This is a genomic window from Streptomyces sp. NPDC015661, assembly GCF_043077765.1.
In the GTDB taxonomy this organism is placed as follows: domain Bacteria; phylum Actinomycetota; class Actinomycetes; order Streptomycetales; family Streptomycetaceae; genus Streptomyces.
Window position 1 is genome coordinate 1 of record NZ_JBIBST010000009.1, and the last position, 111,648, is coordinate 111,648.

Consider the following 111,648-nt stretch of genomic DNA (forward strand, 5'->3'; position numbering starts at 1 on the left):
AAGCCCATCGCCGACTTCCAGGGCGTGCAGTTCATGCTCGCCGACATGGCCATGAAGCTCGAGGCCGCCCGCCAGCTCACCTACGCCGCCGCCGCCAAGTCCGAGCGCGTCGACAACGACCTCACCTTCTTCGGCGCCGCGGCCAAGTGCTTCGCCTCCGACGTCGCCATGGAGGTCACCACCGACGCCGTCCAGCTCCTCGGCGGCTACGGCTACACCCGCGACTACCCCGTCGAGCGCATGATGCGCGACGCCAAGATCACCCAGATCTACGAGGGCACCAACCAGGTCCAGCGCATCGTCATGGCCCGCAACCTCCCGTAACCACCAGCCTCTCGAAAGGAGACAGGCCGTGACCCTGAAGATCGCTGTCTGTGTGAAGTACGTCCCCGACGCGACCGGCGACCGCGGTTTCGCCGACGACCTGACGACCGACCGCGAGGCCGTCGACGGTCTGCTGTCGGAGCTCGACGAGTACGCCGTCGAGCAGGCGCTCCGCATCTCGGAGGAGTCCGACGACGCCGAGGTCACCGTCGTCACCGTGGGCCCGGACGATGCCAAGGACGCCCTGCGCAAGGCGCTGTCGATGGGCGCCGACAAGGCCGTCCACGTCAACGACGAGTCGATCCACGGCTCCGACGTCATCGCCACCTCCGCGATCCTGGCGAAGGCCCTGGAGAAGACCGGCTTCGACCTGGTCGTCTGCGGCATGGCCTCGACCGACGGCACGATGGGCGTGCTGCCCGCGCTGCTCGCCGAGCGCCTGAGCCTGCCGCAGGTCACCCTGCTCTCGGAGCTCTCCGTCGAGGACGGCCTCGTGAAGGGCCGCCGTGACGGCGACGCCGCCACCGAGCACCTGGAGGCCCCGCTGCCGGCCGTCGTCTCGGTCACCGACCAGTCCGGCGAGGCCCGCTACCCCTCCTTCAAGGGGATCATGGCCGCCAAGAAGAAGCCGGTCGAGGAGCTGGACCTGGACGACCTGGACATCGACGCCGACGAGGTCGGCCTCGGCGGCTCGTGGACCCTGGTCGACTCGGCGGCCGCCCGCCCGGCCCGTACGCAGGGCACGATCGTCACGGACGAGGGCGACGGCGGCAAGCAGCTCGCCGCGTTCCTAGCCACCCAGAAGTTCATCTGACCCACCGTCACACCACCTCAGGAGCAAGGAATCATGGCTGAGATCCTGGTTCTCGTGGACCACGCCGACGGTGCGGTCCGCAAGCCGGCCCTCGAACTGCTGACCCTGGCCCGCCGCATCGGCGAGCCCACCGCCGTCGTCCTCGGCGCCGGCGAGGCCACCGCCTCGATCGCCGCCACGGCCGGCGAGTACGGCGCGGCCACCGTCTACGTCGCGGACGGCGCCGAGTTCGCCGAGCAGCTCGTCGTCCCGAAGGTCGACGCGCTCACCCAGATCGCGAAGGACAAGGGGGTGGCCGCCGTCCTGGTGACCTCCTCCGGCGAGGGCAAGGAGATCGCGGCCCGCGTCGCGCTCCGCCTCGGCTCCGGCCTGATCACCGACGCCGTGGAGCTGGAGGCCGGCGAGAACGGCCCGGTCGCCACCCAGTCCGTCTTCGCCGCCTCGTACCAGGTGAAGTCGACGGTCTCGCACGGCGTCCCGGTCATCACCGTCAAGCCGAACTCCGCCGCCCCGGAGGCCGCCCCGGCCGCCGGCACGGTCGAGGACGTCACCGTCGCCTTCACCGGCAACGCCGCCAAGGTCGTCTCGCGCACCCCGCGCGTCTCCACCGGCCGCCCCGAGCTGACCGAGTCCGCGATCGTGGTCTCCGGCGGCCGCGGTGTCGGCGCGGCCGAGGGCTTCGCCGTCGTCGAGAAGCTGGCCGACTCGCTCGGCGCGGCCGTCGGCGCCTCCCGTGCCGCCGTCGACGCCGGCTGGTACCCGCACTCCAACCAGGTCGGCCAGACCGGCAAGCAGGTCTCGCCGCAGCTGTACGTGGCGGCGGGCATCTCCGGCGCGATCCAGCACCGGGCCGGCATGCAGACCTCGAAGACGATCGTCGCGGTCAACAAGGACCCCGAGGCCCCGATCTTCGACCTGGTCGACTACGGCGTGGTCGGCGACCTCTTCGAGGTGCTGCCGCAGCTGACGGACGAGATCGGCGCGCGCTGACCTCACGCAGCACGAAGGGGCGGGTGGCACTCTGTGCCACCCGCCCCTTCGTCGTGCTCGCGCTCAGTACCAGCCGTCGAGCGGGACCTCCTCGCAGAGCCGGACGACCGGCCTGCGCCCGGAGACCGCGGCGCCGGAGACCTTGACCCGGACCCCGGGGCGCACCGCGTGCGGGGGTCCGTCGACCCGGCAGCGGACCACGAAGCCCTCCGTCATGTGGACCGGCCAGAGGTCGGCATCGGCGGCGGCGACCCCGCGGCGTACGGAGATCACGCCCTCGCCGTCGCTGAGTTCGGGCGCCAGGTCGGTCGACCCGCAGGTCGGACAGAGCAGGCGCTGGAAGGTGGTGGTGTGGCACCAGCGGCAGCGCTGGAAGTACAGCTCGGAGTCGGGGGCCGAATCCTCGGCCTGGATGGCGGTCCCGCTCCTCAGTCCCGTGTGGAACACGATGCCTTCTCCTTGCACTCGGCGGCTCGACCGTGCATGGAGCAAAGATATGGCACTGAGTGCCATCAAATAAAGACCTGAGTTCCCTCAATTAGAGATACTGAGAACCCTGTGGCCCTTTCGTGATCCCCTCAGCCCTCGCCGAGGCTCGACTCCACCTCGCGCACCACGCGCCACATGGGGGTGGACCGCTTGGTGATCACCACGACGACGTCCTCGGCCTCCTCGGCCGGCGCGTCCACGGCCTGCCCGGTGGCCCAGGTGCCGCGCACGAACTCCAGGGCCCCGTCGACCTCGGCCAGCGGGTCGCCCTCGCCGCCCGAGCGCAGCCAGTGCCTCAGGGCGTGGTTGTGGGCGGCGACCACGGCCGCCGCGACGACGTTGGCGCGCAGGGTCCCGTCCTTGCGGTCGGCCCAGCGGGTGCGCAGATAGTCGCCGAGGGTCTTCTCGTACCGCCAGACCACCGACAGCTCGTAGGTCCGCAGCCCGGTCACCTCACGGGTGAGCCGGTAGCGCTGCACGGAGAAGGTGGGGTTCTCCGCGTACATCCGCATGACGAGCCGGGCGGCGTCGCAGACCCGGACGACCGGGTCGTCGGAGTCGGCGCTCGCGGCGAGGAAGCGGGTCATGTCGGCGAGGCACTGCTCGTGGTCGGGGAAGACCACGTCCTCCTTCGACGGGAAGTACCGGAAGAAGGACCGCCGGCCGACGCCCGCGAGCGTGACGATGTCGTCGACGGTGGTCTGCTCGTAGCCCCGCTCCAGGAAGAGCTGGAAGGCCGCGGCGATGAGGGAGTCCCGCATCGCGGGCTTCGTGGAGTTCGACGACGCTGTTCCCATGGCCCGAACCTAACACCCGGACGGGGTCCATGTGGAACTCGGTGCCGGAAGAATCCGGCACCGAGTGCTCTCGCGAGGGTACGGAGGCTCAGCGGGCCGTCATGCGAAGGGCGCCGTCCATGCGGATCGTCTCGCCGTTGAGGTAGTCGTGCTCGGCGATCATCGTCACGAGCCGGGCGTACTCCTCCGGGCGCGCGAGGCGCTGCGGGAAGGTGACGCTCGCGGCCAGACCGGCCCGGACGTCCTCGCCGAAGCCGGCCATCATCGGGGTGTCGACGATGCCGGGGGCGATGGTGACGACCCGGATGCCGAACTGCGCCAGGTCGCGCGCGGCGGTGACCGTCATCCCGGCGACGCCCGCCTTGGAGGCGGCGTACGCGATCTGCCCGACCTGGCCCTCGAAGGCCGCGATGGAGGCGGTGTTGACGACGAGGCCGCGCTGCCCGTGCTCGTCGGGCTCGTGGCGGGCGATGGCCTCGGCGGCGAGCCGCATCACGTTGAAGGTGCCGAGCAGGTTGACGTTGAGCACCGCACGGAACAGGTCGAGGTCGTGCGGTCCCTTGCGGCCCAGGATGCGGGCGGAGGGGGCGATGCCCGCGCAGTTCACGGCGAGCCGCAGCTCGGCGCCGTCGGCGTCGATCGCGGCGAGCGCCTCGCGGACCTGCTCCTCGTCGGTGACGTCCGCGGCGAGCAGCCGGACGCCCTCGGGCAGCGGCCCTGCGGCGGCCACGGCCTTGTCCAGGTCCAGGCCGTAGACGGTGGCGCCACGGGCGGCGAGCGCTGCGGCGGTGGCGGCGCCGAGGCCGGAAGCGGCGCCGGTGACGAGAGCGGCGGAGCCGGCGATGTCCATGGAACTCCTCGTTCGTGTCGTGCGGGTGCGACCCTGCCGCCGGGTTGGCCGCCGGATCGGGCGCGTGCCCGCGGAGGACCGCGCGGTCCGCGCGATCTGCGCCGCCCACCATAGAACCGCAGGCCGCACCCCTGGAAGGGGATGCCGGACGGCCGCCACAGCGGATAGTCGACCGGTCGTACACTCTCGCCATGGGGCGAACGAGTGACGCGCGCGAGCGCATCCTGACCGCCGCGAGGACGCTGATGCTGTCGCGCGGCTACTCCGCCCTGGGCGTGGCCGAGATCTGCACGGCGGCCGGTGTGCCGAAGGGCAGCTTCTACTACTTCTTCGCGTCGAAGGAGGAGCTGGCCCTCGCCGTCGTCGAGGAGCACTGGGCCGGCCAGCGCGCCGAGTGGACGCGCGCGCTCGGCTGGGACGTCCCTCCGCTCCGGCGGCTGCGCCGCCTGTACGAGTCCACGGAGGCCGAGCTGCGGGCCGGCCGGGAGAGCTGCGGCACGGTCACGGGCTGCCTCCTCGGGAACCTGGCCCTGGAGCTGAGCACCCGGACGGAGAGCGTCCGCGAGCGGCTGCGGGAGATCTTCGACGAGCAGGTGGCCCTGGTCGCGGAGACCCTCGCCGAGGCCCGCGCGAGCGGCGACGTCGGGGTGGCCGACACCGACGCGGCCGCGCGGGCCCTGGTCGCCCTCCTGGAGGGCCGGGTGCTGTTCGCCAAGCTGTACGACGACCCGGGTCGCCTCGACGCCCTGTGGGCCGATTCCCTGGCTCTCCTCGGCGCCGAGGAGAGCCGGGCCTCCGCCACCGGCTGAGTGACCGTCAGAAGGGCCTGGTCGGCAGGTACTTGCCGTCGAGCGTGATGACGGCGCGCTCGCCGCCCTCGGGGTCGGCGACCTTCTTCACGTCCAGCTTGAAGTTGATCGCGGAGATGATGCCGTCGCCGAACTGCTCGTGGACGAGCTCCTTCAGCGTGGTGCCGTAGACCTGGAGCATCTCGTAGAAGCGGTAGATGGTCGGGTCGGTGGGGACGGCGCCGTCGAGCGAGCCGCGGGTGGGGATCGTCCGGAGCAGGCGCACGGCGTCCTCGTCCAGGCCGAGGAGCTCGGCGACGGCCTGCGCGGACTCCTCCGGCAGCGCGTGCTGACCGAGGACGGCGGCGGTGGTGAAGGCGACGGAGAGGCCTGCGGCGTCCGCGATCCGCTGCCAGCTCAGGTCCTTGCGGATCTTGGCGTCGACGGCGGCGATCGCGAGGGCGCGGCGGGCGGTGGGGTCGAACTGGGCGTGCACCATGAGAGGTACGTCCTTCCTTGGGGTTCTACCGAGGCCTCGGGGCTTTACGGGGGCCTCGGGGCTTTACGGGCCCCCGGGGCTTTACGGGGCCTTGGGGTTTTACGGGGCCTTGGGGTTTTACGGGCCCTCGGGGTTTTACGGGGCCTTGGGGTTTTACGGCCCCTCGGGGCTTTACGGGCCCCCGGGGCTTTACGGGGCCTTGGGGTTTTGCGGGGGCGGGATCAGGCGGCGAGCGCGGGGCGCGCCGTGGCGGGGAGCTCCTCGACGGTGCCGTCGGCGATGTCGAAGACCCAGCCGTGCAGCCGCACTTCGCCCGCGGCGAGGGCGCGGGCCACCGAGGGGTGGGTGGCCAGGTTGGCCAGCTGCGCGGCGACGTTCTCCCGCACGAGGGCGGCCACGTCGACCCTCCCGCCGGCGGCGGCGCGGGCGAGCGAGGCGTCGGCGTGCCGCAGCCAGGCGGCGACGGCGGGCGCGGTGCTCAGGTCGTGGCCCTCGGCGAGCGCGGTCATCGCGCCGCAGGCGGAGTGCCCGCAGACGACGATGTCCTTCACGCCCAGGACGGTGACGGCGTACTCGACACCGGCGGTGACTCCGTCGGTGCCCGGGGTGTGGGCGGGGACGAGGTTGCCCGCGGTGCGGATGACGAAGAGTTCGCCGGGATCGGTCTGGGTGATCAGTTCGGGTACGACGCGGGCGTCCGAGCAGCCGATGAACAGCGTGCCGGGCCGGTGGGCGGTGGCCAGGCGGGCGAAGAGGCCGGCCTTGGCAGGGAAGATCTCCCGCTGGAAGCGGGCGATTCCCTCGGCGAAGTGGGGCATGTCCCTACCGTGCACGACCTGGCCCTATAGCGTCCAAGACCTGCTGTCGATCTCAGCGATAGATCCGATCTATAGTCAGCCGTATGCAGCCGGAACTCCGTCATCTCCGCTATCTGCTCGCCGTCGCCGAGCACGCGAACTTCACCCGCGCCGCCGAAGAGCTCCGGATCGCCCAGCCCACCTTGTCCCAGCAGATCAAGCAGCTGGAGAAGGCGCTCGGGGCGCAGCTCCTGGACCGCACCGGCCGCACCGTGCGCCTCACCGACGCCGGGGAGACCTACGCGCGCTACGCCCGGCGCGCCCTGCGGGACCTGGCGGCGGGCGAGCGGGCCGTGCTCGACGTGCACGACCTGTCCCGGGGCCACCTCCGGCTCGCGGTCACGCCCACGTTCACCGCGTACCTCGCCGGCCCCCTCGTCGCGGGCTTCCACACCCGCCATCCGAGCATCGGCGTGGAGGTGCGGGAGCTGCCGCAGGACCGCATCGAGGCCGAGCTCCTCGCCGACCGGCTCGATCTCGGCATCGCCTTCCACGGGGAGCACCTCGCGGGCGTCGAGGCCACGGAGCTGTTCACGGAGACCCTCGGCCTCGTCGTGGGCCCCGGCCATCCCTTCGCGGGCCGTACGGAGCCGGTACGGGCCGCAGAACTGAACGGCCATCACCTGGCGCTCCTCAGCGCGGACTTCGCGACCCGGCTGCACATCGACGCGTACGTCTCCGAGCACCGCGTCCGGCCGGCGATCGCGGTGGAGGCCAACTCGGTGACCGCGCTCACCGAGATCGTCCGGCGCACCGCGCTGGCCACCGTCCTGCCCGACGCCGTCACCCGGGACCACCCCTGGCTGAGCCCGGTGCCGCTCTCCCCCGCGCTGCCGACCCGGGGTGTCGCCCTCCTCCGGCGCGCGGCGGGCTACCGGAGCGCGGCGGCGGGGGCCTTCGCCGAACTGGCGGCGCGGTGGGCGGAGGAGGGTCAACCGATCGGATGACCCCGGGGTCCACCGCCCGGGGAGCCGGGTGCAGCCGGGACGACGACGGACGGCGGCAGGGTACGGCACCAGGATGGAGAGCAGAACGGGCCACGGCATCCCGACGGCCCCCGCGGTTCCCCGAGTTCACTGGAGCAGATCCCATGAAGCACGTGAAGAAGGCCTCCTCGCGCACCCGTGTCGTGACCGGCGGCGCGATCGTCGCCGCCCTCGCCCTCGGTGGCTTCGGGGCCTACTCCGCGAGCGCCACCGGCGAGGACACGGCGGCCGCGCCGGCCGCCGCCACCGCCAAGGCGGACGCCGGGAACAAGAACACGACCCGTTCCACGCATCTGACGATCGAGGCCGCCACGAAGGCCGCGCAGGCGACCCTGGACGCCGCCGAGAAGGAGAACCAGCGGGTCTCCGTCGCGGTCGTCGACCGCAACGGCAACACCCTCGTCACCCTGCGCGGCGACGGCGCGGGCCCGCAGTCCTACGAGTCGGCCGTCAAGAAGGCGTACACCGCGGTCTCCTGGAACGCCCCGACCTCCGAGCTCGCCAAGCGCCTCACCAACGCCCCGACGCTGAAGGACATCCCCGGCACCCTCTTCCTCGCCGGCGGCGCCCCGGTGACCGCCAAGGGCGCCCCGATCGCGGGCATCGGTGTCGCGGGTGCTCCCTCGGGCGACCTCGACGAGAAGTTCGCCCGGGCCGGTGTCGCCGCCCTCGGCAAGTAGAGATCCACGTCAGGCGCCCGCGTACGAGGACACCCGCCATGAACGCGCTCGATCACACCCTCCTGGCAGCCGCCGCGGACGGGGACACCGTCGCCGTCCGCGCGGCCCTCGGCGCGGGGGCCCGCGTCGACGTCCGCGACCGGCACCGCCGCACCCCGCTGCTGCGGGCCGCGCTGCGCGACCACGTCCCCGCCGCGCGGGCGCTCCTCGCCGCGGGCGCCGACCCGAACGCCCGGGACGACCGGTCCGACACCCCCTGGCTCGTCACCGGCGTCACCGGCAGCGTGGCCATGATGCGCGCGCTGCTCCCGGCGGGCCCCGACCTGAAGCTGACGAACCGCTACGGCGGCACCGCCCTCATCCCCGCCGCGGAACGCGGCCACGTGCCGTACGTCCGCGCCGTGCTCCACGAGACCGCGATCGACGTCGACCACGTCAACCGGCTCGGCTGGACCGCGCTCCTGGAGGCGGTGATCCTCGGCGACGGCGGCGGCGCGCACCAGAAGGTCGTCGCCCTGCTCCTCGCGGCGGGCGCCGACCCGGGACTCCCCGACCCGCACGGCCGCACGGCCCTCCACCACGCCGAACGCCACGGCCTCATCGAGATCGCCGCCCTGCTCCGGAGGGCCGACTCGGGCGGGTCCCTCGGCAGGGCCGCCTGAGCCCTCCTCGGAAAGCCGTCCGCCCCCGGCGCCGAGCTGCGGCCGGGGCCGGACGGTACTCCGGGATCAGGCCGGCTGGGCGAGCCCCCGGCTGATCACCAGCCGCTGGATCTGGTTGGTGCCCTCGAAGATCTGCATGATCTTCGCCTCGCGCATGTACCGCTCGACCGGGAAGTCCCGGGTGTAGCCGTAACCGCCGAAGACCTGGACGGCGTCCGTGGTGACCTTCATGGCCGTGTCCGTGGCGATGAGCTTGGCCGCGCTGGCCTGGCGGCTGAAGGGGCGGCCGAGATCGCGGCGGCGGGCCGCGTCCAGGTAGGTGGCGCGGGCCGCGTCGACGGCGGCGGCCATGTCGGCCAGGAGGAAGCCGAGGCCCTGGTGGTCGACGATCCGGCGGCCGAAGGTGGTGCGCTCGTTGGCGTACGCCACGGCGGCGTCGAGGGCGGCCTGGGCGAGGCCCGTCGCGCAGGCGGCGATGCCGAGGCGGCCGCTGTCGAGCGCGCTGAAGGCGATCTGGAGCCCCTGGCCCTCGTCCCCGATGCGGCGGTCCCCCTCGATGAGGGCGCCGTCCCAGTACGCGGCCGTCGTCGGCACGGCCTGGAGGCCCATCTTGCGCTCGGGCGCGCCAAAGCTCAGGCCTTCGGTGGCACCGGGCGCGAGGAAGCAGGAGATCCCGTGGCTGCCGGGGGCCGTACGGGCGAAGAGGGCGTAGAAGTCGGCCTTCCCGCCGTGGGTGATCCACGCCTTGGTGCCGGTGATCCGGTAGCCGCTGCCGTCGTCCTGGCGCTCGGCCTTGCAGGTGAGGGCGGCGGCGTCGGAGCCGGCCTGCGGCTCGGAGAGGCTGTAGCCGCCGATGGTCCGGCCCTCGAGGATCGCGGGCAGCCAGCGCTCCTTCTGCTCCGGGGTGCCGAAGGTGTGCAGGGGGTGGCTGGCGAGGGTGTGGACGCTGGTGGCGACGGCGACGGCCGCCCAGCGCGCGGCGAGCTCCTCCAGGACCTGCAGGTAGACCTCGTACGGCTGGCCTCCGCCGCCGAACTCCTCCGGGTACGGGAGGCCCAGGAGCCCGGCCTCGCCGAGGGTCGGGAAGAGCCCTTCGGGATAGCTCTCGGCGGCCTCGTGCTCGTCCACCCGCGGAGAGAGCTCCTTGTCGGCGATCTCCCGGGTGAGGGCGATGAGGTCCGCTGCCTCGGGGGTGGGAAGCAGGCGGTCGACATCCATGGCGACTCCAGCGGCGCGCAAAGTGGTACTGGGGAAGGTACTGCAGTACCGGTTAGCGTAGCGCAGAAGGGTGCCGCCGTAACCCCCCGAACGACCGGCCTGGAATACTGGCGGGGTGATCGAGACCTCCGCCGCCGACGCCCCCAAGCTGACGGGCCGCGGAGCGGCGCGCCGCTCCGCCCTCTTCGAGGAGCTCGTCGCCCTCCTCGTCGGCGAGGGCTTCGCCCGGCTGACGCTCGACGATCTCGCGGCGCGGCTGCGCTGCTCGAAGCGGACCCTGTACGGCCTGGCGGGCAGCAAGGAGCAGCTGGTCCGGGCGGCGGTCGTGCACTTCTTCCGGCGCGCCACGGCCCGGGTCGAGGCGGTCCTCGCCGCCGCGACGGACCCGGCCGAGCGGCTCGCCGCCTATCTGCGGGCGGTTTCGGCCGAGCTGGCGCCCGTCTCGCCGGCGTTCTTCGACGACGTGGCGGCCTTCGAGCCGGCGGCCGAGGTGTACGAGCGGAACACGCGCGCGGCGGCGGGCCGGGTGCAGCAGCTCATCGAGGAGGGCGTGCGGGCCGGGGTGTTCCGCGAGGTGCACGTGACCTTCGCGGCCGACGTCATCTCCTCGGTGATGGTCCGCATCCAGCGCCGCCAGGTGGCCGCGGCGACGGGCCTGGCCGACGCCGAGGCGTACGAGCAGCTGGCCGAACTCCTGCTCAGCGGCCTCCGCAAGGCCTGACTCGACGGCCGACGGAGGGCCCGAGCGGCCCCGGCCGGCGCCCGAGCGAGGCCCCTGACGACGCCCTGGCGGACCCGACCGGCGCCCGAGGCGGCCAACGTCGGGGGCCGGGCCCCGCCCCCGGCGGCGCATGAGCCCGCCCCCGAAGCACTCGAACCGGCCCCTCCCCACCCCGAACCGCCGGGGCGCCACGCGTGGCCGGATCCCGTCCCGCGTTCGATCACTCTGCGCAGGTGATCCACTACTGTGTGCCGCGCCACTGACCACCCCACCCCAGGGAGCCTCCGCGTGGAGCGCAGCCGTACCGTCCTCAGGATCCGTGCCGTCCTCGCCGCCATGGGCGTCACCGCCGCCCTCGCCGCGGCCCCCGCGGCACAGGCCGCCCCCGCCGAGAAGCCCGTCGCCGCTCCCCCGGCCCCCTGCACCGGGGAGTTCGAGGGCGACAAGCGGCTCGGCCCGAAGTTCCTGCCGAAGAGGTGGCAGGAGCCGGTCGGCCCGCTCCTCAACCGCTACCACCGGACCGGGCAGCTCTCCTCCGCCGACTTCCTGAAGAAGTACTGGGAGGGCCCGGCTGACACCGGCAGCTGGAAGTACCCGCCGAACGACGGCTTCGCCGAGGTCAACGGCACCGTCGACAAGGCGCCGGAGCTCCTGGAGGAGGGCGAGCGTCTGGACCGCTTCGGCTCGGAGTACGGCTCCTACCTGGCCCCGGCCGGCGACGCCTACGCCGAGCGGGCGCTGCCCCCGCAGAACCTCAACACCCGTGACGAGGCCTTCCCCTGCGACTACCACCTGTACGAGGTGACGAGGACCTTCGTCGTCTGGGAGGGCTCCATCGCACCCTGGTTCGAGCAGCCGGGCGGCGGCCGCCAGATCAAGCTGGACCCGGCGTTCCTGAACCCGGGCGAGGGCCAGCGCCTCAACGTGAAGTGGCTGCTCGACAACGGCTACCTGGTGCGCGTCCCCGCGTGACCGACCGCGGCGCGCTGGAGCGGGCACTCCGGGAGGCCGGGGTGCCCGCCGCGTACTACTGGATCGAGGGCGTCCACGAACCGGCGCCCACCCCGCCCGACTTCGTCTATCTGCGGACGCGGCCGGGCGGCGGCTGGGAGACCGGGGTGTACGAGCGGGGCTCGTACGAACCGGTCGCCACGCACGACACGGAGGCGTCGGCCTGCGCCCACCTGCGGGGTCTGCTGGGCGTCTAGGCCGTCGCCCTGGTCGTCACCAGCAGGCCCGTGACGAGGCCCGCGAGCAGCAGGCAGACGACCGCCCACCAGGGCGGCCCGCCGTGGCCGACGGCGGCTGCCGCGCCGAATTCCGTGCCCAGCGTCTGGGCCGTGACGGCGGCGGCCGCCGCCGCGCCGGTGTGCCGGCCGAGGCCGGCGGCGACCACGATGGCGAAGAGTGGCATGAAGGCGAGGCCGATCCCGAGACCCGCGAGGAGGGTGGCCGGGAGCAGGACCGGGTATCCGGCGCCGCCCTCGACCGCGACGATGGTCAGGGCCACGCCGAGCGGGGTGAGCACCAGGCCCGCGACCACGAGGACGCGGGGCGCCGTGCGCCGGCGCAGCAGCCGCGGGGCGACCAGGACGGCGGCCACGGCGATCGCGGCGACCATGGGCAGCAGGGCGAGACCGGCCTGGGGCAGGGAGTACCCGAGGTCCCAGACCAGGATCGACGCCAGGGGCGGCAGCAGGGCGAGGATGCCGGCGCCTGCGAGGAGCATGGCGAGGAGCCCGCCGAGCCTGTTGCGGTCCTTGAGGACGTACGGGGGCAGCAGCGGGTGCGAGGCGATGCTCTGCCACCCCAGGAAGCCCCCCAGCACCGCCGCGCCGCCGACGAGCAGGCCCATGGCCAGGGGGCCGCCCCAGCCGTGCGTCGCCTTGATGGAGCCGTACATGAGCAGGGCGGTCGCGAAGGCTCCGAGCAGGACTCCGGGCAGGTCGAAGCGGGTGCCGGTGCGGTCCGGGCGGTGCTGCGGCAGAACGCGGACCCCGGCCAGGGCGATCACGGCGAGGACGGCGGCGATGCCCAGGACCGGACCCCAGTCCAGCCAGGCGAGCTGGAACGCGACGATCGGCGCGCCGATGCCGGCCGTGGCGTAGACACCGAAGGCCCTGGCCCGTGCCCCCGGTTCGGGGAAGGCGGTGGCCACCAGGGTCAGCGCCGCCGCCGTCACCAGTGCGCCGAAGCCGCCCTGGAGGACGCGGGCCGTGATCAGCACCGCGGTGGGGGCGATCTCGACGGCGAAGCCGCGGAGCACACAGGCGGCCACAAGTCCCGTGAGGCCGACGACCAGGGTCCGTCTGGCGCCGAGCCGGTCGGCGAGGTGCCCGCCGAGCAGCAGGAGGGCCGCGAAGGGAACGGCGAAGGAGTACAGCTCCGGGTTCTCCCGGTCGAGGCCGAACGGGTCGTGCGCCACCGCCCCGAGCAGCACCGCCAGTTGGGCGAGCACGATCACCGCCAGGCCCCACCCGCGGCCGGTCGACGGGGCGGGGACCTCGTGGGCCGGAGCCGTGGGGGTGTAGGCGGGCGCCGGTGCGGGCGCCGGTGCCGAGTCGCGGGGCGCCGTCTCCGTCACGGGCTGAGCGACGGGCCGCATCACGGGCTGCTCGGCCGGCACCTCGGCCCGCGCCGCCGGCACATAGTCCAGCAACCGGGCGGCGTGCCGCCCCAGTTGGGCCAGGACCTCACCCGGCAGCCAGACCCCGCCGCCGTCCCCGTCGGTGAGGGCGGCGATCCGCTCGGGCGTGGGCCGTGCGGCCGGGTCCTTCTCCAGACAGGCGCGGACGAGGCCGAGCAGTGCCTCGGGGACGCCGGTGAGGTCGGGCTCCTCCTCGGCGACCCGGAAGAGGTGGGCGTTCAGACCGGTGTCGGTGGCGCCGAAGAGGTGGCGCCCGGTGGCGGCGTACACGAGGACGGCCCCGAGGCAGAACACGTCGCTGGCGGCGGTGAGTTCGAGGCCGCGGACCTGCTCCGGGGACATGAAGCCGGGCGAGCCGATCAGCATGCCGGTGCGGGTGTGCAGGCTGTCCCCGGCCAGGCTGTCCATGGCGCGGGCGATGCCGAAGTCGATGACGCGGGGCCCGTCGACCGTCACCAGGACGTTGGACGGTTTGAGGTCGCGGTGGATCAGGCCGGCCTCGTGCACGACGCGCAGCGCGAGGGCGAGGCGGTTGGCGAGGACGCGGACGGAGTGCTCGGGCAGCGGGCCGAAGTCCCGGGCGACGACGGTGGTCAGATCGGGACCGGCGATGTACTGGGTGGCGACCCAGGGCACCGCGACCCCGGTGTCGGTGTTCGCGTCGAGGACGTCCGCGGTCCAGCTGCCGCCGACTCTCCGGGCGGCCGCCACCTCGCGGGCGAAGCGTCTGCGGAACTCCGGCTGGGCGGCGTACTCGGACTGGACGACCTTGACGGCGACCGTACGGCCGACGTCGTCGCGGCCGAGGTAGACGAGGCCCATGCCGCCCGCCCCCAGACGGGCGATGAGACGGTACGGGCCTACGTGCGTCGGGTCTTCGGGGGTGAGCGGATCCACGTCCCGAATCTATCCGCCGGGACCGGCGGGGTCCGGGGAACGGAGCTATGCGACCGAACCTATGCGTCCGTCCGGTTCGCGCGGTCCGTCGTGGTGGATCGGGGTGTGGGCGCCCGTGAGGGAGAGGCCGCTGCCGCCGCGGCGGTTGGCCACGATCTCGGCGCCGATCGAGAGGGCGGTCTCCTCGGGCGTGCGCGCGCCGAGGTCGAGGCCGATCGGGGAGCGGAGACGGGCGAGTTCGAGTTCGGTGACGCCGACCTCGCGGAGCCGCTCGTTGCGGTCCTCGTGGGTGCGGCGGGAGCCCATCGCGCCGATGTAGGCGACGGGAAGCTTCAGGGCGGTCCGGAGGAGGGGCACGTCGAACTTGGCGTCGTGCGTGAGGACGCAGAGCACGGTCCGGCCGTCGACCTCGGTCGACTCCAGGTAGCGGTGGGGCCAGTCGACGACGATCTCGTCGGCCTCGGGGAAGCGGGCGGGGGTCGCGAAGACGGGCCGCGCGTCGCAGACGGTGACGTGGTAGCCGAGGAACTTGCCGACCCGGACGAGTGCGGCGGCGAAGTCGATGGCGCCGAAGACGATCATGCGGGGGGCGGGGACGGAGGACTCGACCAGGAGGGTCAGCGGCTGTCCGCAGCGGCTGCCGTCCTCACCGATCTCCACGGTGCCGGTGCGGCCCGCGTCGAGCATCGCGCGGGCCTCGCCGGCCGCGGTGCGGTCCAGCTCGGGGTGGCCGCCGAGCTTCCCCTCGTACGAGCCGTCGGGGCGGACCAGGAGGGCCTGCCCCAACAGGTCCTCCGGTCCGTCGACGATCCGGGCCAGGGCCGCCGCCTCCCCCGAGACGGCGGCGGCCAGCGCGGCGGGGAAGACCCCGCCGCGGATCGGGGTGACGAGGATGTCGATGATGCCGCCGCAGGTCAGGCCGACCGCGAAGGCGTCCTCGTCGCTGTAGCCGAAGCGCTCGACGACGGTCCTGCCGTCTTCGAGGGCCTGGACGCACAGGTCGTAGACCGCGCCCTCCACACACCCGCCGGAGACCGACCCGATCGCCGTGCCGTCGCTGTCGACGGCGAGTGCGGCTCCCGGCTGCCGGGGCGCGCTGCCACCGACGGCCACCACGGTGGCGACGGCGAAGGTGCGTCCCTGCTCGACCCACCGGTGCAGCTCTTCGGCGATGTCCAGCATGTCGGTCTCCTTGGGTGTGTACGGAGGGTGATTCTCGGACGTCAGCTGACGCCCAGCCAACCCTCGATCGGATGAAGGGCGAAGAACACGATGAAGATCGCGGTCAGGGCCCACATGAAGGCACCGACCTCGCGCGCCTTGCCCTGCGCCACCTTGATGACGGTGTAGGCGATGACGCCGGCCGCGACACCCGGGGTGATGCTGTAGGTGAAGGGCATCAGGACGACGGTCAGGAAGACCGGGATGGCGACGGAGCTGTCGCCCCAGTTCACGTGCTTGGCGTTCATCATCATCATCGCGCCGATGACGACCAGGGCGGCGGAGCCGACCTCACGGGGCACGATCTGGGTGATCGGCGTGAAGAAGAGGCAGGCCGCGAAGAACAGACCGGTGACCGTCGAGGAGAGGCCGGTACGGGCGCCCTCGCCGACGCCGGTGGCGGACTCCACGAACACGGTCTGGCCGGAGGCGCCGGAGACGCCGCCGATCGCACCGCCCGCGCCGTCGATGAACAGCGCCTTGGAGAGGCCGGGCATCCGGCCCTTGTCGTCCGCGAGGTTGGCCTCGGTGCCGACGCCGATGATGGTGGCCATGGCGTCGAAGAAGCCGGCCAGGACCAGGGTGAAGACGATGACGCCGACGGTGATGTAGCCGACGTCGCCCCAGCCGCCGAAGGAGACGTCGCCGAAGAGCGAGAAGTCCGGGCTGGAGACCGCGCTGCCCTTGAGCTCGGGGGCGCCGTTGGCCCAGGAGCCCGGGCCCTTGGCCGGGATGTCCGCGACCGCGTTGACGATCAGCGAGATGATGGTGCCGCCGACGATGCCGATGAGGATCGCGCCCGGGATCTTGCGGGCCTGGAGCGCGAAGATCGCGAGCAGGGTGACCGCGAAGATCAGTACGGGCCAGCCGACGAGCTCGCCGCCGGAGCCCATGGTGATGGGCGGACCGAACTGGGGACCGGCGCCGACGAAGCCGGCCTTGTTGAAGCCGATCAGCGCGATGAAGAGGCCGATGCCGATGGTGATGCCGTGCTTGAGCGGCAGCGGAATCGCGTTCATGATCATCTCGCGGAGACCGGTGACCACCAGGAGGCAGATCACCACACCGTAGACGACACACATGCCCATGGCCTGGGGCCACGTCATCTGGGGCACGACCTGGGTCGCGAGCACACCGGAGACGCTGAGTCCCGCCGCGAGGACGAGCGGGACCTTGCCGACGAAGCCCATCAGCAGGGTGGTCACCGCCGCCGCGAAGGCGGTCGCCGTGATGACGGCGGAGGTGGCGAGGACGTGCTTGTCGACGTCCGGGCCCCCGAGGAGGATCGGGTTGAGCAGGAGAATGTACGCCATCGCCATGAAGGTGGTGACGCCGCCGCGGATCTCCGTCGCGACGGTGGATCCTCTCTCCGAGATGTGAAAGTACCGGTCGAGCCAAGAACGGCCGGCGGGGACGTTGGAGCCGGAGCCCGCGTCCTCCGAGGCGGTCTTGGGCTCCACAGACGACTGGGTCATGGGGCCTACTCCCAAGGTTCAAAGGGGCACCCGCATCAGACTTCGAAGCTCTGACGTTGAATCTGCGGGATTTGGGATATTTCGTTGGCTGCACGACCCGGGGGACGGCCCGAGACGAACGGGGTACTGCCGTGAAGCGGGTACTGAAGTGAAGCGATTACTGCGGTGATGCGGGTACTGCGGTGATGCGGGTATCCCCAGGGGGGAGTGCTCCGGGCGGTGCGGGCGGGGGAAGTGTGACGTTCCTGGGAGGCACACACCGCCCGGAGAGTCCTACAGGGTGCCGGTGAGCGCCTCGGGGCGGACCGGCGTCTTGTTGAGCTCCAGGCCCGTCGCCGCCCGGATCGCCGCGAGGACGGCCGGGGTGGACGACAGGGTCGGGGCCTCGCCGATGCCCCGGACGCCGTACGGCGCGTTGGGGTCGGCCAGCTCGAGGTAGTCGACCGGGATGGTCGGCGTGTCGAGGATCGTCGGGATCAGGTAGTCCGTGAAGGAGGGGTTGCGCACCTTCGCGGTCTTCGGGTCGACGATGATCTCCTCCATCACCGCTACGCCCAGGCCCTGGGTGGTGCCACCCTGGATCTGGCCGACCACGGAGAGCGGGTTGACCGCCTTGCCGACGTCCTGCGCGCAGGCCAGCTCGATGACCTTGACGAGACCGAGCTCGGTGTCCACCTCGACCACCGCGCGGTGCGCGGCGAAGGCGTACTGGACGTGGCCGTCGCCCTGGCCGGTGACGAGGTCGAAGGCCTGGGTGGGCCGGTGGCGCCACTCCTCCTCGACCTCCACGACCTGGTCCTCCAGGACGTCCGCGATGGAGGCGAGGGCCTCGCCGCCGTCGGTGACGACCTTGCCGCCCTCCAGGAGGAGTTCGGCGTTGGCCCAGGCCGGGTGGTACGAGCCGAACTTGCGCCGGCCGATCTCCAGGACCTTCTCGCGGACGATCTCGCAGGAGTTCTTGATGGCGCCGCCGGTCATGTACGTCTGACGGCCCGCGGAGGTCGAACCGGCCGAGCCCACCTGCGTGTCCGCGGGGTGGATGGTGACCTGCTGGACACCGAGCTCGGTACGGGCGATCTGCGCGTGGATCGTGACGCCGCCCTGGCCGACCTCCGCCATGGCGGTGTGGACGGTGGCGACGGCCTCGCCGTTGATGACCTCGATGCGGATCTTGGCGGTCGAGTAGTCGTCGAAGCCCTCGGAGAAGCCGACGTTCTTGATGCCGACGGCGTAGCCGACGCCCCGTACGACACCCTCGCCGTGCGAGGTGTTGGACAGACCGCCCGGCAGCGCGCGGACGTCCGCGCCCTCGCCGGCGGTCTCCCACTGGCGCTCCGGCGGCATCGGGCGGGCCTTGACCCGGCGCAGCAGCTCGGCGACCGGGGCCGGCGAGTCCACGACCTGGCCGGTCGGCATGATCGTGCCCTGCTCCATGGCGTTGAGCTGGCGCAGCTCCACCGGGTCCATGCCCAGCTTGGCCGCGAGCTTGTCCATCTGCGCCTCGTAGGCGAAGCAGGCCTGGACCGCGCCGAAGCCGCGCATGGCGCCGCAGGGCGGGTTGTTGGTGTAGAGGCCGATCGCCTCGATCTCGACGTCCTCGATGACGTACGGGCCGACCGAGAGGGAGGAGGCGTTGCCGACGACCGAGGCCGTGGACGACGCGTACGCGCCGCCGTCGAGCACGATCTTGCACTTCATGTGCGTGAGCTTGCCGTCCTTGGTGGCGCCGTGCTCGTAGTAGAGCTTCGCCGGGTGCCGGTGGACGTGACCGAAGAAGGACTCGTACCGGTTGTAGACCATCTTGACCGGCTTGCCGGTGCGCAGCGCGAGGATGGAGGCGAGGATCTGCATGGAGATGTCCTCGCGGCCGCCGAAGGCGCCGCCGACACCGGCCATGGTCATCCGGACCTTCTCCTCGGGCAGGCCGAGGCAGGGGGCGATCTGCTTGAGGTCCGAGTGCAGCCACTGGGTGGCGACGTACAGGTCGACGCCGCCGTCCTCGGCCGGCACGGCGAGGCCGGACTCGGGGCCGAGGAAGGCCTGGTCCTGCATGCCGAAGGTGTACTCGCCCTTGACGATGACGTCGGCGCGCTTGGCGGCCTCGTCGGCGTTGCCGCGGATGATCGGCTGGCGGTGCACGATGTTCGGGTGCGGCACGTGGCCGGAGTGGTGGTCGTCGCGGTTCTCGTGGACCAGGATCGCGTCCGGGGCGAGGGCGGAGGCCTCGTCCGTGATGACCGGGAGCTCCCGGTACTCGATCTTGATCTTCGCGGCGGCGCGGCGGGCGGTCTCCGGGTGGTCGGCGGCCACGAGGGCGACCGGCTCACCGTGGTGACGGACCTTGCCGTAGGCGAGGACCGGGGTGTCCTGGAACTCCATGCCGTAGTTCTTCGCGGCCGGCAGGTCCTCGTGGGTCAGGACGGCGTAGACGCCGTCCATCGTGAGGGCCTCGGAGGTGTCGATGGACACGATCTCGGCGTGCGCGACGGTGGAGCGCAGGATCTGGCCCCACAGCATGTCCTCGTGCCACATGTCCGAGGAGTACGCGAACTCACCGGTGACCTTGAGGGTGCCGTCCGGGCGGAGCGTGGACTCGCCGATGCCGCCCTTGACGTGGTTCTGGGTGACGTCGGTGGGCGTACCCACCGGCAGTGTGTTCTGAGCCATCGTCAGACCGCCTCTCCCTGACGCTCCTGGCGAGCGGCCGCGAGGCGGACCGCGTCGAGGATCTTCTCGTAACCGGTGCAGCGGCAGAGGTTGCCGGAGAGCGCCTCGCGGATGTCCGCGTCCGTCGGGGACGGGTTGCGCTCCAGCATCTCGTCGGCCGCGACGAGCAGGCCGGGGGTGCAGAAACCGCACTGGACCGCGCCGGCGTCGATGAACGCCTGCTGGATCGGGGAGAGTTCGATGCCCTCACCGGTCTGCGAGTCCTGGGGCTTGGCCTCCCACTTCTTGGCGGCGTCGACCGAGGTGCCGCCGCAGGCGCCGGTGGCGCAACCGCCGTGCGCCTCGCGCTCCTTGGCGTACTCCGCCAGGCCTTCTACGGTGACGACCTCGCGGCCCTCGACCTGACCGGCGGCGACCAGACACGAGCAGACCGGCACGCCGTCGAGACGGACGGTGCAGGAACCGCACTCGCCCTGCTCGCACGCGTTCTTGGAGCCGGGCAGACCCAGGCGCTCACGCAGAACGTAGAGGAGGGACTCGCCCTCCCAGACGTCGTCGGCTTCCTGCGGACGACCGTTGACCGTGAAATTGACGCGCATGGTTATGCAGCTCCCTCAAGCGTGCGGCCGGCGCCGCGGTACTGCTCCCAGGTCCAGCCGAGCTGGCGGCGAGCCATGATGCCGACCGCGTGGCGCCGGTACTTGGCGGTGCCGCGGACGTCGTCGATCGGGTTCGCGGCGGCCGAGCAGAGGTCGGCGAACTGCTTCGCGATCGAGGGGGTGATGATCTTGCCGTTGTCCCAGAAGCCGCCCTCTTCCAGAGCCGCGTTCAGGAAGGCCTCGGCCTCCTTGGCGCGGATCGGGGTCGGCGCGGCGGAACCGATGCCGGTGCGCACGGTCCGGGTCTCCGGGTGCAGGGCCAGGCCGAAGGCGCAGACGGCGATGACCATCGCGTTGCGGGTGCCGACCTTGGAGTACTGCTGGGGGCCGTCCGCCTTCTTGATGTGGACGGTCTTGATGAGCTCGTCGGGCTGGAGCGCGTTGCGCTTCACGCCCGTGTAGAACTCGTCGATCGGGATGAAGCGGTTGCCGCGCACCGATTCGACCTCGACCTCGGCGCCCGCGGCGAGCAGGGCCGGGTGGGCGTCGCCGGCCGGCGACGCGGTGCCGAGGTTGCCGCCCACGCCGCCGCGGTTGCGGATCTGCGGGGAGGCGACCGTGTGCGAGGCCAGTGCCAGACCCGGGAGCTCTGCGCGCAGGTTCTCCATGATCTGCGTGTACGGAACGGAGGCGCCGAGGCGGACGTTCTCCTCGCCGACCTCCCACTCGCGCAGCAGCTCGATACGGTTCAGGTCCAGGAGGTACTCGGGGCGCCGGTGGTCGAAGTTGATCTCGACCATGACGTCGGTACCACCGGCGATGGGCACGGCCGTGGGGTGCTCGGCCTTGGCGGCGAGCGCCTCCTCCCAGCTGGCGGGGCGAAGGAAGTCCATGGTGGCTCTCTTCTAGTGATTCTGGTGATCGGGGGTCGAACTGGTGGGTCCGGGGGGACGGCCGGCCCTCGACATCGTGTTCATGTGCTGTTCACGCGGTGTGTGGCCTAGTACACAAGCCACGATCGCCCGGGTGCAGTCACCGAAAACATGAAGGAGTTGGCCGGTCCCCGTCGTCGTCTTGTAGATTCGAACGAAAGGCGGGGAACAGAACCCTCGCCGTTTCCCCCTGGAAACGGTGGCACCACCCCACCGTCGACAACGCGACACCCACCATCACCGAACGAAGGAACGGCGGCGACACGATGCGGCTGCGCGCACTGCTGGAGAACGACGCGCTCGGGCTGCGCCTGCTCGGCGGCGACGACGAGCTGGACCGGACCGTCCGAGGCGTGATGACCACGGACCTGAAGGACCCCAGCCGGTACCTGTCCGGCGGCGAGCTGGTGCTGACCGGCCTCGCCTGGCGGACGGAACCGGCCGACGCCGAGCCCTTCGTCCGGATCCTGGCCTCGGCCGGAGTGGCGGCCCTCGCCGCCGGCGAGGCCGAGCTCGGCGACATCCCCGACGATCTCGTGGCGGCGTGTTTGCGCCATCGGCTTCCGCTCTTCGCGGTGAACGAATCCGTTGCGTTCGCGACGATCACCGAGCACGTTGTTCGACAGGTCTCCGGCGAGCGGGCCGGCGACCTGGCGGCCGTCGTCGACCGCCACCGGCGGCTCATGACCTCCGGACCCGCGGGCGGCGGACCCGAGGTCGTCCTCGACCTCCTCGGCTCCGACCTGGACCTGCGGGCCTGGGTCCTCTCCCCCACCGGCCGCCAGATCGCGGGCGCGGGGGAGCCCCTGGAAGCCGGGCTCGCCGCCACCCTGGCCGGTGAGCACCTGGCCGCCACCCGCACCGGACGACGCGGCCCGCACCGGCTGAGCGTCGCCGGGGCCACGTACTCGCTCTTCCCGATCCGCAACACCGGCCGGGGGGCCGCGCCCGCCTCCCGGGACGTGCGCGAGACGGTGCTTTCGGACTGGCTGCTCGCCGTCGAGGCGGACGCCGGTGACTGGCCCGCGGCCCGGCTCGACCTCCTCCAGGGCGTCACCCAGCTGATCGCCGTCGAGCGCGACCGGCGCGACGCGGCCCGTACGGTACGCCGCCGGCTCGCCCAGGAGGTCCTGGAGCTGGTGCAGACGGGCGCCGCGCCCGCCGAGATCGCCGCCCGGCTTCGGGTCGCCGCCCCGGTGCTGCTGCCCGGGCTCGGCACGGCCCCGCACTGGCAGGTGGTCGTCGCCCGCGTCGAGTGGGAGCAGGAGGCCGGTCAGACCCCCGTGGACGGCGGGCCGGTCGCGCAGGCGCTCCTGGAGGAGATCCTCGTCGACCCGGCGACCATCGGTGCCGAGTCGGCCGACCGGATCGCGGTCGCGCACAGCGGCGACGAGGCGATCGCCCTGGTCCCGCTGGCCGCGGGGCCGCTGCCGGACAGCGAGGACGACGGCCCGGCCCCCGCCCTCGGGCTGCACGCGGACGCGCTGCTCGCCTCCGTACGGGCTCCGCTCGCCTCGGGCCTCTCCGACGACGGGCGCGTCACGCTGGGCGTCAGCGCGGCCGTGCACTCGGCGGAGGGCCTGCGCGGGGCCCTGGAGGAGGCCCGGCACGCCCGCCGGGTGGCCGCCGCCCGTCCGGGCCGGGTCTGCGCCGCGGGGCACCACGAGCTGGCCTCGCACGTGCTGCTGCTGCCGTTCGTGCCGGACGACGTGCGGCGGGCCTTCACGGCCCGGCTGCTCGACCCGCTGCGCGACTACGACCGGCGTCACCGGGCGGAGCTCATCCCGACCCTGGAGGCGTTCCTGGACTGCGACGGCTCCTGGACCCGCTGTGCGACCCGCCTCCACCTGCACGTGAACACGCTGCGCTACCGGGTGGGCCGGATCGAGCAGCTCACGGGCCGTGATCTCTCCCGTCTGGAGGACAAGCTCGACTTCTTCCTCGCGCTGCGGATGAGCTGAGCCGCGAGAGCCGGTTCGAACGGTTCGGGGCCCCGGCCATTCACTCCTTCGGGCGAGTCCGGAGGAGTGGTGCCGGGGCCTTCGGCGTCCCCCGCGCGCCCCGTCCGGGAGACCGGGCCCGGGCCTGATCAACGGCGTGATCACGGGCCGAACGGCGTTCCGGCGGCCCGTCGCGCCGGATCGGGGCGGCGGTCTCCGCCCCGACGAGAGTTTGTGAAATCTTTCACCCGACCCCTTGGCCGGGTGCAGCCGTTCGTGCTGAGATGCCGTCCTACTCAACAGCTCAATGGCGCGCTCGGGGAGGGCAATGTGGCGGATACCGCCATGTCTGGTTCCGAATCAAGGGGTGGCGAAGATCCGTCCCTCGCCTACGGCAAGGAGACACCTGTGGAGACCGCCATATGGCGGCTCCGCTCCCGAGGTTGCTGGACGGACGCGGCGGCGCTGCTGGCACCGCACGCGACCGAACCGGCAGCCGCACTCGAACGGGCCGCGCTGCTCATCGAGCGCTGCCTCTACACCGAGAAGGGCTGGGCCGACGCCGAGGAGGCCCTCCGGGCTGCCGAGGCGGTGGCCGGCACCGACGAGGAACGCGGTGCCGCGGCCTGCGAACGCGGCTATCTCGCCTACGCCTCCACGCTGTTGGGCGTGCGCGACCGGGCCGACGAGGCCCGGATGGCTCTCGGCCGGGCGGCGGCGCTGATCGCCCCCTCCGCCGGCGGGCGGCCGCTCCTGGACTTCCGGCGCGGGCTCGTCGCCCAGAACCTCGGCGACTCCCCGCAGGCGGCCCGCGCCGCGTACCGCAGGGCCCACGCCGGGGCGACCACGCAGGGGGACTCGCTCCTGCTCTCCTTCACCTGGCGGCACCTCGCCGGACTCGCCCTGCGCGAGGGGGAGTTGGCGGAGGCGCGGCACGGTTTCGCGGAGTCCCTGCGGATCCGCGAGGAGCTGGGCTATCTGGTCGGCACGGCTCCGGCGCTCACGGCCCTGGCGGCCACGGAGACCGAACCGGAGGCGGGCCGTCTGCGGGCGGAGGCGAGACGTCTCTTCCAGCTCCTCGGCGGGGTCCCGACCTGGCTGTCGGCCCAGCTGACGCCGCAGGCGGCGAACTGAAGTCCCGTGCCATGACCGCTCGGTGACGTCGCGTCATCCTTCCTTGGGGGTGAGACGGATCAGGCTGTCGTCGGTTCCCACGAGGAGGGAGCCGGCGCCGGTGACCGCGACCGCGCGGACCGGGGGGCCCGGCCGGAAGGAGAGGGTCGGGCCGCCCTCGGGCCGGTGGAGTTCGACGAGGCCGTCGGCCCAGGCCGCGGCGACCAGCGGCCCGTACGGGGTTTCGGTCGCGTGCAGGGAGACGACCGGCGAGGGGCGTTCGGCGAGGGGTTCGGGGTGCGTGTCGCGGCCGGGGGTCCAGAGCCGGACGCTCCCGTCGGCGCCGCCGGAGCAGACGAACGGTGTCTCGGACTCGACCGCCGCGACGGCGGTGACCCGGCCGCTGTGCGAGGCCGACTGGTGAAGGCCCGTCAGGCCGAAGGCGTGGACGGAGCCGAGCCGGTCCCCCACCACCACCGAGCCGGCGATCGCCGCGAGGGCCGTGCCCGGGTGGCGGGCCAGGGTCGCCGAGACCGCCTCGGTGAGCCGCTCCAGGTACGGGGGCCGGGGCGCCGTACCCCGTACGGCGTGCAGCCGGCCCCGGTCGTCCAGGAGCAGCACCGTCCCGTCCGCGGCGGGCGCGAGCGCGGTGATCCGGCCGGGGACACTGTGCGCGAGGCGCCCGACGGGGCTCGCGTCGGCCTCGTGGAGCAGCCGTACGGTGCCGGTGGGGTCGCCGACGAGGAGGGTGCCCTCCAGCGGGCCGCCGGCCGCGCCGAGCACCGTGACCGGGCCCGGCCAGGGCGGGTTGAGGTCGCCGCGGTGACGGGCCCACCGGACCCTCCAGGGCGCGCTCTCCGCGAGCTCGGCGAGGGCGGGGCGGAGCCTCGGGTCGGCCCCGTCGCCGAGCGCGGCGAGGAGCACCAACGCCCTTTCCGCCGGGGTCTGTTCGCGGCAGAGCGACTGCCCGGCGCGCATCCAGGCGGTCCGCAGGCCGCCGTGCTCGTCGACGGTCCCCTCGCCGGGCCGGCCGGACGGCTCGGGCCCGTCGAGGGTGCCGGGCACCCCGGCGAGGGCGGCGCCGGTGACGTACGCCGTGGTGACGAGCAGCGGGTCGGCGGCGCAGACGGCGACCGGGTCGGAGAGGTCCGGCAGCGGCGCCGCCGGCTGTGCGGCGGCGCCGTCGGCGGTCTCGGGCTCGCCGTCGAGGTCGACGACGGTGACCCGGCGTTCGCCCCGCAGGACGGCGGGGGCCGGGGTGCCGCTCCGGGCCTCGACCACGAGCCGGATCCGGCCGACGCCGGCGAGCTCCGCGATGAGCCGGGTGAGCGCGGCGGGTTCGGCGGCGGCGTGCAGGTCCGTGAGGAGGAGGACGGCCCGGCCGGCGGGCCGCGGCTCGCTGGTCGCGAGGGCGTGGACGAGGTCGCCGGGCGAGCGGGCCACCACGCCGAGCCGGTCGGCGATCGTCCAGGCCGCGCCGAGCGCGCTCTGCCCGGCGAGCGGGACGAGCATCCGGGCCGTGCGGCGGCGGGCACGTCCGGAGCGGGGGCCGTACGCGGCGAGCCAGCCGAGGAGGGCCGTCTTGCCGCTGCCGGGGGCGCCGGTGACGAGGCAGAGCCGGGGCGCCTCGGGATCGGTGAGCCAGCCGAGCAGGGCGGCGGCCTCGGCTTCCGTGCCGTCCCAGGCCGGGGACGGGGTCGCGGACGTCATGGGGCACCTCACGGGCGACGCGGTGCGGTCGGCTGACGTCTTCGACCTTAGTCGCCCGGGACGCTCACGACTCCGATCCGGTGAAGTGCTCTCGTACCAAGCTCTGGACGACGGACAGGTCCTGGGCGACCAGGGCGTCGAGCAGGGCCGTGTGCTCCGCCGCGTCGGCGACGAGGACGCCGTGGCTGACGGCGGGGGCGCTGATCAGGGGCCACTGGGAGCGGCGGTGGAGGTCGTCGGCGACGGCGAGCAGCTGCTCGTTGCCCGCGAGGGAGAGGACCGCACGGTGGAAGGCCCGGTCGGCCTCGGCGTAGTGGGCGCGGTCGCCCCGGGCCGCGGCGGCCGCGGTCGCCTCGGCGAGCGGCCGGAGCTCGGCCCAGCGGGCGGCCGGGACGGTGCGGGCGAGCCGCAGCATGACGGGGACCTCGATGAGGGCGCGGACCTCGGCGAGCTCGGCGAGCTCGCGGGGGGTGCGCTCGGTGACGCGGAAGCCGCGGTTCGGCACGACCTCGACGGCGCCCTCGACGGCGAGGCGCTGCATGGCCTCGCGGACGGGGGTGGCGGAGACGCCGAAGCGCTCCGCGAGGGCGGGCGCGGAGTACACCTCGCCGGGGCGGAGCTCGCCGCCGACGAGGGCGGTGCGGAGGGCTTCGAGGACCTGGCCGCGGACGGAGTGCCGTTGGACGGTGCGGGGGGCGAGGGGCGCGGGGTCGCCGTGGGTGTGCTCGCCCCGGACCGCCTCCGTGCCACGCGCCTGCTCGGGCACCCGTAGGGACCCGCCGGGGCGACCGGCGGCGTCGCCGAAGGGCGGGGACGGTCTCTCCGTCGCCCGCTCGCGCGCTGCGCCCTGCTCCACCCGGGTCCTCCTGCGGCCTCGTGCCGGGCCCGGCTCGCGTCGCCCGGGTCCCCTGTGCACCATAGGCGAACGGACCGACATCCGGGGCATACGGGCTGCCTCCGCAGGTGGGAGGGGGTTCTCCGGTGGTGAGAGCCCACCCCCCATCGGGTAAGGTAAGGCTAACCTGCCAACGCTCGCGATTCGGTGGTCCGCATGACCGTCCCCGCCCTGTTGCCCACGCCCCTCGCCTCGCCCGTCGCGGCCTCCTACGCCCGGCTCGCCGAGGCCTTCCCCGGCCTGCGCATAGAGGAACCCGCCCGGGGCGAGCGACTGCCCCGCGGCGCGGGCTGGGTCGGCGCGGAGGAGCTCGCGGCCGGCGGCCCCGGCCTCGACGCCTTCCTCGCCCGGGACGACGCGCAGGTGCTGCGGGACTACGGCGCCCGGGCCCGCCCCGACGTCGTCGCCGGTTTCGGACTGCACCGGTACGCCTGGCCCGCCTGTCTCCTCGTCACCGTCCCCTGGTTCCTGGACCGCCGGGTGCCCCGGCTGCCCGTCCGGAACGTGGCCTTCCAACGGGCGCTCGGCCGTCTGGCGGTCCGCGTGGAGGAGTTCGCCTGCCTGCCGGACGACCCCGCGGCCGCCCTGCCCGGCGCCCGGGTCGTCGCCGACGAGGAGGCGCTGCGGGCCGAGGTGCGCGCCTCGCTCGCCGAGCACTTCGAGGCCGTCCTCGGCGGCTTCGGGCCCCGGATGCGGCGCGGCCGCCGGGCCCTGTGGGGGATGGCCACGGACGAGATCGTCGAGGGCCTCTGGTACATCGCGGCCCTGCTCGGCGAGGAGCAGCGGGCGACGGCCGAGCTCGAACTGCTCCTGCCGGGCACCCCCAAGCCGTACAAGCCGTACGCGGGGGCGGCGGGCTTCCGCGAGCTGGCGGGGTCCGAGGGGCCGGACGGCGCTCCGCGTGCCACTCGCGACCGGGCCAGCTGCTGCTTCTTCTACACCCTGCGCCCCGAGGACACCTGCCTCACCTGCCCGCGCACCTGTGACGCCGAGCGCGTCCGCCGGCTGACGGCGACCGCCTGAGGGTCCCGAGGGATTACGCCACCCGTCCGAGTGGCGTAAATCGAACGCAAATCCCTTTCCTTGCAAGCGTGTTCGACCAGATCGCACCTATTCGTATGTCCCGCGACCCCAATGGCGTGCTCTTGCCCGGAAACCCCTTGAGCGCCCCACGGGGTCGGCCAGTATGGGCCGCCAAACGCCCTACTGCGATGCAAGGGACACCGCATGAGACTGACCGACATATCGCTGGACTGGCTGCTTCCGGGTGGCGTGATGGTGGCCGGAGTCCTGACGGCGGTGGCGGTGCTCGCGCGCGGGAAGCGCGCCGGTGACCAGGCCGCGGCCGACGACTCCTGGGAACGCAGCGAGGAGCGTCGCAGACGCAAGGAGGCCGTCTACGGATTCGCCTCGTACGGGCTGCTGTTCCTGTGCGCGGCCGTCGCGGCGGCGCTCTCCTTCCACGGCCTCGTCGGCTTCGGCCGGCAGAACCTGAACCTCGCCGGGGGCTGGGAGTACCTCGTCCCCTTCGGCCTCGACGGCGCCGCCATGTTCTGCTCGGTGCTCGCGGTCCGCGAGGCCAGCCACGGCGACGCGGCCCTCGGCTCGCGCCTGCTCGTCTGGCTGTTCGCGGGCGCGGCGGCCTGGTTCAACTGGGTGCACGCACCCCGTGGCATGGGCCACGACGGGGCTCCGCACTTCTTCGCGGGCATGTCCCTCTCGGCGGCGGTCCTCTTCGACCGGGCGCTGAAGCAGACCCGCAGGGCCGCGCTCCGCGAGCAGGGCCTGGTGCCCCGTCCGCTGCCGCAGATCCGGATCGTGCGGTGGCTGAGGGCGCCCCGGGAGACCTTCGCGGCCTGGTCGCTGATGCTCCTGGAGGGCGTACGGACCCTGGACGAGGCGGTCGACGAGGTGCGCGAGGACCGGAAGGAGAAGGAGCAGAACCGGCTCCGCCGGCGCGACCAGGTCAAGCTGGACCGGGCGAGACTCAAGGCGATCAACCGTCAGCACCGTGCCTTCGGGCTCGGCCGCGGCGGCGGACGCCAGGTCGAGATGGCGGCGCTGGGCGCCGCTTCCGGCACCGGCCAGGGCCCGGGTGCGGGCAGTGGTGCGGGCTCCGCGACGGCCGCCGTGCAGGCCGCCGTCGCGGAGCCCGCCATAGCGGACCCCGGACAGCTGCCGCTTCGACCCCGGCCCTCCCTGCAAGCCGTGAGGGGCGATGAGCCCCGCCCAGGCGAGTCCCGGACGGTGGACCTCACCGCCGAGGACGACACCCAGGCGCTGCCGCGTCTCGACTCCCTGGAGCGCAAGCTCAAGGATCTGGAGCAGCAGTTCGGCTGAGCGCGGGAAGAAGGAGTCCGGCGGGGCCGCCTCTCAGGCGGCCCCGCCGTTCAGTTCGAACCACACCACCTTGCCCACCCCGTGGTCCTCGACTCCCCAGGAGTCGGCGAGGGCCTGGACGAGGACGAGTCCCCGGCCGTTCGTACCGTCGTCGGCGGGCGGTACGGGCGGCCGCTCGAGTCCGGGCACGAAGTCCCGGACCTCGACCCTCAACTGCTCGGGCACGACCGTCGCGGTCACGACGGCCCCGTGCTCGGTATGGACCAGGGCGTTGGTCACCAGTTCGCTGGTGAGCAGTTCGGCCACGTCGGAGGCGCCCGGTCCGCCCCACTTCCGCAGCAGTTCACGCAGGGCATGTCGCACCTCCGGCACCGCGGTGAGATCCGCGCATCCCACCTTTCTGAGCAGTTGAGTCGGCTGTCGTGCCTCCCCGGCCATATCCCCCACCCACAGGTCGCGTCGAACAGGCTCACGGGGATGCATGCCCCGTGTCACCGTCCGCATTCATGAGGTGGGGCTTTCCGGACACCGCTCAGGGCCGGGGCACGTTGCGCAGGTTGGAGCGGGCCATCTGGAGCATCCGGCCCACTCCCCCGTCCAGCACGATCTTGCTGGCGGAGAGCGCGAAGCCGGTCACCATGTCGGCGCTGATCTTCGGCGGGATGGAGAGCGCGTTGGGGTCGGTGACGACGTCGACCAGGGCCGGTCCCCTGTGCTTGAAGGCGTCCTTGAGGGCGCCCGCGAGCTGCTTGGGCTTCTCGACCCGGACGCCGTAGGCACCGGCGGCGCGGGCGATCGCGGCGAAGTCCGGGTTCATGTTCGTCGTCCCGTACGAGGGGAGTCCGGCGACCAGCATCTCCAGCTCGACCATCCCGAGCGAGGAGTTGTTGAAGACGATCACCTTCACGGGCAGGTCGTACTGGACGAGGGTCAGGAAGTCGCCCATCAGCATCGAGAAGCCGCCGTCGCCGGAGAGCGAGACGACCTGCCGGTTCCGGTCCGTGAACTGGGCGCCGATCGCCTGCGGGAGGGCGTTCGCCATGGAGCCGTGGCTGAACGAGCCGATGATCCTGCGGCGCCCGTTGGGCGAGAGGTAGCGGGCCGCCCAGACGTTGCACATGCCGGTGTCGACGGTGAACACGGCGTCCTCGTCCGCCAGTTCGTCGATGACGGAGGCGACGTACTCGGGGTGCACCGGAACGTGCTTCTCGACCTTGCGGGTGTACGCCCTGACGACGCCCTCCAGCGCGTCGGTGTGCTTCTTCAGCATCTTGTCGAGGAAACGGCGGTCGTTCTTGGCGCGGACGCGCGGGATCACACAGCGCAGGGTCTCGCGGACGTCGCCCCAGACGGCCAGGTCGAGCCGGGAGCGGCGGCCGAGGTGCTCGGGCCGGACGTCCACCTGCACGATCTTGACGTCGTCGGGCAGGAAGGCGTTGTACGGGAAGTCGGTGCCGAGCAGGATCAGCAGATCGCACTCGTGGGTGGCCTCGTAGGCGGCGCCGTACCCGAGCAGCCCGCTCATTCCGACGTCATAGGGATTGTCGTACTGGATCCATTCTTTGCCCCTCAGGGCATGGCCGACCGGCGACTTGATCCGCTCGGCGAACTGCATGACCTCGGGGTGCGCCCCCGCCGTGCCGCTGCCGCAGAAGAGCGTCACCCGGTCGGCGGCGTCGATCATCCGGACGAGGGCGTCGATCTCGGCGTCCCCGGGGCGGACGGTGGGCCGGGTGGTGACGAGCGCGGTCTCCGCCGACTTCTCCGGGGCCTGCTGGGAGGCGATGTCGCCGGGCAGCGAGACGACGCTGACGCCGCCTCGGCCGACGGCGTGCTGGATCGCCGTGTGGAGCAGCCGGGGCATCTGCTTCGGGTTGGAGATGAGTTCGCTGTAGTGGCTGCACTCGCGGAACAGCTGGTCGGGGTGGGTCTCCTGGAAGTAGGAGAGGCCGATCTCGCTGGACGGGATGTGCGAGGCGACCGCGAGCACCGGGGCCATCGAGCGGTGGGCGTCGTACAGGCCGTTGATGAGGTGGAGGTTGCCGGGCCCGCAGGAGCCGGCGCAGGCGGCGAGGCTGCCGGTGATCTGGGCCTCGGCGCCCGCGGCGAAGGCGGCGGTCTCCTCGTGCCGTACCTGGATCCAGTCGATCGCCCGGGTACGGCGGATCGCGTCGACGACCGGGTTGAGGCTGTCTCCGACGACTCCGTACAGGCGCCGGACGCCCGCGCGGACGAGGATGTCGACGAACTGTTCCGCCACGTTCTGTTTGGCCATGGCTCCATCAACACACGGCCCGGCGGGTTACGCCTCCCAGACCGCCACCCCCGTACGGTCGTCGGCGTAACCGGTCACCCTCAGCTGGGTGTCGGCGAGGAAGGCGGCGAGGCCGGGCGGCTCGGCGTCGGCCCAGCGGGCGGCCAGCTCGTGGGCGAGGGCGGGTTCGCCGCGCATCGGCTCGGCGAGGCCGGGCGAGGCGAGGAGGAGGGTGTCGCCGGCGCGGGCCACGGAGGCGCGGAAGCGGAAGGGCTCGGCGGGCGGTGGTACGGGCTCCTCGATGAGCGGCGGGGCGGTGGTGATGCCGAGGTCCATGGTGAACCTGTCCCCCTCCTCGGTGGCTTCCGGCACCGCGGGCGGCGAGCCGAAGCCGAGGACGGGGGCGCCGGTGACGGCGGCCGGTTCGGGCAGGAGCGGTTCGAGGTCCTGCCAGGAGCCGTCGCGGAGCCGGAAGAGCCCGCCGCCGCCGATGCCGAAGAACACGCGCGTGCGGCATTCGGGGTCGGCGGGGACGAGGAGGCAGCGGAGCGTCGCGGTGTACTCGTGGGGGGCGAGGCCCCGCTCGGCGGCGCGGGCCCGCAGCTTGCCGTAGGTCCGGTCGGTGAGCCGGTGCAGTCCGGACTTGAGGTCGCCGCGGCGGCCTGACCTGATGTCCTCGGAGAGCCGGGCGTGGCTGCGGCAGACGGCCTCGGCGATCCAGTGGCAGGCGTCGGCGGCGGCGAGGTGGGCGCCCTCGGCGGCGCGGGAGCCGGCGGCGACGGCGACGAGGACGAGCGCGGTCTCGTCGTGGCCGAAGCGGGCGGTGAGCAGGGCGTCGCGCCGGGGTTCGCCCCGGTAGCGGGCGGAGTCGCCGCGTACGGAGGCGGCCCGCAGGGTGCAGGTGCCGTACCGGGCGCCGTCGAGGACGGTGTCGGCGACGAGTTCGGCGAGTTCACCGGGCCGGGCGACGGGCAGCGCGGTGGGCTCGGCCTCGTAGGTGGGCGGCCTGCTCCCGACGAACCCGGTCCTGGGCCGGGGCACGGACACCTCGACGGTGAGGTCGGGGTCGGGGGCCGGCGCGGCCACCTGGACGGTGGGATCGGGATCGGGGGCCGGCTCCTCGGACAAGGGCACCTGAACGGTGTCCGTCGCGACGGTCACGGGGGCGGGCCGAGGCGGACCCGGGAAGGTCCGTGGTCCCGCATCCGCGGGCGCCTCCCAGGGCGCGGCCCCGACCACGGACGGCGCCTGCCGGGGCGCGCTCGGCGCGGGGGGCGCCGGTGGCGGGTGCGGGGGCGCGGGGGGCGCCGGCGGCGGGGCCGGGGTCTGCGGCGGGGGTGCCGTGACCCGGGGCGGTGCTGTCACCGGGTCCTGGGGCGGCACCCGGCTCGGCACCGCGCGGGGTGCCGTGTCGAAGTGGTCGTCGAGTGTGTCACCCGAGGCCGTCGGGGCCGTGTCCGGCGCCGCGTCGTCGTAGAGCTTGTCCCACCAGTTGTCCCCCTGCTGAGTCATGCCCTTATTGTCCACCGCGCACGGCGTCCGAAAACGGGACATCAGGAAAACCGTTGCTGCAAATGGGTGGTCCGCCGGGCGACCCCACCCCCCACGGGAAGGACGCCCGGCGGACCGGCGTGGTCAGCGCACGTCGTAAGCGCGGACCACGGTCTGGGTGACGGAGTTGCCGTTGGCGTCCGTCAGTTCGGTCTTCAGGGTGACAGGCTTGCCGGTCGCGCCCGCGTGGTCCACGGTCGCGGTCCAGCCGCCGCCCTGCTGGGAGACCTGCGCTTCGGTCCAGGTCGTGCCCCCGTCGTAGGAGTACGAGAGCTTGGCCGAGGTGAGCGCTGCGGGGGTGTAACCCGCGTGACCCGTCGCGGTGAGGCCGATGTGCTGGCCGTCGGTCGCGGCGAGGGTCTTGAGTCCGTCCTCCGGAAGGTCGTACCGGGGGAAGAGAATCGGGATGCCCTGAGAATAGACGCTCTCGTCAAGCTTGGAGGTGAATTTCCACACCGAGTTGACGGAAGTGGAGCGGGCCCACACCTTGCTGCCGATCTTCATGGTGTTCTGTTCGAGCGTGTACGTCCCGGCTTCGGCCGGTACCTCGAAGACGCCGAACGGCCAGCCGGACGTGCCGAGGAGCTCGCCGTCCCTGCTCAGGCGCACGTTGCCGATGTCGCCGAAGGACCCGGGCTCGGCGTGATGGGTGGAGTCGCCCCACATGGCGTTGGCGAAGCCGATGAGGTCGCCCTGCCGCTCGGCGACGAGGACCGGCTTCCCGGTGGTGTCGCGGGGCGCGGTGGGCGCGATGACGCCGTCGTACCACTTCTCGGTGCGCTGCTCGCCGGGGGCGTACGCGTGGCGGGCGCCGATCATGATCTCCCCGAACGGGAAGCTGCTGTTGACCATCTGCTGCCAGGCGGTGTCACCGGCGGAGTAGTACTCGCTGCGGGTGCCGGGCGCGGGGACGGTCTCCAGGGAGCCGAAGGAGATGCCGAGGCCGTTGGGGCGGTAGGCGGCCGGGAAGTCCGTGAAGTCGGTGGTGATGCCGGCCGAGCCGTAGGTCGAGTCCGTGCGGCCCAGCTGTGCGTCGTGGACCCGGTACTCCTCGTCGTCGCGGACGGCGCCGGCCTCGGGGAAGGCCAGGTTGTAGAGGTACGGGGACTTCGCGGTGGCCTTCCAGGCGAGGGTGACCTCGCCCGCGGCGAGCTTGCCGAGGAGCGCGGTCGCCTCCGTGGAGGGGACGGAGAGGACGGGGAGGCCGAGGCCGGTGAAGCCGCCCGTGGGGTACCAGCGGCCGGGGGCGGAGTGGTACGTGACGACGGCGACGGCGCCGGCGGCCTTGGCGTTGCGGGCGAGGGTGCCCGCGCCGGTGGAGCCGTCCGGGAGCCGGACGAGGGCGATGCGGCCCTGGACCCCGGCGGCCTTGAGCTCGTCGGGCGTGCCCGTTCCGGCGTCGACGAGGCGGGCCGAGCCGGTGCCGTCGAGGTTGTCGGAGCCGAGGGAGGCCGTGAGCGGGTGCAGGGTCAGTCCGTCGCCGGTGGTCAGCGAGGTGAACTGCGGTGCGGCGGCCCGCCAGTAGCTGCCGAACTCGAAGTCGCCCTCGTCGGCCCTGCCTTCGACCGAGGCGTAGTAGCCGCGGATGCTGCGCGGTCCCTGGGCGGTTCCGGCGTGCAGCCAGAAGTCGTCCCAGGAGCGGGCGAACGCGAGGGTGGCGCCGCGGAGTTCGGAGGGCTTGTCGGTCCTCACCGACAGCCGGTGGGCCCGGCGGGCGTCCAGGACGACGGTGGTGTCCTTCTTCAGCTCGACCTGCGGGCGGCCGAGGTAGCTGAGCGAGTCGTTCAGCTGGGCGCCCTCGCCCTCGTCGGGCGTGGTGACGAAGGAGGAGAGGAAGTAGCTGCCGGGGCGCAGGCGGTAGACCTGGTCGACGGCGCCTTCGTTGAAGCGGCGCTCGCCCGTGGCGTCGTCGGTGCCGATGACGTCGAGGGAGGAGGCGCCGGAGGCCGGGTTGCCCTGACGGTCGATCAGCTTGACGCGCAGGGTGACCGTCTCGGGCTCGACGTAGAGCGAGAAGGGGGTGGAGACGTGGACGCCGCCGGGGCCGGTGGCGACGACGCGGCCGGTGACGTCGCCGTACTGGGCGCGCTCCAGGCGCGCGTCGGGGGCGAGGCCGAGCGGTACCTCGACGGTGGCGCCGGCCGGGACGGTGACGGTGCGCTCGCCGAGGCGTGCGACGGTCGACCGGACGGCGGAGCCGTCGTTGCCGGTGACCTTCTCGACGGCCAGGTCGAGGGTGACCGGGGCGTCGGAGGTGTTGGTGTAGGGCACGGAGACCGTGGTGCGGTCGCTCTTGTCCTGCGGCCAGTCGAAGGTGCCGCCCTGGACGGCGGGGGCGCCGAGGACGGTCTGGTCGATGGCGGCCTTGACGTCGAGGCGGCCGCCGCCGACCTCGCGGACGTCGCCGGGGACCGAGCTGTCGGCGGAGGCGACGAGCGCGGACTTGATCTGCTGGGCGGTCCAGTCGGGGTGGCGCTGCTTGACGATGGCGGCGGCGCCCGCGACGTGCGGGGTCGCCATCGACGTACCGGACATGGACTGGTACGCGTAGACGCCCCGGCCGCCGGCCGCCGCGGCGGAGATGCCGACGCCGGGGGCGGCGATCTCGGGCTTGAGGGTGTGCTGGACGGTCGTCGGGCCGCGGCTGGAGAACCAGGCGGTGGAGTCGTCGCGGTCGGTGGCGCCGACGGTGAGGACGTCGGGCGCGCAGCCGGGCGAGGAGACCGTGTTGTGGGTGGGGCCCGAGTTGCCGGCGGCGATGACGAACAGCGTGCCCTTGTTCCGGGCGAGTTCCTCGGCGGCGACGCTCATCGGGTCGGTGCAGTCGGTGGGTACGGAGCTGCCGAGGCTCATGGAGACGACGTCGGCGCCCTGCGCGACGGCCCATTCCATGCCGGCGATGATCCAGGAGGCGGCGCCGGAGCCGGAGTCGTTGAGGACCTTGCCGTTGAGGAGGTCCGCGCCGGGGGCGACGCCCTTCTTCTTTCCGCCACTGGCGGCGCCGGAGCCGCCGACGGTGGAGATGGTGTGGGTGCCGTGGCCCTGGTGGTCGCCGGTGGTGTCGGAGTCGGTGAAGTTCTCCGAGGCGACGATGCGGCCCTTGAGGTCGGGGTGCTCGGCGTCGGCGCCGGTGTCGAGGACGGCGACCTTGGTGCCCTTGCCGTCGTATCCGGCGGCCCAGGCCTCGGGGGCGTGGATCTGCTGGGTCGACTGCTCCAGGGTGGCCTGGACCTTGCGGTCGAGCCAGAGCCTCTCGATGCCGGAGGCGGAGCGGGCGTTCGGGGCGCTGATCTCCGCCCAGAAGGTGGCGGCCTGCTTCTTCTCCGCCGTGAGCGCGACGCCGTCGACGGCCTTGAGGACCTGGCCGCGCCGGGCGCCGCGGGGGGCGGCGGGGACGGAGCGGGCGAGGTCGGAGCCGTAGACCGCGATGAGGGGCAGCGTGGTGGTGGCGGAGTCGTCGTAGCCCTGGCGGATCAGGCCGGTGACGTTGAAGAGCTCCTCGTCGACGCGTCCGGCGGCGAGCGCGGCGGTGGCGTCCTCGGGGTAGACGTACAGGTCCTGGCCGGAGCGGCGGGTCTGGACCAGGGGGACGGTCCCGTCCTCGCGGGGCAGGGCGGTGGCCGCCGGGTTGCCCTTGGCGTCCCGGGTGACCAGGACGCGGTCGCCGGTGACCAGGGTCACCGTGGCGGTCCTGGCTCCGTCGCCGGTGCGGGCCGAGGCCTCGCTGCCGACCAGCGGTCGCTTGCCGGCCGTGTCGTCCCTCGGCCCATCGGCCATGGACGGCGCGACCGCGGTGACGGCCAGGACTACGGCGGTCGCCGCCCCCAGGGCCGTACGCGAAATCGGACGCATCGCTCTCCCCATCTGAATCCGGAAAATGGGCATAAGACGCCCTTCGCCGGAGGCTGTTGGTGCTGCGGTGGCGCCACATTGGCAGAGGTGAGGGCGGTACAGGGATGATGGGTGAGGCGGGAATACGCCGTGGCCGTTTCCCGCCAGGTCACCAACGGAACGAATCCCTCCGGCGAACGTCCCTGGAAGATCCGGGACGCCCGCCGGAGGTGCGGCGAGGGGTGGGGCATCCATGCTGGGAGCGATAGGTCTCGACGAGCGCCAGGAGTCCGCGTACCGCGCCCTGGTCGCGCTGGGCGCGGCCGAGGTCACCGATCTCGCCCACCGGCTCGCCCTGCCCGAGCAGGACACCGAGCGGGCGCTGCGCCGCCTGGAGTCGCAGGGGCTCGCGGCCCAGTCCTCGGCCCGCACCGGCCGGTGGGTCGCGGCGCCGCCCGGGGTCGCGCTCGGCGCGCTCCTCACCCAGCAGCGCCACGAGCTGGAACAGGCGGAGCTGGCGGCCGCGCTGCTCGCCGAGGAGTACCGGGCGGAGGCCGAGGAGGCGGCCGTGCACGACCTGGTGGAGGTGGTCGTCGGCGCGAGCGCGGTCACCCATCGCTTCCTCCAGCTCCAGCTGGGCGCCCAGGAGGAGGTCTGCGCCCTCGTGACGGGCAAGCCGATCGCGGTCTCCGGCCTGGAGAACCACGCGGAGGAGCAGGCGGCCGGGCGCGGGGTCCGCTACCGGGTGGTGATCGAGCGGGAGGTGCTCACCCTGCCGACCGGGCTGCTCGAACTGTCGGCGGCGCTCGGCCGCGAGGAGAAGATCCGGGTCGCGGACCGGGTCCCCACGAAGCTGGTCGTCGCCGACCGCTCCCTGGCCATGGTGCCGCTGACCGGGCGGGGCGCCGAGCCCGCGGCGATCGTCGTGCACGCGAGCGGGCTCCTCGAATCGCTGATGGGCCTCTTCGAGTCGGTGTGGCGGGAGGCGCTGCCGCTGCGGCTCGGGGCGGGCGCGCAGATCGCCGAGGACGAGGCGCCGGGCCCGGACGTGATGGACCTGGAGATCCTGTCGCTGCTGCTCGCCGGGATGACGGACGCGAGCGTGGCGAAGCAGCTGGACCTGGGGCTGCGGACGGTGCAGCGGCGGGTGAAGGGGCTGATGGAGCTGACCGGGGTGACGACCCGGCTGCAGCTGGGCTGGCACGCGTACGAGAAGGGCTGGGTCGCCCGCGGCTGAGCCCGGGGGGTGTGGGAAGGTGAGCGGCCGGTTCCGCTTGCACCTCATCCCCAGGAGTTCCCGCCCCCATGAACGGACGACGCCGTCGCGCCCTGCTGACCACCGTGACCCCGATGCTGGAGCCCGGTGAGCGGGTCGAGGTGACCTGCGTCGTCGGCCTGAGCACCGTCTCGGTGCGCCGGACCGCCGCGTTCGGCGTGGCGTCCGCCGTCCTCAGCGGTGGCGCGATGGCGGTGATACCGACGCCGGTCCCCATGTACCTGGCGATGACGGACCGCCGGCTCTTCATCTTCCGCGCGGACCCGGTGTTCGCGAAGCCGGTCGAGCACACGATGACGATCGCCCGCGACGGCCTGTTCCGCTCGGCGGTCAGGGAACGGATCCTGAACTCCTCGCTCGTCCTCTCCTCCCCGAACAGCGAGCACGCCCTGAAGGTGATCTTCCCGCTGATCAGCCGCAAGGAGCGGAACCTCGTGGTCGCCGCCCTGCCCCTGGCCGCCTGACCCCTCCCGTACCCCGTACGCCCCGCGCGACCTGCGGGAATCCGCGCCGTCGTGCACGCTGGGCAGCGTGGGTGTGTGGCAGCTCCTGATGATCGCGACGGTGATGCTTCTCGGTCTGTTCGGGGTGCTCGCGCCCGGCGTGCCGGGGACGTGGCTGGTGTGGGCCGCCATGCTCTGGTGGGCGCTGCACGAGCGGACCGACCTCGCCTGGATCCTCCTCGCCTCCTCGACCGGTCTGCTGCTCCTCACCCAGGTGATCGTCTGGCAGCTGCCACCGCGCCGCTTCCGGGGCGTCGGCATCACCCGGCGCATGGTGGCGTACGCGGGGGTGGGCGCCGTCCTGGGCTTCGTCCTGCTCCCGGTGATCGGCGCGATCCCCGGCTTCGTCGGCGGGATCTACCTCTCGGAACGGCTCCGCCTGGGCGGCCACGGCCAGGCGAGGGCGGCGACCCGGGCCGTGATGCGGGCGGCCGGCACGAGCGTGCTCGTCGAGCTCTTCGCCTGCCTGCTGATCGTGGGGGCGTGGGCGGGCGCGGTGATCTGGGGCTAGGGGGCGTGCCGGGCGCCGCGGGTGCTGTGCGGGACTTTCCGGACACCCCGCGGGGTGTCCCGCCGATCGGGCCGGATCGGGGAGCTGCGCGCGATCCTGGACACATGAGGGATTTCGAGGGATTCAGCGCGACCGAGTTCGCCTACCTCACCGAGGGCCGCAAGCTCGCCCGGATGGCGACCGTCGACCAGTCCGGGCAGCCGCAGGCCAATCCGGTGGGGTTCTTCCCGCAGGAGGACGGCACCGTCCTGGTCGGCGGGCTCCGCATGGGCCGGACGAAGAAGTGGCGCAATCTGCGGCAGAACCCGAAGGTGGCGCTGGTCGTCGACGACCTCGCGAGCGTCCGCCCCTGGCGGGTGCGGGGCGTCGAGATCCGCGGCGAGGCGGAACTGCTCGTGGGCCCGCACGAGCTGGGCCCGCACTTCAGTCAGGAGGTCATCCGGATCCATCCGCGCCGGGTGCACAGCTGGGGCCTGGAGGACTACGTCCCCGGGAGCAGCGCGCCCAGGTAGCGGGTGGCGTACGAGCGCCAGGGCCGCCACTCCTCCGCCTCCCGCCCGTCCACGAGGGCGACGTCGGGGTCGCCGAGGGCCCTCATCCGGATGAGCGCGGCGGCCGCGGGGGTCACGCCGGGGACGGCGAGCAGGGCGCGCTCGGCCTCGTCGCGGTCGGCGCCGGGATCGAGGCGTACGGCTCCGTCGACGAGGGCACGGGCCAGCGGCCCCGCGACGGGGTGGCCGGTCAGGGCGGCCGGCTCGGGGAAGACATGGGTGAGGGTGCCGCAGGCGGTGGCCAGCGGGGTGCCGTGGAGCTCGACGACCCGGGCCGACTCCTCGGCGCCGAGGACCGTCCGCAGGGCGAACTCCTCGGGTTCGGCCGTGCCCGGGGAGCGCACCCCCGGCCGGGCGGCCACCTCGGCGGCGAGCCCGACGGTCCCCCCGAGCCGCTCGGCGACCGCGTACGGGTCGGCGTCGAGGTCGAAGAGACGGCGCAGCCGGTGCACGGCGGTGGTCAGGTCGCGCAGCTCGGTGAGGTGGATCCTGGCCTCCAGCCAGCGTCCTCCGGAGCGCTCGTCGACGGAGACGACGCCGGTGCCGTACGGGAGGCGGAGCGTGCGCCGGTAGGTGCGGGCGCCGGCCGCGCCGACGACCTCCTCCACCCGGGGCACGGCCTCGGCGGCCAGCAGGTCGAAGACCTCGTCGGCCGCGTACGGGCCCCGGTGGGCGAGCCGCAGCGGCACCCCGGCGGCGAGCGCGGTACGGGCTCCCGCTCCGCTGCCCGCCTCGGCCCGCAGGGCGGTGGGGGTGCGGGCGTAGACGGCCCGGATGGTCTCGTTGAACTGGCGGACGCTGGCGAAGCCGGCCGCGAAGGCGATCTCGGTGACGGGCAGCCCGGTGGTCTGGAGCAGCAGCCGCGCGGTGTGCGCCCGCTGGGCGCGGGCGAGCGCGACGGGTCCTGCGCCCAGCTCGGCGGTGAGCTGGCGCTGCACCTGCCGGGTGCTGTAGCCGAGGCGCCCGGCGAGTCCGGGCACGCCCTCGCGGTCGACGACGCCGTCGCCGATCATCCGCATGGCGCGCCCGACGACGTCGGCCCGTACGTTCCACTCGGCGGAGCCGGGCACGGCGTCGGGGCGGCACCGGCGGCAGGCGCGGAAGCCGTGGCCCTGGGCGGCGGCGGCCGTCGGGTAGAAGGAGACGTTCTGCCGTTTGGGGGTGACGGCGGGGCAGCTGGGCCGGCAGTAGATGCCGGTGGTCCGGACGGCGAAGAAGAACTCTCCGTCGAACCGCGCGTCCCTGCTGCTGACCGCCTCGTAGCGGGTGTCGTCGTCCCTCATGGCTCCCAGTGTGCGGGAGCCGCCCCGCCCCGGCTCGCGGTTTTCGGACACCACGATCGGGGCGGGCACGGCGGCACCGGGCCGGGCCTACCGGGCCCGGCCTCCGCGCTTGATCTCCATGGCCGTACGGCCTTCCCGGCCCATGCGCTTCCACTCCTTGAGCATCTCGGAGCGCACCCGGGCGTCGGTCTTGGCCACGATCCGCCGGTTCTCGCGGATCAGCTTGTGGTAGCTCTCCAGACGGCGCACGGGCAGCGAGCCCTCCTCGATGGCCGCCGCCACGGCACAGCCGGGCTCGGCCTCGTGGGCGCAGTCGTGGAAGCGGCAGTCGGCGGCCAGCTCCTCGATCTCCGAGAAGACCTGGCCGACACCGGCCTCGGCGTCCCAGAGCCCGACACCGCGCAGTCCGGGGGTGTCGATGAGGACTCCCCCGCCGGGCAGGACGAAGAGGTTGCGGGTGGTCGTCGTGTGCCGGCCCTTGCCGTCGACGTCGCGGGCGGCCTGGACGTCCATCACGTCCTCGCCGACCAGCGCGTTGGCGAGGGTCGACTTGCCGGCGCCGGAGGCGCCGAGCAGCACGGTCGTGCCGCCCGCGACGGTCGCGGCGAGCACGTCGATGCCTTCTCCGGTGGCGGAGCTGACGGGCAGCACCTGCACGCCGGGCGCGACGGTCTCCACGTCCTCGACGAGGTAGGAGAGCCCGACGGGGTCGGGCACGAGGTCGGCCTTGCTGAGGACGACGGTCGGCTGGGCGCCGGACTCCCAGGCCAGGGCGAGGAAGCGTTCGATCCGGCCGAGGTCGAGCTCGACGGCGAGCGAGACCGTGATGACGGCGTGGTCGACGTTGGCGGCGAGGATCTGCCCCTCGGAGCGCTTGGAGGAGGTGGACCGCGCGAAGGCCGTGCGGCGCGGCAGGCACGCCCGCACGTACCGGGGGTCGCTGGCGCCCTCCGGGTCGACGGCGGCCCAGTCGCCGGTGCAGACGACCCGCAGCGGATCGTGCGGGGTGACGAACGCCGTGTCGGCACGGACGACGCCCTCGGCGGTGGCGACGTCGCACTGGCCGCGGTCGACGCGGATCACCCGCCCCGGGAGGAGTCCCTGGGCGGCGTAGGGCGCGAAGACGGTGGCCCAGCCGGAGTCCCAGCCGTGGGCGTCGAGCGAGGAGGAAGAGGACGAAACGGAGGAAAGCGGGAAAGACAAGGGGGACCCTTCACAGGGGCGGCCCCGGCGCTGAAAGACGGAAGAGTGAGGTCAGCCGGTGGCCGCGGAGGTGGTGTGGATGAACATCCGCGTGCGGGCGAGGCCCTTCGTGACGACAGCCATCGGTCACACCTCCTGTTGTCCTTCGCGCTCGCGTCTTCTCGCGATCTCGCGTACGGGTTGCACCGTAGCCGGAGCGGTCCGGCACGCGCCACGGGTTTTTTCCGGCCTCGGCGCGGGCGCTTCTTCAGGCCACGGCCGAGGCGTCCGGTCAGGCGAGCAGGGTCACGAGGACCGTCGTGAGCACCCCGGTGAGCAGCAGGACCGGGACGCCCGGGGGCGGGGACCAGAGGTGCGGTGCGGGGAGCGGGTCCTCGGTGCGGGCGGCGGCGCGGGCCCGGGCCAGCTCGGCGGCGGGCGGGTCCTGGGGCAGGTCGACCAGCCAGGGGCGGCGGGGGTCGTGCCGGACGAGGGCCGCGCGGTGCACGCGGACGTCCTGGAGGTCGAGCGGATGCTCGACCGCGATCCGGTACGGGGCGCCGCGCTCGGGCCGCACGGTCAGGTCGAAGACGAAGGCGGTCCCTCGTGTGGTGAGGGCGTTGAGGCGGGCGGGCGCGTGGGCGGCCACCTCGGCGGGGACGGGTCCCCGGGCCACGCCGGGACGGTGGTTCAGCCGTGCGGAGCCGAGCGCGACGAGCAGGGCGGCGGTGCCGTTGAGCCCGAGCATCATGATCCAGCGCGGCCCGTCGAGGGCGCCGTGCACGAGCCCGGTGGCCGCGAGGGTCCCCGGGACGGCGGCGACCAGGGTGGCCGGTGCGACGAGGCGGCGCAGCAGGGCGGGGATCCGGGGGCGGCCGCGCGGGCGCGGGGGCCCGTCGTCCTCCTCGGGCGCCGGTCCTCGGCGGACGGCCCGGACCGCTCCGGCCATGACGAGGGCGACGCCCAGCGCGGCGAGGCCGTAGGCGGCGAGGAGGGCGTGGTCGTCCTCGCGGCGCACGAGGAGCCCGAAGGCGGCGAGGAGCGCCCCGACCCCGGCGCCGCCGAGGCCCAGGTACGGGGCGGCGAGCACGGTGGCGACCAGCGCCGAGAGCACCCCGAAGGGGATCGCCGGGCCCGCGAGGTCGTTCGTGCCGCAGCCCTCGGAGTCGCAGTCCCAGCGCACGCGCGAGTTCTCGGTGGCGTACACGTGGAAGAGGAACCAGGTCTGCCAGAACAACAGGACGGCCGCCGCGGCCCAGGGCCAGGACCTCCGTCCGTACGCGCGCGTGGTCATGGCCCGACCGTAGCCGCCGGGGCGGAGGGTGCGGGAGGGGTCCGGGGCAGGCGTCCGATTCGTACAAGACCGGCCGCGCGCCCCGTGCCTACCGTGCCGCCATGGACACAGCACCCCGCATCACGCCCCGTTTCGACCTCGTCGGTCTCGTCGTCTCCGACATGGCCGCCTCGCTCGCCTTCTACCGGCGCCTGGGCCTGGACGTCCCGGCCGGCGCCGAGTCCGCCCCGCACGTGGAGGCGGCGCTGCCCGGCGGGCTGCGGATCGCCTGGGACACGGAGGCCGTCGTCCGTTCCTTCGACCCCGGCTGGACGCGCCCGGCGGGCGGCAACCGGGTCGAGCTCGCCTTCCGCTGCGGTTCCCCGGCGGAGGTGGACGCGGTGTACGAGGAGCTGGTCGCCGCCGGGTACCGGGGGCATCTGAAGCCCTGGGACGCCGTGTGGGGGCAGCGCTACGCGGTGGTCCTCGACCCGGACGGCAGCGGGGTCTCGCTCTTCGCGGCCGTGGAAGCCGCGTAGGCGCTCAGAGTGGTCCCCGCCAGGGCCCGGGTCTCGCGGGCGAGGTGGGCCTGGTCGGCGCAGCCCGCGCGCAGGGCGGCCTCCGCGTACGGGACCCCGGCCCTGACCAGGGCGAGCGCGCGCTGGAGGCGCAGCACGCGCGCGAGGGTCTTGGGGCCGTAGCCGAAGGCGGCCAGGGAGCGCCGGTGCAGCTGCCGGGCGCCGAGCCCGACCGCCTCGGCCGTCTCGGCGACCCCGCGGCCCGCGGCGAGGCGCGCCACGACGGCCCGCAGCAGCGGATCGGGCGCGAAGTCGTCGGCGGCCCGGCGCAGGACGAGCTCCTCCAGGGCCGCGGCCGGGTCGGGGGCGTCCGTGATCCGCTCGCCGAGCCGCCGCGCCTCCGCCTCGCCCCACAGCGCGCCGAGGGCGACCCGCCGGTCACGGAGTTCGTGGGCGGGGACGCCGAGGAGGCCGGGGGCGTCCCCGGGGGCGAAGCGGATGCCCGCGTACCGTGCGGCGAACTCCCCGGGTACGTACGCGCGGGTGTCGGGTCCGGCGACGAGGAGTCTCCCGTCGGCCCAGATCAGGTCCATGCAGCCGTCCGGCAGGACGGGCCGTTCCGCCGTGGGGCCCGCGGCGGCGGTGCGGGTCCACAGCACGGCCCCGTCGAGCAGGGCGGGGCGCTCCTCGTACATCCCACCAGCGTAGGCGGGTCAGTCCTTCTCCCAGCCCGAGTGGAGGCGGGACTTCACGTCGTCCGGGGGCAGGAACTTCGACCAGCGCTCGGGGAACTCGGAGGGCATGTCCGGGTCGTCCTCGTCGACGTCCTCGGCCTCGGCCCGCACGCGGGCGACGAGTTCGGCGGCCTGGACGGCGCGGGCCCGTTCGTTGGCCTCGCGGGCGGCGGCGGTGGCGACGGAGGGCCAGACGCGGTCGATGGCGGCGTTCACGGCGGCGCCGACGAGGACCGCGAACGCCGAGATGCCGATCCAGAGGAGGACGGCGATGGGGGCGGCGAGGGAGCCGTAGATGGTCGGGCCCTCGACCTGGCTGGTCAGGTAGATGCGCAGCAGGAAGCTGCCGAGGACCCACATCCCGAGCGCGACGAGGGCGCCGGGGATGTCCTCGATCCACGGCGATCTGACGGGCACGGACACGTGGTAGAGCGTGGTGAGGAAGGCGATGGAGAGCAGGATGACGACCGGCCAGTAGAGTACGGCGACGACCTCGGTGCCCCAGGGGACGAGTTCGACGACCCGGTCGGGGCCGACGACCGCGAGCGGCAGCACGACGGCTCCGATGAGCAGCGCGATGATGTACAGGAGCAGGGCGAGGAGCCGGGTCTTGACGATGCCCCGGCGCCCGTCGAGTCCGTACATGACGGTGATGGTGTCGATGAAGACGTTCACCGCGCGCGATCCCGACCAGAGGGCGATGGCGAAGCCGAGGGAGATCAGCTCGGGCCGTTTGCCCTGGGTGATGTCGTCGAGGAGGGGTTCGGCGATCTCGTGGACGCCCCGGTCGGAGAGGACCGTGCCGGCCGCGTGGAGGATGTTCTCCCGGATGCTCGCGACGGTGTCGGTGTTCGTCCAGTCGTCGGCGTAGCCGAGGACCGCGATCAGGCCGAGCAGCAGCGGTGGCAGGGACAGCAGGGTGAAGAACGCGGCCTCGGCGGCGAGGCCGAGGATCCGGTACTCGATGCACGAGTTGACGGTGTCCTTGAGGAGCAGCCAGACCATCTTCCGCTTCGAGACGTTGCGGTAGAGGACGCGCGCGCGGTGGAGTCTGCTCCAGGGCCGACGCTCGGGCCGTTCGGGTGTTTCGCTTGCTGCCTGCACCTGCTTACCGTATCGGCATGGCAGCGAGCACCCACACCGTGACCAATCAGGCTCCTCCCCTGGTCGGATATGACGTCTTCACGAGCGATCGGGCCCTCGCGGAGGCGGTCGAGCGGCACCTCGCGCCGGAGCTCCTGACGGAGGCGCGCGAGGAGCTGGCGCTGCTCGGCCGGGCGACCGGTTCGGCGCAGGTACGGGAGTGGGGCGAGCAGGCGAACGCGCATCCGCCCCGGCTGCTGACCCACGACCGGTACGGGCACCGGATCGACGAGGTCGAGTTCCATCCGGCCTGGCACCGGCTCCTGGGGCGGTCCGTGTCGGCCGGGCTCACGGACGCGTGGGGCCGGCCGGGTGGTCATGTGCGGCGGGCCGCCGGGTTCCTGGTGGCCTCGCAGGCGGAGGCGGGGCACGGCTGCCCCGTGTCGATGACGCACGCGGCGGTGCCCGCGCTGCGCGCCGAGCCGGGGCTCGCGGCGGTCTGGGAGCCGGCGGCGCTCTCGCACGTGTACGAGCGGGAGCTGCGTCCGGTCGCGGAGAAGCCGGGGGCGCTGCTCGGCATGGCGATGACGGAGAAGCAGGGCGGCAGCGACGTCCGGGCGAACACGACGGAGGCCCGTCCGCTCGCGGCCGACGGGGAGTACGTGCTGACGGGGCACAAGTGGTTCTGTTCGGCGCCGATGTCGGACGCCTTCCTGGTCCTCGCGCAGGCCCCGGCGGGGCTGACCTGTTTCCTGGTCCCGCGGGTGCTGGCGGACGGCTCGCGCAACGCCTTCGCGATCCAGCGGCTCAAGGACAAGCTGGGCAACCGTTCGAACGCCTCCGCCGAGGTGGAGTTCGACGGGACGACCCGGGCGCACCGCGTCGGCGAGGAGGGGCGCGGGATCCGGACCATCATGGGCATGGTCGCGGCGACCCGGCTCGACTGTGTGCTGGGCTCGGCCGCCCTGATGCGGCAGGCGGTGGCGCAGGCCGTGCACCACGCCTCGTACCGTTCGGCCTTCGGCGGGCTGCTCGTCGAGAAACCGCTGATGCGGAACGTACTCGCCGATCTGGCGCTGGAGTCGGAGGCGGCGACGGTCCTCGGGATGCGTCTCGCGGCGGCGTACGACGCCGGGACCCCGGAGGAGTCGGCGCTGCTGCGGATCTCGGTGCCGGCGGCGAAGTACTGGGTGACGAAGCGGTGCACGCCGATGGTGGCGGAGGCACTCGAATGCCTGGGCGGCAACGGGTACGTGGAGGAGTCGGGGATGCCCCGGCTGCTGCGGGAGTCGCCGCTCAACTCGGTCTGGGAGGGCTCGGGGAACGTACAGGCGCTCGACGTGGTGCGGGCGCTGCGGACCGAGCCCGCCGCGCTGGACGCGCTGCTCCGGGAGGTGGGGGCGGCGCGCGGCGCCGACCACCGCCTGGACCGGGCGATCCGGGGTCTGCTCGTCGAACTGGCGGACCTGGAGGGGATCGAGGCACGGGCGCGGCGGCTCACGGAGCGCCTCGCGCTGGTGCTCCAGGGGGCGCTGCTCGTGCGGTGGGCTCCGCCGGAGGTGGCGGACGCGTTCTGCGCGGCGCGGCTCGGCGGGGACGGCGGCGCGGCGTTCGGGACGCTCCCGCACACGCTGGATCTGCGGGCGCTCGTGGAGCGGGCGCGGGTCGTGTGCTGAGCCGGGAAGTGCTGTGCCGCGCGTACCAGGGGTGGACCTGAGGGGGTGTCTCATCAGGTCGGCACGCGCGGAAAAGCGGGGGTGGTGCTGCGCCGACACGGCACCACCCGCCGCTCGCACCAGGTTCGCCCAGGGGGGCGGTCGGTCGCCAGAGTTGCAAAGGGTTGCAGGATTACCCGAACCGGGCCTCGCCGGGGGGTCCCGGACGGCACGATGGGCACCGACACTCCGGACATCTGCCCCGTGCAGAACCGATACAGCACCCCGGGTGGCTGGGAGAGACCGATGAACAACACGCAGCTCGACATGAAGCGGCTGGCCGCCATGGACGCCGCCCAGGCCACCCGGCTGCTGCACCGGGTGCGCGCGGAGACCCTGGCGGGCCGCAGGCCCCCGATCGCGCCCCGCCCGGTGATCGACGCGTCCTGGCAGCGGATGGCCCGGCTGGGTCTCGACCCGGACCAGAGCACCAGCAGCGTGCTGCTCCAGCGGGACGAGCTGGAGGAGCGGCGCAGGACCACGCTCCTCTCCGAGGTGATGCAGACGCTGAGCGGTGGCATCGCCGGCATCGCCGACGCCTCCCTCCAGATCATGGTGGTCACCGACGAGCACGGCCGGGTGCTGTGGCGCCAGGGGAACCTCTCCGTGCTGCGCAAGGCGCACGGCATCTGTCTGGAGGAGGGCGCGGCCTGGGCGGAGCACGCCACCGGGACGAACGCCGTCGGCACGGCGCTCGCCCTGGGCCGGGCGGTGCAGGTCCACTCCGCCGAGCACTACGTGCAGTCGCTGCACAACTGGACCTGCGCCGCCGCGCCCGTGCACGACCCGCGCGACCAGCGGCTCCTCGGGATCCTGGACGTGTCCGGTCCCGCGTCCAGCTTCCATCCGGCGATGCTGGCCCTGGTCGGCTCGGTGGCGCAGCTCGCCGAGGCCGAGATGCGGGAGCGGCACCACCGGTCCGTCGAGCGGCTGCGGGCGGTGGCGGCGCCGATCCTGTGCCGGGTGGGCGGCCGGGCCGTCGCGGTGGACGACCACGGCTGGACGGCGGCGGTGACCGGGCTCGCGCCGGTGGACCGGATCCCGCTGCCCAAGTCGTTCCGGGCCGGCCGGGTCTGGCTGCCCTCGCTCGGGGTGTGCGCGGTGGAGCCGCTGCCGGGCGGCTGGCTGCTGCGGGTCGAGGAGGAGTCCCGGCCGGAGGGGCCGGGCTCGGAGGAGGCGGCGAGCCGGGTGGTGCTGGACCTGAGCCGGCCGCGCCGCTGGACGGTGGCCGTCTCGGGGGCGGCGGGCAGCTGGCAGCAGGAGCTCAGTCCCCGGCACGCGGAGCTCCTCTACGTACTGGCGCTGCACCGCGACGGCCGGACGGCGGCGGAGCTGGCCGACGACGTGTTCGGCGACCGTACGCGGACGGTGACCGTGCGGGCGGAGATGTCCCGGGTGCGGCGGAACCTGGCGGGGGTCCTGGCGCACCGCCCGTACCGCTTCCGCGAGGAGGTCGCGGTGGAGGTCCTGCGCCCGGAGTGCCCGGGAGACCTGCTGCCGCACTCGACGGCCCCGGCGGTCCGGGCCGGTCGCACCGCCACCGGCGCCTCGTCGTAGGCACCGGCCGGGCGGCCCGGGCCGTCGGCCGGGAGGGGACGCGGCGCCCGCTCGTCGCGCTCCGGCCGGTGCGCGGGACGGGTCCGTCGAACGGGGGTGTCATCCACGAACACACGGGTGAAATCACCCTCCGTGCATCGAGGCTCCCCGTGGTCGGGGCAGACATCACGCGAAGTGATCGCCGCCCGGCGATCTCCCCGCGTCCCCCGCCACGGGAAGGAACCCGTCCCCCCATGAACCGAAGAGCAGCCGTCCGCGCCGCCGCGCGCCGCCGGGCCGTCGGCCTCGTGTGCGCCCCCGCGTTCGCCGCCGCGGCACTCGTCGTCACCACCGGCGGCCCCGCCGCCGCGGCACCCACCTGCTTCGAGGCCGCCGCGACCGTCCCCGGCACCACCGGCACCCCCGGTGACGACGTCATCATCGGCACACCCGGCTCCGACGTCATCGACGGCAAGGGCGGCAACGACCGGATCTGCGGCCTGGGCGGCAGCGACGTCGTCCACGGCGGCGACGGCGACGACCGCGTCTCGGGCGGCACCGGCGACGACCGCGTCTACGGCGACGCGGGCAACGACGCCCTCGTCGGCGACGAGCGCGCCCACACCGGCGACGTCACCTCCCCCACCGGGCGGGACTACATCGACGGCGGGTCCGGCCACGACGAACTGCTGGGCGACAACTCGGCGTCCCAGGGCTCGGTCACCGGGGCCTCCCCGGACGTCCTCGTCGGCGGGGACGGTGACGACTCCCTGATCGGCGACAGCTCCGGCGACCACGCCACCGGCGCGGCCCCCGACCGGATCCTCGGCGGCAACGGGGAGGACGTCATCATCGGGGACGCGCTCGGCTACTTCGGCGCCTCGGGTGCCGCCGACGACGTCCTGCTCGAAGGCGCCGGCACGCTCGGCGACATCACGGGGGACAGCTTCGCGCCGTTCGGGAACGCCACCGGGGCCGGCGGGGACGATCTGATCGACCTGGGATCCGACGGCGCGTTCGGTGCCGTCGGCGACCACACGTCCGGCGGCACGGCGGTCGGCTCCGGCAACGACGTCCTCCTCGGTGGCAGCACCGGCGAGATCGTGCTCATCGGCGACAGCACGCTGGTCGATCCCACCGGGGCGACCGCGGGCGACGACCGGATCGACGGCCGCGGCGGTGACGACCGGATCTTCGGCGACAACTCGGACTGGAGCCAGACGCTCGGCACCGCCGGTGGCCGGGACGGCCTGCGCGGCGGCGACGGCAACGACTTCCTGCGCGGCGGCCCCGCCGCCGACGCCCTCGACGGTGGGGCGGGCGTCGACGACTGCGACGGCGAGGGCGGCACGGACGCCGTGGTCAACTGCGAGGCCCAGCAGGCCGCGCGGTCGGCCCGCCGGGCGGCCCCCGGCCGGCTCGACCGGGCGCGGCCCCTGTTCGACCGGTTCGCGGGCCGGTCCGCGAGGACCCGGCTGCTCTGACCGGCCCTACGAGGCCAGCTTCCTGAAGAGGGTGCGGATGCCGTCGGCGTCGGCGACGAGCGGGAGCGTGTCGAAGTACAGCTCCCACTCCCCCGCCGGGCCGAAGCGCTCCACGATCCCGAAGGGGATGCCGGTGCCCTTGGCTCCGGAGGCGGTGCCGTGCCATTCGACGTAGGTCGTGGCCGTGCCCTCGGCGACCTGGCCGGCCTTGAGGTGGAGGTCGGCGGTGGCGAAGAGCCGCTCCAGGTAAGCCCGCTTGCCGGCCTCGGTGGTGAGCGGGGTGTCGAGCCCTGGGCCGGAGAGGCGCGCTCCGGCGGTGCGGGCGAGCAGGGCGTCGACGTCCTCGGTGTTCCAGGCGGCGAGGCGGTCCGGGACCTCCTCGGCGCGGAGGCCGGCGGGGGTGCCGCCGCCGCGCTCGCCGCTGGCGGCGCTGTCGGCGGTTTCGCCGCTGTCGCCGCTGTCGCCGCTGTCGCCGCTGTCGGCGATGCCCGCGAAGAGGGGGGCGGGTGCGTCCCCGGGCAGGGTGTCCCGGAAGAGGACGGCCCGGTCGTAGTAGCGGCGGGCCTGAAGGGTGCGGCCCTCGTCGCCGAGGACGTTCCGGGCGATCTGGGGGTAGGCGACCGTCCGGCCCTTGAGGGTGACCTCGTTCCACTGGCCGAACATCACGGTGCTGCCGTCGGCGACGACGTCCGTGCCCCGGTAGGTGAGGCTCGGCGCGAGGGCGAGGGAGCCGGTGATGGAGGTGCCGATCGCGGTGCGCCCGCGCTGCGGTTCGCCGCCGGCCTCCCAGAGGGTGGCCTCCGGGTCGAAGATGTCGAGGTAGGCCCGGACCCGGGGGTGAGCGAGGTCACCGTAGGCGGGCGGCGTCCCGGTCGGGAGCTCTCCGAAGGCGATCTGCCGCTGTATGAACGCGCAGGCGTTGGGGGTGATCCGTCCCTCCAGTCGGTCGACCTTCGCCCGCGCCGCCGGGCAGTCGTTCCGGACGGCGTCCGTGACCCCGCCCGGCTGCGCCTGCGCCGTGGTCACGGTGACCCCAGCCGCCACGATCGCGGTCGCCATCGCGATGCCCGCAAGACCACGCCGACCCGTACCCATGTTGGTGCCCTCTCGTCCGATCGCCGGGAGGCCGTTGCCGTCCCGGTGTGATCACCCTGCCGGGGGTGCGGTGCGGCGGTCGATTACCTCTCAGGTCATGGCCCCCGCCAACTGGCCCGCGTACGGGGGGTTGGCGCCGCGCACGGCGCAGGTGGCCGCGGCGACGGCGGTGCCGAACGCGACGGCCTCGCTCAGCAGCGGCGGTGCGAGGCTGTCGAGCCGGCCGCCGAGGGCCCCGGCCTCGTGGAGGCGGTGCAGCAGGCCCGCGGTGAACGCGTCGCCCGCGCCGACGGTGTCGACGACCCGGACGGGCGGCGCGGGGACGTGCTCGCGCCGCCCGTCGTACGAGACGAGGGCGCCGGCCCCGCCGAGGGTGACGACCACGAGGGGGACGCCCGCACGGTGCCAGCTGTCGCAGGCGGCTTCGGGGGCGAGCCCGGGATGGAGGTGGGCGAGGTCGTCCTCGCTCAGGCGCAGCAGGTCGGCGAGGGCGCACCAGCGCGGGAGGCGGGCCCGGTAGGCGCCCGGTTCGACGAGGAGCGGGCGGACGTTGGGGTCGAGGGAGATCGTGGTGGTGGGGCGCAGCCGGGCGAGCAGTTCCTCGACGGCCGCGGCACCGGGAGCGCGGACGAGGGCGAGGGAGCCGGTGTGGAGGGCGGCGGGGTCCGCGGCGGCGACGGGGGCGAGTTCCTCGCGGGTCCACTGCCAGTCGGCGGTGCCTTCGGCGTGGAAGGAGTACTCGGCGGCGCCGTCGGGGCCGAGGCCCGCGACGGCGAGGGTGCTGGGTTCGCCGGCGTCGGGGCACAGGTCGGTGCGGACGCCCGACTCGGCGAGGCGGCGCCGGAAGAGGCCGCCGAAGACGTCGCCGGAGAGGCGGGCGACGAGGTGGGTGGGGGTGCCGAGGCGGGCGAGTGCGACGGCGGTGTTCGCGGGCCCGCCGCCGGGCAGTACGTCGAGCCGGAGGCCGGGGCCTTCGGTCCCGGCGGGGGCGACAAAGGCGTCGGCGACGCATTCGCCGAGTACGGCCACGGGGCGGCGGGTCGCGGTCATGCGGGGGTGCCTTTCGGTGGGGACGGAGCTCAGTCGGTCAGGACGGCCGAGCCGAGCGGGATCAAGGTGGCGCTCTTCAGGCGCAGTCGGCCGGAGCCCGTCGTGAACTCGACCGCGTCGGACTCCCGGTAGCGCGGGTACGTCCTGGCGGTGAGCGCGGCGCCGTCACCGGTGAAGACCTCGACCGAGGAGCGGTCGACGAGGACGTCGAGCGCGAGGGTGCCGTCGGCGGCGGGGACGGCGTGGGTGGTGTACGTGGCGGGGGTGCCGTAGCCCGCGTCGGTGGTGTCGAGGGTGAGGGTGCCGGTGGTCTTCTCGTACCGCAGGACCGTCGCTTCGGCGGTGGAGGCCTTGAGGCGGAGGGTGACCGTGTCGGCGGTGGTGCGGGTCAGGTCGAGGACGGCCCTCAGCCGGACGGCGTCGCCGCGTCCGATGCGCCAACTCCCCTGGACCGTCTTGTCCTTGACCGTGGTGGAGGGTCCCGAGGCGAGGGTGTCGGCGGCGGCGACGGGCCGCTGGCCGAGTCGGCCGTCGGCGGTCAGGAAGAGTTCGCGGTGGAGGGCCTGGGCGCCGGCCCAGCCGCCGATCCGGGTGGGTTCCTTGGCGTTCCAGTCGCTCATCCAGGCGGTCATGAGCCGCCGGCCGCTGTCGTCCCGGTAGCTCTGGCCGGCGTAGAGGTCGCCGCCTCCGTCGAGGATCCCGTGGCGTTCGGCGGTGAAGCGGCTGCCGTCGTAGGTGCCGACGGCGTACCGCTGGAGGGACTGGCCGCCCTCGTTCGTCGAGTGGAGCAGGACCCACTTGCCGTCGAGGGGGAAGAGGTCGGGGCACTCCCACATCGCGCCGGTGGTGCCGTCGCCCTCGGCGAGGACGCCGCTGTACGTCCAGGTGCGCAGGTCGTCGGAGGCGTACAGGTGCACCTTGCCGCGGCCGGCGTCGCCGGAGCCGACGACCATCTTCCAGCGGCCGTCGACGGGGTCGCGGAAGAGCTTGGGGTCGCGGAAGCCGGCGGTGGAGCCGGGCGGGGGCTGGGAGATGACCTCGGTGCCGGGGGTGAACGTGGTGCCGTCGGCGCTGGTGGCGATCTCGACGGTCTCGGGGGTGGCGCCGGGGTGGGCGGCGGCGTCGGTGAACCTCGTGTACGCGACGGTGAGGGTGCCGTCGTCGTCGACGGCGCTGCCGCTGAAGATCCCGCTGTTGTCGGCGGTGGTCGCCGGGGCCCGCGGGGCGAGGGCGACGGGCAGTTCGCGCCAGTGGACGGCGTCGGGGCTGTCGGCGTGGGCCCAGTGCATCGGGCCCCACTTGGGGGCGCCCGGGTAGTGCTGGCTGAAGAGCTGGTGGCGGCCGCGCCACTGGATCAGGCCGTTGGGGTCGTTGATCCAGCCCTGGTAGGGCGTGTAGTGGAACTGGGGGCGGAGGGGGTCGGCGGTGCGGTCCCTGGTGGCGGTGGGCTGGTTGGCCTGGCCGAGGGTGCGGAAGGTGAGGCCGTTGTCGTCGCGTGCGGCGGCGTCGCCGACGCGGACGTCGTCGAGGTTGATGTGGCCCCAGCCGCCGGTCTTGCGGTCGACGACTTCGAGGTGGACGGCCTGGCCGCGCCAGGGCGTCGTGTCCCAGACGACGCGGAGGTAGGCCTCATCGTCGATGCCCGTCTGGGTGAGCAGCCGGGCTCCGTCGCCGTCCCTGACGAGGGCGACCTGGAGGCGTTCGGGGTCCCAGCCGCCGGAGACGAGGAAGCTGAGGCGGGTGGGGGCGGCGAAGGTGGAGGAGGCGAGGGTGCCGGTGGCGTCGTCGCCCGCGGCGGCGTACCCCCAGAGGTGGTGGCCGCCCCGGTGGTGGAAGGGGCCGCCCCAGTAGGTGGTGGCGGTGCTGACCGCGCCGGGACCGAAGGCGGTGCCGTCGGTGACGGTCCAGCCGGTGAGGTCCCCGGTCTCGAAGCCGGGGTTGACCGGCCCGGACGCCAGGGCGCGGGGGGTGGCGGCGCGGGCGGGGAAGGGTGCGGTGAGGGGGATGCTCGCGGCGACGAGCGCCGCCGCGAGGAGGGTGGTGTGCGGTGCTTTCCAGCGGCTCATCCGGAAGCCTCCGTTGCCAACTCGTGACGAGTAGGGGGCATTGACGTTGCTCGCGGCGGAGTCCATCATCCTGGCTCAGTCGATGTCAACGTTGACATAAGTCATCGATGACATGAGTCTTCACCGACACCCCTGCGCCCCCTGAGGAGCCGCGCCATGAATCGCATCGAGCGCCCTTTCCGTACGTCCCTGACCCTCGTCGCCGCCACCGCGTCGGCCGCCCTGCTGCTCACCGCCTGCGGCGAGGGCGCCAAGGGCTCCGCCTCCGACGGCGGCAACGGCACGGTGAAGGTCGGCCTCATCACGAAGACCGACACCAATCCCTTCTTCGTGAAGATGAAGGAGGGCGCCGAGCAGGCGGCGAAGAAGTCGGGCGCCGAACTCTCCACGGCGGCGGGCAAGTTCGACGGCGACAACGAAGGCCAGGTCACGGCCATCGAGAACATGGTCGCCGCGGGCGTCAAGGGCATCCTCATCACGCCCAACGACTCCAAGGCCATCGTCCCCGCCATCGAGCAGGCCCGGAAGAAGGGCGTCCTCGTGATCGCCCTGGACAGCCCCACCGACCCGCAGGACGCCGCCGACGCGCTCTTCGCCACCGACAACCTGAAGGCCGGCGAGCTCATCGGCCGCTACGCCAGGGCCGCCATGGCCGGCAAGCCCGCCAAGATCGCCACCCTGGACCTCGCGCCGGGCGTCGCCGTCGGGCAGCTGCGCCACGACGGCTTCCTCAAGGGCTTCGGCATCCAGGAGGGCGACCCGTCCGTGGTCTGCTCCCAGGACACGGGCGGCGACCAGGCCAAGGGCCAGACGGCCATGGAGAACTGCCTCCAGAAGGCACCCGACGTCAACGTCGTCTACACCATCAACGAGCCCGCCGCGCTGGGCGCGTACACCGCGCTCAAGGCCAAGGGCCGCGAGAAGGACGTCCTGATCGTCTCCGTCGACGGCGGCTGCACCGGCACCGCGGCCGTCAAGGACGGGAAGATCGCGGCCACTTCGCAGCAGTACCCGCTGCTCATGGCCGCCAAGGGCGTCGACGCCGTCGTGACGTATGCCAAGAAGGGCACGAAGGCCTCCGGGTACGTCGACACCGGCGTGACCCTCGTCTCCGACCGGCCCGCCTCCGGCGTGGAGGCGAAGGACACGGCGTACGGCCTGGAGAACTGCTGGGGCTGACCGGTCCCCACCGCCCTCGCGAACCGACCTACCCAGGAGCACCGTTGACCACCAGTACACCCCTCGCCGCCGCGCCGCCCGCACCCGCCGCCGTACGCGGACGGCAGCTGCTCGGCCATCCCACCGCGGGCCCGCTCGTCGCCCTGCTCGCCGCCTGTCTCTTCTTCTCCTTCCAGAGCGACCAGTTCCTCTCCGGCGGAAACCTCTCCCTGGTCGTCCAGCAGGTCATGGTCGTCGGCACCCTCGCCCTCGGCCAGACCCTGATCATCCTCACCGCCGGCATCGACCTCTCCTGCGGCGCGGTGATGGCCTTCGGCTCGATCACCATGGCGAAGCTCGCCGCCGACGGCACGCTCCCGCCGCTCCTCGCGGTCGTCGCCGGGATCGGCGTCTGCGCCCTCTTCGGCCTGGCCAACGGCGCCCTCGTCACGTACGTGAAGCTGCCGCCGTTCATCGTGACGCTCGGCATGCTCAACATCGCCTTCGCGCTCACCCACATCTACTCCGACGAGCAGACCGTCACCGAGATCCCCGGCGCGCTCACCGCGCTCGGCGCGACCTTCCCGCTGGGTCGGACCGACATCACCTACGGCTCGGTCCTCACCATCGCGCTCTTCCTCGCCTTCGCGTACTTCCTCGGCCAGACCGCCTGGGGCCGGCACACGTACGCGCTCGGCAACAGCCCCGAGGTCGCCCGCCTCACCGGCATCCGCACCAACCGGCTCGTGATCGGCCTCTACACCCTGGCCGGGGTGATCTACGGGATCGCGGCCCTGCTCCTGGTCTCGCGCACCGGCGTCGGCGACCCCAAGGCCGGCCAGACCGACAACCTCGACGCCATCACGGCCGTGGTCCTCGGCGGCACCAGCCTCTTCGGCGGGCGCGGCGCGGTCCTCGGCACGCTCGTCGGCGCGCTGATCGTGGGCGTGTTCCGCAACGGCCTCCAGCTGATGGGGGTGGGCTCGATCTACCAGACCCTGATCACCGGCGGCCTGGTGATCCTCGCCGTGACGGTCGACCAGTTCTCCCGCAGGAAGGCCCGCCGATGAGTTCGCAGACGACCACCCCCGTCCTCCGCGCCCGCGGACTGGTCAAGCGGTACGGCCAGGTCACCGCGCTCGACGGAGCCGACTTCGACCTCATGCCCGGCGAGGTGCTCGCCGTCATCGGCGACAACGGCGCCGGAAAGTCCAGTCTGATCAAGGCGCTCACCGGCGCCCTCCAGCCCGACGAGGGCACGATCGAGCTCGACGGGAAGCCGGTCCGCCTGCGCGACCCGCTCGACGCGCGCCGCCACGGCATCGAGACCGTGTACCAGGACCTGGCGGTGGCGGCCTCCCTGGACATCGCGAGCAACATGTTCCTCGGCCGCGAGGTGCGTCGGCGCGGGCCGCTCGGCTCGGTCCTCCGCATGCTGGACAAGAAGAGGATGCGGGAGGAGTCGGCGGCGCACATGGCCGACCTGAAGATCGGGCTCCGCTCCCTCGGCCAGGCGGTGGAGACGCTCTCCGGCGGTCAGCGGCAGGGCGTGGCGGTGGCGAGGGCGGTCGCCTGGGCACGGCACGTGGTGGTCATGGACGAGCCGACGGCCGCGCTCGGCGTGAAGGAGTCGGGTCAGGTCCTCGACATGATCCGGCGGGTCCGCGACCGGGGTCTGCCGGTGGTGTTGATCAGCCACAACATGCCGCACGTCTTCGAGATCGCGGACCGGATCCACGTCCAGCGGCTCGGCCGCCGGGTGGCGCAGATCCGTCCGGCGGACCACTCGATGTCCGAGGTCGTCGCGATCATGACCGGGGCCCTCACCGTGGACGGGGCGGACGGAGGTACGGTCGACCCGCGAAGGGCCTGACGGAGAAGACAGGAAGCGGTGATCATGGCGGGCACCCGGCGGCCGACCCTTGCCGATGTGGCGGAGCGGGTCGGTGTGACCCCGAAGACCGTGTCCCGGGTCCTCAACGAGGACGGCCCGGTCTCCGCCGCGACCCGCGAGAAGGTGCTCGCCGTCGTCGAGGAGCTGGGCTTCCGGCCCAACCTCATGGCCCGCAACATGCGGGTGGGGGCGCGTGACTCGACGGTGGGCCTGGTCGTGCCGGACATGGGCAACCCCTTCTTCGGTACGGTCGCGGGCGGGGTCGAGCAGGCCGTACGGGGCCGGGACCTCACGCTCCTCATGGGCTCGTCCGGCGAGCGGGAGACCGCGGAGCACGCTCTGATCACCACGTTCCTGGCGCGCCGGATCAGCGGTCTCCTCGTCGTCCCGGCCACCGGAAGCGACCACCGCTTCCTGCGCCGCGAACGCGAGAGCGGGCTTCCCCTGGTCTTCCTGGACCGGCCCGGTGCGGGACTCACGGCGGACGCCGTGGTCAGCGCCAACGAGGACGGGGCGCGCACCGGGGTGGCGCATCTGATCGCGCACGGCCACCGGCGGATCGCCTTCATCGGCGACCGGCCGGCTCGGCTGTACACCCGCAGGACCCGGCAGCGCGGCTACCAGCGGGCCCTGGAGGAGGCGGGCATCGCGCACGACCCGGCGCTCGTGGTCACCGCGCACGATCCGTACGCGGCGGGGGTGGCGGTACGGCGGCTGCTCGCCCTCGCCGATCCGCCGACCGCGGTCTTCGCCGGGAACAACTTCGCCACCCTGGGGGTGCTGCCGGCGCTGGCGGAGGCCGGCCGGCGGGACGTGGCCCTGGTCGGCTTCGACGACATCCCGCTGGCGGGGGTCCTGGAGCCGGGCCTCACGGTCGTGGCCCAGGATCCGGCGGCGATGGGGCGGGTGGCGGCGGAACAGCTGCTCGCCCGGCTGGACGGGGACCGCTCGCGCGCGGTGACCCGCACGGTGCCGGTGACGCTGATCGCACGCGGCTCGGGCGAACTCCGCCCTTCGCCGGCGTGAGCCTCGCCACCGCCAGGGGTGTCCGTATGCCGGACAGCTTGTCCGCCCCCACCGAACAGGGTGGGAATCCGGCGCTCCGCATGATGCGATGAGCTCATGAGCATCACTCTCACCACCTGGTCCCTCGAACAGACCTCGCCGTCCGATCTCCGTCCCGCCACCCCGCCGGAGGGCGACGACGTGGTGATCCGGCGCGCCGAGGTGCCCTCGGCGGAGTTCAGCCGCTTCCTCTACACGGCGGTCGGCGGCGACATCCGCTGGTCCGACCGGCTGTCGCTGACGTACAAGCAGTGGCAGGAGATCGCCGAGAAGCCGGGCGCCGAGATCTGGGTGGCGTACGACAAGGGGACGCCGGCCGGGTACGTGGAGCTCGACCCGCAGGACGACGGCGTGGTGGAGATCGTCTACTTCGGCCTGATCCCGGCCTTCCGGGGCCGCCGGATCGGCGGCCACCTCCTCTCCTACGGGACGGCGCGCGCCTGGGACCTGGCGGAGCGCTGGCCGGAGCGTGAGGCCACGAAGCGGGTCTGGCTGCACACCTGCTCGCTCGACGGACCGCATGCCATGGCCAACTACGAGCGGCGCGGCTTCCGGCTCTTCGACACCAAGGTCGAGGAGGCCGAGGAGGCGGAGACCCCGGGCCCGTGGCCCGGCGCGTACGTCTGAGCCGTACCCGCCGCGGGCGGCGACGCCCGGCCGCACCTCCATGTGAAGGGGCCCCGTCCGGGGCCCCTTTCGCGTGACCCACACCACACCGTCTCGCGGTACGAGACGACTATGTCCAAATCCTGGACGATGCTGGACTGGGTCCAAAGTCCCGTGACACGCTTCCGTCATGTCTGGAACTGGAATTGCCTTGGTGAGTCGGCGGCACGTCGACCTCGGCCGCATGTCCAGCGCCATCTGTTCGGCGCGCTGAGAGAACCAGCACCGCCGCGCATTCTTTCCAGCCCGACTCTGCCCCACCCTGCTGCGCACTGACGCGCCACCCTCTGACCTGAGCGCGAGTGTGCAGGTCAGAGCCGCCCTCTCGCAGTCCCGAAGGACGAAACGCCATGGCCGCCACTCCGGAAAACCCCACTCCCGCCACCGCCCGCCGCAAGGCCGGGCGCCACCGTGGCGAGGGTCAGTGGGCCGTGGGGCACTTCACCCCCCTGAACGGCAATGAGCAGTTCAAGAAGGACGACGACGGTCTCAATGTGCGGACACGTATTGAGACGGTCTACTCGAAGCGCGGCTTCGACTCGATCGACCCCAACGACCTGCGCGGACGCATGCGCTGGTGGGGCCTCTACACCCAGCGCAAGCAGGGTCTGGACGGCACCAAGACGGGCGTCCTGGAGCCGGAGGAGCTGGACGACGAGTACTTCATGCTCCGCGTCCGCATCGACGGCGGCCGGCTGACCACCGAACAGCTCCGCGTCATCGGCGAGATCTCCGAGGAGTTCGCCCGCGGCACCGCCGACATCACGGACCGCCAGAACGTCCAGTACCACTGGATCCGCATCGAGGACGTCCCCGAGATCTGGAACCGCCTGGAGGCGGTCGGCCTGTCCACCACCGAGGCCTGCGGTGACACCCCGCGTGTCATCCTCGGCTCCCCGGTGGCCGGCATCGCCGCCGACGAGATCATCGACGGCACCCCCGCCATCGAGGAGATCTACCGGCGCATCGTCGGCAACAAGGACTTCTCCAACCTGCCCCGGAAGTTCAAGTCCGCGGTCTCCGGCTCGCCGCAGCTCGACGTGGCGCACGAGATCAACGACATCGCCTTCGTCGGCGTGGAGCACCCGGAGCACGGCCCCGGCTTCGACGTGTGGGTCGGCGGCGGTCTGTCCACCAACCCCAAGCTCGGCGTCCGCCTCGGCACCTGGGTCTCCCTCGACGAGGTCCCCGACGTCTACGAGGGCGTCATCTCGATCTTCCGCGACTACGGCTACCGCCGGCTGCGCAACCGCGCCCGGCTGAAGTTCCTCGTCGCCGACTGGGGCCCGGAGAAGTTCCGCCAGGTCCTGGAGGACGAGTACCTCCGGCGCAAGCTGACGGACGGCCCCGCCCCGGAGCAGCCCGCGGGTCAGTGGCGCGACCACATGGGCGTGCACGAGCAGCAGGACGGCCGCTTCTACATCGGCTTCGCCCCGCGCGTGGGCCGGGTCGACGGCGCCACCCTGACCAAGATCGCCGACCTGGCCGAGCGGCACGGCTCCGGCCGGGTGCGGACCACGGCGGACCAGAAGATGCTCCTCCTGGACATCGAGCGGGACCAGGTCGACTCCGCGGTCGCGGCCCTGGAGTCGCTCGACCTGCGGGTCAACCCGACCCCGTTCCGGCGCGGCACGATGGCCTGCACCGGCATCGAGTTCTGCAAGCTCGCGATCGTCGAGACGAAGGGCCGCGCCTCCTCGCTCATCGACGAACTGGAGCGCCGCATCCCGGAGTTCGACGAGCCGCTGACGATCAACGTCAACGGGTGCCCGAACGCCTGCGCCCGCATCCAGGTCGCGGACATCGGCCTCAAGGGCCAGCTGGTCCTGGACGCCGACGGCAACCGGGTCGAGGGCTACCAGGTGCACCTGGGCGGCGCGCTCGGCCTGGAGGCCGGCTTCGGCCGCAAGCTCCGCGGCCACAAGGTGACGTCGGCCGAGCTCCCGGACTACGTGGAGCGGGTCCTCAAGCGCTTCCAGGCGGAGCGCGAGACCGGCGAGCGCTTCGCGACCTGGGCGGCACGCGCCTCCGAGGAGGCCCTGTCATGAGCGAGCGTGCCGCACCGTTCTACTGCCCCTACTGCGGGGACGAGGACCTGCGTCCCAACGAGCAGGGGCACGGCGCCTGGGAATGCGCCGCGTGCAGTCGAGCCTTCCAGCTGAAGTTCCTGGGGCTCCTCGCCCCGGCGACTCCGGGCAACACCACTGGGAGGGAAGACATATGACGGTCACTCAGGACAAGACCGCGGCCGACCTCAAGGCACTCGCCGAGCAGGCCGGCCGTGATCTGGAGGACGCCTCCGCGCTGGAGATCCTCCGCTGGGCCGTGGACACCTTCGGCGACCGCTTCTGCGTCACCTCCTCCATGGAGGACGCGGTCGTCGCCCACCTCGCCTCCCGGGTCAAGCCCGGCGTGGACGTCGTCTTCCTCGACACGGGCTACCACTTCGAGGAGACCATCGGCACCCGCGACGCCGTGGACGCCGTCATGGACGTCAACGTCATCACACTGACCCCGCGTCAGACCGTGGCCGAGCAGGACGCCGAGTACGGTCCGAGGCTCCACGACCGCGACCCCGACCTGTGCTGCGCGCTCCGCAAGGTCAAGCCGCTGGAGGAGGGCCTCACCGCGTACGGCGCGTGGGCCACCGGCCTGCGCCGCGACGAGTCCCCGACCCGGGCGAACACCCCGGTCGTCGGCTGGGACGAGAAGCGGCAGAAGGTCAAGGTCTCCCCCATCGCCCGCTGGACCCAGGACGACGTCGACGCCTACGTCACGGAGCACGGTGTCCTCACCAACCCGCTCCTCATGGACGGGTACGCCTCCGTCGGCTGCGCCCCCTGCACCCGCCGCGTCGAGGCGGGCGAGGACGCCCGCGCCGGACGCTGGGCGGGTCGCGCCAAGACCGAATGCGGGCTGCACGGATGACGGACACTCAGACACCCCAGGAGAACCACGTGACCGGTGCCACCATCTGGCTCACCGGCCTGCCGAGCGCCGGAAAGACCACCATCGCGTACGAGCTGGCCGGCCGCCTCCGCGAGGACGGCCACGCCGTCGAGATCCTCGACGGCGACGAGATCCGCGAGTTCCTCTCGGCGGGCATCGGCTTCACCCGCGAGGACCGGCACACCAACGTGCAGCGGATCGGCTTCGTCGCCGAGCTGCTCGCCTCGCACGGCGTGAAGGTCCTGGTCCCGGTCATCGCCCCGTACAACGACAGTCGCGAGGCGGTCCGCAAGCGCCACCAGGCCGAGGGCACCGCCTTCGTCGAGGTGCACGTGGCCACCCCCGTCGAGGTCTGCTCCGTCCGCGACGTGAAGGGCCTCTACGCCAAGCAGGCCGCGGGCGAGATCTCCGGCCTCACCGGCGTCGACGACCCGTACGAGGCACCCGAGACGCCCGATCTGAGGATCGAGTCCCAGAACCAGACCGTGCAGGAGTCCGCGGCGCAGCTCCACGCGCTGCTCACCGAGAGGGGTCTGCTGTGACCACCGTCGCTCATGTCCACGACACCACGGACAGTCCGTTCGCGCTGTCGCACCTCGACTCCCTGGAGTCCGAGGCCGTCCACATCTTCCGTGAGGTGGCGGGCGAGTTCGAGCGGCCGGTGATCCTCTTCTCCGGCGGCAAGGACTCCATCGTCATGCTGCACCTGGCGCTGAAGGCCTTCGCCCCCGCGCCGGTGCCCTTCACGCTCCTCCACGTCGACACCGGGCACAACTTCCCCGAGGTCATCGAGTACCGCGACCGCGTCGTCGCCCAGCACGGGCTGCGGCTGCACGTGGCCTCCGTGCAGGAGTACATCGACGCCGGAAAGCTCCGCGAGCGCCCCGACGGCACCCGCAACCCGCTGCAGACCGTCCCGCTGACCGAGGCGATCCAGCAGCACCGCTTCGACGCCGTCTTCGGCGGCGGCCGCCGCGACGAGGAGAAGGCCCGCGCCAAGGAGCGGGTGTTCTCGCTGCGCGACGAGTTCTCGCAGTGGGACCCGCGCCGCCAGCGCCCCGAGCTGTGGCAGCTGTACAACGGCCGGCACGCCCCCGGCGAGCACGTCCGGGTCTTCCCGCTCTCCAACTGGACCGAGCTGGACGTCTGGCAGTACATCCAGCGCGAGAAGATCGAGCTCCCCGAGATCTACTTCGCCCACGAGCGCGAGGTGTTCGCCCGCAGCGGCATGTGGCTGACGGCCGGCGAGTGGGGCGGCCCGAAGGAGTCGGAGACGGTCGAGAAGCGGCTGATCCGCTACCGCACCGTCGGCGACATGTCCTGCACCGGCGCCGTCGACTCCGACGCCACCACGCTGGACGCCGTCATCGCCGAGATCGCCGCCTCCCGCCTCACCGAGCGGGGTGCCACCCGGGCCGACGACAAGCTGTCCGAGGCCGCGATGGAAGACCGCAAGCGCGAAGGGTACTTCTAATGAGCACGTCCACCGAGCAGCTGTCCGACCAGCTGGCGGCCACCACCCTGCTGCGTTTCGCCACCGCCGGCTCCGTCGACGACGGCAAGTCCACCCTGGTGGGCCGGCTCCTCCACGACTCCAAGTCGGTCCTCGCCGACCAGCTGGAGGCCGTGGAGCACGCCTCGCGCTCCCGCGGCCAGGAGGCGCCCGACCTGGCGCTCCTCACCGACGGCCTGCGGGCCGAGCGCGAACAGGGCATCACCATCGACGTGGCCTACCGCTACTTCGCGACGCCCCGCCGCCGCTTCATCCTCGCCGACACCCCCGGGCACGTGCAGTACACCCGGAACATGGTCACCGGCGCCTCCACCGCCGAACTGGCCGTGGTCCTCGTCGACGCCCGCAACGGCGTCGTCGAGCAGACCCGCCGGCACGCGGCCGTCGCCGCCCTGCTCCGCGTCCCGCACGTGGTCCTCGCCGTGAACAAGATGGACCTGGTCGACTACCAGGAGCCCGTCTTCGCCGCGATCGCCGAGGAGTTCACGACGTACGCCTCCGAGCTCGGCGTCCCGGAGATCACCGCGATCCCGATCTCGGCGCTCGCCGGCGACAACGTCGTGGAGCCGTCCGCGAACATGGACTGGTACGGCGGCCCGACGGTCCTGGAGCACCTGGAGACCGTCCCGGTCAGCCACGACCTGACGGCCTGCCACGCCCGCTTCCCCGTGCAGTACGTGATCCGCCCGCAGACCGCCGAGCACCCCGACTACCGGGGCTACGCCGGTCAGATCGCCGCCGGTGCCTTCCGGGTCGGCGAGGAGATCACCGTCCTGCCGTCGGGCAAGAAGTCGACGATCACCGGGATCGACGCGCTGGGCGAGTCCGTGGACATCGCCTGGGCCCCGCAGTCGGTGACGATCCGGCTCGCCGACGACATCGACATCTCGCGCGGCGACCTGCTCGCCCCGAGCGGCGACGCCCCGGCCACCAGCCAGGACATCGAGGCGACCGTCTGCCACGTGGCGGACCAGCCGCTCGCCGTCGGGCAGCGCGTGCTGCTCAAGCACACCACGCGCACGGTCAAGGCGATCGTCAAGGACATCCCCTCGCGGCTGACCCTGGACGACCTGTCCCAGCACCCGAACCCCGGGCAGCTGGTCGCCAACGACATCGGCCGGGTCGTGGTCCGCACCGCCGAGCCGCTCGCGCTCGACGCGTACGCGGACTCCCGCCGTACGGGTTCGTTCCTGCTGATCGACCCCGCGGACGGCACCACGCTCGCGGCCGGCATGGCGGGCGAGTCCTTCGCCACGACCAAGGCCGTCGCCGCGGTGGACGAGGAAGAAGGGTGGGACTTCTGACATGAGCGAGAACGTCTACGCCACCTTCGCGAAGGAGGGCGGCCGGGTGGGCTCCGGTGCCCTCGGTTCGGGCATGGGAGGTGTCGCGCGATGTGCGTGCTGACCTCGATGTGCCGCGTGAGCGGTACGAACCGGCTCCACCCGCTCCACCCCGAACGACATAAACGCAGACTTCGCTGAGAAGTTGAATCGAGGGGAACACCACCCGTGCCTGCCACCACCCGTACCACCCTGCGCCGCGGCCTGGCCGCCGCCGCCGCCCTGCCGCTGCTGATCGGCGCGCTCGCCTCCTGCGGCTACGGCTCCGAGGCCAAGAACGACGACAACGCCACGAAGAAGGTGGCCGCCGAGGGCGAGAAGCTCTCCGCCGACACCGTACGGCTCGGGTACTTCCCCAACCTCACGCACGCCACCGCGCTCGTCGGTGACCAGGAGGGCATCCTCCAGAAGGAGCTGGGCGGCACGAAGCTGGTGCCCACCACCTTCAACGCGGGCCCGTCCGAGATCGAGGCGCTGAACGCCGGCTCGATCGACATCGGCTTCATCGGCCCCTCGCCGTCCATCAACGGCTACGTCAAGACCAAGGGCTCCAACCTCCGCATCATCGGCGGCGCCGCCTCCGGTGGCGTGAAGCTCGTGGTGAACCCGGCGAAGATCAAGACCCTGGACGACGTCAAGGGCAAGAAGATCGCCACCCCGCAGCTCGGCAACACGCAGGACGTGGCCTTCCTCAACTGGATCTCCGAGAAGGGCTGGAAGGTCGACGCCCAGAGCGGCAAGGGCGACGTCTCCGTGGTCCGCACGGACAACAAGGTCACCCCGAACGCCTACTCCTCCGGCGCCATCGACGGTGCCTGGGTGCCGGAGCCGACCGCGTCGAAGCTGGTCAGCGAGGGCGCGAAGGTGCTGCTCGACGAGTCCGACCTGTGGCCGGACAAGAAGTTCGTCATCACGAACATCATCGTGTCGCAGAAGTTCCTGAAGGAGCACCCGGACGTCGTCGAGGCGTTCCTGCGCGGCTCGGTGAAGACCAACGAGTGGATCAACGCCAACCAGGACAAGGCGAAGGCCTCGGCCAACGCCAAGCTGAAGGCCCTCTCGGGCAAGGCGCTGGGCGCGAAGGTGATCGACGCGGCCTGGCCCTCCATCGGGTTCACCAACGACCCGCTGGCGGCCACCCTCCAGGCCCAGGCCGACCACGCGGTGAAGGCCGGTCTCCTGAAGCAGCCCGAGCTCGGCGGCATCTACGACCTGAAGCCGCTCAACAAGGTCCTGAAGGCCGCGGGTCAGCCCGAGGTCTCCGACGCCGGTCTCGGCGCGAAGTAACAGCCCGCAGCTGATCCCCAGGAGGTGACGACCATGGCCACGACCGCGACGCTCGCCAAGGCCGAGGACCGTGCGGCGGTGACCCATGCCGCCCGCATCGAGCATGTCTCCAAGTCCTTCGGCGGACCCGCCGGCGGGCAGCTCGTCCTCGACGACATCTCGCTCGATGTCGCCCCCGGCGAGTTCGTCACCCTCCTGGGCGCCTCGGGCTGCGGCAAGTCCACGCTGCTCAACCTGGTCGCCGGGCTCGACCGGCCGTCCGCGGGGTCCATCGAGACCCCCGGCGGCCGGCCGGCCCTGATGTTCCAGGAGCACGCCCTCTTCCCGTGGCTCACCGCGGGCAAGAACATCGAACTGGCCCTGCGGCTGCGCGGGGTGGCCAAGGCCGAGCGGCGCGAGGAGGCCGAGCGGCTCCTGGCCCTCGTCCGGCTCGGCGGCTCGTACGACAAGCGGGTCCACGAGCTGTCCGGCGGCATGCGCCAGCGCGTCGCGCTGGCCCGCGCGCTCGCCCAGGACAGCGATCTGCTCCTGATGGACGAGCCGTTCGCCGCGCTCGACGCCATCACCCGGGACGTGCTGCACGACGAGCTGACCCGGATCTGGCGGGAGACGAAGCTGTCGGTGCTCTTCGTCACCCACAATGTGCGCGAGGCCGTGCGGCTGGCCGAGCGTGTCGTCCTCCTCTCGTCCCGGCCAGGCCGGATCGCGCACGAGTGGACCATCGACATCCCTCAGCCGCGCCGCATCGAGGACGCCGCCGTCGCGGAGCTGTCCCTCGAGATCACCGAGCACCTGCGTGGGGAGATCCGCCGTCATGGCCAGCACTGACACCACCCCGAAGTCGCCGAAGACCGACGACCTCGCCGGCCTCGAAGCCGGTCTGGACGCCCTCGACACCGTGCAGATCCGGCGGACCCCGGTCCGCGAGGTGCTGGTCAAGAAGGTGCTGCCGCCGGTCGTCGCCGTCGTGCTCGTCCTGGTCGTGTGGCAGCTCCTGGTGTCCCTGAAGGTCACCGACGAGTACAAGCTGCCCGCGCCGTCCGCCGTGTGGGACAGCCTGACCACGATGTGGCTGGAGGGCACGCTCCTCCAGGTCCTCTGGACCAGCGTCTCCCGGGCCCTGTTCGGCTTCCTCCTGGCGCTCGCCATCGGCACCCCGCTGGGCCTGCTCGTCTCCCGCGTGAAGTTCGTGCGCGCGGCGATCGGCCCGATCCTCGCGGGGCTCCAGTCGCTGCCCTCGGTGGCCTGGGTCGCACCGGCCGTCCTGTGGCTCGGCCTCAACGACAGCATGATGTACGCGGTGATCCTGCTCGGTGCCGTCCCCTCGATCGCCAACGGCCTCGTCGCCGGCGTCGACCAGGTCCCGCCGCTCTTCCTGCGGGCGGGCCAGACGCTCGGCGCGTCGGGCATCAAGGGCGCCTGGTACATCGTGATGCCGGCCGCGCTGCCCGGCTACCTCGCGGGCCTCAAGCAGGGCTGGGCGTTCTCCTGGCGTTCGCTGATGGCCGCGGAGATCATCGCCTCCTCGCCGGACCTGGGCCTCGGCCTCGGCCAGCTCCTGGAGAACGGGCGCAACAACATCGACATGGCCGGGATCTTCCTGGCGATCATCCTGATCCTGATCGTCGGCATCGCCATCGACCTGCTCATCTTCAGCCCGCTGGAGCGCGCGGTGCTCCGCCGCCGCGGCCTGCTCGCGAAGGGCTGAACCGGACCATGAACCGCCCTGTCCTCCTCGTGATCGCCCACGGCAGCCGCGATCCGCGGCACGCGGCGACCGTCCAGGCGCTGGTGCGCCGGGCCGGCGCGCTGCGGCCGGGGCTGCGCGTGGAGACGGCGTTCCTGGACTTCAACCTGCCGTCGGTGCCGGGAGTGCTCGACCGGCTCGCGGCCGACGGGGTACGGGAGGTCGTGGCCCTGCCGCTCCTCCTCACCCGGGCCTTCCACGCGAAGGCCGACATCCCCGCCGTGCTGCGGCAGGCCCCGCCGTCCCTGAACATCCGCCAGGCGGAGGTCCTCGGCCCCTCGCCGCTGCTGATCGCGGCGGTCGAGCGACGGCTGTACGAGGCCGGGCTCGGGCCCGGCGACAAGAGCACCACCGGGGTCGTCCTGGCCTCGGCGGGCTCCACAGACCCGGAGGCGATCGCGGTGATCGCAGAAACGGCGCGGGAGCTGCGGCGCACCGGTTGGTGCTCCGTGCGGCCCGCGTTCGCCTCCGCATCCCTTCCCCGCACGGAGGACGCGGTACGGGCCCTGCGCACGGAACCGGGCGTCCGCCGGGTGGCCGTCGCCCCGTACGTCATCGCCCCCGGCCGTCTCCCGGACCGCATCGCGGCGGGCGCGGCGGAGGCCGACGTTCTGGCGGACGTCCTGGGCCCCTCCCCCGAACTGGCCCGGCTGCTCCTGGAGCGCTACGACGGTGCCCACGCGGCCCGCCGCCCGGTCGCGAGGACCGCTTAGCCCTTCGGCACGACGCCCTAGGCTGCCGGTCATGTACGAGCCTGAGATACGGGAACTCCACGACGAGAGCCGGCCCCACTATCTGGACCGGAGCAGGCCGCGGCCCGTCCGGATGCACGTCTGGCATCCGCCGGGGCGCCGCGACGCGGCCCCGCCGGTGGTGCTCGTGTCCCACGGGACGGGTGGGGCGGCCCGGCAGATGGCGTGGCTCGCGGAGCCGCTCGCCGAGGCGGGGTTCCTGACGGTCGCCGTGGACCACCACGGCAACAACTTCGTGGACGGCTACCTCCCGCAGGGCTTCACCTACGTCTGGGAGCGGCCCCGGGACCTCCGGTTCGCGCTGGACGTACTCTCCGCCGAGCGGCCGTTGGGCCCGGTGGGCACGGCGGGCTTCTCGGCCGGCGGGTACACGAGTGCCGCCCTGGTGGGCGCCGCGCTCGACACCGATCTGCTGCGTGCCGTCGTGGACCGGAGGATCCCGCTGCCCGAGATCCCGGAGTTCCCGGACCTGATCGACGCCCTGCACGAGGCCGTTCCCGCCGACGCCCTGGCGCGAGCCGTCGCGGACGGGGGCCGGGCACAGGGGGACGCGCGGGTGCGGGCCGCGTTCCTCGTCTGTCCGGGCGCCGCCGACCTGGTGACCGGGGCGAGTCTGGCGGGCGTCGACCGGCCGGTGGAGATCAGGTGGGGCGACGCGGACACCATCGCGCCCCCGGAGACGAACGCGCTGCGCTACCTGGACGCCGTCCCGGGCGCCGGCGGGCGGTCCGTCGGCGCGACGACGGGGCACTACGACTTCCTCGGGGACAACCCGGACGGCGCCGGCGCCCGGCGCGAGGTGGCGGCGGACGCCGTCGCGTTCTTCCGCGCGCACCTCGTCCCCTAGCTGAAGTCGAGCCCGCCGGTGCGGGTGCGCTTGAGCTCGAAGAGGTCGGGGTGGTTGGCGAGGACCCGGAAGCTGTCGAAGAGTTCGGCGGCCTTCTCGCCGCGCGGGATCGCCCGCAGGACCGGGCCGAACCAGACGGTGCCGTCGACGTGGATCGTCGGGGTGCCGACGTACCCCTCGGCCTCGGGGTCCTTGCCCGCGTCGTGGCTGCGGCGGACCGCCGCGTCGTAGGCCGGGTCGTGGGCGGCGGCGGCCAGCTCGGGCGGGAGTCCGAGCTCGGTGAGGGACTCGGTGACGACGGCGTCGAAGTCCTTCTGCTTCTTCTCGTGGATGCGGGTGCCGTACGCGGTGTAGAGCGGGCGCAGGATCTCCTCGCCGTGCTGCTCGGCGGCGGCGGCCGCCACCCGGACCGGGCCGATGGAGGCGTCGACGAGCTCGCGGTACCAGTCGGGCAGGGTGTTGCCCTCGTTGTGGAAGTACAGGCTCATGACCTTGAAGCGGAGGTCGATGTCCCGGTGGCGCTCGACCTCCAGGATCCAGCGGGAGGTGATCCAGGCGAAGGGGCAGGCGGGGTCGAAGTAGAAGTCGACGGTGGGGCGGGGGGCGGTCGTGGTGTGCTCGGTGCTCGTCATACCGTCGAATCTAGTGGGGAGTTGGCCCGCGGCCACGGGCCATTCCCCGCCCTCTCGACTGGGCCACTTCCGGGTCAGCTCTCCCGTGTCATCTCGACGAGCTTGACCACGGTGTTCCAGTTCCGGCCGGTGGCGACGAGGCCCTTCACCACGGACGGGCGGGAGACCGCTTCGCCGAGCTTGGACTTTCCGAGGCCTTCGGGGGCGTAGAGGTAGAGCACGCGGTCGCCGAGGGCGAAGTCCTCGGGGAGGTGGGCCTCCCGGTCGATCGAGGCGAAGCGCTCGGGGTCGGCGTCCTCCGAGTAGTAGATGGCGTGGAGCTGCTTGCCCTCCAGGTCGGCGGCCGGGAAGGGGCAGGCGTCGGCGACGGCGGCGAGGTAGTCGGCGTCACGGACGAGACAGTCGACGCGGAAGCCGAAACGCTCCTCGATCGCGTCTTCGAGGGCGCCTCTGAGCGCGTCCTCGCCGGCACCGGAGTCGGTGGTGAAGACGGCGTTGCCGCTCTGCAGGTAGGTGCGGACGTCCGTGTGCCCGAGTCCTTCGAGGAGCTCCCGGAGTTCCGCCATGGGGACCTTGCGGTGCCCGCTGACATTGATGCCGCGGAGCAGGGCCGCGTAGGTCTTCGCCATGGGCTCAATCTAGTCGGCGACCGTGCCGCGTGGGGGGCGGCACGGTTGCCGGTTCGAACACTGTCGGATGGAGGGGTTCCGGAGAAGACCCTTCACTCATCTGTGACTTGTTCAACAAGGTTTCGTAATCATGAATCCGTCATCTGCGCTGATAGCGGGCGAGGACCCGGTTGCCGTCCTCGACCAGGCGCCTGCGCAGTTCGGCACCGTCGATGGCACTGCTGTAGTACTCCTGGAAGGCCGGGGTCGCCACCTTGTCCTTCCACTCCGGGTAGCCGCGCACCGACTGCGCGGGCGCGGGCCGCAGGTGTCCGGCCACCGCCGCCCCGGTCGCCCAGCCGTCCCGCGCGGTGTGCAGGGAGGGGTCGGCGAGGGCGGCCGTGCCGGTCGGCAGCATCCAGTCGCCGCGCGCGAGCCGCACCATGTTCGCCGGGCGCAGGAAGAAGTCGAGGAACGCGGCCGCCTCCTTCTTGTGGGGGCTGTCCTCGGCGATCGACAGGGTCTGCGGGGAGACGCCCTGGGCGAGCCCTTCGTCGCCGGCGGGCGCCGGCAGCACGGTCCACTCGAAGCCCTTGGGCGCCTGCTGCGCGATCTGCTGCCGGTAGGCGAACCCCAGGGGGACCATGGCGTACTTGCCGGCGAAGAGGCCGGGCAGGGTGTCCGAGCCGCCGCTGCCGAGCGTGGTGCGCGGGGCGGTCCGGTCGGTGACGACCTGGTCGTGGACGGTGCCGGGGACGATGCCGTCGGCCTCGGTGAAGTCGAGGGTCACCCGGCCGTCCGGGTCCCGCCGGAAGAGCCGGCCGCCGGCCGAGACCCCGAGGTTGAGGCTGACGGAGACGGGTTCCCTGAGGGGCCAGGCGACCGCGTACCGGCCGGGTCCCATGGTCCGGGTGAGGTCCTGGGCGATCTGCCGGAACTCGGTCCAGCTCCAGGGCTTCTCCGGGGTGGGGACGCGGACGCCGGAGGACTCCAGGATCTTCCGGTTGGCGACGAGGACGCGCGGTTCCTGGAGGAAGGGCACGCCGTAGACGCCCTCGCCGAAGGTGGTGGTCTCCCAGCTGCGGGCGGGGATGTCGGCGCGCAGCCGCTCGGGGAGCAGCGGCCTCAGGTCGGCGAGGTGGCCGCCGTAGGCGAAGTCGGCCAGGTCGTCGGAGGCGTCGTGGATGATGTCGGGCGCCTCGCCGCCCTCGAAGGAGGTGAGGAGCTGGTCGTGGACGGAGTCCCAGCTGCCCTGGACGTACTCGACCTGGATGCCGGGGTGGGCGGCGTTCCACTCCTTCACCAGCTGCCGGTTGGCGTCGACGGACTCCTTCTGCCAGGCGAGGGACTGGAAGCGCAGGCGTACGACCCCGTCGTCGGGGCCGTCGTCCGCGGCGGCGCAGCCGGTGAGGAGCAGGGCGAGGGCGGCGGCGAGGGCGAGGACCCGTCTCATGACTTCACCGCCCCGGCGAGCATCCCGCCCGCGATCCGTCTCTGGAGGAGGCCGAAGACGAGGAGGGACGGCAGGGTGGCGAGGAAGGCCGCGGCGGCGAGCGGGCCGAGGTCGGCGACGCCCTCGGCGCCGAGGAAGTGGGTGAGGACGACGGGAAGGGTCTGCTTCTCGGGGCTCTTGAGCAGGACCAGCGCGAAGAAGAACTCGTTCCAGGCGGTGACGAAGGCGAAGAGCGCGGTGGCGACGACCCCCGGCACGAGCAGGGGCGCGGTGACCGAGACGAGGGTACGGATCCGGCCGGCGCCGTCGACGGCCGCGGCCTCCTCCAGCTCGGCCGGCACGGCCCTGACGTACCCCATGAGCATCCAGAGGGCGAAGGGCAGCGACCACACCACGTACACCAGGACGAGCCCGGCGACGCTGTTGATCAGGTGCAGGTTCTTGAGGACGAGGAAGAGCGGGATGATCACGAGCACGAAGGGGAACGCCTGGCTGATCACCACCCAGCCGGTGGCGGCCCCGGCGAGCCGGCCGCGGTGGCGGGCCGTCGCGTAGGCGAGCGGGGTCGCGACGGCCACCGCGATCACGGCGGCGCAGACCGCGGCGAGCAGGCTGTTCGCGGCGGCCCTGAGCAGGGGTTGCTCGTCGAAGGCCTGCCGGAAGTTGTCGAGGGTGGGGTCCTTCGGGATCCAGGTGGGGTGCAGCGAGGCCAGCTCGGGGGCGGGCTTGAACGCGGTGGAGACCAGCCAGAGGAAGGGGAAGGCGAGGAAGACCAGGTAGGCGAGGAGGGCCAGGTACTGGCCCGCTCGCGCGGGCCCGCTCGTCCGGAGGGCGCTCACCGGTCCTGGTCCCCTTTCAGACGGCGTACGAGGGAGAGCGCGATGAGCACCGAGACGGCCGCGACCATCACGCAGCCCATCGCGGCGGCGTAGCCGAACTGCCCGTAGCGGAAGGCCTCTTCGTAGGCGAAGAGCATGGGGAGCCGGGTCCGGCCGCCCGGTCCGCCGTTGGTCAGGACATAGACCAGGGCGAAGGAGTTGAAGTTCCAGATGAGGTTGAGGGCGGTGATGGCGAGGGCCACCGGCCGGAGCGCGGGCCAGGTGACGGCGCGGAAGCGGCGCCAGGCGCCGGCGCCGTCGAGGGCGGCCGCCTCGTGGAGTTCGCCCGGGGTGTTCTGGAGTCCGGCGAGCAGGGCGACGGTGGTCTGCGGCATGCCGGCCCAGACACCGACGACGATGACGGCGGGGAGGGCGGTGGCGAGCCCGGAGAGCCAGTCGTGGCCCTCGCCGAGGCCCAGGTTCCGGAGGGTCTCGTTGAGGATGCCGGCGTCGGGGTTGTAGACGAGCCGCCACATGATGCCGACGACGACCTCCGGCATGGCCCAGGGGACGATGGCGAGGGCGCGCGCCAGCCGGCGGAAGCGGAGGTTCTGGTTGAGCAGGAGGGCGAGGCCGAGGGCGAGCAGGAACTGCGGGGTCGTGACGCCCACGGCCCAGACCGCGCCGATGCGGAACGAGTCCCAGAAGAGGGTGTCGTGGAGCAGGTCCTGGAAGTTGAGGGTGCCGATCCACCGGGTGGCCCGGGTGCGGCCGGACTGGGCGTCGGTGAAGGCGAGCGCGATGCCGTAGAGGAGCGGGCCGACGCTGAGGACGAGGATCGGCAGGAGTGCCGGGAGCACGAGGAACCAGGCGCCGAGGTCGGGGCCGCGCGGTCGGGTCCCCGGGGCGGAGCGTGGTGTGCGTGTTCGGCCGGGCCGCTTGGTCGCGGTCACTGCGCTCACGATCCGCCCCCGTCCACACCGCCGCTGCCGCCGTCCGGAATCCCGCCATGGTGCTGACGGCGCGTCGGCCCGTCAAGGCGACGGGCGCGGTGAGCTGCGCGGATGGGAGACTTTGGCGCAAACACACGGGTAAGGGAGAGGTCGATGGACGAGGAGCGGGCACGGGAGATCCTGGCCGGGGCGGGGCTGCCGGTCGCGGGTGCGCGGCTGCTCGCCCTGGGCGAGAACGCGGTCTTCGCCCTGGGCGACCTGGTGGTGAAGGTCGGCCGGGACGCGGAGCTGTGCGAGCGGGCCGAGCGGGAACTCGCGCTGGCCTCCTGGCTGGAAGCCGCCGGGGTCCCGGCGGTCCGGGCAGCCGAGGAGAAACCGCGCCTTGTGGACGGGCTTCCGGTGACCGTCTGGCACCGGCTGCCGGAGGCGGTGCGCCCCACGGAGCCCCGTGATCTCGCCCCGCTGCTGCGGGCCGTCCACGCCCTGCCCGAACCGACCGGGTTCACGCTCCCGCGCCGTGAGCTGCTCGGCGGGGTCGAGCGGTGGCTGCGGCTCGCGGGGGACGCGATCGACCCGGCGGACGCGGCGTTCCTGCGGGAGCGGCGCGACTCCTTCGCCCCGGCGGCGGCCGCGCTCACCCCGCACCTGACCCCGGGCCCGATCCACGGGGACGCCCTCCCCCGGAACGTCCACGTCGGCCCGGACGGCCCGGTCCTGGTGGACCTGGAGACCTTCTCCTCGGACCTGCGCGAGCACGACCTGGTGGTCCTCGCCCTCTCCCGGGACCGGTACGGCCTGGACCCGGCGGCGTACGACGCCTTCACCGAGGCGTACGGCTGGGACGTCCGGGAGTGGGAGGGGTGCGCGGTGCTGCGCGGGGCGCGGGAGACCGCGAGCTGCGCGTGGGTGGCGCAGCACGCGCCGTCGAACCCGAAGGCGCTCGCCGAGTTCGAGCGGCGGGTGGCCTCGCTGCGGGACGGCGACCCCGAGGTGCGCTGGTACCCCTTCTGACATCATGTTTCCCATCGAACAGGCCGGTGACGAACGGGGTGTTGAGATGCGTGTGGAGCTGTCCGAGGTGACCCTCGACGTCGAGGTGAGCGGGGAGGGACCGGCCGTGCTGCTCGTACACGGCTTCCCCGACAGCCATCACCTGTGGCGGCATCAGGTCGCGGCGCTGAACGCGGCCGGTTTCATGACCGTCGCGCCCACGCTGCGGGGCTTCGGCGCCTCGGACCGGCCCGAGGGCGGCCCGGAGGCGTACCACCCGGGCAAGCACGTCGGCGATCTGATCGAGCTGCTGGCGCACCTCGACCTCGACCGGGTCCATCTGGTGGGCCACGACTGGGGTTCGGGCATCGCCCAGGGCCTGACGCAGTTCTTCCCGGACCGGGTGCGGAGCCTGAGCATCTTGTCCGTGGGGCATCTGGCCTCGATCCGGTCCGCGGGCTGGGAGCAGAAGCAGCGGTCCTGGTACATGCTGCTGTTCCAGCTGGCCGGGCTCGCCGAGGACTGGCTGGCGCGGGACGACTTCGCGAACCTGCGGGACATGCTGGGCGAGCATCCGGACGCGGAGGCCGTGATCGAGCCCCTGCGCGCGCCGGGCGCGCTGACGGCCGCGCTGGACATCTACCGCGCGGGCATCCCGGCGGAGGTCCAGTTCGGCGCCGGGGCACCCGCGGTGCCGCTGCCGGAGTCCGTACCGGTGATGGGCGTGTGGTCGACCGGCGACCGGTTCCTCACCGAGCGCTCGATGTCCGGGACGGAGGAGTACGTGTCGGGCGGCTGGCGGTACGAGCGGGTCGAGGAGGCGGGGCACTGGCTCCAGCTGGACCGGCCGGAGAAGGTCAGCGAACTGCTGCTCTCCTTCCTCAAGGAGAACTCCTGAAGGACCGGTTCCGGTCGATCGTCGCTGACCTCGGCTGACCGCTTCCGTCGAGCGGTCGACGGAAGGTGATCGTTTCCGTGGACAGGGCGCGGTGGTGGCTGAGTTCAAACGCGCCTGGAGAGTGAGTCCGGAGCCGTCGCCGGGAGCCGGGAGCGGTGTCCATTTTCCGCACAGCCATGCCTTCTGAGCTGGAACGATGCCGCCGTCCCCGCTCCCCGCGCGCCGCAAGGCCGGGGAACCGGCGGGGACTCCCAAGGACCCCGGCGTGAGCCGGCCGCCCCGTCGGCCGGCCCCAGCGAGAGGACGGCTTCGTGAGCAACCCGCAGGACGACAACGAGATCGGCGCGGTCACCGCGGCCCAGGTGGCACGGATCGCCGACCAGGGCATCTACGCCTCCGCCACCGAGCTCGACCCGGCAGCGGTCAACCTGGCCCAGGCCCTGATCGCCACGCTGGACGGCACGGCGGAACGGCCCCTGCTCACGCCCGAGCTCCAGGAGCTGACGGAACAGGTACGGGCGAGGGCGACCATCGGCCTGCCGAGGATCACCGCGCACGACGGTGTGAAGCTGTCGGCGCACACGATCAGGCTCAACGGCGACGAGCCCCGCCCGGTCGTGATCGTGCCGGCCGGCTGGACGCCGTTCGGCTGGTCCATCTTCGCGTACACGTACCTCCGGTTGGCGCTGCGCGGTTACCACGTCCTCGCGTACACCCCGCGCGGCATCGGGAAGACGTACCCGTTGCTCGGCGGCGGCTACGCCGACGGTCCCTTCACCTCCGGCGGCACGATCGACGTCGGCGGGCCGAACGACTGGGCCGACGGCTCCACCGTCATCGACTACGCGCAGGAGCACTTCAACCCGAGCAGGATCGCCTTCCTCGGCGAGTCGTACGGCTCCGGCATCAGCCAGCTCGTCGCGGCGCACGACCCGGCCGGTCGCGTCGACGCGGTCGTCGCCCTCTCCACCTGGTGCCACCTGGCCACGAGCCTCTACGACAACGACACCCGGCACCTGGCCGCCGTGGACGCTCTGGTCAACTTCACGGGCGGCCCCGAGGAGCGGAAGTTCGACCCGGCCACCCGGCAGCTCCTGGCCGACTTCAAGGCCGGAGAGAACAAGGAGGACGTGGTCGCCTGGCTCATGGAACGCTCGCCGGCCGCGTACCTCGCCGAGACCAACGCCCGGGGCATCCCCACGTTCTTCTCCAACACCTGGCACGAGACGCTGTTCCCGGTCAGCCAGGTCGTCGAGCACTTCGAGCGGCTCACCGTGCCCAAGCGTCTGAACCTGTGGATCGGCGACCACGCCGCACCCGAGGGTGCCGGTCTCTCCATCCCGTTCAGCGGGCCGAACCTTCCCGTCGAGGAGGCCTTCGCCTGGCTCGACCACCATGTCCTCGGCGCCGACAACGGCGTGTCCGACTGGCCCGCGCTCAACAGCCAGATCATGTTCACCTACCAGACCCGGACCGATCCGGAGACCGGAAAGAACGTCATCACCGAGCCGGCCGTCCGCGAACCCAAGTCCTCCTGGAAGGACGTCACCACCTCCACCGAGCGCTGGTATCTGACCTCCGTCGGCTCCGACAGCCGTGACGGGGGCCTCGCCACGGAGGCGGAGACCGGCTGGAAGCGGGAGTTCACCGCGGGCCGGCTCACGGAGGCCACCGCGGTCGACGCGATCATCGCCACCGGCCAGGCCGAGTGGAAGGGCAACCCGAAGACCTACGCCACGGACAAGTTCGACCGGCAGCACCTCGCCGTCTGGGCCACCGGCCCGCTCGACGCCACCACGAGCGGTGTCGCCCGCCGCGTCCGGGGCGTCCCCGAGCTCACCCTCACCGTCCGCAGCAGCGCCGCCTCGACGACGCTCGTGGCCTACCTCTTCGACGTCGGCGCGGACGACACGGCCCGCATCATCACCCACGAGCCCCTCACCCTCACCGGCCTGACGCCCGGCGAGAACCGCACCGCGATCTGGAAGCTCCAGGCCGCGGGCTACGACCTGGCCGCGGGCCACCGCCTCATGCTGGTGGTCGACAGCAAGGACGCGCTCTACTCCGACGCCCTCACCGACGCCGGCGCCGACAGCAGCACCACCACGATCACCTCGGGCGACGGCGCGGCCGCCCACCTGTCGCTGCCGCTGGGCTAACCCGCCACCGCGACGGCCGGCCGCAGGGGCCACGTGGAGTCGACGACCGCCTCCGCGTCGCCCTTGCGGCGCAGGAAGTCCTGGAAGTTCTCGGCCCAGGTCCGGTACCAGCCGATCTGCCGCTCGTGCAGCTCGGCCGGGGCCAGGGCGGCGACCTGGGGGTGCCGCTCGGCTATCGCGACGGCGACCCGGACGGCGGCGAGCGCGTCGGCGGCGGCCTGGTGGGCGGCTTCGAGGACCACGCCGTACTCCCCGCAGACCGCTTCCAGGGTCCGCTTGCCGCGCCGGTAGCGGTCGACGGCCCGGTCGATGGTGTACGGGTCGACGACCGGTCCGATGGCGGTCCCGCCGAGCCGCTCCTCCAGGGAGGGGAGGCCGTGGCGGCGCAGCTCGGCGGCGAGGAGCGTGAGGTCGAAGGAGGCGTTGTACGCGACGACCGGGACGCCCTGCCTCCAGTAGCCGGTCAGGGTCTCGGCGATCTCGTCGGCGACCTCGCGCACCGGCCGGCCCTCGGCCGCCGCGCGCTCGGTGCTGATGCCGTGGATCGCGGAGGCCTGCTCCGGGATGCGGATGCCCGGGTCGGCGAGCCAGTCCCGCCGCTGCCCGACCTGTCCGCCGCCGTCGACCTCGACGATCGAGGCCGTGACGATACGGGCCTCCAGCGGTTCCGTGCCGGTCGTCTCCAGGTCGAAGCCGACCAGCGTGTCGCCGTGCCAAGCCATCGGGTCCTCCTTACGTGATCTCCCCCGTGGTGCTGACCACCCTCGCACGCACCACTGACAACGCCTCCGGGTCCCCCCGTCGAGGAGTCAGGAGACGGGCCGGGAGTCGAGCCAGACCGACTCGAACTCCTCCCGGTATGTCTCGAAAAGTCCGTGATCTCCGTCACGGGCCGACTGCCCGTGACGGACGACGTTCCGTCCGCCGCCGCGCAGGACGAGGACCGGGGCCTCCATGCCCCGGGCGCGGCGCAGATAGGACTGGACGACACCGACCCCGTCCGGTCCGTCGCCGTCGACGAGGTAGGCGGTGAAGCGGGGGGTCTCGTCGAAGACGTGGATCTGGAAGGCGCCCGGGTCGCGCAGTTTCGAGCGGACCCGGCGCATGTGCAGGATGTTCATCTCGACCGAGCGGCTCAGCTCGCCCTTCTTCAGGCCGAGTTCGCGCTCGCGGCGCTTGACGGCACTGCTCGCCGGGTTGAGGAAGAGGAGCCGGGTCCGGCAGCCGGACTCGGCGAGCCGGACCATGCGGCGGCCGGAGAAGTTCTGCACGAGCAGATTGAGGCCTATGCCGGTGGCGTCGAGACGGCGGGCCCCGCCGAAGAGGTCCTCGGCGGGCAGCTGCCGCTGGAGCCGGACCCGGTCGGGGTGGACGGAGACGACGTCCGCGTACCGGTCGCCGACGAGGTCCTCGACCGCGTCGACGGGCAGCCGGTCGGCGGACGGGACCCCGGCACCGCCGCCGAGGATCTCCAGGATGCGGGCGGACGCCCGCTCGGACTGGGCGAGGACGGTCAGCGACAGCGCCCGGTTGCGGGAGACCACGTTGCGCGTGACCTCCAGCTCGTCCAGGGCGAGTTCGACCTCGCGCCGGTCGTCGAAGTAGGGCTCGAAGCAGGGCCAGTGCTGCACCATCAGCTCGCGCAGCTGGGGCAGCGTGAGGAAGCTCAGCACGTTGTCGTCGGCCGGGTCGAGGAGGTAGCCCTTACGCCGGGACACCTCGCGGACGGCGACCGCCCGCTGGACCCATTCCTGGCCGGCGGGCCCGGCCGCGGCCACCACCCACTCCTCGCCGTGCACGGGTTCGTACACGGGCCGCAGGACGGCGGCGACCACGGCCCGCAGCCGCTGCTCGACGAGGTTCAGCCAGATGTAGGCGCGGCCGGCGCGCTGGGCCCGGGTGCGGACCTCGCTCCAGGCCTCGGCGCCCCAGTCGAGCTCCGCCCCGATCTCCACCGGCCGTCCGACGGTGACCGTGCCGGGCGGCACGACCGCGCCCGGCGGCAGGACCACACCCGGCGGTACGGCCGCGCCCGGTGGCGCGACCGCTCCGGGCGGCGCCTCTGCGGGGTCGGCCGGACCCCCCTCGTGACCCGCGTCACCTGGGGGCAGCTCCAGACCTCCCGAGCTCACCCGCGCACCGCCTTCTGCTCCCGGACACCCGTTCCGGCGGACAGGATGACCATGTGACAACGATCAAGGAAGGGTACTCCGCGAGCGGGAGGCGGTGCAGCAGGATCGTCAGGCTGCTTCCTCAACTCCCCAGATCGGGCTGCCCGTTCTGGGAGGCGAGATCGGCCGGAGTGAGCGGATTCATAGCGGTTACGTCCCTGGGCGCGAGCTGGAAGCCCTGCCAGTGGACCGGCATCGGCTGCTGGTCCTCGTCCCGGGCGATGTGGTGGAACCCGATGTTGACCCACACGGACGGCTGAGTCAGCGTCTCGCCGTTGACCCACTTGTCGACGCTGTCGCCGGTGCCCGCCGCGCAGGCGCCGATGTTGTTGCTCGCGAACTTCTCGCAGGCGCGGGCCTGGGTGAAGTACACGTCGTGCTTGGTGAAGCCGCGGCCCGCGTGCGTGTCGGTGTGTCCGGGCACGATCTCGTACGAACGGGCGTGGCCGTCGGCGTTCTTGCCGGTGCCGCTGACCACCCGCCACCAGCGCATGTTCTTGGCGTCGCCGGCGAGTTCCTTGGTGACGACGGTCTTCTTCGTCTTCACGGTGGGTCCGCCGCCGCCGGCGGCGGGCGCGGTGACGGTGGAGTCGAACTGCTCGATCCGGTCCTTGGTGGAGCCGTCGAGACCGAAGTCGAGCTTCCAGAAGACGTTGTGGGCGTGGCTGGTGGCATAGCCGCGGGCGCCCTTGCCGAGGGGCCAGCCGCGGCCGTCGGTGGCGTTGTAGTCGACGGGCGAGAGGCTGCCGGTGGCCCCGACGTTGGCACCGATGGTGCCGTCGGCGGTGAAGCGCCACTCGGTGATGTACTCGTACCAGCCGACCTTGTTGACGGTGTAGACGAGCAGGTCCTTGGCCTGTGCCTGGTAGACCTTGGAGCCGCTGTCGCTGGCCATGCGGTACGCGTGTCCGCGCGCCCGCGTGGTGGTGCACAGGCCCTTGACGTCGCCGACCTCGGCCACCTTGACGGTGGTGAGGGTGCCGCCGGGGCACTCGGCGGGCTTGAGGTTCTGCAGGCCCCAGCCGAAGCCGGCGCCGGTGAGGTCGTCGTACTCGGCGCCGCCGTCGTCGTACGGCACGTGGATCTGGGCGAGCCGGGCGCTGTTGAGGACCTTGATGGGCGCGGTGGCGCCGGGCGGCTGGTAGGTGACGTGGTCGAGCGTCAGCCCGGCGTCGGTGTCGTAGCGCCAGCACATGCGCCAGGTGGTGCCGCCGTCGAGCTTCTGCGTGATGCGGTAGGCGGCGGAGCAGTCGGGCGCGGCGGGCGCGGGCCTCGTCGAGCCGGGCGGGGCGGTCGCGGCGGTGGCGCCGGCCACCGGTCCGGCGGCGGCCGTGGCGGTGCCGAGCAGCACGGCGGCGGTCAGGACGGCGCCCCTCTTGCGGGTGCGCGGAATGGTGCGGTGGGGCATGGGGACGTACTCCCTCGTACGTGTCGTGGAGCCGTGGAGGCGAGGTCCGGGGCGGCGGTGGTCAGCCGACGCGGGTGACGGTCCTCGCGGAGAGGTCGACGATCAGGTTCCGGGTGTCGATCCAGGCCCCGTTGAGGACCTTGGTGACGAGCCGGACGCACCGGTGCTCCCCGCAACGGGCGAGCTGCGCGGGCACGTTGGTCTCGCGGTAGGTGCGGTAGACGTCGCCGTTGAACCACAGCTGTCCGGTGGAGGTGAGCTCCTTGCCGGTGGCGTCCTTGTAGTCCTCCTTGACGCCCTTGCCGAGCGGGCTCGCGAGGATCAGCTCCAGGGCCTCGCGCAGTTCCTCGGGGTGGGCGGAGGGCTGGACCCCGCGCTGCGCGCCGGACTTCTCGACCTTGCCGCTGTCGAGGTTGACGGTCTTCGTGACGAGTTCGTCGCGCGCGTAGTCGTAGAGGCGGACCTCGGCGCGGCGCGACGGGTCGCCCGGGACGGGGTCGGCGAGCCGGGTGCCGAGGCGCTGCGGGCCGCGGCCGCCGTTGACGTCCTGCTGGGCGGTGGCGGCGGGCGGGGTCAGCGCCAGGGCCTCGGCCCGTGCCAGTTCGTCGTCGGTGAGCGGGTCGCTGCCGACGCCCTTCTTCCCCTCGGCCGCGGCCGGGACCACGGTGGCGGGCCGCGGCGCGGTGCCCGTGGCCTGCGCGCCCGTCTCCCCCTGCTGGGAGGCACTGCCCGTGCCGCCCTCCGCCGGCGTACCGGCCGCTCCGGCGACGCCGGTGGCTCCCCCGGTTCCGGCGGCCCCGTTCGCTCCCGCCTGGCCCGGCAGGCTGATCGCGACCGCGACGGCGGTTCCCGTCACCGCCATGGCCGCTCCGGCCACCACCTTCCCCAAGTGGCGGCGCACTATTTCGTACACACTTCCCCCTCTTTCCCCCTCTAGGTCTGCGGTCACCCGGTAGGACGGGGCGAAGTCCTAGGTGGTTGCCCTTCTTTCGGGCAGGATCTGGCCGAAGAACACCTACAAAACCCGGACAGAAGAGGAAGAATCCATATCCATGCAGGTCTGGCCGGGACAGGCGTACCCCCTGGGCGCCACCTATGACGGAGCGGGAACCAACTTCGCGGTCTTCTCGGAGGCCGCCCACAGGATCGAGCTGTGTCTGCTGCACGACGACGGCTCGGAGACGGCGGTGGAGCTGCGCGAGACCGACGCGTTCGTGCGGCACGCCTATCTGCCGGGTGTGATGCCCGGTCAGCGGTACGGGTTCCGGGTGCACGGCCCGTACGCGCCGGAGCGCGGGCTGCGCTGCAACGCGGCGAAGCTGCTGCTCGACCCGTACGCGCGCGCGGTGTCGGGGCGGGTGAAGTGGGGCGAGGCGGTGTACGGCTACCCGTTCGGGCGGCCCGACGCGCGCAACGACCTCGACTCGGGCCCGCACACGATGACCTCGGTGGTCGTGAACCCGTACTTCGACTGGGGCGACGACCGGCGGCCGCGCACCGAGTACCACCACACGGTGATCTACGAGGCCCATGTGAAGGGCCTGACGATGCTGCACCCGGACCTTCCGGAGGAGCTGCGCGGGACGTACGCGGGGCTCGCGCACCCCTCGGTCATCGGCCATCTGAAGGAACTGGGCGTCACCGCGCTCGAACTGATGCCCGTTCACCAGTTCGTGAACGACCACCGGCTCGTCGACACGGGACTCTCCAACTACTGGGGCTACAACACGATCGGCTTCTTCGCCCCGCACAACGCCTACGCGTCCTGGGGCGACCGGGGCCAGCAGGTCCTGGAGTTCAAGTCGGCGGTCCGGGCGCTGCACCAGGCGGGCATCGAGGTCATCCTCGACGTGGTCTACAACCACACCGCCGAGGGCAACCACCTGGGCCCGACGCTCTCCATGCGGGGCCTGGACAACCCCTCGTACTACCGGCTCGCGGACGACCCCCGGTACTACATGGACACGACCGGCACCGGGAACTCGCTGCTCATGCGCTCCCCGCACGTGCTCCAGCTGATCATGGACAGTCTGCGGTACTGGGTGACCGAGATGCACGTGGACGGCTTCCGCTTCGACCTGGCGGCCACCCTGGCCCGCCAGTTCCACGAGGTGGACCGACTGTCCTCCTTCTTCGACCTGGTGCAGCAGGACCCGGTGGTGAGCCAGGTGAAGCTGATCGCCGAGCCGTGGGACGTGGGCGAGGGCGGCTACCAGGTGGGCAACTTCCCGCCGCTGTGGACCGAGTGGAACGGCAAGTACCGGGACTGCGTGCGGGACCTGTGGCGGGGCGAGCCGCGCACGCTCGCCGAGTTCGCCTCGCGCCTCACCGGCTCCTCCGACCTGTACCAGGACGACGGGCGGCGGCCGCTCGCCTCGGTCAACTTCGTCACCTGCCACGACGGCTTCACGCTGCGGGACCTCGTCTCGTACAACGACAAGCACAACGAGGCGAACGGCGAGGGCAACCGGGACGGCGAGAGCTACAACCGCTCCTGGAACTGCGGGGTGGAGGGCGACACCGAGGACGTCGGGATCACGGAGCTGCGCGCCCGCCAGATGCGCAACTTCCTGGCCACGCTGATGCTGTCGCAGGGCGTGCCGATGCTCAGCCACGGCGACGAGTTCGGGCGGACCCAGGGCGGCAACAACAACGCGTACTGCCAGGACAACGAGGTGTCCTGGGTGCGGTGGCCGAAGGAGAACAGCGAGGCGGAGGCCACGCTGCTGCGCTTCACGCGCGCGATGGTCCGGCTGCGCCGGGACCATCCGGTCTTCCGGCGCCGCCGTTTCTTCCACGGCCGGCCGGTGGAGGGCACCCACGACGAGCTGACGGACATCGCCTGGTTCACGCCCGAGGGCGAAGAGATGACCTCCCGGGACTGGCAGGCGGCGCACGCTCAGGCGCTGACGGTCTTCCTCAACGGCAACGCGATCTCGGAGCCGGGCACACAGGGCGAGCGGATCGCCGACGACTCCTTCCTGCTGATGTTCAACGCCTCGTCGAAGGAGCTGGAGTTCGCGGTGCCGGACAGCCACGGGCGCTGCTGGCGGATGGTCGTGGACACCTCGGACCCGGAGGGCATGCCGCCGCAGGCGGGCCCGGAGCTCGCGGGCGGCGAGCGGGTGACGCTCGCGCCGCTCAGCCTGACCGTTCTGCGCCGGCCGGCCTGAGCGCGCGTGCGGGGCTCGTGACCCGTACCGACCAGGAGAGCACCGCGCAGGCGACGGCCGCCCCCACCGCCACCGCGAAGGCGGCGGGGGCGCCCCGGCCTTCGGCGAGCCGGCCGGAGAGGGCCAGGGCGAGGGCCTGGCCGCCCACGATCCCGCTGGTGAGGAAGGCCATCGACTCGGCGAGCCGGGCGGCCGGCACGCTCCGCTCGGTGAGGCCGAAGACGGTGATCAGGTGCGGGGCGTAGGCGGCGCCGAGGATGACGACGACCGCGTACAGGGCGCCCAGGGAGCCGACGAACAGCAGCGGTACGGAGAGGACGACGAGTCCGGCGGTCGCGGCGCGCCAGCGGGTCGTGAGGCCGATCCGGGCGGGCACGGCGGCCATGGAGAGGCCGACGGCGGCGCTCATGACGCCCATGGCCGCGTAGACGAGACCGGCCTGGGCGGGTGCGCCGAGCTCCTCGGTGAGGGCGGTGATCCCGGCCTGCGAGGCACCGAACATGGCGCCCTGGAGGACCATCGTGCCGCGCAGGGCGTACGCGGATCCCGGCAGCCGCGTCCGATCGGCGGCACTCGTACGGGTGGAAGTCGCCGAGGTCTCGGGGGCGGTCGCGCGGGCCGTCGGGTGGAGGGCGAAGGCCGTCCCGCAGGTGGCGAGCAGCAGCGCCGCCAGGAGCAGCGCGGCGGCCGGGTGGGCCACGGCGGCGGCGAGGCCGACGAGGGCCGGGCCGAGGACGAAGGAGACCTCGTCGAGGGTGCCCTCGAAGGAGAGGACCGCGCCGACGAGCCGGTCGTCCGCGCCGGAGCGGCGGGCGAGGGCCACGGAGCGGGTCCGGGCGAGCGGCCCGACCTGCGGGACGGTGGCCCCGGCGAGCGCCCCGAGCGCCATGAGCGGGCCGGTGGCGGCGTCGGCGAGGGCGGCGAGGACCAGGGCGGTGACGGCGACCGCGTTGGCGAGGGAGGCCGCGAGGACGACCTCGCGCTGGCCGTGCCGGTCGGCGAGCCGGCCGATGACGGGCCCGGCGACGGTCTGTCCGGCGGCGAGCGCGCCGCCCGTGAGCCCGGCGGTGGCGAGCGAGCCGCTCGTCTCGGCGACCAGGAGCAGGCTGCCGAGCTGGCACATGGCGGTGGGCAGGCGGCCGAGGAACGAGACGACCGGCAGGGCCGGTCCGAGCAGGGACAGCGTGTCGCGATACATCCGGAGCATCACGCGAACGTAACGCGATGCACTCGAACGGGTGCATGGGGCGATGACACAGAAGCCCTCCGGCGGGGTACGTACGTTCGCATGACGCCCAATCCACCCACCTCGACCTACCGGCTGCAGCTCCAGCCGGAGTTCCCGTTCGCGGCCGCCGAGCGCGCCGTGCCGTACCTGGCCGGCCTCGGGGTCTCGCACCTCCACCTCTCCCCGGTCCTGGAGGCGGTGCCCGGCTCGACCCACGGCTACGACGTCACCGACCACCGGTCCGTACGCGCCGAACTGGGCGGCGAGGAGGGGCTGCGGGCCCTGGCGGCGACCGCGCGGGCGCACGGCCTCGGGCTCGTCGTGGACCTGGTGCCCAACCACATGGCGGTCTCCCCGCGCCACAACCACGCGCTGCGCGCCGTGCTCCGCGAGGGCCCGGACTCGCCGTACGCCCGCTGGTTCGACATCGACTGGCGGGCCGGGGACGGCCGGATGCTGCTGCCGGTGCTGCCCGCGCGACTCCCGGAGGTGCGGGACCGGTTCCGGGTCTCGGACGGCTCCCTGCACCTGGACGGCCAGGAGTTCCCGCTCCGTCCGGGCACCGAGGGGATGCCGCTGGACGAGCTGCTCGACGCCCAGTGGTACCGGCTCGGCTGGTGGCGGCTGGCCCGCACCGAGCTCGGCTACCGCCGCTTCTTCACCGTCTCGGAACTCATCGGGGTGCGGGTGGAGGACCCCGGGGTGTTCGCGGCGAGCCACGCGAAGATCGTGGAGCTGGTCGCGGACGGGGTGATCGAGGGGCTGCGCATCGACCACCCGGACGGACTCGCCGACCCCCAGGGCTATCTGGAGGATCTGGCGGAGGCGACCGGCGGGCGCTGCTGGACGGTCGTCGAGAAGATCCTCACCGGGCAGGAGACGCTGCCGGCCGCCTGGCCGGTCGCGGGCACCACCGGGTACGACGCGCTGCGGCGGCTCGACGGTGTCTTCACCGACCCGGTGGGCGCCGACGAACTCGCCGACGTCTACCGGGAGTTCGTGGGAAAGGCCGGGGACCGCGGGGGCCGCTGGGAGGCGACCGAGCGCCGCGCCGGGTACGAGGTGGTCACCCATGACCTGGCGTCCGAGACGGCCGCGCTGACCCGGATCGCCGGCCGGATCTGCGCCGCCGACCCCGCGCTCCGGGACCACGCCCCCTGGGCGCTGCGCACCGCGGTCCGCGAACTCCTGGTCCGCGTCCCCGTCTACCGCCCCTACCGGACCGGCGGCGAGGAGGTGCTGACCCCGGAGGCGGCGCGCGGCGCGAAGGCCGCCTTCGCGGTGCCGGAGGAGGCGAAGGCGGTCGACCTCGTACGGGACCTGGCGCTCGGCGCGCTCGGTGACGGGCCAGAACACCGGGCGTTCCGCGCCCGGTTCGCGCAGACCTCCTCCGCGCTGCGGGCCAAGTCCGTGGAGGACACCGCCTTCTACCGGTACACGCCGCTGCTCTCGGCGAACGAGGTCGGCGGCGACGCGGGGCGTCCCGCGGTGCCGGTGGAGGAGTTCCACGCGTACTGCCTGCGGATCGCCCGGGACTGGCCGGGCACCGGCACCGTGCTCTCCACGCACGACACCAAGCGCAGCGCGGACGTCCGGGCCGGGATCGCGGTGCTCTCGCAGTGCCCGGAGGTGTGGGCGGAGCTCCTCGCGGAAGTCGCCGGGGTGCCCGCGCCCGACGCGCACGTGGCGTGGACGGCCTGGCAGACGGCCTTCGGCTTCGGCGCCCCGGACGCGGACCGGCTGGGTCCGGCGATCCTCAAGTCCGTACGGGAGGCGGGGCTGCGGACCAGCTGGACCGAGCCGGACGCGGAGTACGAGCGGGCGGTGGCCGAGTTCGCGGCGGCCGGGCCCGGCCGGATCCCGCTCCGGGCGGCGTCGGAGGCGGCCTTCGCCCTGGAGCCGCACATCCGGGCGCACGCACTGGGCGCCGTGCTCGCACAGCTGACGATGCCGGGGGTTCCGGAGCTGTACCAGAACACGGAGCGGGAGTACCGGGCGCTCGTCGACCCGGACAACAGGGCGCCGTTCGCGGTCGGCGAGGACGACGACCGTACGGCTCTGGTCCGGGCGGCGCTGCGGCTGCGGCGCGCGCACCCGGAGGCCTTCGGGCCCGGCGGCACGTACGTCCCGCTGGCGGCGGAGGGCCCGACCGCCGCGCACTGCCTGGCGTTCGCCCGCTCCGGCCGGGCGATCACGGCCGTGACCCGGCTCTCCCTGCGGCTCGCGCAGGCGGGCGGCTGGCAGGACACCGAGCTGGTGCTGCCCGAGGGGCGCTGGGCCGACGCGCTGGACGGCGTACGGGAGTTCACGGGAGGACCGGCGACGGAGGTCAAGCTGGCGGAGCTGTTCGCGGAGCGGCCGGTGGCGCTTCTGACCCGGGTGGAGTGAAGGAGCGTGCCACGACCATGACAAGCTGATGATCATGACAAAAGATCAGACCGGGCGGATCATCGGCGCCGCGTTCGGACTCGTGTTCGTCGAGGCCAACGCGGGAGCCCTGCCGACGGCGGTCGCCCTGCCGCTGCGGCTGCTGGCCCTCGCCGGTTTCCTCCGGGTGGCCGTCTTCGGGCGGCGCGGCCAGGCGGCTCCGCAGGCGGAGACCGCCTCAAGCCCCCGGTTCGGCCGGCGCTACTGGTACGTGGTGGCGGCCGAGGTGGCGGGGCTCGCGGCCGGGCTCTTCGTGATCGCCCGTGTGCTGCACACCCCGGGTGCCTCCGTGGGCTGGATCGCCTTCGTCGTGGGCGTGCACTTCTCCGGCCTGGCGGTCGCCTGGCGCAGGCCCGCGCTCCACGCGCTGGGAGCGGGGATCGCGGTGTGCGGCGCGGCGGGCCTGGCCCTGGCGGCCTTCGACGCCCCGGTCACCGCGATCCGGACCGTCGCCGGGATCCTGCCCGGGGCCCTGCTGCTCGCCTCGGTGCTGCGGCCGGGCCGAACGGACCCGGCCGCCGCGGAGTCCGAGGTCAGGAGCGGGATGCCTTCGTGACCACGCACTCGGTGTACTCGGAGCCGTCGCCGGTTCCGGGGTACTGGGTGGACAGCTCGACGCTCTTGGAGGCGCCCGCCGCGACCGCGACGGCCGTCACCCTGGCGGTGGCGGGGACGGCGCTGCCGCCCGCCTCGCCATTGAACTTCATCGTGAGGTCGTAGTCGTAGTCGAGCACGCCGTCGTTCTTCACGGTGACCCGGGCGACCAGGTTCTTGGTCGCCGGGTCGTACTTGCACTCGTCGATGGTGACGTCGCGAATGGCCTTGCCGGAGCTGCCCGAGCTGCCGGAGACGGAGCCGCTGGAGCTGCTGCTCGAGGTGCTGTCGTTGTCGTTGTGGCTGCTGCTGCCGCTGCTGTGGCTGCTGCCGGAGCTGCCGCCGCAGCTGCCGCCGTGCGAGCCGCGGGCGCCGGTGAGGGCGACGACCGCGATGCCGAAGACGGCAATGGCACGGACATGACGCATTTTCATATGTGAATCCCCGTGGAAAGTGGTGGAACGAGCGCCCGTTGACGAGCGCACGTCACCCTAACAGCGGTTACGGGGCCGCTCGGCCGCCCGGCCGGACGATGAGACTCCGGGGAGCCCGCGTGATGAGTCCCGTCGGCACGGGGCGGAATCCGTCGACGAGACGCAGGTGGGGCATGGCCGTGAAGAGAGCACGCAGTGCGTACTCCGCCTCGAATCCGGCGAGCAGGACCGCCGGGCAGAACCCCGACCCGTAGGTGAGCTGGCCCGGGTCGTCCCGGAAGGGGTCGAAGCGGTCGGGTTCGCGGAAGCGATCGGGGTCGCGGCCCGCCGAGCCGACGAGCAGCGCGACGGACGCACCCGCCGGGACGACGCCGCCGCTCACCGGCACCTCGGCGCTCGTACGGCGCACGGCGATCTGCACGGGCGGGTCCCGGCGCAGCGACTCCGCCCAGGCGCGGGCGACGAGACCGGCGGGCGCGTCACGGAGGGCGGCGACCTGGTCGGGGTCGGCGAGGACGTTGCCGAGGAAGGAGGCGAGCGCCTTCTCCCGTACGGCGATCTGACCGCCGCACTCCCCCGCCAGCGCGCCGGCCGCGCGACCGCGGACGAGCCGCATCATGTCCCGGTAGGGCACGCCGACGGCCGCGGCGACGGTACCGGCGGGCAGCCAGTGGCAGAAGTCGGCGACCAGGTCGGCCCGGGGCCGTTCGGCGATCCGGCGGGCCAGGACGTAGGCGGTGCGTTCGGTGACCGCGCGCAGGGCCTCGACGTCGACGTCGACGTGGGCCCGCGCGCACGGCGGGTCACCGGGCCGGTGCCCGTGCGTGAAGCGCGCGTCGGTGAGGGCGGCGGCCACGTCCGCGTACCGGCTGAGGACCCAGGCCCGCAGCAAGGGGTCGTACGTGAGCGGGAACTCCTCGCGCAGGGTCCGGTGGATCCCGTGCGGGTCCCACGAGGCACCGGGGTCGAGGGGGCTCGGCGCGACGGTCCGTCCACCGGGCGGGACGGGCCCGGTGGCGGCAGGGTCGACGAGGGTGCGTACGTGACCGGGGAGGGCTGTACGGTCCGGGGCGCCGGCGCCGGGCCCCGTCGTCGCGCGGTTCGCGCCCGAGGGTGCCGACGGTGTGGCCGGGGCCATCGACGGCAGGCGGGTCCACGGGTCCTCCGGCCGCTCGCCCGGCTCCTCGGGCCGCTCGCTCCCCATGCCCCGGTTCGGCTCGCGGTTCGGCGCGTCGCTCATCTCGCCCCCCTGTCGATCGGCGGTGGGTGCCGCGGCCGGAGATCACGGCCCGCGTCTGCCCAGCCCATCACCGCACGGGCCCCACCGCCCGCCGCGTACCGCCGAACGGGTGAAGGCGCCCGGGTGGGGTGCCGCTCAGTCGACCGACAGCCGGAACGACATCTGGCCGAAGCCGACCACGTCCCCGGCCCGCACCACCACGGCGCCGGTGACCCGCCGCCCGTTGACGGTGGTGCCGTTCGTCGAGCCGAGGTCGCGGAGCACCCACAGCCCGCCCTGGAGCGAGAGCTCGGCGTGCAGACGGGAGGCCGTCTCGTGGCTGAGCCGCAGCCCGTTGACCGGGTCGCGCCCGATCCGCAGCGGGTGCGGGCCGGGGTGCGGCAGGAGCAGCTTCGGCAGCCGCTCCGCGCTCCAGGCACGCCCGATGCGCGCGGTGAACGCGGACATCCGCTCGACCGCGCCGACCACCCGCCGGGTCCAGGTGCCCTCGGTCCGCAGGTCGGCCGTGAGCAGGGCGAGTTCGTCGGGCCGGCGGGCCTGGAGCGCCCGCTCCATCCGGAAGAGGAAGGTGTCGTGCGAGAGGCGGCCCTGGGCGGCGCCCTCACGGAGCAGCACCAGCGCGCGGTCCCGTTCGGCGTCGGTCAGCCGAGGGGAGTTCGCCGGAAGCTCGAAAGGGGTCGTCACACCCGAGATTGTCGGTCCGTCGGCCCCGACGTGTCCAGAAGGGCCCCGGGCCTGGGGAAACTCCGTACCGGCCGCGGCGGGATCGCTGTTACGGTCTGCCGTCTCCACACCGGACGTCCCCAGGGGGAAACACGACGTGACCACGTCTTCTTCGCACACGCACGACCTCTCCGTCCGCCCGCTCGCCGGGCCCGGGGAACTCGACCTGTTCCTCCGCCTCGCCTACCAGCTCGACCACGAGCTGGCCGACGACCTCGCCACCGGCCGCCGCCGCCCCGAGTGGATGTGGGTGGCGCTCGACGGCGACCGGCTCCTCGGCCGGCTCGCCTGGTGGACCCACGCGGCGGGCGAGGCACCGCAGGCGCTCGACTTCTTCGACCTGGCCCCCGAGCTGGACGCGGAGGAGCGCGCCGAGGTCGGTCTGCGGCTCCTGACGACGGCGACGGCCGCGGTGATCCCGGCGGGCGCGCCGCGCCCCGAGTTCGGGCGGTTCATACCGGCGGACTGGCGCGAGGTCCCGGAGACCCGCTCCGTCCTGGAGTCCCTGTTCTCCGTCCTGGAGCGGACGGGCGCCCGTCCGCTGGTCGAGCGGCTGCGTCTGGAGTGGCGGCCCGGCACGCCCGTACCGGAGCCGAAGGACCGTCTCGCGTTCCGTCCCGTGCGGGACCGCGAGGACCTCCTCGCCCTGATGACGCCGGTCATGGAGGGCACGCTCGACGCGCACGGCCGGGCCGATCTGGCCTCCGGCCTTTCGGCGCGGGAGGCGGCGGAGCTGCACTACGACGAGGAGCTCGGGAAGTACTCCTCGCCGCGCGCGTGGTGGCGGATCGCCCAGCTGCCGGAGACCGGCGAGCCGGTCGGCTTCGTCGTCCCCGCGCGGAACAACTACCACCACACCATCGCGTACATCGGTGTGCTGCCCGCCCACCGCGGGCACGGGTACATCGACGACATCCTGGCGGAGGGGACCCGGATCCTGGCCGCCACCGACGTGCCCAGGATCCGGGCGGCGACGGACCTGGGGAACGTGCCGATGGCGGCGTCCTTCGCCCGTGCGGGCTACGAGGCGTTCGAGCACGCGATCAACTACGTGTGGGACGCGCCGGGCGAGTCGGGGTCCTGACTGCCAGGATGGTCGCAGGGCCTGTCTTTCGGATCAGGCCGGATCAGGGAGCGGGGCCTGGTGCGTGCGATCGCAAGGCGGAGGAGGGAGTCAACGCGGAGCGTTGGCGACTGACGACAACGCGGCGAGCGTGCGTGTCAGGCCCCGCGAGCCCGGCCTGATCCGGAAGACAGGCCCTGGCCGTGCCGGAGTGACCGTCGACGAGGGGATTCCCGTGCTCTTCGAGGTGTGGGCGCCGAGCGCCCGTGACCGGGTGACGCTGGAGCTGAACGGCTCCGCCCATCCCCTGGACCGGGACGTGGAGCGGGACGGCTGGTGGTCGGGGGTCGTGCCCGCCGGGGACGGCGACCGGTACGGCTTCTCGCTCGACGGCGGTCCCGTGCTGCCCGACCCCCGCTCGCGCCGGCTGCCCGACGGGCCCGACGGGCTGAGCGCGGTCGTCGACCACTCGGCGTACGCCTGGCGCCACGACTCCCCGCGCCTGCGGCTGCGCGGCGCCGTCCTGTACGAGCTGCACATCGGCACCTTCACGCCGGAGGGCACGCTCGACGCGGCGGCCGCGCGGCTCGGGGAACTCGCGGGCCTCGGCATCACCCACGTGGAGCTGATGCCGCTGTGCCCGTTCCCCGGGGTGCGGGGGTGGGGGTACGACGGGGTGGCGCCGTGGGCGGTGCACGAGCCGTACGGCGGGCCCGAGGCGCTGAAGCGGTTCACGGACGCGGCGCACGGGCTCGGCATGGGCGTGGTCCTCGACGTGGTGCACAACCACCTGGGCCCGTCCGGCAATCATCTCCCGTCCTTCGGGCCGTACTTCACGGACACCCACCACACGCCGTGGGGCGCGGCGGTGAACCTGGACGCGCCGGGTTCGGACGAGGTGCGGGCGTACTTCCTGGGGAGCGCGCTCGCCTGGCTGCGGGACTACCGGATCGACGGGCTGCGGCTCGACGCGGTGCACGCCCTCGCCGACACGCGGGCCCTGACCTTCCTGGAGGAACTGTCGTCCGCCGTGGACGAGTTGGCCAAGGAGCAGGGCCGGCAGCACTTCCTGATCGCCGAGTCCGACATCGCCGACCCGCGCACCACGACCCCCCGCACGCTGGGCGGGCTCGGCGTCCACGCCCAGTGGAACGACGACTTCCACCACGCCCTGCACACCGCCCTGACCGGCGAGTCCCAGGGCTACTACGGGGACTTCGCGCGCGCCCCGATGGCGGCGCTCGCGAAGACGCTCACCCGCGTGTTCTTCCACGACGGCACGTACTCCACGTTCCGGGGCCGTCACCACGGCCGGCCGGTGGACCGCGAGCGCACCCCCGCCCACCGCTTCCTGGGGTACGCCCAGACGCACGACCAGATCGGCAACCGGGCCCTCGGCGACCGCCTCTCGGCCTCCCTCTCCCCGGGTCTGCTCGCCTGCGCGGCGACGCTCGTCCTCACCGGCCCCTCGGTGCCGATGCTGTTCATGGGCGAGGAGTGGGGGGCGAGCACGCCCTGGATGTACTTCACCGACCACACCGACCCGGAGCTGGCGGAGGCCGTACGGCGGGGCCGGAAGCGGGAGTTCGCGGCGCACGGCTGGTCCGAGGACGAGGTCCCCGACCCGCAGGAGCCGGCCACCAGGGACCGTTCGGTCCTGGACCGGACCGAACGCGAGCGGGACCCGCACAAGCGGCTCCTCACCTGGCACCGCCAGCTCATCGCGCTGCGCCGCACCCTGCCGGACCTGACGGACCCGGACCTGGCGGGCGTGAAGGTGGCCTTCGACGAGGAGGCCCGCTGGCTCGTCTTCCGGCGTGGGGTGCTGCGGGTGGCCGTCAACCTGGGCAAGGAACCGGCGATGATCCCGCTCGGCTCCAACGGCCGCGACCGGGTCCTGGCCGCCTGGGACCCGGTGGAGGCCCCGACGACGGACGGCGTCCTCGCCCTCCCCGGCGAGTCGGCGATCGTCCTCACGGACGGCTGACCGCCCTCACGGGCTTCCGGCACCGCCGGGCGCCGCCGGGTGGATACGCTCTCCGGATGACCTCCATCTACCGCACCGAGGCCGGCCGGGAGCAGATAGGGGCCTGGTGCCTCGACCGCCTCGACGCGTGGTCCGTGCCGCACGAGCGGGACGTCTTCAGCGCGGCGGGCGCGGCCACGCACGCGGTGACGGCGGGCTCCCCCGGGCCGGCGGGGACGACGGTCGTGCTCGTCCCCGGCACCAACTTCAACGCCGCCGCGTCCCTGCCGCTGGCCGACGCCCTGCTCGCGGCCGGCCACCGGGTCGTCCTGCTCGACGTGCCCGGCCAGCCGGGGCTGAGCTCCGGCGAACGCGGCCTCGCCAAGGGAAAGTTGAGCTGGTACGGGACCTGGCTGGCCGAGGCCGTGACGGAGACCTGCGGCGGACGGCCCGTCACGGTCCTCGGGCACTCGTTCGGCGCGGCGATCGCCCTGTCCGCCTCCTCCGCGCCGGTCGAACGCCTGGTCCTGGTCTCCCCCGGCGGCCTGTCCTCACTGCGTCTTCCGCCCGCGCTGCTCGCCGCCTCGGCCGCCTGGTTCCTGCGGCCCACGCCCGCGCGCAGCGCCCGGCTGCTGCGCGCGATGCTCGCGCCCGGGCGCGAGCCCCGGGCCGAGCTGGTGGAGTGGATGACGCTCGTCGCCCGGCACGCCCGGTCCAGCGGGGCGCCCGGGCTCGCCGGGCGGGGCGCCCGGAAGGTGCCGGTGGCGGCCGTGACCGGGGAGCACGACGTGTTCCTGCCGCCGGAGCGGCTGCGGCCGGCGGTCCGCGCCCGTCTGGGCGGCGTGGAGCTCGGAGTCGTAGCGGACGCGGGGCACCTGGTGGTGGAGGAGTTCCCGGAGCGGGTCGCCGCCCTGGTCTCCCCCACCCTTTAGGCGCGGTCTACTCGACGACGGCCATCTCGTGCGGGGTGTTGTTGAAGCGGCGGCCCCCGCCGTCCTCGGTCGCCGTGACGATGTCCTCGATGCGGACGCCGAAGCGGCCCGGGAGGTAGACGCCGGGTTCGATGGAGAAGCACATGCCGGGGACGATCGGGAGCTCCTCGCCCTCGATCATGTACGGCGGTTCGTGGGTGGTGACGCCGATGCCGTGGCCGGTGCGGTGGATGAAGTACTCGCCGTACCCGGCGTCCTTGATGACCTTGCGGGCCGCCCGGTCGACCTCCTGGCAGGCGACGCCGGGGCGCACCGCCTCGAAGCCGGCCTGCTGGGCCTCGCGGACGAGGTCGTGGACGCGGCGCTCCTCGTCGGTGGGCTCGCCGACGTGGACGGTGCGGGTGGTGTCGGAGCCGTAGCCGTGCTTGAGGCCGCCGAAGTCGAGGACGACCATGTCGCCGCGCTCGATGACCCGGTCGCCGGCCTCGTGGTGCGGGTTGGCTCCGTTGGGGCCGGAGCCGACGACGGTGAAGTCGACCTGGGAGTGGCCGAACTCCATGAGGAGCCGGGCGAGGTCGGCGGCGACGTCGGTCTCCTTGCGGCCGGCGAAGCGGACCTTGAGGATCTCGCCGTACGCCTGGTCGGCGGCGGCTCCGGCGGCCGCGATCCGGGCCAGTTCGTGGGCGTCCTTGACGCCCCGGAGCATCGGCAGGGCCTCGGTGAGGGAGACGTACGAGGTGCCGGGCAGCGCCTGCTGGAGGCCGAGGAGGTGCATGGCCCAGGCGTTGTCGCTGACGCCGAAGCGGCCGTCGACGTCGAGGAGCGGGGCGGTGACCGCGTACGGGTCCTTGCCGTCGGTCCAGTCGCGCAGGGTGAGCGCGGCGGCTCCGGTGGCCTTCTCGGCGTCGGGGGCCTCCAGGGTCGGGACGACGAGGACCGGTTCCCGGCCGGCGGCGAGGACGAGGACGGTGAGCCGCTCGGTGATCGCGGTCGGCTGGTAGCCGGTGAGGTAGACGAGGTCGGGGCCGGGGGCGACGAGCACGCCCGCGAGTCCCGCGGCGGCGGCGGACTCGGCGGCGCGGGCCATCCGGGCCCGGTAGTCGTCCGCGGTGAAGGGCACGACCTGTTCGGGGGCGTCCGTGCTCGGCATGGTGGCTTCTCCTCGATTCCTCGACGGCCTCGTCCGGTACGACGTACAGCATCCTGCCGGGCCGATGCGCGGGGCGCGACCGGATACCGGACGGGCGTGACCGGATCAGCGGCGGTCGGGGCCCTGGGCGATGAGCCGTTCCAGGAGCTCGTGGAAGTCGTCGCCGACGACGATCCGCAGGTCGCCCCGCTCCTCGTCGTGCTCGCTGAGCTGTGTGAGGGTGCCGTCGCGCCACCAGAAGACGTACGGGCTGATGGCGCCCGGCACGTCCTCGTACCCGGCGGCGGCGAAGGAGGCCATCGCGCCGAGGGCCGGGATGATCGAGGTGTCGCGGATGGGGTGGAAGGCGAGCTGGTGCCGGAAGGGCAGGGCGACGAGGGCGCCGTGCTCGCCGAGCGGGAGGCCGGTGACGCGTCGGACGACGCCGTCGAGGTCGAGGACGCGGCTGGCGGTGTAGAAGGAGTCGCCGAGGATGATCTCGAAGCACATGCCGTCGGCGTCGCGGACCGTCTCGTGCTCCTCGACGGGCAGCCCGCGCAGATTGCGCAGGGCGCGGTCGCGGAGCTGCGCGTGGTCGCCGAGCCGTTCGAGGGCCTCGTCGGTGAGCATCATGACGCTCTCCGGCAGGTCGAGGGCGAGGACCTCGTAGAGCCCCGGGGCGATGGTCCTGGCGTAGCCGAAGGCGCCGGCGTCGATGCCGTCGCCGCTGACGACCCGGGGGTAGAGCTGGGCGCGGATCTGCTCGGGCGGCAGGGTGTCGAGCGCGGAGGGGCCCTCCATGGCGCGGACGACGAGGCCGATGTGACGGTGGATCATGCCGGGCCAGACGCGGGGGCCGCGCCGGTCCTGGTGGCAGACGGCGGCGAGGTTGCCGAGGCCGTAGCGGCGGCCCTTGTCGTCGACGACGTGGTCGGCGTAGACGGTGACCTCGAGGCCGAGTTCGGCGAAGGTCTCACGGACCCGGCCGCGGAAGACCGCGGCCTCCCGCTGGGAGAAGTACGCGAACTCGGGGTCCCTCGGTGCGTCGTCGCCGTCCCGCCTGGGTCCTCGTCGCAGCCACCTCACACCCGTCCGCCTTCCGTCGCCGTTGCGCACAGGGTAGCGACTGCGGATGTCAGGCCTTGAGCCGTCGGGCGAACTCGGCCACCGGGCCGGACGGTTCGCCGCCGGCGCCGGCCGGTCCCACGCCGGTGCCGGCCGAGCCGACGCCGCCGGCCGGTCCGACGGGAGTGCCGGCCGGGAGGAGGAGTTCGGTGCGGTGGACGAGGCGGGGCGCGACCAGGGGGACGGCGGCCGCGCCGGGGACGCCCCGCGCCGCGGGCAGCGGAAGCAGGGCCAGACCGTGTCCGGCGGCGGCGAGGGCCGCGAGGGTACGGGTGTCGGTGCCCTCGTAGCGCAGGGCGTCGCGGAAGCCGCGCCCGCCGGGCCCGCCGTGGACGGCCCGCAGCCGGTCCAGGGAGATCCCGGCGTCGGGCGCGTCCAGCCAGCGGGCGTCGACGAGGTCGTCGAGGCGGAGCCCGGGACGGCCGGCGAGCGGATGGCCGGCGGGCAGGACGACGGCGAGGGGCTCCTCGGCGACGCGGGTCGCGGCGAGCGGGGCGACGTCCGCGAGCCGCAGCGGGTCGCTGGGGGCGGCGATCCCGTCGACGAGCCCTGCGTCGGCCTCGCCGGTGGCGACGGCGACGGGCACCCGCTCGCGGGGCAGGGCGCGCAGGGTGACGCCGGTGGCGGGCAGGGCGGCGAGGGTACGGGCGGTGAGGGCGAGCGGGGAGGCGGCGACGTCCAGCGTCGCGCGGGGCGCGGCGGCGAACCGGTCGAGGTCGGCGCGGGCCGCGTCGAGGCGGAGCAGCAGCGCCCCGGCGTGTTCGAGGAGCCGCTCCCCGGCCGGGGTGGGGGCGACGGGCCGCCGGGTCAGCAGGGGCAGTCCGAGGTCGCTCTCCAGGGCCGCGATGTGCTGGGAGACGGCGGACTGGGTGTAGCCGAGGTCGCGGGCGGCCTCGGAGAAGGAGGCGAGCCGGGCGACCGTGACGTACGTGCGGAGGAGGTGCGGGTCCACCGGCTCAGGACCCGAAGGGGGTCTTCAGCAGGTCCTTGGCGTAGTACGCGAGGGAGCGGTTGTAGCGGGGCAGCAGGGGCGCGAGGGCGCCGAGGGCGAGGGAGGCGGCCTCGCGGTCGCGGCCGGTGTCGGCGAGGGCGAGGGCGAGGAAGGCGTCGACGGCGGCGGAGAGGGCCTGCTCGTCGGCGTCGAGCCGGTCGGCGGGGATCGCGCGCTCGGCGGTGAGGAGTTCGACGCTGCGGTCGGGGCGGCCGAGGTTGCGCAGGCTGCTGGCGAGCTGGATGACGGCCCGGCGGCGGCGCAGCCCGGTGAGACCGAGCTCCAGGGCCCGCTGGTAGTGGACGACGGCCTCCTCCGGCATGCCGGTGGAGTCGTGGGCGGCGCCCTGCTCGAAGACGGCGGCCGGGTCGTCGGAGGGCCGCTCGGCGGCGAGGGCGGCGACGCGGGCGCGGAAGTCGGCGGGTTCGAGGTCGTCGAGGCGCTCCCAGAGGGCGGTGACGCGGGACTCCCAGTCGTGATCGTTCGTCATACGGCCCACCCTAGCGGGGCGAGGATAAGCATCCGTGATGGAGAGTGCAGCAATCATCGTTGGACGTGAACGGGGCCGCCCGCCCAGCATGAATGCCATGAACACACAGACGCACACCCCCCGGATCGCCCTGGTCGGAGACCGCTCCCCGCACGTCCGCTCGCACGTCCGCATCCCCGCCCTCCTGGACGCCCTCGCGGAGCGCGACGGGCTCGCCCTCGACGCGTACTGGATCCCGACGGGCGACGCGGAGGCCCCGGGCGCGGTGAAGGGCTTCGACGCGGTGTGGGTGACGCCGGGGAGCCCGTACGCGAGCGAGGCGGGGGCGCTGGCCGCGATCCGTACGGCCCGCGAGGACGGCATTCCGTTCCTCGGCACCTGCGCCGGTTTCCAGCACGCCCTGATCGAGTACGCGCGGGACGTCTGCGGCCTGGAGCGGGCGGCGCACGCCGAGAACGATCCGTCGGCGGACCCGGACGACCTGCTGATCGCGCCGCTCGCCTGCTCGCTCGTGGGCCACGAGGGGGTCGTACGGGTCACCCCCGGCTCGCTCGCCGAGAAGGCGCTGGGCGCGGAGCGGACGACGGAGCGGTACCACTGCAACTACGGCTTCGACAGCCGTCACCTGGACACCCTGCGGGCCCACGGCCTCCGTTTCACGGGCGCGGACGAGGAGGGCGGCATCCGCGTCGCCGAACTCCCCTCGCACCCCTTCTTCCTGGCGACCCTGTTCCAGCCGGAACTGGCGGGCGACGGCACCCGCCCGCACCCGCTGGTCCGGGCGCTGGCGGTGGCGGCGACGGAGCACGCGCGCGGGGCACACCAGGAGCCGGTGTTGGCGGGGGCGCGCTAGGCGCCGGTCGCGGCGGGGGTCGTGTCGCGGCTCGGCGGGCGGGCGCGTTGCGCCCACGCGGCCCGGTCGGCGCTCCTCGCGATCATGCGGGCAGGCCGGCAGCGCGCCCGTCCGCCGCCCCGGCTCAGAGCGGGGGCAGCCGCCGGCCCACCAGCGCGCGCAGCCGCTCCGCCTCCTCCGGGGAGCGCAGTCCGCGCAGCGGCAGCACCTCCACGAGCAGGATGTTCGGGTCGCGGCTGAGGAGCACCAGGTGGTCGCGGGTCTCGCGGTGGCCGCGGAAGACCGACCAGCGCTGGAGGAGCTGCACGTGGGCGGTCTCGACCGTGATACCGGTCCCGCTCACGGAGGCGCGGTACTCGCCCTGCCAGGAGACCGTGCGCAGCACGTGGTGGGCCTGGAGGCGGGGCGTCGACCAGATCAGGACGGCGCAGAGGACGGCGAGCACGAACGACACCGGGGAGGGCTGCCGCGAGGCCAGGGTCAGCAGGGCGCCGGCCCCGAAGAGCGCGGTGAACCCCCACCGGACCAGGTGGAGTCGGCGGAGGCGCTCGCGCACGAGGACGCCGGTGAGGATGTCGGCCCGGGTGGGCGTGTAGGCGAGCTCGACCCTGTCCGTGTCCATGTCCATGTCCATGGACCGGGATCGTAATGCCGGGCTGACGCGTCCTCACGACCAGGTGGCCGGGCTAACTCATCTTCACGACCAGGTGGCCGGGCTAACTCATCTTCACGACCAGGTGGGCGCGGTCCCGGCCGCGGGCCACCAGGCGGGCGTTCGCCTCGTCGGAGTCGTGCACCCAGCGCTCGGCGTACGCCCGGTCCTTGCCGAAGCGGACGTGCCGCTCGACGAGCCGGGGGACGCGGCGGCCGGCGTCCAGGTCCAGGTACCAGGCCTCGTCGAGCAGGGGCAGGACCCCGGCCCAGGCGCCCTCGTCGTGCAGGAGGTAGTTGCCCTCGGTCACGACGAGCGGGACCTCGGCCGCGACGGGTATCGCTCCGGCGACGGGCTCCTCCAGGGAGCGGTCGAAGGCGGGGGCGTAGACGGTGGTGCCGGGGACGGGGGTACGGAGGCGGGCGAGGAGCGCGGTGTACCCGGCGGCGTCGAAGGTGTCCGGCGCGCCCTTCCGGCCGGCCCGCCCGAGCCGCTCCAGCTCGGCCTGCGCCAGATGGAACCCGTCCATCGGTACGAGCGCGGCGAGCCCGTCGAGCCGGGCGACGAGCCGCGCCGCGAGCGTGGACTTGCCGGCCCCGGGCGCCCCGGCGATCCCGAGCACCCGCCGCCGTCCCGGCACGGCGAGCGCCCGCGCTCGTACGGCGAGCCGGTCGAACTCCTGCGCGTCCATGCGGCGCATTGTCGCACCGCCGCCGCGCCGGGGCTCAGCCCACGGGGACCGGCTGTGCCAGGCGGGGCGTCGCGCGGTGCAGGCCCCGGCGGTCGTACAGCCGCGTGAGGACGAGGCCGAGGGCGAGCGACACGGCGAAGCCGATGCCGACCATGGTCCAGGCCCGGCCGAGTCCCGCGTCGGTCCGGGCGCCGAAGTAGAGGATGGACCGGACGCCGTCGACGACCTGACGGAACGGTTCGAAGGTGGCCAGGAAGCGGTAGAAGTCCGGGAGGGCCTGGATCGGGATGGTGGCACCGGCCGACGGGATGGCCAGACCGATCAGGACCAGCATGGACGCGAGGGGGCCCGGGGTGCCGAGGACGGCGAGCAGGGCGAGCGCGGTGATGCCCATCGCGGCCGTGGCGCAGGTTCCGAAGAGCCACAGCAGGGGCAGGTGGGAGGCGTCGATGCCGATGACGCCGACGGCCGCGGTCATGGCGAGCGCGGAGGTCAGCATCGACAGGGCGACCATGAGCGCCGAGCAGACCAGGAAGTGGTGCACCCGGGTGGCGTGCTGGACGGGCTTGACGACGCGGAACGGACCCTTGTCGCTGGCGATGTAGCCGAGTGCGGTGTCGACCTGCGTGTGGATGACGTTGGCGCCGAGCATGCCGCCGAGGACGAGGATGAGCGCGTAGAAGAAGGCGCTCAGTCCGAGCCCGCTGTGCTGCCCGAGGGGGTGGCCCTCCTGGACGGAGAGGTGCACCGGGTCGGCGATCATCAGCTGCGCGGCGGCGCCCGGCGTCTGCGCGGGGGCGGTGTGCGCGGCGGTGGCCGCCGCCGTCCGGTGTGCGGCCGCCTGCCCCAGCTGCTTGCCGACCTCCGCGGAGGTGGTCGCGACGACCTTGCGGTTGATCTCGGTGGCCATGGAGGAGCCGAAGCTTCCGGCGGCGGGGTTGGTCAGGACCGTCATGGTCGGCGGGTGCGGCGTGCGCTGCGCGGGCCCGGCGAGCGCGGCCACGGAGGCGGAGAAGTCATCGGGGATGACGAGGGCGCCGAAGACCTTGCCGCGGGCGAGCAGGTCGTCGGCGGTGCGGCGGTCGACCTGCTTCCAGTCGACCTTCTCCTCGAGGTCGGCCGATCCGGTGATCTGCGTGGTGATCCGTGCGCCGAGGTCGATCCGCTTCCCGGCCACCTGGGTGCCCCGGTCCGTGTTGACCAGGGCGATGGGCAGGTCCTTCGTCGAGCCGACCGGGTCGTTGTTGGCGCCCAGGTAGAGCAGGGACAGGACGAACGACAGCAGGCCGAGGATCACCGCCGACGGCAGCCACACGCCACGCCGGCGCAGCAGCCCGCGTGCGCTCACGCGCAGCGGGTGGGTGGGTTCGGACATGCAGGGGCTCCCGCTTCGATGGGGTGTCGTCGCTGGCCGGCGACACATTAGAAACCTTCACTTTCCAGTTGAAGAGTGACACTATCGAGTGGACGTGTCCATTCGAGCCCCTGGGAGACTGCTCACACACGGATCACCCGGACCACGCCCGGATCCCACCCGGAACAGCCTTCGAGCGAGAGCGCCCATGAAGATCTCTGACCTGAGCCGTCTGTCCGGAACGCCGGTCGGAACGATCAAGTACTACCTGCGGGAAGGCCTGCTCCCGCCCGGCCGCCCGCTCGGGGCCACGCTGACCCTGTACGGCGACGAGCACGTCCAGCGCCTGCGTCTGATCCGCGCCCTGACCGCCCGCGGCGGCCTGTCCATCGCCGCCACCCGCGACGTCCTCGCGGCGATCGACGAGCCCCTCGACCCGCTCGCCACCCTCGGCGTGGTGCACTACGCGCTCCCGACACCCGTCGACGCCGCCGAGACGGACGCGGTGGACGAGCAGGCGCCCCGGGTCGACGAGCTCGTCCGCGCGATGGGCTGGGACGTCTCCCCGGACTCCCCCCACCGCCACGCCCTCGCCGCGAGCCTGATGGACCTCAGCCGCCTCGGCATCGAGTACGGCACGCAGGACCTGCTGCCGTACGCCGAACTGGCCGCGGCCGCCGCGAAGCTCGACGTCGACCGCGTCGAGGAGCTCGACGACGCCGAGGACCGGCTCAGGCTCGCCGAGCACGCCGCCATCGTCGTCCTCCTCCTGGAACCGGTCCTGGCCCTGCTGCGTCGTATGGCGCAGGAGAACGAGACCCGGCGCCGGGCCGCGTGGGCGCGCACGCCCGGGGAACCCGCCGCCCCGACCCCGCCGGCCGACACGCACTGAGGAGCGGACAACACCGACCCCTCGGGGGTGACCCTCGCCCACCCCTCCCCCGGACCCTCGTTCGCACCCCCCGTCCGACGAGGGACATCCCCCACGACCACGCGGGTCGACGCGGGTGGGTTCCGACCCTTCCGCGTATTACGTTGAGGAAATGCCGTCCATCGCACTCGTCACCCTCGTCGTCCGTGATTACGACGAGGCCATCGCCTTCTACACCGACGCCGTCGGCTTCGACCTGGTCGAGGACACCGAGCGCGGCGACGGAAGCCGCTGGGTCGTCGTCCGCCCGCGCGGCGCGGCCGGTGTCGGCGGCCTCGGCAACGCCGGACTGCTCCTGGCCAAGGCCAAGAACGAGGAGCAGGAGGCGTCGGTCGGCAACCAGACCGGCGGCCGGGTCGGCTTCTTCCTCCACACCGAGGACTTCGCCGGCGACCACGAACGCATGACGGCCGCCGGGGTGAAGTTCCTGGAGGAACCGCGCCACGAGCCGTACGGCTCCGTCGCCGTCTTCGAGGACCTCTACGGCAACCGCTGGGACCTCCTGCAGCCCGCCGAATAATTCGGTGTCGCCCGCGCGGCGGCGCTCCCTACACTCTCGGCACGGCGCACCGACCGGTGTGCCGTGCCGAGAGTGTCCACCGAGGAGAGCCGACCGTGCGTACGCGCCGCTTCGACGTGATCCTCGCCTCTCGCTCCGGCCGGTGGCGGCTGCGCGCCCGCCATCGCCGACCCGTGACGTGACCACGGCCCCCTAGGGATCCGTCCGGGAATCGCGCTGCCCCGTTCTTCACGCAGCAGCGAAAGGCACCACCATGCGTATCCGCAATCTCGGCATCCTCGCCCACGTCGACGCCGGCAAGACGACGGTCACCGAGCGCTTCCTCTACCTCACCGGCGCCACCCACAAGCGCGGCGAGGTCCACGACGGCACGACCGTGACCGACTTCGACCCGCAGGAGCGGGACCGGGGCATCACGATCTTCGCCGCGGCCGTCAGCTGCGACTGGGCGGGTCATCGCATCAACCTGATCGACACCCCCGGTCACGTCGACTTCTCCGACGAGGTCGAGCGTGCGCTGCGCGTCCTCGACGGCGCCGTCGCCGTCTTCGACGCCGTCGCGGGCGTCGAGCCGCAGAGCGAGACCGTGTGGCGCCAGGCCGACCGCCACGGCGTCCCGAGGATCGCGTTCGTCAACAAGCTGGACCGCGCGGGCGCGGAGCTCGACGGCGCCGTCGAGTCGATCCGTACCCGCCTGGGCGCGGTCCCGCTCCCCGTCCAGCTCCCCATCGGGCGCGAGGACGGCTTCACGGGCGTCGTGGACCTGGTGAGGATGCGGGCGTACGTGTGGGCCGACGGCGCCGACACGTTCGCCGACCTGCCGGTCCCCGAGGAGCTCGCGGACGAGGCCCGGCGCCGCAGGCGAGCCCTGGAGGAGACGGTGGCGGAGCTGCATCCGGGGGCCCTGGAGGAGTTCTGCGCGGCTGCGGCACTCTCCGCCGGGACGCTGACGGGCGCGCTCCGGGACCTCACCCTCTCCGGCGAGGCCGTGGTCGTGCTGTGCGGCTCCGCGTACCGCAACCGCGGCATCGAGCCCCTGCTCGACGCCGTCGTGGCGTACCTCCCGGCGCCGTCGGACATGCCGCCGGTGCGCGGCGAGGTCCCGGCGGACCCGGAGGCGCCGTTCACCGCGCTCGCGTTCAAGGTGAACGCGACGGCCACCGGCCGCATGACCTACCTCCGCGTCTACGCGGGCACGATCGGAAAGGGGGACACCGTGCTCGACACCACGGCGGGGCGTACGGAGCGGATCGCCCGCATCCTGCGCGTCCAGGCCGACCGGGCGACCGAGGTGGACGAGGCGCGCGCCGGTGACATCGTCGCCGTCGTCGGGCCGAAGTCCGCCCGCGCCGGGGCGACGCTCTGCGCGCCGGACGCGCCGGTCGTCCTCGAACCGCCCACGACCGCCGACCCGGTGGTCTCGGTCGCGGTCGAGGCCCGCCGCAGCACCGACACCGGCCGCCTGGCGACGGCCCTCGTCCGGATGACGGAGGAGGACCCGTCGCTGGTCGTGCGGTCCGACCCGGAGACGGGCCAGACCGTCCTGTCCGGGCTCGGCGAGCTGCACCTGGAGGTCGCGGTGGAGAAGCTGCGGCGCGACCGGGGCCTCGAGGTCACGGTCGGCCGTCCGCAGGTCGCGTACCGGGAGACGGTGGCCAAGGGCGTCACGAATCTCCTCTACCGGCACGTCAAACAGGACGGCGGCGCGGGCCAGTTCGCCCATGTGGTCGTCGACGTCGAACCGACGGGCAGTGAGGAGGAGTTCGAGTTCCGCTCCACGGTCACGGGCGGCCGCGTCCCGCAGGAGTACATCCGCGCGGTCGAGGCCGGCTGCCGGGACGCGCTCGTCGAGGGCCCCCTCGGCGGCCACCCGGTGACGGGTGTCCGGGTCACGCTCACGGACGGCGCCACGCATCCGAAGGACTCCTCGGAGATGGCGTTCCGCACGGCGGGCCGCTTCGCCCTGCGCGAGGCCCTCCGCGCGAGCGTCATGACCCTGCTCGAACCGGTGGCCGAGGTGACGGTCACCGTGCCCGCCGAGTCGGTCGGCGCGGTGCTCGGTGACCTCGCGGCCCGCCGGGGCCGGGTCACGGACCAGACGACCCGCTCCGGCACGGCGGTGGTCTCGGCGACGGTCCCGCTGGCCGAACTCTTCGGCTACGCGTCCCGCCTCCGCGGCCGCACCCAGGGCCGGGGCACGTTCACGACCCGCCCGGCCGGGTACGAGGCGGCTCGGGGCTGAGGCCGCGTTCGGCCCGCACACACCGTGCGGGCCGAACGCGCGGCGCCGGGACCGGCCGTGATCCGGACAGGTCCTCGCGCCGGGGGGTGTCTTGTCGATCACGCCGCGAGCCCGGCCTGATCGGCAGGAAACCCCCTACGGCGCCAGGGTGCGCAGGACGCAGAACTCGTTGCCCTCGGGGTCGGCCATGACCACCCAGCTCCGGCCCGGTCCCTGACCCACGTCCACCTTGGTGGCGCCGAGGCCGAGCAGCCTGGTCACCTCGTCCTCGGTGCTGCCGTCGATCGGACTGACGTCGATGTGCAGCCGGTTCTTCACGGTCTTGCCCTCGGGCACCAGGGTGAAGCAGAGGGTGGGCGGCATCTGACGGGCCCGGATGTCCTCGACGGTCGGCTCCCAGGAGCCGATCTCGACGATCTCCTCACTCCGGTCGATGACCTTGAAGTCCAGGACCTCGCACCAGAAGGCCGCGAGCGCCTCCGGGTCGTGGCAGTCAACGGCCAACTCGGTGAACCTACTTGTCATGTCTCTCCCAGACAGCGCGGAAAGGGGCTCAGAGTACGCCGACCCTCCGGCGGAGTCGCGGTCTTTTCGATGGCGGAGGTCTCGGAGCCGTACGGAAGCCGCCGGGTGTCGGCTCGGCCGAGGAAGCATCACCTCCATGTCCTCGGTTCGTAACGAGCAGGACCGCACCGGAATACGGCGGCCGCAGCGGTGCAGACTCTGCTCGTCGAGCCATACGGAGTACACGGGGGACCACCATGCGCGCTGCCCGCACGAGCTGGAAGACGTACGCCCTGGGAGCCGCGGCCGTCGCCGCGCTCCTCTCGTCCACGGCGTGCGGGCCGGACGGCGGTACGGCGGACGGGGCGGCGGGCCAGGCCCCGTCCGGTACCGCGAGCGCGACCGGCACGACCGCCCCCGCCGGCCCGAGCCCGAGCCCGACCACCGAAGCCCCGCGGCCCGGCGCGACCGCCACCGCCACCGCCACCGCGAAGCCGTCCGCCAAGCCGTCCGCCACGGGCTCCGGCAAGGCCCCGGCCTGCGGTGACCAGGACCTCTCGATCGGGACGTCGTACTGGGCGCACGACTCGGGTCAGCACCTCCTGATCACGGCCACCAACGTCAGCGGCAAGCCGTGCACGCTCTACCACTACCCGTTCATCACCTTCGGTCAGGACGTCGACAGCCCGCTCCCGCCGATGGAGTCCCCGGCGAAGGCCGTCGCCACGATCGGGCCGAAGGAGAAGGCGTACGCGGGCGTGAAGCTGTTCCTGGGCGGTGAGAGGACGACGACGTACGAGTCGTTCGGCATCGCGTACCGGGACCCGGACAACAACGACGACGGGTCGCCGATCGACGTCGCGCTGTCCGACGACGTCCAGTTCGTCACCGTCGGCCAGAAGCCCTCGGTCACGTTCTGGAACCTCTCCCGCAGCGAGGTCGAGGGCTTCGTGTTCAAGGCCCGGTGATCGCGGAGCCGGGCCTTTCGGGCTTGCGGGCCAGGAGGCAGGCGTGCGGTCGGTTCGCCCGTCCGCCCGGCTCCTGTTCCAGGCGCGCGGTGACGACGAATCCGGCCCGGCCCAGCAGGGCGACGATGCGGTCCAGGGGCAGGAGGTACGACTCGTAGGACACCGGACGGCCGTAGCCGCGGGTCGGCTGCAGCCGTTAGTCGCCGACGTAGTCGCCCCAGAGCAGGAGGCCGCCGGGCGCGAGCGTGCGGTGGAACTCGGCGAACACCGCCGGCAGCCACTCCGGGGGCGTGTGGTGGGTGGAGTACCAGGCCAGGATGCCGCCGAGTTCGCCGTCCCCCGTCTCCAGGGCGGTCATCGAGCCCTCGGTGAACCGCAGGTCCGGATGGGCGTTGCGGGCCAGCTCGATCATCTTCGGCGACAGGTCGACGCCGAAGGCGGACACCCCGAGACGGGCGAGGTGCGCCGTGATGCGGCCGGGGCCGCACCCCAGGTCCGCGACCGGACGCGGACCGGCCGTCCGCACGAGTTCGGCAAACGCCGCAAGCATCCCGCGGGACACCGGGTCCATCCCGGCCGGAGGCGGCACGCGTTCGACGTAGTCGGCGGCGACGGTGTCGTACGACTCCCGGACCGCGGTCAGAAAGGAGGGCTCGGCCATGCGGGCGACCCTAGACCCGGGAACCGCCCTGGCGTGAGAGCGCGCCGGGCAGGCGTGACCCGCTGGAGAGCTCGTCGAGTCGCGCGACCGCCCGCTCGGGCAGTTCGAGGGTGAAGCCCGCCAGGTTCCCGGCCAGTTGGGCCGTGGTGCGGGGGCCGATGACGACCGAGGTCACTCCCCGCCGCTGCCGTACCCAGGCGAGGGCCACGGCGGCAGGGGTGGAGCCGAGGCCCGCGGCGATCTCCGTGACCTCGTCGGCGATCCGCAGGTTGCGTTCGGTGAGCAGGTCTTCGGCCCAGGCGCGGGCCAGGGGTGAGGGAGAGGCCAGCAGCCGTCCCATGCGGGAGTGCGCGTCGGGGGCGGTGTCCCGGGAGTAGCGGCCGGTCAGGACGCCGCCGCCCAGCGGGGACCAGACGAGGGTTCCGAGGCCGTGCCGTTCGCACGTCGGCAGTATCTCCGTCTCGATGTCCCTGGCCAGCAGGGAGTACTGGGGCTGGAGGCTGATGAACGGCGTCCCGCCGACCCGGGCCGCGGCCCACTGGGCCTCCACGATCTGGGCCGCGCTGAAGTTGGAGCAGCCGATGTAGCGGACCTTTCCGGAGCGCACGAAGCCGTCGAGGGTGGCCATGGTCTCCTCGATGGGCGTGTCGGGGTCCCATTGGTGGCACTGGTAGAGGTCGATGTACTCCGTGCCCATGCGGCGCAGGCTCGCCTCCAGTGCCCTGGTGAGGTGGACGCGGGAGAGTCCGCGGTCGTTGGGCGCCGTGCCCTGCGGGAGGAACGCCTTGGTCGCGAGGACGACGGAGTCGCGGCGGCCCTTGACCGCCCGGCCGACGATCCGCTCGGACTCGCCGCCGGTGTAGGCGTCGGCGGTGTCGATGAAGTTGTGGCCGGCGTCCGTGAAGGCGTCGACGACACGGCGTGCCTCCGTCTCGTCGCAGCTGCCGACGCCGGGGCCGCCGGGCGGGCCGAAGTTCATGGTGCCGAGGCATGCCCGGGAGACGTTGAGGCCGGAGTTGCCGAGTCGTAGGTGTTCCACGTGGGGCGCCTTCCTGCTCGTCCGACGAGCCGGGTCGGGTCACTAGAATCGGATCACGTGTTCCGGTTGGACGATACGGAACAGCTGTTCCGGAAGTCAACGAGCGATCAGGGGAGAGAGACGGCCATGAACGCGGAGGACAGGCCGATGCGGGCGGACGCCCGGCGCAACCGGGTGCGCGTCCTGAGGGCGGCCGAGACCGTTCTGGCCCGGGAGGGACTGGGCGCCTCCATGCGGTCGATCGCCCAGGAGGCCGGGGTGGGGCTCGGCACCATCTACCGGAACTTCCCCACCCAGGAAGCCCTGTACGAGGCGATCATCGTCGAGCGCGTGCAACGACTGATCGACCACGCCGCGACCCTGCGCGAGGCCGTGGACGCGGACGCGGGCGACGCCTTCTTCGGCTTCTTCACGGAGATCGTCGCGAACTCCACCCGGCAGCGGGCCCTGGCGGACGTGCTCGTCGAGGCCGGCATCGACATCAAAGCGGGCATGTCGGAGACCGGGAAGGCGATGCGAGAGGCCGTCGAGGCGCTCCTGGCGCGCGCCCAGCGGGCGGGCGCGGTGCGCGAGGATCTGCGGATGCCGGAACTGCTCGCCCTGCTGAGCGCCACCTGCATGGCGGCGGAGCGCAACCAGTGGGACGACGCGCTGCGCGCCCGCGCGCTGGGCCTGCTGTTCGACGGGTTCCGTCCTCAACGGCCCGAGGGCTGGGCGCCGCCGCCGAAACCGGACCGCGCCCGCTAGCTCTTCTGCAGGGCGCGGGTGGCGCCCGCGACGACGGCGGTCGTCAGCACCCAGCCGAAGGCGACCAGCAGATAGGCGAGGCCCTGGAGACTGCCGTCCTGCCAGTACCAGGCCGTGCGCTGCCCCAGACCACCGATGGGGATCAGGAGGTCGAGCGTGTAGACGAGGGGGTGGAACGGGGCACCTTCGCCTTCTTTGACCGGGCTGGGGGACTGCGTACCGAAGGACAGCGTGCCCAGCAGGGTCAGCGCGAGGAGCCAGACGCCGGCCAGCCAGGGGCGGTAGCCGTACCCGACGGTCACGTCGAGCAGGTGCCCCCACACACGTGCGGCCGGGCGCAGCGTTCGACGCCGATGGCGCTGTCGCGCCAGGAGGACGCGGCGGGCGTCGTCGTCGTGGCCGGCCTTCCGGTACCAGCCCGCCAACTGCTCGTAGGGCTGGGGGCTGTAGCCCGGGCTGCGCCGGATCCACGCCACGCGGCGGGCCACGGAGTCCCGCCGCCCCACTGCCTCCCGTCGCTCGCCCGCCTCGGTCACCTTGATGGAGCCGTAGACGAAGCCGTCCAGCTCCACCGCGTCCGGCCAACTGTGCTCGCCGTCGTGGAGGTAGGACACCTGCGCGCCCCGCAGGTCCACCGTGCCGGAGGGCTGCCGGGCGAGGGTGAAGTCGAAGTCGACGGCCTGCATCAGCAGGGCGACCAGTGCGGGGCCGTCGCCGTGGGGCGGCCCGTTCAGGACGGCTCCTTCGAAGGTCAGGTTGTCCGAGATCCGGGCACCCCGCAGCCGTACGGTCCCGTGCGCGACGAACCCGTCGGAGAAGTTGAGCGTCGAGGCCACGACGTTGTCCAGGTCGAGCGCCACCCCGCGAGGGCCGGGGCGTTCGAGGAGTGCGCCCCGCATGTGCAGCCCGCCCGGCAACTGCGCCCCCATGAGACGGACTTCGCCCTGAGCGACGAATCCGTCGTCGCAGTAGACGCCGCCCTGGGCGACCAGTCCACCGGCGGACACCGCCCACTCCCCGGGTGCGGTGATCTCGGCGCCGCTGAGACCGACG

General features: G+C 73.1%; 103 protein-coding genes and 1 pseudogene (1 of these 104 only partly in view). 54 read left to right on the forward strand and 50 right to left on the reverse strand.

The window, feature by feature from the left end; translation table 11 throughout:
- The 3 genes from ACF07V_RS24255 to ACF07V_RS24265 all read left to right on the forward strand — a co-directional run.
- Window positions 1-324, forward strand: a 324-nt coding sequence (locus ACF07V_RS24255) for an acyl-CoA dehydrogenase family protein (RefSeq protein WP_392157076.1), incomplete at its 5' end; no start/stop codon positions are given.
- Window positions 325-352: 28 nt separating this feature from the next.
- Window positions 353-1,138 (forward strand): electron transfer flavoprotein subunit beta/FixA family protein, encoded by a 786-nt coding sequence (locus ACF07V_RS24260; RefSeq protein ID WP_392157078.1) that lies wholly within the window; start codon window positions 353-355, stop codon window positions 1,136-1,138.
- A gap of 33 nt (window positions 1,139-1,171) precedes the next feature.
- Window positions 1,172-2,128, forward strand: coding sequence for an electron transfer flavoprotein subunit alpha/FixB family protein (locus tag ACF07V_RS24265; RefSeq protein WP_392157080.1), 957 nt, complete (start codon window positions 1,172-1,174; stop codon window positions 2,126-2,128).
- A 63-nt stretch (window positions 2,129-2,191) separates the two neighbouring features.
- Here ACF07V_RS24265 and ACF07V_RS24270 read toward each other — a convergent pair whose 3' ends face one another.
- The 3 genes from ACF07V_RS24270 to ACF07V_RS24280 form a co-directional block, all read right to left on the reverse strand.
- Window positions 2,192-2,575 (reverse strand): zinc ribbon domain-containing protein, encoded by a 384-nt coding sequence (locus ACF07V_RS24270; RefSeq protein ID WP_392157082.1) that lies wholly within the window; start codon window positions 2,573-2,575, stop codon window positions 2,192-2,194.
- A gap of 131 nt (window positions 2,576-2,706) precedes the next feature.
- Window positions 2,707-3,414 (reverse strand): TetR family transcriptional regulator, encoded by a 708-nt coding sequence (locus ACF07V_RS24275; protein ID WP_392157084.1) that lies wholly within the window; start codon window positions 3,412-3,414, stop codon window positions 2,707-2,709.
- Window positions 3,415-3,502: 88 nt separating this feature from the next.
- Window positions 3,503-4,264: an SDR family NAD(P)-dependent oxidoreductase gene (locus ACF07V_RS24280; protein WP_392157085.1), complete on the reverse strand. Its 762-nt coding sequence runs from the start codon at window positions 4,262-4,264 to the stop codon at window positions 3,503-3,505.
- 191 nt (window positions 4,265-4,455) lie between these two features.
- On the opposite strand from ACF07V_RS24280, the gene ACF07V_RS24285 reads away from it, so the two are divergent.
- Complete coding sequence (locus tag ACF07V_RS24285; RefSeq protein ID WP_392157086.1) at window positions 4,456-5,073, forward strand: TetR/AcrR family transcriptional regulator; 618 nt, start codon at window positions 4,456-4,458, stop codon at window positions 5,071-5,073.
- Window positions 5,074-5,080: 7 nt separating this feature from the next.
- Here ACF07V_RS24285 and cynS read toward each other — a convergent pair whose 3' ends face one another.
- Entirely contained in the window at window positions 5,081-5,551 is a 471-nt protein-coding gene (cynS, locus tag ACF07V_RS24290) for a cyanase (protein ID WP_392157088.1), read from the reverse strand.
- Window positions 5,552-5,772: 221 nt separating this feature from the next.
- On the reverse strand, window positions 5,773-6,369 hold the full coding sequence (locus ACF07V_RS24295; protein WP_392157090.1) for a carbonic anhydrase: 597 nt from the start codon (window positions 6,367-6,369) through the stop codon (window positions 5,773-5,775).
- Window positions 6,370-6,452: 83 nt separating this feature from the next.
- On the opposite strand from ACF07V_RS24295, the gene cynR reads away from it, so the two are divergent.
- The 3 genes from cynR (at window position 6,453) to ACF07V_RS24310 (ending at window position 8,736) form a co-directional block, all read left to right on the forward strand.
- Window positions 6,453-7,355, forward strand: coding sequence for a transcriptional regulator CynR (cynR, locus tag ACF07V_RS24300; protein ID WP_392157092.1), 903 nt, complete (start codon window positions 6,453-6,455; stop codon window positions 7,353-7,355).
- A gap of 152 nt (window positions 7,356-7,507) precedes the next feature.
- Window positions 7,508-8,074, forward strand: a complete 567-nt coding sequence (locus ACF07V_RS24305) for a heme-binding protein (RefSeq protein ID WP_392157624.1) — start codon at window positions 7,508-7,510, stop codon at window positions 8,072-8,074.
- Between the two features lie 38 nt (window positions 8,075-8,112).
- Entirely contained in the window at window positions 8,113-8,736 is a 624-nt protein-coding gene (locus ACF07V_RS24310) for an ankyrin repeat domain-containing protein (protein ID WP_392157094.1), read from the forward strand.
- 66 nt (window positions 8,737-8,802) lie between these two features.
- On the opposite strand, the gene ACF07V_RS24315 is transcribed toward ACF07V_RS24310, so the two are convergent.
- Window positions 8,803-9,954 (reverse strand): acyl-CoA dehydrogenase family protein, encoded by a 1,152-nt coding sequence (locus ACF07V_RS24315; RefSeq protein ID WP_392157095.1) that lies wholly within the window; start codon window positions 9,952-9,954, stop codon window positions 8,803-8,805.
- A 115-nt stretch (window positions 9,955-10,069) separates the two neighbouring features.
- Here ACF07V_RS24315 and ACF07V_RS24320 point away from each other — a divergent pair, with 115 nt between their 5' ends.
- The 3 genes from ACF07V_RS24320 to ACF07V_RS24330 all read left to right on the forward strand — a co-directional run bounded on the left by ACF07V_RS24320 (window position 10,070) and on the right by ACF07V_RS24330 (window position 11,883).
- The gene (locus ACF07V_RS24320; RefSeq protein WP_369147281.1) at window positions 10,070-10,675 is read left to right on the forward strand and encodes a TetR/AcrR family transcriptional regulator; all 606 of its coding nucleotides are present in this window, start codon (window positions 10,070-10,072) and stop codon (window positions 10,673-10,675) included.
- 336 nt (window positions 10,676-11,011) lie between these two features.
- On the forward strand, window positions 11,012-11,647 hold the full coding sequence (locus ACF07V_RS24325; protein WP_392157625.1) for a TNT domain-containing protein: 636 nt from the start codon (window positions 11,012-11,014) through the stop codon (window positions 11,645-11,647).
- Window positions 11,644-11,883, forward strand: coding sequence for a hypothetical protein (locus ACF07V_RS24330; protein ID WP_392157097.1), 240 nt, complete (start codon window positions 11,644-11,646; stop codon window positions 11,881-11,883). Before ACF07V_RS24325 ends, ACF07V_RS24330 begins: the two co-directional genes overlap by 4 nt.
- On the opposite strand, the gene ACF07V_RS24335 is transcribed toward ACF07V_RS24330, so the two are convergent.
- The 6 genes from ACF07V_RS24335 to ACF07V_RS24360 all read right to left on the reverse strand — a co-directional run bounded on the left by ACF07V_RS24335 (window position 11,880) and on the right by ACF07V_RS24360 (window position 21,074).
- Window positions 11,880-14,219, reverse strand: a complete 2,340-nt coding sequence (locus ACF07V_RS24335) for a bifunctional serine/threonine protein kinase/MFS transporter (RefSeq protein WP_392157098.1) — start codon at window positions 14,217-14,219, stop codon at window positions 11,880-11,882. The two genes, ACF07V_RS24330 and ACF07V_RS24335, sit on opposite strands and share 4 nt — an antisense overlap.
- A 45-nt stretch (window positions 14,220-14,264) precedes the next feature.
- Window positions 14,265-15,401 (reverse strand): XdhC family protein, encoded by a 1,137-nt coding sequence (locus ACF07V_RS24340; RefSeq protein WP_392157099.1) that lies wholly within the window; start codon window positions 15,399-15,401, stop codon window positions 14,265-14,267.
- Between the two features lie 41 nt (window positions 15,402-15,442).
- Entirely contained in the window at window positions 15,443-16,915 is a 1,473-nt protein-coding gene (locus ACF07V_RS24345) for an NCS2 family permease (protein WP_392157100.1), read from the reverse strand.
- 273 nt (window positions 16,916-17,188) lie between these two features.
- A complete protein-coding gene (pucD, locus tag ACF07V_RS24350) occupies window positions 17,189-19,582 on the reverse strand; it encodes a xanthine dehydrogenase subunit D (protein ID WP_392157102.1) in 2,394 nt (797 codons plus the stop codon).
- Between the two features lie 2 nt (window positions 19,583-19,584).
- A complete protein-coding gene (locus tag ACF07V_RS24355) occupies window positions 19,585-20,181 on the reverse strand; it encodes a (2Fe-2S)-binding protein (protein ID WP_369147274.1) in 597 nt (198 codons plus the stop codon).
- 2 nt (window positions 20,182-20,183) lie between these two features.
- Window positions 20,184-21,074, reverse strand: coding sequence for a xanthine dehydrogenase family protein subunit M (locus tag ACF07V_RS24360; RefSeq protein WP_041131867.1), 891 nt, complete (start codon window positions 21,072-21,074; stop codon window positions 20,184-20,186).
- 305 nt (window positions 21,075-21,379) lie between these two features.
- Between ACF07V_RS24360 and ACF07V_RS24365 the strand changes: the two genes are divergently transcribed.
- Window positions 21,380-23,074: a PucR family transcriptional regulator gene (locus tag ACF07V_RS24365; RefSeq protein WP_392157104.1), complete on the forward strand. Its 1,695-nt coding sequence runs from the start codon at window positions 21,380-21,382 to the stop codon at window positions 23,072-23,074.
- Window positions 23,075-23,398: 324 nt separating this feature from the next.
- Complete coding sequence (locus ACF07V_RS24370; protein ID WP_392157105.1) at window positions 23,399-24,187, forward strand: hypothetical protein; 789 nt, start codon at window positions 23,399-23,401, stop codon at window positions 24,185-24,187.
- Window positions 24,188-24,220: 33 nt separating this feature from the next.
- Here ACF07V_RS24370 and ACF07V_RS24375 read toward each other — a convergent pair whose 3' ends face one another.
- Complete coding sequence (locus ACF07V_RS24375) at window positions 24,221-25,876, reverse strand: WD40 repeat domain-containing protein (RefSeq protein ID WP_392157106.1); 1,656 nt, start codon at window positions 25,874-25,876, stop codon at window positions 24,221-24,223.
- 64 nt (window positions 25,877-25,940) lie between these two features.
- Window positions 25,941-26,732 (reverse strand): GntR family transcriptional regulator, encoded by a 792-nt coding sequence (locus ACF07V_RS24380; protein ID WP_392157108.1) that lies wholly within the window; start codon window positions 26,730-26,732, stop codon window positions 25,941-25,943.
- 195 nt (window positions 26,733-26,927) lie between these two features.
- Here ACF07V_RS24380 and ACF07V_RS24385 point away from each other — a divergent pair, with 195 nt between their 5' ends.
- Window positions 26,928-27,794, forward strand: a complete 867-nt coding sequence (locus tag ACF07V_RS24385; protein ID WP_392157110.1) for a (2Fe-2S)-binding protein — start codon at window positions 26,928-26,930, stop codon at window positions 27,792-27,794.
- 204 nt (window positions 27,795-27,998) lie between these two features.
- Complete coding sequence (locus tag ACF07V_RS24390) at window positions 27,999-29,111, forward strand: DUF2637 domain-containing protein (RefSeq protein WP_392157111.1); 1,113 nt, start codon at window positions 27,999-28,001, stop codon at window positions 29,109-29,111.
- Between the two features lie 33 nt (window positions 29,112-29,144).
- On the opposite strand, the gene ACF07V_RS24395 is transcribed toward ACF07V_RS24390, so the two are convergent.
- The 4 genes from ACF07V_RS24395 to ACF07V_RS24410 all read right to left on the reverse strand — a co-directional run bounded on the left by ACF07V_RS24395 (window position 29,145) and on the right by ACF07V_RS24410 (window position 36,768).
- Entirely contained in the window at window positions 29,145-29,549 is a 405-nt protein-coding gene (locus ACF07V_RS24395) for an ATP-binding protein (RefSeq protein ID WP_392157112.1), read from the reverse strand.
- Window positions 29,550-29,643: 94 nt separating this feature from the next.
- Window positions 29,644-31,386 (reverse strand): pyruvate dehydrogenase, encoded by a 1,743-nt coding sequence (locus ACF07V_RS24400; RefSeq protein ID WP_392157114.1) that lies wholly within the window; start codon window positions 31,384-31,386, stop codon window positions 29,644-29,646.
- A gap of 27 nt (window positions 31,387-31,413) precedes the next feature.
- Entirely contained in the window at window positions 31,414-32,877 is a 1,464-nt protein-coding gene (locus tag ACF07V_RS24405) for a protein phosphatase 2C domain-containing protein (protein ID WP_392157116.1), read from the reverse strand.
- Window positions 32,878-33,000: 123 nt separating this feature from the next.
- The gene (locus ACF07V_RS24410) at window positions 33,001-36,768 is read right to left on the reverse strand and encodes a S8 family serine peptidase (protein WP_392157118.1); all 3,768 of its coding nucleotides are present in this window, start codon (window positions 36,766-36,768) and stop codon (window positions 33,001-33,003) included.
- Window positions 36,769-37,000: 232 nt separating this feature from the next.
- Here ACF07V_RS24410 and ACF07V_RS24415 point away from each other — a divergent pair, with 232 nt between their 5' ends.
- The 4 genes from ACF07V_RS24415 to ACF07V_RS24430 all read left to right on the forward strand — a co-directional run bounded on the left by ACF07V_RS24415 (window position 37,001) and on the right by ACF07V_RS24430 (window position 39,549).
- Window positions 37,001-37,984 (forward strand): helix-turn-helix domain-containing protein, encoded by a 984-nt coding sequence (locus ACF07V_RS24415; RefSeq protein ID WP_392157120.1) that lies wholly within the window; start codon window positions 37,001-37,003, stop codon window positions 37,982-37,984.
- Between the two features lie 68 nt (window positions 37,985-38,052).
- Window positions 38,053-38,487: a hypothetical protein gene (locus ACF07V_RS24420; RefSeq protein WP_392157121.1), complete on the forward strand. Its 435-nt coding sequence runs from the start codon at window positions 38,053-38,055 to the stop codon at window positions 38,485-38,487.
- A 67-nt stretch (window positions 38,488-38,554) separates the two neighbouring features.
- Window positions 38,555-39,037 (forward strand): DUF456 domain-containing protein, encoded by a 483-nt coding sequence (locus tag ACF07V_RS24425; RefSeq protein WP_392157123.1) that lies wholly within the window; start codon window positions 38,555-38,557, stop codon window positions 39,035-39,037.
- Window positions 39,038-39,141: 104 nt separating this feature from the next.
- Window positions 39,142-39,549, forward strand: coding sequence for a PPOX class F420-dependent oxidoreductase (locus ACF07V_RS24430; protein ID WP_392157124.1), 408 nt, complete (start codon window positions 39,142-39,144; stop codon window positions 39,547-39,549).
- Here the strand turns inward: ACF07V_RS24430 and ACF07V_RS24435 are convergent.
- The 3 genes from ACF07V_RS24435 to ACF07V_RS24445 all read right to left on the reverse strand — a co-directional run bounded on the left by ACF07V_RS24435 (window position 39,519) and on the right by ACF07V_RS24445 (window position 43,347).
- Window positions 39,519-40,871: a DNA-3-methyladenine glycosylase 2 family protein gene (locus ACF07V_RS24435; RefSeq protein WP_392157126.1), complete on the reverse strand. Its 1,353-nt coding sequence runs from the start codon at window positions 40,869-40,871 to the stop codon at window positions 39,519-39,521. The two genes, ACF07V_RS24430 and ACF07V_RS24435, sit on opposite strands and share 31 nt — an antisense overlap.
- A gap of 87 nt (window positions 40,872-40,958) precedes the next feature.
- Window positions 40,959-42,074 carry a ribosome small subunit-dependent GTPase A gene (rsgA, locus tag ACF07V_RS24440; RefSeq protein ID WP_392157128.1) on the reverse strand — a complete coding sequence of 372 codons (1,116 nt, stop codon included), beginning with the start codon at window positions 42,072-42,074 and terminating at the stop codon, window positions 40,959-40,961.
- Window positions 42,075-42,345: 271 nt separating this feature from the next.
- Window positions 42,346-43,347, reverse strand: a complete 1,002-nt coding sequence (locus ACF07V_RS24445; protein WP_392157130.1) for a hypothetical protein — start codon at window positions 43,345-43,347, stop codon at window positions 42,346-42,348.
- 101 nt (window positions 43,348-43,448) lie between these two features.
- Here ACF07V_RS24445 and ACF07V_RS24450 point away from each other — a divergent pair, with 101 nt between their 5' ends.
- Complete coding sequence (locus ACF07V_RS24450; RefSeq protein WP_392157131.1) at window positions 43,449-43,865, forward strand: VOC family protein; 417 nt, start codon at window positions 43,449-43,451, stop codon at window positions 43,863-43,865.
- Here ACF07V_RS24450 and ACF07V_RS24455 read toward each other — a convergent pair.
- Window positions 43,799-44,539, reverse strand: coding sequence for a helix-turn-helix domain-containing protein (locus tag ACF07V_RS24455; protein WP_392157133.1), 741 nt, complete (start codon window positions 44,537-44,539; stop codon window positions 43,799-43,801). The genes ACF07V_RS24450 and ACF07V_RS24455 overlap by 67 nt on opposite strands.
- An 18-nt stretch (window positions 44,540-44,557) precedes the next feature.
- Window positions 44,558-45,682: a YihY/virulence factor BrkB family protein gene (locus ACF07V_RS24460; protein ID WP_369147249.1), complete on the reverse strand. Its 1,125-nt coding sequence runs from the start codon at window positions 45,680-45,682 to the stop codon at window positions 44,558-44,560.
- Between the two features lie 17 nt (window positions 45,683-45,699).
- Here ACF07V_RS24460 and ACF07V_RS24465 point away from each other — a divergent pair, with 17 nt between their 5' ends.
- From ACF07V_RS24465 to ACF07V_RS24475, 3 genes are all read left to right on the forward strand, one after another.
- Window positions 45,700-47,337: an acyl-CoA dehydrogenase family protein gene (locus tag ACF07V_RS24465; protein ID WP_392157135.1), complete on the forward strand. Its 1,638-nt coding sequence runs from the start codon at window positions 45,700-45,702 to the stop codon at window positions 47,335-47,337.
- 285 nt (window positions 47,338-47,622) lie between these two features.
- Window positions 47,623-48,933 carry a GAF domain-containing protein gene (locus ACF07V_RS24470; protein WP_392157137.1) on the forward strand — a complete coding sequence of 437 codons (1,311 nt, stop codon included), beginning with the start codon at window positions 47,623-47,625 and terminating at the stop codon, window positions 48,931-48,933.
- Window positions 48,934-49,166: 233 nt separating this feature from the next.
- Window positions 49,167-50,396 carry a calcium-binding protein gene (locus ACF07V_RS24475; RefSeq protein WP_392157139.1) on the forward strand — a complete coding sequence of 410 codons (1,230 nt, stop codon included), beginning with the start codon at window positions 49,167-49,169 and terminating at the stop codon, window positions 50,394-50,396.
- Window positions 50,397-50,402: 6 nt separating this feature from the next.
- Here the strand turns inward: ACF07V_RS24475 and ACF07V_RS24480 are convergent, their stop codons facing one another.
- The 3 genes from ACF07V_RS24480 to ACF07V_RS24490 form a co-directional block, all read right to left on the reverse strand.
- The gene (locus ACF07V_RS24480; protein ID WP_392157141.1) at window positions 50,403-51,491 is read right to left on the reverse strand and encodes a hypothetical protein; all 1,089 of its coding nucleotides are present in this window, start codon (window positions 51,489-51,491) and stop codon (window positions 50,403-50,405) included.
- 90 nt (window positions 51,492-51,581) lie between these two features.
- On the reverse strand, window positions 51,582-52,541 hold the full coding sequence (locus tag ACF07V_RS24485) for a carbohydrate kinase (protein ID WP_392157143.1): 960 nt from the start codon (window positions 52,539-52,541) through the stop codon (window positions 51,582-51,584).
- A 29-nt stretch (window positions 52,542-52,570) separates the two neighbouring features.
- Window positions 52,571-54,607: a glycoside hydrolase family 32 protein gene (locus ACF07V_RS24490; RefSeq protein WP_392157145.1), complete on the reverse strand. Its 2,037-nt coding sequence runs from the start codon at window positions 54,605-54,607 to the stop codon at window positions 52,571-52,573.
- Between the two features lie 156 nt (window positions 54,608-54,763).
- Between ACF07V_RS24490 and ACF07V_RS24495 the strand changes: the two genes are divergently transcribed.
- From ACF07V_RS24495 to ACF07V_RS24575, 17 genes are all read left to right on the forward strand, one after another.
- A complete protein-coding gene (locus tag ACF07V_RS24495) occupies window positions 54,764-55,786 on the forward strand; it encodes a sugar ABC transporter substrate-binding protein (protein WP_392157146.1) in 1,023 nt (340 codons plus the stop codon).
- A 44-nt stretch (window positions 55,787-55,830) separates the two neighbouring features.
- Window positions 55,831-56,835 carry an ABC transporter permease gene (locus ACF07V_RS24500; RefSeq protein ID WP_392157148.1) on the forward strand — a complete coding sequence of 335 codons (1,005 nt, stop codon included), beginning with the start codon at window positions 55,831-55,833 and terminating at the stop codon, window positions 56,833-56,835.
- Window positions 56,832-57,638: an ATP-binding cassette domain-containing protein gene (locus tag ACF07V_RS24505; protein WP_392157150.1), complete on the forward strand. Its 807-nt coding sequence runs from the start codon at window positions 56,832-56,834 to the stop codon at window positions 57,636-57,638. The genes ACF07V_RS24500 and ACF07V_RS24505 overlap by 4 nt, the downstream gene beginning before the upstream one ends.
- A gap of 24 nt (window positions 57,639-57,662) precedes the next feature.
- A complete protein-coding gene (locus tag ACF07V_RS24510; protein WP_392157151.1) occupies window positions 57,663-58,685 on the forward strand; it encodes a LacI family DNA-binding transcriptional regulator in 1,023 nt (340 codons plus the stop codon).
- A gap of 96 nt (window positions 58,686-58,781) precedes the next feature.
- Window positions 58,782-59,351, forward strand: coding sequence for a GNAT family N-acetyltransferase (locus tag ACF07V_RS24515; RefSeq protein ID WP_392157152.1), 570 nt, complete (start codon window positions 58,782-58,784; stop codon window positions 59,349-59,351).
- A 169-nt stretch (window positions 59,352-59,520) separates the two neighbouring features.
- Window positions 59,521-59,604 (forward strand): putative leader peptide, encoded by an 84-nt coding sequence (locus tag ACF07V_RS24520; protein WP_351188065.1) that lies wholly within the window; start codon window positions 59,521-59,523, stop codon window positions 59,602-59,604.
- Window positions 59,605-59,740: 136 nt separating this feature from the next.
- Window positions 59,741-61,438 (forward strand): nitrite/sulfite reductase, encoded by a 1,698-nt coding sequence (locus ACF07V_RS24525; RefSeq protein WP_392157154.1) that lies wholly within the window; start codon window positions 59,741-59,743, stop codon window positions 61,436-61,438.
- Window positions 61,435-61,614, forward strand: coding sequence for a hypothetical protein (locus ACF07V_RS24530; protein ID WP_392157156.1), 180 nt, complete (start codon window positions 61,435-61,437; stop codon window positions 61,612-61,614). Before ACF07V_RS24525 ends, ACF07V_RS24530 begins: the two co-directional genes overlap by 4 nt.
- Window positions 61,611-62,318 (forward strand): phosphoadenylyl-sulfate reductase, encoded by a 708-nt coding sequence (locus ACF07V_RS24535; protein ID WP_392157158.1) that lies wholly within the window; start codon window positions 61,611-61,613, stop codon window positions 62,316-62,318. Before ACF07V_RS24530 ends, ACF07V_RS24535 begins: the two co-directional genes overlap by 4 nt.
- Complete coding sequence (gene cysC, locus ACF07V_RS24540; RefSeq protein WP_392157160.1) at window positions 62,315-62,881, forward strand: adenylyl-sulfate kinase; 567 nt, start codon at window positions 62,315-62,317, stop codon at window positions 62,879-62,881. Before ACF07V_RS24535 ends, cysC begins: the two co-directional genes overlap by 4 nt.
- Complete coding sequence (cysD, locus tag ACF07V_RS24545; protein WP_392157161.1) at window positions 62,878-63,813, forward strand: sulfate adenylyltransferase subunit CysD; 936 nt, start codon at window positions 62,878-62,880, stop codon at window positions 63,811-63,813. The genes cysC and cysD overlap by 4 nt, the downstream gene beginning before the upstream one ends.
- Window positions 63,813-65,156, forward strand: coding sequence for a sulfate adenylyltransferase subunit 1 (locus ACF07V_RS24550; RefSeq protein WP_392157162.1), 1,344 nt, complete (start codon window positions 63,813-63,815; stop codon window positions 65,154-65,156). Before cysD ends, ACF07V_RS24550 begins: the two co-directional genes overlap by 1 nt.
- A gap of 207 nt (window positions 65,157-65,363) precedes the next feature.
- Window positions 65,364-66,482, forward strand: a complete 1,119-nt coding sequence (locus ACF07V_RS24555) for an aliphatic sulfonate ABC transporter substrate-binding protein (RefSeq protein WP_392157163.1) — start codon at window positions 65,364-65,366, stop codon at window positions 66,480-66,482.
- A 33-nt stretch (window positions 66,483-66,515) separates the two neighbouring features.
- Window positions 66,516-67,310 (forward strand): ABC transporter ATP-binding protein, encoded by a 795-nt coding sequence (locus tag ACF07V_RS24560; RefSeq protein ID WP_392157165.1) that lies wholly within the window; start codon window positions 66,516-66,518, stop codon window positions 67,308-67,310.
- A complete protein-coding gene (locus tag ACF07V_RS24565) occupies window positions 67,297-68,190 on the forward strand; it encodes an ABC transporter permease (protein ID WP_392157167.1) in 894 nt (297 codons plus the stop codon). Before ACF07V_RS24560 ends, ACF07V_RS24565 begins: the two co-directional genes overlap by 14 nt.
- A gap of 8 nt (window positions 68,191-68,198) precedes the next feature.
- Window positions 68,199-68,942 (forward strand): sirohydrochlorin chelatase, encoded by a 744-nt coding sequence (locus ACF07V_RS24570; protein ID WP_392157168.1) that lies wholly within the window; start codon window positions 68,199-68,201, stop codon window positions 68,940-68,942.
- 31 nt (window positions 68,943-68,973) lie between these two features.
- On the forward strand, window positions 68,974-69,828 hold the full coding sequence (locus tag ACF07V_RS24575) for an alpha/beta hydrolase family protein (protein WP_392157169.1): 855 nt from the start codon (window positions 68,974-68,976) through the stop codon (window positions 69,826-69,828).
- Here the strand turns inward: ACF07V_RS24575 and ACF07V_RS24580 are convergent.
- From ACF07V_RS24580 to ACF07V_RS24600, 5 genes are all read right to left on the reverse strand, one after another.
- A complete protein-coding gene (locus ACF07V_RS24580) occupies window positions 69,825-70,460 on the reverse strand; it encodes a DsbA family protein (RefSeq protein ID WP_392157171.1) in 636 nt (211 codons plus the stop codon). The two genes, ACF07V_RS24575 and ACF07V_RS24580, sit on opposite strands and share 4 nt — an antisense overlap.
- A gap of 74 nt (window positions 70,461-70,534) precedes the next feature.
- Window positions 70,535-71,089 carry a DUF1697 domain-containing protein gene (locus ACF07V_RS24585; protein ID WP_392157173.1) on the reverse strand — a complete coding sequence of 185 codons (555 nt, stop codon included), beginning with the start codon at window positions 71,087-71,089 and terminating at the stop codon, window positions 70,535-70,537.
- Between the two features lie 139 nt (window positions 71,090-71,228).
- Entirely contained in the window at window positions 71,229-72,521 is a 1,293-nt protein-coding gene (locus ACF07V_RS24590) for an ABC transporter substrate-binding protein (RefSeq protein ID WP_392157174.1), read from the reverse strand.
- Complete coding sequence (locus ACF07V_RS24595) at window positions 72,518-73,360, reverse strand: carbohydrate ABC transporter permease (protein ID WP_392157176.1); 843 nt, start codon at window positions 73,358-73,360, stop codon at window positions 72,518-72,520. The genes ACF07V_RS24590 and ACF07V_RS24595 overlap by 4 nt, the downstream gene beginning before the upstream one ends.
- Window positions 73,357-74,301: a carbohydrate ABC transporter permease gene (locus ACF07V_RS24600; protein WP_392157178.1), complete on the reverse strand. Its 945-nt coding sequence runs from the start codon at window positions 74,299-74,301 to the stop codon at window positions 73,357-73,359. The genes ACF07V_RS24595 and ACF07V_RS24600 overlap by 4 nt, the downstream gene beginning before the upstream one ends.
- Before the next feature lie 144 nt (window positions 74,302-74,445).
- Here ACF07V_RS24600 and ACF07V_RS24605 point away from each other — a divergent pair, with 144 nt between their 5' ends.
- The 3 genes from ACF07V_RS24605 (at window position 74,446) to ACF07V_RS24615 (ending at window position 78,339) form a co-directional block, all read left to right on the forward strand.
- The gene (locus tag ACF07V_RS24605; RefSeq protein WP_392157180.1) at window positions 74,446-75,303 is read left to right on the forward strand and encodes a phosphotransferase enzyme family protein; all 858 of its coding nucleotides are present in this window, start codon (window positions 74,446-74,448) and stop codon (window positions 75,301-75,303) included.
- A gap of 46 nt (window positions 75,304-75,349) precedes the next feature.
- Window positions 75,350-76,180, forward strand: a complete 831-nt coding sequence (locus ACF07V_RS24610; RefSeq protein ID WP_392157182.1) for an alpha/beta fold hydrolase — start codon at window positions 75,350-75,352, stop codon at window positions 76,178-76,180.
- A gap of 311 nt (window positions 76,181-76,491) precedes the next feature.
- Complete coding sequence (locus ACF07V_RS24615) at window positions 76,492-78,339, forward strand: alpha/beta fold hydrolase (RefSeq protein ID WP_392157184.1); 1,848 nt, start codon at window positions 76,492-76,494, stop codon at window positions 78,337-78,339.
- Here the strand turns inward: ACF07V_RS24615 and ACF07V_RS24620 are convergent.
- From ACF07V_RS24620 to ACF07V_RS24635, 4 genes are all read right to left on the reverse strand, one after another.
- Complete coding sequence (locus ACF07V_RS24620) at window positions 78,336-79,061, reverse strand: 3'-5' exonuclease (RefSeq protein WP_392157186.1); 726 nt, start codon at window positions 79,059-79,061, stop codon at window positions 78,336-78,338. The genes ACF07V_RS24615 and ACF07V_RS24620 overlap by 4 nt on opposite strands.
- Before the next feature lie 87 nt (window positions 79,062-79,148).
- Window positions 79,149-80,471 carry an SAV2148 family HEPN domain-containing protein gene (locus ACF07V_RS24625; RefSeq protein WP_392157187.1) on the reverse strand — a complete coding sequence of 441 codons (1,323 nt, stop codon included), beginning with the start codon at window positions 80,469-80,471 and terminating at the stop codon, window positions 79,149-79,151.
- Window positions 80,472-80,592: 121 nt separating this feature from the next.
- Window positions 80,593-81,918: a copper amine oxidase gene (locus ACF07V_RS24630; RefSeq protein WP_392157189.1), complete on the reverse strand. Its 1,326-nt coding sequence runs from the start codon at window positions 81,916-81,918 to the stop codon at window positions 80,593-80,595.
- A gap of 61 nt (window positions 81,919-81,979) precedes the next feature.
- A complete protein-coding gene (locus ACF07V_RS24635; protein WP_392157190.1) occupies window positions 81,980-82,831 on the reverse strand; it encodes a Tat pathway signal sequence domain protein in 852 nt (283 codons plus the stop codon).
- A 139-nt stretch (window positions 82,832-82,970) separates the two neighbouring features.
- Here ACF07V_RS24635 and glgX point away from each other — a divergent pair, with 139 nt between their 5' ends.
- On the forward strand, window positions 82,971-85,091 hold the full coding sequence (gene glgX / locus ACF07V_RS24640) for a glycogen debranching protein GlgX (protein WP_392157192.1): 2,121 nt from the start codon (window positions 82,971-82,973) through the stop codon (window positions 85,089-85,091).
- Here the strand turns inward: glgX and ACF07V_RS24645 are convergent.
- Window positions 85,060-86,289, reverse strand: a complete 1,230-nt coding sequence (locus ACF07V_RS24645; protein ID WP_392157627.1) for an MFS transporter — start codon at window positions 86,287-86,289, stop codon at window positions 85,060-85,062. The genes glgX and ACF07V_RS24645 overlap by 32 nt on opposite strands.
- Window positions 86,290-86,379: 90 nt before the next feature.
- Between ACF07V_RS24645 and treY the strand changes: the two genes are divergently transcribed.
- Window positions 86,380-88,707, forward strand: coding sequence for a malto-oligosyltrehalose synthase (gene treY / locus ACF07V_RS24650; protein WP_392157194.1), 2,328 nt, complete (start codon window positions 86,380-86,382; stop codon window positions 88,705-88,707).
- A gap of 34 nt (window positions 88,708-88,741) precedes the next feature.
- On the forward strand, window positions 88,742-89,302 hold the full coding sequence (locus ACF07V_RS24655; RefSeq protein ID WP_392157195.1) for a hypothetical protein: 561 nt from the start codon (window positions 88,742-88,744) through the stop codon (window positions 89,300-89,302).
- On the opposite strand, the gene ACF07V_RS24660 is transcribed toward ACF07V_RS24655, so the two are convergent.
- The 3 genes from ACF07V_RS24660 to ACF07V_RS24670 form a co-directional block, all read right to left on the reverse strand.
- Entirely contained in the window at window positions 89,280-89,768 is a 489-nt protein-coding gene (locus tag ACF07V_RS24660; RefSeq protein WP_392157196.1) for a hypothetical protein, read from the reverse strand. The genes ACF07V_RS24655 and ACF07V_RS24660 overlap by 23 nt on opposite strands.
- A 73-nt stretch (window positions 89,769-89,841) precedes the next feature.
- Entirely contained in the window at window positions 89,842-91,014 is a 1,173-nt protein-coding gene (locus tag ACF07V_RS24665; protein WP_392157198.1) for a cytochrome P450, read from the reverse strand.
- Window positions 91,015-91,149: 135 nt separating this feature from the next.
- Window positions 91,150-91,698 carry an FHA domain-containing protein gene (locus ACF07V_RS24670; RefSeq protein WP_369147217.1) on the reverse strand — a complete coding sequence of 183 codons (549 nt, stop codon included), beginning with the start codon at window positions 91,696-91,698 and terminating at the stop codon, window positions 91,150-91,152.
- A gap of 136 nt (window positions 91,699-91,834) precedes the next feature.
- On the opposite strand from ACF07V_RS24670, the gene ACF07V_RS24675 reads away from it, so the two are divergent.
- From ACF07V_RS24675 to ACF07V_RS24685, 3 genes are all read left to right on the forward strand, one after another.
- Window positions 91,835-92,821: a GNAT family N-acetyltransferase gene (locus ACF07V_RS24675; protein WP_392157199.1), complete on the forward strand. Its 987-nt coding sequence runs from the start codon at window positions 91,835-91,837 to the stop codon at window positions 92,819-92,821.
- Between the two features lie 214 nt (window positions 92,822-93,035).
- A complete protein-coding gene (gene treZ, locus ACF07V_RS24680; RefSeq protein ID WP_392157629.1) occupies window positions 93,036-94,787 on the forward strand; it encodes a malto-oligosyltrehalose trehalohydrolase in 1,752 nt (583 codons plus the stop codon).
- 56 nt (window positions 94,788-94,843) lie between these two features.
- Window positions 94,844-95,698, forward strand: a complete 855-nt coding sequence (locus tag ACF07V_RS24685) for an alpha/beta fold hydrolase (protein ID WP_392157201.1) — start codon at window positions 94,844-94,846, stop codon at window positions 95,696-95,698.
- Between the two features lie 7 nt (window positions 95,699-95,705).
- On the opposite strand, the gene ACF07V_RS24690 is transcribed toward ACF07V_RS24685, so the two are convergent.
- The 4 genes from ACF07V_RS24690 to ACF07V_RS24705 form a co-directional block, all read right to left on the reverse strand.
- Window positions 95,706-96,848: a M24 family metallopeptidase gene (locus tag ACF07V_RS24690; RefSeq protein ID WP_392157203.1), complete on the reverse strand. Its 1,143-nt coding sequence runs from the start codon at window positions 96,846-96,848 to the stop codon at window positions 95,706-95,708.
- Between the two features lie 105 nt (window positions 96,849-96,953).
- A complete protein-coding gene (locus ACF07V_RS24695; RefSeq protein ID WP_392157205.1) occupies window positions 96,954-97,913 on the reverse strand; it encodes a hypothetical protein in 960 nt (319 codons plus the stop codon).
- A gap of 49 nt (window positions 97,914-97,962) precedes the next feature.
- A complete protein-coding gene (locus ACF07V_RS24700) occupies window positions 97,963-98,904 on the reverse strand; it encodes a LysR family transcriptional regulator (protein WP_392157207.1) in 942 nt (313 codons plus the stop codon).
- Window positions 98,905-98,908: 4 nt separating this feature from the next.
- Window positions 98,909-99,433 carry a tetratricopeptide repeat protein gene (locus tag ACF07V_RS24705; RefSeq protein WP_392157209.1) on the reverse strand — a complete coding sequence of 175 codons (525 nt, stop codon included), beginning with the start codon at window positions 99,431-99,433 and terminating at the stop codon, window positions 98,909-98,911.
- Window positions 99,434-99,530: 97 nt separating this feature from the next.
- Here ACF07V_RS24705 and ACF07V_RS24710 point away from each other — a divergent pair, with 97 nt between their 5' ends.
- Window positions 99,531-100,286, forward strand: coding sequence for a hypothetical protein (locus ACF07V_RS24710; RefSeq protein ID WP_392157211.1), 756 nt, complete (start codon window positions 99,531-99,533; stop codon window positions 100,284-100,286).
- A 124-nt stretch (window positions 100,287-100,410) separates the two neighbouring features.
- Here the strand turns inward: ACF07V_RS24710 and ACF07V_RS24715 are convergent, their stop codons facing one another.
- The 3 genes from ACF07V_RS24715 to ACF07V_RS24725 all read right to left on the reverse strand — a co-directional run bounded on the left by ACF07V_RS24715 (window position 100,411) and on the right by ACF07V_RS24725 (window position 103,004).
- The gene (locus tag ACF07V_RS24715) at window positions 100,411-100,920 is read right to left on the reverse strand and encodes a YcxB family protein (RefSeq protein WP_392157213.1); all 510 of its coding nucleotides are present in this window, start codon (window positions 100,918-100,920) and stop codon (window positions 100,411-100,413) included.
- Window positions 100,921-101,002: 82 nt separating this feature from the next.
- On the reverse strand, window positions 101,003-101,638 hold the full coding sequence (locus ACF07V_RS24720) for a nucleoside/nucleotide kinase family protein (protein WP_392157215.1): 636 nt from the start codon (window positions 101,636-101,638) through the stop codon (window positions 101,003-101,005).
- Window positions 101,639-101,663: 25 nt separating this feature from the next.
- Window positions 101,664-103,004, reverse strand: coding sequence for a DUF3533 domain-containing protein (locus tag ACF07V_RS24725; RefSeq protein ID WP_392157216.1), 1,341 nt, complete (start codon window positions 103,002-103,004; stop codon window positions 101,664-101,666).
- Between the two features lie 187 nt (window positions 103,005-103,191).
- On the opposite strand from ACF07V_RS24725, the gene ACF07V_RS24730 reads away from it, so the two are divergent.
- The 3 genes from ACF07V_RS24730 to fusA all read left to right on the forward strand — a co-directional run bounded on the left by ACF07V_RS24730 (window position 103,192) and on the right by fusA (window position 106,676).
- Window positions 103,192-103,875: a MerR family transcriptional regulator gene (locus ACF07V_RS24730; RefSeq protein WP_392157217.1), complete on the forward strand. Its 684-nt coding sequence runs from the start codon at window positions 103,192-103,194 to the stop codon at window positions 103,873-103,875.
- A 151-nt stretch (window positions 103,876-104,026) separates the two neighbouring features.
- Window positions 104,027-104,434: a VOC family protein gene (locus tag ACF07V_RS24735; protein WP_392157219.1), complete on the forward strand. Its 408-nt coding sequence runs from the start codon at window positions 104,027-104,029 to the stop codon at window positions 104,432-104,434.
- A gap of 253 nt (window positions 104,435-104,687) precedes the next feature.
- Window positions 104,688-106,676, forward strand: a complete 1,989-nt coding sequence (gene fusA, locus ACF07V_RS24740) for an elongation factor G (RefSeq protein WP_392157221.1) — start codon at window positions 104,688-104,690, stop codon at window positions 106,674-106,676.
- A 135-nt stretch (window positions 106,677-106,811) separates the two neighbouring features.
- Here fusA and ACF07V_RS24745 read toward each other — a convergent pair whose 3' ends face one another.
- On the reverse strand, window positions 106,812-107,201 hold the full coding sequence (locus ACF07V_RS24745) for a VOC family protein (protein WP_392157223.1): 390 nt from the start codon (window positions 107,199-107,201) through the stop codon (window positions 106,812-106,814).
- A gap of 236 nt (window positions 107,202-107,437) precedes the next feature.
- Between ACF07V_RS24745 and ACF07V_RS24750 the strand changes: the two genes are divergently transcribed.
- Window positions 107,438-108,148, forward strand: a complete 711-nt coding sequence (locus ACF07V_RS24750; protein WP_392157224.1) for a DUF4232 domain-containing protein — start codon at window positions 107,438-107,440, stop codon at window positions 108,146-108,148.
- Here the strand turns inward: ACF07V_RS24750 and ACF07V_RS24755 are convergent.
- Both ACF07V_RS24755 and ACF07V_RS24760 read right to left on the reverse strand, forming a co-directional pair.
- Window positions 108,135-108,809 (reverse strand): annotated as a pseudogene (locus ACF07V_RS24755) (class I SAM-dependent methyltransferase). The gene ACF07V_RS24750 and the pseudogene ACF07V_RS24755 sit on opposite strands and share 14 nt — an antisense overlap.
- Window positions 108,810-108,819: 10 nt before the next feature.
- Window positions 108,820-109,848, reverse strand: coding sequence for an aldo/keto reductase (locus tag ACF07V_RS24760; RefSeq protein WP_392157226.1), 1,029 nt, complete (start codon window positions 109,846-109,848; stop codon window positions 108,820-108,822).
- A gap of 126 nt (window positions 109,849-109,974) precedes the next feature.
- Here ACF07V_RS24760 and ACF07V_RS24765 point away from each other — a divergent pair, with 126 nt between their 5' ends.
- A complete protein-coding gene (locus tag ACF07V_RS24765; protein WP_392157228.1) occupies window positions 109,975-110,595 on the forward strand; it encodes a TetR/AcrR family transcriptional regulator in 621 nt (206 codons plus the stop codon).
- On the opposite strand, the gene ACF07V_RS24770 is transcribed toward ACF07V_RS24765, so the two are convergent.
- A protein-coding gene (locus tag ACF07V_RS24770) for an oxidoreductase (RefSeq protein WP_392157230.1) crosses the window boundary here: on the reverse strand, window positions 110,592-111,648 show its 3' portion. 500 nt of this gene lie beyond the right edge of the window; 1,057 of the gene's 1,557 nt are visible here — the last part of the coding sequence; its start codon lies off the right edge, out of view — the gene reads right to left on this strand; the stop codon is at window positions 110,592-110,594. The genes ACF07V_RS24765 and ACF07V_RS24770 overlap by 4 nt on opposite strands.

What these genes read in the sequence shown, in the direction of transcription:
- ACF07V_RS24265 (WP_392157080.1), top strand. Translation starts at nt 1,172, where the DNA reads ATGGCTGAGATCCTGGTTCTCGTGGACCACGCCGACGGTGCGGTCCGC.
- ACF07V_RS24275 (WP_392157084.1), bottom strand. Translation starts at nt 3,414, where the DNA reads ATGGGAACAGCGTCGTCGAACTCCACGAAGCCCGCGATGCGGGACTCC.
- ACF07V_RS24280 (WP_392157085.1), bottom strand. Translation starts at nt 4,264, where the DNA reads ATGGACATCGCCGGCTCCGCCGCTCTCGTCACCGGCGCCGCTTCCGGC.
- ACF07V_RS24285 (WP_392157086.1), top strand. Translation starts at nt 4,456, where the DNA reads ATGGGGCGAACGAGTGACGCGCGCGAGCGCATCCTGACCGCCGCGAGG.
- cynS (WP_392157088.1), bottom strand. Translation starts at nt 5,551, where the DNA reads ATGGTGCACGCCCAGTTCGACCCCACCGCCCGCCGCGCCCTCGCGATC.
- ACF07V_RS24295 (WP_392157090.1), bottom strand. Translation starts at nt 6,369, where the DNA reads ATGCCCCACTTCGCCGAGGGAATCGCCCGCTTCCAGCGGGAGATCTTC.
- cynR (WP_392157092.1), top strand. Translation starts at nt 6,453, where the DNA reads ATGCAGCCGGAACTCCGTCATCTCCGCTATCTGCTCGCCGTCGCCGAG.
- ACF07V_RS24310 (WP_392157094.1), top strand. Translation starts at nt 8,113, where the DNA reads ATGAACGCGCTCGATCACACCCTCCTGGCAGCCGCCGCGGACGGGGAC.
- ACF07V_RS24315 (WP_392157095.1), bottom strand. Translation starts at nt 9,954, where the DNA reads ATGGATGTCGACCGCCTGCTTCCCACCCCCGAGGCAGCGGACCTCATC.
- ACF07V_RS24325 (WP_392157625.1), top strand. Translation starts at nt 11,012, where the DNA reads ATGGGCGTCACCGCCGCCCTCGCCGCGGCCCCCGCGGCACAGGCCGCC.
- ACF07V_RS24340 (WP_392157099.1), bottom strand. Translation starts at nt 15,401, where the DNA reads ATGCTGGACATCGCCGAAGAGCTGCACCGGTGGGTCGAGCAGGGACGC.
- ACF07V_RS24345 (WP_392157100.1), bottom strand. Translation starts at nt 16,915, where the DNA reads ATGACCCAGTCGTCTGTGGAGCCCAAGACCGCCTCGGAGGACGCGGGC.
- pucD (WP_392157102.1), bottom strand. Translation starts at nt 19,582, where the DNA reads ATGGCTCAGAACACACTGCCGGTGGGTACGCCCACCGACGTCACCCAG.
- ACF07V_RS24355 (WP_369147274.1), bottom strand. Translation starts at nt 20,181, where the DNA reads ATGCGCGTCAATTTCACGGTCAACGGTCGTCCGCAGGAAGCCGACGAC.
- ACF07V_RS24360 (WP_041131867.1), bottom strand. Translation starts at nt 21,074, where the DNA reads ATGGACTTCCTTCGCCCCGCCAGCTGGGAGGAGGCGCTCGCCGCCAAG.
- ACF07V_RS24365 (WP_392157104.1), top strand. Translation starts at nt 21,380, where the DNA reads ATGCGGCTGCGCGCACTGCTGGAGAACGACGCGCTCGGGCTGCGCCTG.
- ACF07V_RS24370 (WP_392157105.1), top strand. Translation starts at nt 23,399, where the DNA reads ATGTCTGGTTCCGAATCAAGGGGTGGCGAAGATCCGTCCCTCGCCTAC.
- ACF07V_RS24375 (WP_392157106.1), bottom strand. Translation starts at nt 25,876, where the DNA reads ATGACGTCCGCGACCCCGTCCCCGGCCTGGGACGGCACGGAAGCCGAG.
- ACF07V_RS24385 (WP_392157110.1), top strand. Translation starts at nt 26,928, where the DNA reads ATGACCGTCCCCGCCCTGTTGCCCACGCCCCTCGCCTCGCCCGTCGCG.
- ACF07V_RS24390 (WP_392157111.1), top strand. Translation starts at nt 27,999, where the DNA reads ATGAGACTGACCGACATATCGCTGGACTGGCTGCTTCCGGGTGGCGTG.
- ACF07V_RS24395 (WP_392157112.1), bottom strand. Translation starts at nt 29,549, where the DNA reads ATGGCCGGGGAGGCACGACAGCCGACTCAACTGCTCAGAAAGGTGGGA.
- ACF07V_RS24400 (WP_392157114.1), bottom strand. Translation starts at nt 31,386, where the DNA reads ATGGCCAAACAGAACGTGGCGGAACAGTTCGTCGACATCCTCGTCCGC.
- ACF07V_RS24405 (WP_392157116.1), bottom strand. Translation starts at nt 32,877, where the DNA reads ATGACTCAGCAGGGGGACAACTGGTGGGACAAGCTCTACGACGACGCG.
- ACF07V_RS24410 (WP_392157118.1), bottom strand. Translation starts at nt 36,768, where the DNA reads ATGCGTCCGATTTCGCGTACGGCCCTGGGGGCGGCGACCGCCGTAGTC.
- ACF07V_RS24415 (WP_392157120.1), top strand. Translation starts at nt 37,001, where the DNA reads ATGCTGGGAGCGATAGGTCTCGACGAGCGCCAGGAGTCCGCGTACCGC.
- ACF07V_RS24420 (WP_392157121.1), top strand. Translation starts at nt 38,053, where the DNA reads ATGAACGGACGACGCCGTCGCGCCCTGCTGACCACCGTGACCCCGATG.
- ACF07V_RS24430 (WP_392157124.1), top strand. Translation starts at nt 39,142, where the DNA reads ATGAGGGATTTCGAGGGATTCAGCGCGACCGAGTTCGCCTACCTCACC.
- ACF07V_RS24435 (WP_392157126.1), bottom strand. Translation starts at nt 40,871, where the DNA reads ATGAGGGACGACGACACCCGCTACGAGGCGGTCAGCAGCAGGGACGCG.
- ACF07V_RS24445 (WP_392157130.1), bottom strand. Translation starts at nt 43,347, where the DNA reads ATGACCACGCGCGCGTACGGACGGAGGTCCTGGCCCTGGGCCGCGGCG.
- ACF07V_RS24450 (WP_392157131.1), top strand. Translation starts at nt 43,449, where the DNA reads ATGGACACAGCACCCCGCATCACGCCCCGTTTCGACCTCGTCGGTCTC.
- ACF07V_RS24455 (WP_392157133.1), bottom strand. Translation starts at nt 44,539, where the DNA reads ATGTACGAGGAGCGCCCCGCCCTGCTCGACGGGGCCGTGCTGTGGACC.
- ACF07V_RS24465 (WP_392157135.1), top strand. Translation starts at nt 45,700, where the DNA reads ATGGCAGCGAGCACCCACACCGTGACCAATCAGGCTCCTCCCCTGGTC.
- ACF07V_RS24470 (WP_392157137.1), top strand. Translation starts at nt 47,623, where the DNA reads ATGAACAACACGCAGCTCGACATGAAGCGGCTGGCCGCCATGGACGCC.
- ACF07V_RS24475 (WP_392157139.1), top strand. Translation starts at nt 49,167, where the DNA reads ATGAACCGAAGAGCAGCCGTCCGCGCCGCCGCGCGCCGCCGGGCCGTC.
- ACF07V_RS24480 (WP_392157141.1), bottom strand. Translation starts at nt 51,491, where the DNA reads ATGGGTACGGGTCGGCGTGGTCTTGCGGGCATCGCGATGGCGACCGCG.
- ACF07V_RS24485 (WP_392157143.1), bottom strand. Translation starts at nt 52,541, where the DNA reads ATGACCGCGACCCGCCGCCCCGTGGCCGTACTCGGCGAATGCGTCGCC.
- ACF07V_RS24490 (WP_392157145.1), bottom strand. Translation starts at nt 54,607, where the DNA reads ATGAGCCGCTGGAAAGCACCGCACACCACCCTCCTCGCGGCGGCGCTC.
- ACF07V_RS24495 (WP_392157146.1), top strand. Translation starts at nt 54,764, where the DNA reads ATGAATCGCATCGAGCGCCCTTTCCGTACGTCCCTGACCCTCGTCGCC.
- ACF07V_RS24505 (WP_392157150.1), top strand. Translation starts at nt 56,832, where the DNA reads ATGAGTTCGCAGACGACCACCCCCGTCCTCCGCGCCCGCGGACTGGTC.
- ACF07V_RS24510 (WP_392157151.1), top strand. Translation starts at nt 57,663, where the DNA reads ATGGCGGGCACCCGGCGGCCGACCCTTGCCGATGTGGCGGAGCGGGTC.
- ACF07V_RS24515 (WP_392157152.1), top strand. Translation starts at nt 58,782, where the DNA reads ATGAGCATCACTCTCACCACCTGGTCCCTCGAACAGACCTCGCCGTCC.
- ACF07V_RS24520 (WP_351188065.1), top strand. Translation starts at nt 59,521, where the DNA reads ATGTCTGGAACTGGAATTGCCTTGGTGAGTCGGCGGCACGTCGACCTC.
- ACF07V_RS24525 (WP_392157154.1), top strand. Translation starts at nt 59,741, where the DNA reads ATGGCCGCCACTCCGGAAAACCCCACTCCCGCCACCGCCCGCCGCAAG.
- ACF07V_RS24530 (WP_392157156.1), top strand. Translation starts at nt 61,435, where the DNA reads ATGAGCGAGCGTGCCGCACCGTTCTACTGCCCCTACTGCGGGGACGAG.
- ACF07V_RS24535 (WP_392157158.1), top strand. Translation starts at nt 61,611, where the DNA reads ATGACGGTCACTCAGGACAAGACCGCGGCCGACCTCAAGGCACTCGCC.
- cysC (WP_392157160.1), top strand. Translation starts at nt 62,315, where the DNA reads ATGACGGACACTCAGACACCCCAGGAGAACCACGTGACCGGTGCCACC.
- ACF07V_RS24550 (WP_392157162.1), top strand. Translation starts at nt 63,813, where the DNA reads ATGAGCACGTCCACCGAGCAGCTGTCCGACCAGCTGGCGGCCACCACC.
- ACF07V_RS24560 (WP_392157165.1), top strand. Translation starts at nt 66,516, where the DNA reads ATGGCCACGACCGCGACGCTCGCCAAGGCCGAGGACCGTGCGGCGGTG.
- ACF07V_RS24565 (WP_392157167.1), top strand. Translation starts at nt 67,297, where the DNA reads ATGGCCAGCACTGACACCACCCCGAAGTCGCCGAAGACCGACGACCTC.
- ACF07V_RS24570 (WP_392157168.1), top strand. Translation starts at nt 68,199, where the DNA reads ATGAACCGCCCTGTCCTCCTCGTGATCGCCCACGGCAGCCGCGATCCG.
- ACF07V_RS24575 (WP_392157169.1), top strand. Translation starts at nt 68,974, where the DNA reads ATGTACGAGCCTGAGATACGGGAACTCCACGACGAGAGCCGGCCCCAC.
- ACF07V_RS24580 (WP_392157171.1), bottom strand. Translation starts at nt 70,460, where the DNA reads ATGACGAGCACCGAGCACACCACGACCGCCCCCCGCCCCACCGTCGAC.
- ACF07V_RS24585 (WP_392157173.1), bottom strand. Translation starts at nt 71,089, where the DNA reads ATGGCGAAGACCTACGCGGCCCTGCTCCGCGGCATCAATGTCAGCGGG.
- ACF07V_RS24590 (WP_392157174.1), bottom strand. Translation starts at nt 72,521, where the DNA reads ATGAGACGGGTCCTCGCCCTCGCCGCCGCCCTCGCCCTGCTCCTCACC.
- ACF07V_RS24605 (WP_392157180.1), top strand. Translation starts at nt 74,446, where the DNA reads ATGGACGAGGAGCGGGCACGGGAGATCCTGGCCGGGGCGGGGCTGCCG.
- ACF07V_RS24610 (WP_392157182.1), top strand. Translation starts at nt 75,350, where the DNA reads ATGCGTGTGGAGCTGTCCGAGGTGACCCTCGACGTCGAGGTGAGCGGG.
- ACF07V_RS24620 (WP_392157186.1), bottom strand. Translation starts at nt 79,061, where the DNA reads ATGGCTTGGCACGGCGACACGCTGGTCGGCTTCGACCTGGAGACGACC.
- ACF07V_RS24630 (WP_392157189.1), bottom strand. Translation starts at nt 81,918, where the DNA reads ATGCCCCACCGCACCATTCCGCGCACCCGCAAGAGGGGCGCCGTCCTG.
- glgX (WP_392157192.1), top strand. Translation starts at nt 82,971, where the DNA reads ATGCAGGTCTGGCCGGGACAGGCGTACCCCCTGGGCGCCACCTATGAC.
- ACF07V_RS24645 (WP_392157627.1), bottom strand. Translation starts at nt 86,289, where the DNA reads ATGTATCGCGACACGCTGTCCCTGCTCGGACCGGCCCTGCCGGTCGTC.
- treY (WP_392157194.1), top strand. Translation starts at nt 86,380, where the DNA reads ATGACGCCCAATCCACCCACCTCGACCTACCGGCTGCAGCTCCAGCCG.
- ACF07V_RS24655 (WP_392157195.1), top strand. Translation starts at nt 88,742, where the DNA reads ATGACAAAAGATCAGACCGGGCGGATCATCGGCGCCGCGTTCGGACTC.
- ACF07V_RS24660 (WP_392157196.1), bottom strand. Translation starts at nt 89,768, where the DNA reads ATGCGTCATGTCCGTGCCATTGCCGTCTTCGGCATCGCGGTCGTCGCC.
- ACF07V_RS24665 (WP_392157198.1), bottom strand. Translation starts at nt 91,014, where the DNA reads ATGAGCGACGCGCCGAACCGCGAGCCGAACCGGGGCATGGGGAGCGAG.
- ACF07V_RS24685 (WP_392157201.1), top strand. Translation starts at nt 94,844, where the DNA reads ATGACCTCCATCTACCGCACCGAGGCCGGCCGGGAGCAGATAGGGGCC.
- ACF07V_RS24690 (WP_392157203.1), bottom strand. Translation starts at nt 96,848, where the DNA reads ATGCCGAGCACGGACGCCCCCGAACAGGTCGTGCCCTTCACCGCGGAC.
- ACF07V_RS24705 (WP_392157209.1), bottom strand. Translation starts at nt 99,433, where the DNA reads ATGACGAACGATCACGACTGGGAGTCCCGCGTCACCGCCCTCTGGGAG.
- ACF07V_RS24710 (WP_392157211.1), top strand. Translation starts at nt 99,531, where the DNA reads ATGAACACACAGACGCACACCCCCCGGATCGCCCTGGTCGGAGACCGC.
- ACF07V_RS24715 (WP_392157213.1), bottom strand. Translation starts at nt 100,920, where the DNA reads ATGGACATGGACATGGACACGGACAGGGTCGAGCTCGCCTACACGCCC.
- ACF07V_RS24720 (WP_392157215.1), bottom strand. Translation starts at nt 101,638, where the DNA reads ATGCGCCGCATGGACGCGCAGGAGTTCGACCGGCTCGCCGTACGAGCG.
- ACF07V_RS24725 (WP_392157216.1), bottom strand. Translation starts at nt 103,004, where the DNA reads ATGTCCGAACCCACCCACCCGCTGCGCGTGAGCGCACGCGGGCTGCTG.
- ACF07V_RS24730 (WP_392157217.1), top strand. Translation starts at nt 103,192, where the DNA reads ATGAAGATCTCTGACCTGAGCCGTCTGTCCGGAACGCCGGTCGGAACG.
- ACF07V_RS24735 (WP_392157219.1), top strand. Translation starts at nt 104,027, where the DNA reads ATGCCGTCCATCGCACTCGTCACCCTCGTCGTCCGTGATTACGACGAG.
- fusA (WP_392157221.1), top strand. Translation starts at nt 104,688, where the DNA reads ATGCGTATCCGCAATCTCGGCATCCTCGCCCACGTCGACGCCGGCAAG.
- ACF07V_RS24745 (WP_392157223.1), bottom strand. Translation starts at nt 107,201, where the DNA reads ATGACAAGTAGGTTCACCGAGTTGGCCGTTGACTGCCACGACCCGGAG.
- ACF07V_RS24750 (WP_392157224.1), top strand. Translation starts at nt 107,438, where the DNA reads ATGCGCGCTGCCCGCACGAGCTGGAAGACGTACGCCCTGGGAGCCGCG.
- ACF07V_RS24765 (WP_392157228.1), top strand. Translation starts at nt 109,975, where the DNA reads ATGAACGCGGAGGACAGGCCGATGCGGGCGGACGCCCGGCGCAACCGG.